At 51.1% G+C, this 115,343-nt stretch carries 94 protein-coding genes, 3 tRNA genes and 1 pseudogene (1 of these 98 only partly in view); 37 read left to right on the top strand and 61 right to left on the bottom strand.

Annotated elements, in window-relative coordinates; genetic code table 11:
• Nucleotides 1–684: 684 nt before the first annotated feature.
• The 4 genes from rlmM to AB3G37_RS04560 all read right to left on the bottom strand — a co-directional run bounded on the left by rlmM (nucleotide 685) and on the right by AB3G37_RS04560 (nucleotide 3,775).
• Nucleotides 685–1,788 (bottom strand): 23S rRNA (cytidine(2498)-2'-O)-methyltransferase RlmM, encoded by a 1,104-nt coding sequence (gene rlmM / locus AB3G37_RS04575; RefSeq protein WP_009638334.1) that lies wholly within the window; start codon nucleotides 1,786–1,788, stop codon nucleotides 685–687.
• A complete protein-coding gene (locus AB3G37_RS04570; RefSeq protein WP_009638333.1) occupies nucleotides 1,781–2,176 on the bottom strand; it encodes a DUF423 domain-containing protein in 396 nt (131 codons plus the stop codon). Before AB3G37_RS04570 ends, rlmM begins: the two co-directional genes overlap by 8 nt.
• A gap of 72 nt (nucleotides 2,177–2,248) precedes the next feature.
• The gene (locus AB3G37_RS04565; RefSeq protein WP_369789848.1) at nucleotides 2,249–3,175 is read right to left on the bottom strand and encodes a transcriptional regulator GcvA; all 927 of its coding nucleotides are present in this window, start codon (nucleotides 3,173–3,175) and stop codon (nucleotides 2,249–2,251) included.
• Between the two features lie 378 nt (nucleotides 3,176–3,553).
• A complete protein-coding gene (locus tag AB3G37_RS04560) occupies nucleotides 3,554–3,775 on the bottom strand; it encodes a YgdI/YgdR family lipoprotein (protein WP_009638331.1) in 222 nt (73 codons plus the stop codon).
• Nucleotides 3,776–3,975: 200 nt separating this feature from the next.
• Here AB3G37_RS04560 and csdA point away from each other — a divergent pair, with 200 nt between their 5' ends.
• Nucleotides 3,976–5,193 carry a cysteine desulfurase CsdA gene (csdA, locus tag AB3G37_RS04555; protein ID WP_369789847.1) on the top strand — a complete coding sequence of 406 codons (1,218 nt, stop codon included), beginning with the start codon at nucleotides 3,976–3,978 and terminating at the stop codon, nucleotides 5,191–5,193.
• A 12-nt stretch (nucleotides 5,194–5,205) separates the two neighbouring features.
• Complete coding sequence (csdE, locus tag AB3G37_RS04550; RefSeq protein ID WP_369790892.1) at nucleotides 5,206–5,640, top strand: cysteine desulfurase sulfur acceptor subunit CsdE; 435 nt, start codon at nucleotides 5,206–5,208, stop codon at nucleotides 5,638–5,640.
• Between the two features lie 69 nt (nucleotides 5,641–5,709).
• On the opposite strand, the gene tcdA is transcribed toward csdE, so the two are convergent.
• Nucleotides 5,710–6,576: a tRNA cyclic N6-threonylcarbamoyladenosine(37) synthase TcdA gene (tcdA, locus tag AB3G37_RS04545; protein WP_009638328.1), complete on the bottom strand. Its 867-nt coding sequence runs from the start codon at nucleotides 6,574–6,576 to the stop codon at nucleotides 5,710–5,712.
• Between the two features lie 28 nt (nucleotides 6,577–6,604).
• Nucleotides 6,605–7,783: a murein transglycosylase A gene (mltA, locus tag AB3G37_RS04540; protein ID WP_369789846.1), complete on the bottom strand. Its 1,179-nt coding sequence runs from the start codon at nucleotides 7,781–7,783 to the stop codon at nucleotides 6,605–6,607.
• 219 nt (nucleotides 7,784–8,002) lie between these two features.
• Between mltA and AB3G37_RS04535 the strand changes: the two genes are divergently transcribed.
• The 3 genes from AB3G37_RS04535 to AB3G37_RS04525 all read left to right on the top strand — a co-directional run bounded on the left by AB3G37_RS04535 (nucleotide 8,003) and on the right by AB3G37_RS04525 (nucleotide 8,383).
• Nucleotides 8,003–8,079: transfer RNA gene (locus tag AB3G37_RS04535), tRNA-Met, on the top strand.
• A 92-nt stretch (nucleotides 8,080–8,171) separates the two neighbouring features.
• Nucleotides 8,172–8,248: transfer RNA gene (locus AB3G37_RS04530), tRNA-Met, on the top strand.
• A gap of 58 nt (nucleotides 8,249–8,306) precedes the next feature.
• A tRNA-Met gene (locus AB3G37_RS04525) sits at nucleotides 8,307–8,383 on the top strand.
• 101 nt (nucleotides 8,384–8,484) lie between these two features.
• Here AB3G37_RS04525 and amiC read toward each other — a convergent pair.
• Nucleotides 8,485–9,747, bottom strand: a complete 1,263-nt coding sequence (gene amiC, locus AB3G37_RS04520; protein ID WP_369789845.1) for an N-acetylmuramoyl-L-alanine amidase AmiC — start codon at nucleotides 9,745–9,747, stop codon at nucleotides 8,485–8,487.
• Nucleotides 9,748–9,971: 224 nt separating this feature from the next.
• On the opposite strand from amiC, the gene argA reads away from it, so the two are divergent.
• Nucleotides 9,972–11,297, top strand: a complete 1,326-nt coding sequence (gene argA / locus AB3G37_RS04515) for an amino-acid N-acetyltransferase (protein ID WP_009637058.1) — start codon at nucleotides 9,972–9,974, stop codon at nucleotides 11,295–11,297.
• 66 nt (nucleotides 11,298–11,363) lie between these two features.
• Here argA and recD read toward each other — a convergent pair whose 3' ends face one another.
• The 12 genes from recD to rppH form a co-directional block, all read right to left on the bottom strand.
• A complete protein-coding gene (gene recD, locus AB3G37_RS04510) occupies nucleotides 11,364–13,244 on the bottom strand; it encodes an exodeoxyribonuclease V subunit alpha (protein WP_369789844.1) in 1,881 nt (626 codons plus the stop codon).
• Nucleotides 13,241–16,810: an exodeoxyribonuclease V subunit beta gene (gene recB / locus AB3G37_RS04505; protein ID WP_369789843.1), complete on the bottom strand. Its 3,570-nt coding sequence runs from the start codon at nucleotides 16,808–16,810 to the stop codon at nucleotides 13,241–13,243. The genes recD and recB overlap by 4 nt, the downstream gene beginning before the upstream one ends.
• Complete coding sequence (gene ptrA / locus AB3G37_RS04500; RefSeq protein WP_369789842.1) at nucleotides 16,810–19,695, bottom strand: pitrilysin; 2,886 nt, start codon at nucleotides 19,693–19,695, stop codon at nucleotides 16,810–16,812. The genes recB and ptrA overlap by 1 nt, the downstream gene beginning before the upstream one ends.
• 145 nt (nucleotides 19,696–19,840) lie before the next feature.
• A complete protein-coding gene (recC, locus tag AB3G37_RS04495) occupies nucleotides 19,841–23,215 on the bottom strand; it encodes an exodeoxyribonuclease V subunit gamma (RefSeq protein WP_369789841.1) in 3,375 nt (1,124 codons plus the stop codon).
• A gap of 157 nt (nucleotides 23,216–23,372) precedes the next feature.
• Entirely contained in the window at nucleotides 23,373–23,729 is a 357-nt protein-coding gene (locus tag AB3G37_RS04490) for a prepilin-type N-terminal cleavage/methylation domain-containing protein (protein ID WP_369789840.1), read from the bottom strand.
• Between the two features lie 17 nt (nucleotides 23,730–23,746).
• Nucleotides 23,747–24,247: a DUF2509 family protein gene (locus AB3G37_RS04485; protein WP_369789839.1), complete on the bottom strand. Its 501-nt coding sequence runs from the start codon at nucleotides 24,245–24,247 to the stop codon at nucleotides 23,747–23,749.
• Complete coding sequence (locus AB3G37_RS04480) at nucleotides 24,244–24,813, bottom strand: prepilin peptidase-dependent protein (protein WP_009637065.1); 570 nt, start codon at nucleotides 24,811–24,813, stop codon at nucleotides 24,244–24,246. The genes AB3G37_RS04485 and AB3G37_RS04480 overlap by 4 nt, the downstream gene beginning before the upstream one ends.
• Nucleotides 24,807–25,265, bottom strand: a complete 459-nt coding sequence (locus AB3G37_RS04475) for a prepilin-type cleavage/methylation domain-containing protein (protein WP_369789838.1) — start codon at nucleotides 25,263–25,265, stop codon at nucleotides 24,807–24,809. Before AB3G37_RS04475 ends, AB3G37_RS04480 begins: the two co-directional genes overlap by 7 nt.
• A gap of 275 nt (nucleotides 25,266–25,540) precedes the next feature.
• Nucleotides 25,541–26,335, bottom strand: coding sequence for a thymidylate synthase (gene thyA / locus AB3G37_RS04470; protein WP_009637067.1), 795 nt, complete (start codon nucleotides 26,333–26,335; stop codon nucleotides 25,541–25,543).
• A gap of 6 nt (nucleotides 26,336–26,341) precedes the next feature.
• Entirely contained in the window at nucleotides 26,342–27,211 is an 870-nt protein-coding gene (gene lgt, locus AB3G37_RS04465) for a prolipoprotein diacylglyceryl transferase (RefSeq protein ID WP_009637068.1), read from the bottom strand.
• A 317-nt stretch (nucleotides 27,212–27,528) separates the two neighbouring features.
• Nucleotides 27,529–29,775: a phosphoenolpyruvate--protein phosphotransferase gene (gene ptsP / locus AB3G37_RS04460; RefSeq protein ID WP_369789837.1), complete on the bottom strand. Its 2,247-nt coding sequence runs from the start codon at nucleotides 29,773–29,775 to the stop codon at nucleotides 27,529–27,531.
• A gap of 11 nt (nucleotides 29,776–29,786) precedes the next feature.
• A complete protein-coding gene (gene rppH, locus AB3G37_RS04455; protein WP_009637070.1) occupies nucleotides 29,787–30,314 on the bottom strand; it encodes an RNA pyrophosphohydrolase in 528 nt (175 codons plus the stop codon).
• A 696-nt stretch (nucleotides 30,315–31,010) separates the two neighbouring features.
• Between rppH and mutH the strand changes: the two genes are divergently transcribed.
• Nucleotides 31,011–31,697, top strand: a complete 687-nt coding sequence (gene mutH, locus AB3G37_RS04450; protein WP_009637071.1) for a DNA mismatch repair endonuclease MutH — start codon at nucleotides 31,011–31,013, stop codon at nucleotides 31,695–31,697.
• Nucleotides 31,698–31,808: 111 nt separating this feature from the next.
• A complete protein-coding gene (locus AB3G37_RS04445) occupies nucleotides 31,809–32,027 on the top strand; it encodes a YgdI/YgdR family lipoprotein (protein ID WP_009637072.1) in 219 nt (72 codons plus the stop codon).
• Between the two features lie 87 nt (nucleotides 32,028–32,114).
• Here AB3G37_RS04445 and AB3G37_RS04440 read toward each other — a convergent pair whose 3' ends face one another.
• The 3 genes from AB3G37_RS04440 to AB3G37_RS04430 are packed head-to-tail and all read right to left on the bottom strand — an operon-like array spanning nucleotide 32,115 to nucleotide 35,234.
• Nucleotides 32,115–33,278, bottom strand: coding sequence for an MFS transporter (locus tag AB3G37_RS04440; RefSeq protein ID WP_369789836.1), 1,164 nt, complete (start codon nucleotides 33,276–33,278; stop codon nucleotides 32,115–32,117).
• Between the two features lie 20 nt (nucleotides 33,279–33,298).
• The gene (locus AB3G37_RS04435) at nucleotides 33,299–34,480 is read right to left on the bottom strand and encodes a cysteine desulfurase family protein (RefSeq protein WP_369789835.1); all 1,182 of its coding nucleotides are present in this window, start codon (nucleotides 34,478–34,480) and stop codon (nucleotides 33,299–33,301) included.
• Nucleotides 34,481–34,508: 28 nt separating this feature from the next.
• Nucleotides 34,509–35,234: a hypothetical protein gene (locus AB3G37_RS04430; RefSeq protein WP_369789834.1), complete on the bottom strand. Its 726-nt coding sequence runs from the start codon at nucleotides 35,232–35,234 to the stop codon at nucleotides 34,509–34,511.
• Between the two features lie 534 nt (nucleotides 35,235–35,768).
• On the opposite strand from AB3G37_RS04430, the gene AB3G37_RS04425 reads away from it, so the two are divergent.
• Complete coding sequence (locus AB3G37_RS04425; protein ID WP_009637076.1) at nucleotides 35,769–36,809, top strand: NADP(H)-dependent aldo-keto reductase; 1,041 nt, start codon at nucleotides 35,769–35,771, stop codon at nucleotides 36,807–36,809.
• 57 nt (nucleotides 36,810–36,866) lie between these two features.
• Here AB3G37_RS04425 and lplT read toward each other — a convergent pair whose 3' ends face one another.
• The 3 genes from lplT to AB3G37_RS04410 form a co-directional block, all read right to left on the bottom strand.
• Nucleotides 36,867–38,075 carry a lysophospholipid transporter LplT gene (lplT, locus tag AB3G37_RS04420; protein ID WP_369789833.1) on the bottom strand — a complete coding sequence of 403 codons (1,209 nt, stop codon included), beginning with the start codon at nucleotides 38,073–38,075 and terminating at the stop codon, nucleotides 36,867–36,869.
• Nucleotides 38,072–40,240: a bifunctional acyl-ACP--phospholipid O-acyltransferase/long-chain-fatty-acid--ACP ligase gene (aas, locus tag AB3G37_RS04415; RefSeq protein ID WP_369789832.1), complete on the bottom strand. Its 2,169-nt coding sequence runs from the start codon at nucleotides 40,238–40,240 to the stop codon at nucleotides 38,072–38,074. The genes lplT and aas overlap by 4 nt, the downstream gene beginning before the upstream one ends.
• Nucleotides 40,241–40,785: 545 nt before the next feature.
• Nucleotides 40,786–43,044: a molybdopterin-dependent oxidoreductase gene (locus tag AB3G37_RS04410; RefSeq protein ID WP_369789831.1), complete on the bottom strand. Its 2,259-nt coding sequence runs from the start codon at nucleotides 43,042–43,044 to the stop codon at nucleotides 40,786–40,788.
• A 281-nt stretch (nucleotides 43,045–43,325) separates the two neighbouring features.
• Here AB3G37_RS04410 and galR point away from each other — a divergent pair, with 281 nt between their 5' ends.
• Nucleotides 43,326–44,330: an HTH-type transcriptional regulator GalR gene (gene galR / locus AB3G37_RS04405; protein WP_009637081.1), complete on the top strand. Its 1,005-nt coding sequence runs from the start codon at nucleotides 43,326–43,328 to the stop codon at nucleotides 44,328–44,330.
• Between the two features lie 78 nt (nucleotides 44,331–44,408).
• Here the strand turns inward: galR and AB3G37_RS04400 are convergent, their stop codons facing one another.
• The 4 genes from AB3G37_RS04400 to AB3G37_RS04385 all read right to left on the bottom strand — a co-directional run bounded on the left by AB3G37_RS04400 (nucleotide 44,409) and on the right by AB3G37_RS04385 (nucleotide 48,402).
• Nucleotides 44,409–45,182, bottom strand: coding sequence for an FCD domain-containing protein (locus AB3G37_RS04400; protein WP_369789830.1), 774 nt, complete (start codon nucleotides 45,180–45,182; stop codon nucleotides 44,409–44,411).
• A gap of 84 nt (nucleotides 45,183–45,266) precedes the next feature.
• On the bottom strand, nucleotides 45,267–45,584 hold the full coding sequence (locus AB3G37_RS04395) for a PTS sugar transporter subunit IIB (protein ID WP_009637083.1): 318 nt from the start codon (nucleotides 45,582–45,584) through the stop codon (nucleotides 45,267–45,269).
• A 14-nt stretch (nucleotides 45,585–45,598) separates the two neighbouring features.
• Nucleotides 45,599–47,035: a glycoside hydrolase family 1 protein gene (locus AB3G37_RS04390; protein ID WP_369789829.1), complete on the bottom strand. Its 1,437-nt coding sequence runs from the start codon at nucleotides 47,033–47,035 to the stop codon at nucleotides 45,599–45,601.
• Nucleotides 47,036–47,055: 20 nt separating this feature from the next.
• Nucleotides 47,056–48,402 (bottom strand): PTS sugar transporter subunit IIC, encoded by a 1,347-nt coding sequence (locus tag AB3G37_RS04385; protein ID WP_369789828.1) that lies wholly within the window; start codon nucleotides 48,400–48,402, stop codon nucleotides 47,056–47,058.
• Nucleotides 48,403–48,565: 163 nt separating this feature from the next.
• Between AB3G37_RS04385 and AB3G37_RS04380 the strand changes: the two genes are divergently transcribed.
• Nucleotides 48,566–48,910: a PTS lactose/cellobiose transporter subunit IIA gene (locus AB3G37_RS04380; RefSeq protein ID WP_009637086.1), complete on the top strand. Its 345-nt coding sequence runs from the start codon at nucleotides 48,566–48,568 to the stop codon at nucleotides 48,908–48,910.
• Between the two features lie 58 nt (nucleotides 48,911–48,968).
• Here the strand turns inward: AB3G37_RS04380 and lysA are convergent, their stop codons facing one another.
• A complete protein-coding gene (lysA, locus tag AB3G37_RS04375; protein WP_369789827.1) occupies nucleotides 48,969–50,240 on the bottom strand; it encodes a diaminopimelate decarboxylase in 1,272 nt (423 codons plus the stop codon).
• Nucleotides 50,241–50,404: 164 nt separating this feature from the next.
• Between lysA and AB3G37_RS04370 the strand changes: the two genes are divergently transcribed.
• A complete protein-coding gene (locus tag AB3G37_RS04370; RefSeq protein WP_369789826.1) occupies nucleotides 50,405–51,346 on the top strand; it encodes a LysR family transcriptional regulator in 942 nt (313 codons plus the stop codon).
• Between the two features lie 45 nt (nucleotides 51,347–51,391).
• Here the strand turns inward: AB3G37_RS04370 and AB3G37_RS04365 are convergent, their stop codons facing one another.
• On the bottom strand, nucleotides 51,392–52,111 hold the full coding sequence (locus AB3G37_RS04365) for a tetratricopeptide repeat protein (protein ID WP_369789825.1): 720 nt from the start codon (nucleotides 52,109–52,111) through the stop codon (nucleotides 51,392–51,394).
• A 161-nt stretch (nucleotides 52,112–52,272) separates the two neighbouring features.
• On the opposite strand from AB3G37_RS04365, the gene AB3G37_RS04360 reads away from it, so the two are divergent.
• Nucleotides 52,273–54,030 carry an ABC transporter ATP-binding protein/permease gene (locus AB3G37_RS04360; protein WP_009637090.1) on the top strand — a complete coding sequence of 586 codons (1,758 nt, stop codon included), beginning with the start codon at nucleotides 52,273–52,275 and terminating at the stop codon, nucleotides 54,028–54,030.
• A 60-nt stretch (nucleotides 54,031–54,090) separates the two neighbouring features.
• On the opposite strand, the gene AB3G37_RS04355 is transcribed toward AB3G37_RS04360, so the two are convergent.
• The 3 genes from AB3G37_RS04355 to AB3G37_RS04345 all read right to left on the bottom strand — a co-directional run bounded on the left by AB3G37_RS04355 (nucleotide 54,091) and on the right by AB3G37_RS04345 (nucleotide 57,494).
• Nucleotides 54,091–55,026, bottom strand: a complete 936-nt coding sequence (locus AB3G37_RS04355) for a hypothetical protein (RefSeq protein ID WP_369789824.1) — start codon at nucleotides 55,024–55,026, stop codon at nucleotides 54,091–54,093.
• Nucleotides 55,027–55,041: 15 nt separating this feature from the next.
• Nucleotides 55,042–55,731, bottom strand: a complete 690-nt coding sequence (locus AB3G37_RS04350) for a hypothetical protein (RefSeq protein WP_369789823.1) — start codon at nucleotides 55,729–55,731, stop codon at nucleotides 55,042–55,044.
• A 134-nt stretch (nucleotides 55,732–55,865) separates the two neighbouring features.
• Nucleotides 55,866–57,494, bottom strand: a complete 1,629-nt coding sequence (locus tag AB3G37_RS04345; protein WP_369789822.1) for a PTS transporter subunit EIIC — start codon at nucleotides 57,492–57,494, stop codon at nucleotides 55,866–55,868.
• A gap of 668 nt (nucleotides 57,495–58,162) precedes the next feature.
• On the opposite strand from AB3G37_RS04345, the gene AB3G37_RS04340 reads away from it, so the two are divergent.
• Genes AB3G37_RS04340 through AB3G37_RS04330 form a run of 3 tightly spaced genes read left to right on the top strand, consistent with a single transcriptional unit; the run spans nucleotide 58,163 to nucleotide 63,861 of the window.
• Nucleotides 58,163–59,296 (top strand): efflux RND transporter periplasmic adaptor subunit, encoded by a 1,134-nt coding sequence (locus tag AB3G37_RS04340; RefSeq protein WP_369789821.1) that lies wholly within the window; start codon nucleotides 58,163–58,165, stop codon nucleotides 59,294–59,296.
• 10 nt (nucleotides 59,297–59,306) lie between these two features.
• Complete coding sequence (locus AB3G37_RS04335) at nucleotides 59,307–62,456, top strand: efflux RND transporter permease subunit (protein WP_369789820.1); 3,150 nt, start codon at nucleotides 59,307–59,309, stop codon at nucleotides 62,454–62,456.
• A complete protein-coding gene (locus AB3G37_RS04330) occupies nucleotides 62,449–63,861 on the top strand; it encodes an efflux transporter outer membrane subunit (RefSeq protein WP_009637096.1) in 1,413 nt (470 codons plus the stop codon). Before AB3G37_RS04335 ends, AB3G37_RS04330 begins: the two co-directional genes overlap by 8 nt.
• A gap of 71 nt (nucleotides 63,862–63,932) precedes the next feature.
• On the opposite strand, the gene AB3G37_RS04325 is transcribed toward AB3G37_RS04330, so the two are convergent.
• The 10 genes from AB3G37_RS04325 to AB3G37_RS04280 form a co-directional block, all read right to left on the bottom strand.
• Nucleotides 63,933–64,295, bottom strand: coding sequence for a type II toxin-antitoxin system HicB family antitoxin (locus tag AB3G37_RS04325; protein WP_369789819.1), 363 nt, complete (start codon nucleotides 64,293–64,295; stop codon nucleotides 63,933–63,935).
• Complete coding sequence (locus AB3G37_RS04320; protein ID WP_369789818.1) at nucleotides 64,288–64,566, bottom strand: type II toxin-antitoxin system HicA family toxin; 279 nt, start codon at nucleotides 64,564–64,566, stop codon at nucleotides 64,288–64,290. Before AB3G37_RS04320 ends, AB3G37_RS04325 begins: the two co-directional genes overlap by 8 nt.
• A gap of 161 nt (nucleotides 64,567–64,727) precedes the next feature.
• On the bottom strand, nucleotides 64,728–66,128 hold the full coding sequence (locus tag AB3G37_RS04315; protein WP_369789817.1) for an efflux transporter outer membrane subunit: 1,401 nt from the start codon (nucleotides 66,126–66,128) through the stop codon (nucleotides 64,728–64,730).
• Between the two features lie 23 nt (nucleotides 66,129–66,151).
• The gene (locus AB3G37_RS04310; RefSeq protein ID WP_369789816.1) at nucleotides 66,152–69,280 is read right to left on the bottom strand and encodes a multidrug efflux RND transporter permease subunit; all 3,129 of its coding nucleotides are present in this window, start codon (nucleotides 69,278–69,280) and stop codon (nucleotides 66,152–66,154) included.
• Nucleotides 69,277–72,531, bottom strand: a complete 3,255-nt coding sequence (locus AB3G37_RS04305; RefSeq protein ID WP_369789815.1) for an efflux RND transporter permease subunit — start codon at nucleotides 72,529–72,531, stop codon at nucleotides 69,277–69,279. Before AB3G37_RS04305 ends, AB3G37_RS04310 begins: the two co-directional genes overlap by 4 nt.
• A complete protein-coding gene (locus AB3G37_RS04300; protein WP_369789814.1) occupies nucleotides 72,528–73,826 on the bottom strand; it encodes an MdtA/MuxA family multidrug efflux RND transporter periplasmic adaptor subunit in 1,299 nt (432 codons plus the stop codon). The genes AB3G37_RS04305 and AB3G37_RS04300 overlap by 4 nt, the downstream gene beginning before the upstream one ends.
• Nucleotides 73,827–74,080: 254 nt before the next feature.
• The gene (locus tag AB3G37_RS04295) at nucleotides 74,081–74,845 is read right to left on the bottom strand and encodes an SDR family NAD(P)-dependent oxidoreductase (RefSeq protein WP_009637102.1); all 765 of its coding nucleotides are present in this window, start codon (nucleotides 74,843–74,845) and stop codon (nucleotides 74,081–74,083) included.
• Nucleotides 74,829–75,923: a ketopantoate reductase family protein gene (locus AB3G37_RS04290; protein ID WP_369789813.1), complete on the bottom strand. Its 1,095-nt coding sequence runs from the start codon at nucleotides 75,921–75,923 to the stop codon at nucleotides 74,829–74,831. Before AB3G37_RS04290 ends, AB3G37_RS04295 begins: the two co-directional genes overlap by 17 nt.
• A gap of 53 nt (nucleotides 75,924–75,976) precedes the next feature.
• Entirely contained in the window at nucleotides 75,977–76,672 is a 696-nt protein-coding gene (locus tag AB3G37_RS04285; protein WP_369789812.1) for a creatininase family protein, read from the bottom strand.
• Nucleotides 76,659–77,654, bottom strand: coding sequence for a GntR family transcriptional regulator (locus AB3G37_RS04280; RefSeq protein ID WP_369789811.1), 996 nt, complete (start codon nucleotides 77,652–77,654; stop codon nucleotides 76,659–76,661). The genes AB3G37_RS04285 and AB3G37_RS04280 overlap by 14 nt, the downstream gene beginning before the upstream one ends.
• A 295-nt stretch (nucleotides 77,655–77,949) precedes the next feature.
• Between AB3G37_RS04280 and AB3G37_RS04275 the strand changes: the two genes are divergently transcribed.
• From AB3G37_RS04275 to AB3G37_RS04245, 7 genes are all read left to right on the top strand, one after another.
• A complete protein-coding gene (locus AB3G37_RS04275; RefSeq protein ID WP_369789810.1) occupies nucleotides 77,950–79,542 on the top strand; it encodes an ABC transporter substrate-binding protein in 1,593 nt (530 codons plus the stop codon).
• A gap of 80 nt (nucleotides 79,543–79,622) precedes the next feature.
• The gene (locus AB3G37_RS04270) at nucleotides 79,623–80,561 is read left to right on the top strand and encodes an ABC transporter permease (RefSeq protein ID WP_009637107.1); all 939 of its coding nucleotides are present in this window, start codon (nucleotides 79,623–79,625) and stop codon (nucleotides 80,559–80,561) included.
• A complete protein-coding gene (locus AB3G37_RS04265; RefSeq protein WP_369789809.1) occupies nucleotides 80,558–81,409 on the top strand; it encodes an ABC transporter permease in 852 nt (283 codons plus the stop codon). Before AB3G37_RS04270 ends, AB3G37_RS04265 begins: the two co-directional genes overlap by 4 nt.
• Nucleotides 81,410–81,464: 55 nt before the next feature.
• Nucleotides 81,465–82,514, top strand: coding sequence for an ABC transporter ATP-binding protein (locus AB3G37_RS04260; RefSeq protein ID WP_009637110.1), 1,050 nt, complete (start codon nucleotides 81,465–81,467; stop codon nucleotides 82,512–82,514).
• Nucleotide 82,515: 1 nt separating this feature from the next.
• Nucleotides 82,516–83,526: an ABC transporter ATP-binding protein gene (locus tag AB3G37_RS04255; protein ID WP_009637111.1), complete on the top strand. Its 1,011-nt coding sequence runs from the start codon at nucleotides 82,516–82,518 to the stop codon at nucleotides 83,524–83,526.
• Nucleotides 83,527–83,716: 190 nt separating this feature from the next.
• Entirely contained in the window at nucleotides 83,717–84,529 is an 813-nt protein-coding gene (locus tag AB3G37_RS04250) for a gamma-glutamyl-gamma-aminobutyrate hydrolase family protein (RefSeq protein ID WP_369789808.1), read from the top strand.
• A 43-nt stretch (nucleotides 84,530–84,572) separates the two neighbouring features.
• Complete coding sequence (locus tag AB3G37_RS04245; protein ID WP_369789807.1) at nucleotides 84,573–85,187, top strand: M15 family metallopeptidase; 615 nt, start codon at nucleotides 84,573–84,575, stop codon at nucleotides 85,185–85,187.
• A gap of 7 nt (nucleotides 85,188–85,194) precedes the next feature.
• Here the strand turns inward: AB3G37_RS04245 and AB3G37_RS04240 are convergent, their stop codons facing one another.
• The 4 genes from AB3G37_RS04240 to AB3G37_RS04225 form a co-directional block, all read right to left on the bottom strand.
• On the bottom strand, nucleotides 85,195–86,016 hold the full coding sequence (locus AB3G37_RS04240; protein WP_369789806.1) for a lysostaphin resistance A-like protein: 822 nt from the start codon (nucleotides 86,014–86,016) through the stop codon (nucleotides 85,195–85,197).
• Nucleotides 86,017–86,091: 75 nt separating this feature from the next.
• Entirely contained in the window at nucleotides 86,092–87,117 is a 1,026-nt protein-coding gene (locus AB3G37_RS04235; protein WP_369789805.1) for an ABC transporter substrate-binding protein, read from the bottom strand.
• 23 nt (nucleotides 87,118–87,140) lie between these two features.
• Nucleotides 87,141–89,252: a TonB-dependent receptor gene (locus tag AB3G37_RS04230; RefSeq protein ID WP_369789804.1), complete on the bottom strand. Its 2,112-nt coding sequence runs from the start codon at nucleotides 89,250–89,252 to the stop codon at nucleotides 87,141–87,143.
• Nucleotides 89,253–89,510: 258 nt separating this feature from the next.
• Nucleotides 89,511–89,915, bottom strand: a complete 405-nt coding sequence (locus AB3G37_RS04225; RefSeq protein WP_369790891.1) for a DUF2000 domain-containing protein — start codon at nucleotides 89,913–89,915, stop codon at nucleotides 89,511–89,513.
• 146 nt (nucleotides 89,916–90,061) lie between these two features.
• Here AB3G37_RS04225 and AB3G37_RS04220 point away from each other — a divergent pair, with 146 nt between their 5' ends.
• Nucleotides 90,062–90,535, top strand: coding sequence for an Lrp/AsnC family transcriptional regulator (locus AB3G37_RS04220; RefSeq protein ID WP_369789803.1), 474 nt, complete (start codon nucleotides 90,062–90,064; stop codon nucleotides 90,533–90,535).
• Here the strand turns inward: AB3G37_RS04220 and AB3G37_RS04215 are convergent.
• Both AB3G37_RS04215 and AB3G37_RS04210 read right to left on the bottom strand, forming a co-directional pair.
• The gene (locus tag AB3G37_RS04215; RefSeq protein WP_369789802.1) at nucleotides 90,532–90,699 is read right to left on the bottom strand and encodes a hypothetical protein; all 168 of its coding nucleotides are present in this window, start codon (nucleotides 90,697–90,699) and stop codon (nucleotides 90,532–90,534) included. The genes AB3G37_RS04220 and AB3G37_RS04215 overlap by 4 nt on opposite strands.
• Complete coding sequence (locus tag AB3G37_RS04210; RefSeq protein WP_369789801.1) at nucleotides 90,690–90,851, bottom strand: hypothetical protein; 162 nt, start codon at nucleotides 90,849–90,851, stop codon at nucleotides 90,690–90,692. Before AB3G37_RS04210 ends, AB3G37_RS04215 begins: the two co-directional genes overlap by 10 nt.
• A 17-nt stretch (nucleotides 90,852–90,868) precedes the next feature.
• On the opposite strand from AB3G37_RS04210, the gene AB3G37_RS04205 reads away from it, so the two are divergent.
• Nucleotides 90,869–91,141 (top strand): hypothetical protein, encoded by a 273-nt coding sequence (locus AB3G37_RS04205; RefSeq protein WP_369789800.1) that lies wholly within the window; start codon nucleotides 90,869–90,871, stop codon nucleotides 91,139–91,141.
• Between the two features lie 43 nt (nucleotides 91,142–91,184).
• Here AB3G37_RS04205 and AB3G37_RS04200 read toward each other — a convergent pair whose 3' ends face one another.
• From AB3G37_RS04200 to AB3G37_RS04185, 4 genes are all read right to left on the bottom strand, one after another.
• Entirely contained in the window at nucleotides 91,185–92,288 is a 1,104-nt protein-coding gene (locus tag AB3G37_RS04200) for an amidohydrolase (RefSeq protein WP_369789799.1), read from the bottom strand.
• Nucleotides 92,289–92,340: 52 nt separating this feature from the next.
• On the bottom strand, nucleotides 92,341–92,808 hold the full coding sequence (locus tag AB3G37_RS04195; RefSeq protein ID WP_009637128.1) for a YjiG family protein: 468 nt from the start codon (nucleotides 92,806–92,808) through the stop codon (nucleotides 92,341–92,343).
• Nucleotides 92,801–93,484, bottom strand: coding sequence for a nucleoside recognition domain-containing protein (locus AB3G37_RS04190; RefSeq protein WP_009637129.1), 684 nt, complete (start codon nucleotides 93,482–93,484; stop codon nucleotides 92,801–92,803). Before AB3G37_RS04190 ends, AB3G37_RS04195 begins: the two co-directional genes overlap by 8 nt.
• A 370-nt stretch (nucleotides 93,485–93,854) precedes the next feature.
• Complete coding sequence (locus tag AB3G37_RS04185; protein WP_369789798.1) at nucleotides 93,855–94,994, bottom strand: M20 family metallopeptidase; 1,140 nt, start codon at nucleotides 94,992–94,994, stop codon at nucleotides 93,855–93,857.
• 125 nt (nucleotides 94,995–95,119) lie between these two features.
• Here AB3G37_RS04185 and AB3G37_RS04180 point away from each other — a divergent pair, with 125 nt between their 5' ends.
• The gene (locus AB3G37_RS04180; protein WP_369789797.1) at nucleotides 95,120–96,031 is read left to right on the top strand and encodes a LysR family transcriptional regulator; all 912 of its coding nucleotides are present in this window, start codon (nucleotides 95,120–95,122) and stop codon (nucleotides 96,029–96,031) included.
• Nucleotides 96,032–96,045: 14 nt separating this feature from the next.
• Here AB3G37_RS04180 and AB3G37_RS04175 read toward each other — a convergent pair whose 3' ends face one another.
• From AB3G37_RS04175 to AB3G37_RS04165, 3 genes are all read right to left on the bottom strand, one after another.
• Nucleotides 96,046–97,305, bottom strand: a complete 1,260-nt coding sequence (locus AB3G37_RS04175) for a PTS ascorbate transporter subunit IIC (protein WP_009637132.1) — start codon at nucleotides 97,303–97,305, stop codon at nucleotides 96,046–96,048.
• Nucleotides 97,306–97,433: 128 nt separating this feature from the next.
• Nucleotides 97,434–97,700: a PTS sugar transporter subunit IIB gene (locus AB3G37_RS04170; protein ID WP_009637133.1), complete on the bottom strand. Its 267-nt coding sequence runs from the start codon at nucleotides 97,698–97,700 to the stop codon at nucleotides 97,434–97,436.
• Nucleotides 97,701–97,719: 19 nt separating this feature from the next.
• Nucleotides 97,720–98,163: a PTS sugar transporter subunit IIA gene (locus AB3G37_RS04165; protein WP_369789796.1), complete on the bottom strand. Its 444-nt coding sequence runs from the start codon at nucleotides 98,161–98,163 to the stop codon at nucleotides 97,720–97,722.
• 215 nt (nucleotides 98,164–98,378) lie between these two features.
• On the opposite strand from AB3G37_RS04165, the gene AB3G37_RS04160 reads away from it, so the two are divergent.
• On the top strand, nucleotides 98,379–99,404 hold the full coding sequence (locus AB3G37_RS04160) for a LacI family DNA-binding transcriptional regulator (RefSeq protein WP_369789795.1): 1,026 nt from the start codon (nucleotides 98,379–98,381) through the stop codon (nucleotides 99,402–99,404).
• Here the strand turns inward: AB3G37_RS04160 and AB3G37_RS04155 are convergent.
• Nucleotides 99,378–100,301, bottom strand: a complete 924-nt coding sequence (locus AB3G37_RS04155; RefSeq protein WP_369789794.1) for a LysR family transcriptional regulator — start codon at nucleotides 100,299–100,301, stop codon at nucleotides 99,378–99,380. The two genes, AB3G37_RS04160 and AB3G37_RS04155, sit on opposite strands and share 27 nt — an antisense overlap.
• A gap of 213 nt (nucleotides 100,302–100,514) precedes the next feature.
• Between AB3G37_RS04155 and AB3G37_RS04150 the strand changes: the two genes are divergently transcribed.
• A complete protein-coding gene (locus AB3G37_RS04150) occupies nucleotides 100,515–101,219 on the top strand; it encodes an SDR family NAD(P)-dependent oxidoreductase (RefSeq protein ID WP_369789793.1) in 705 nt (234 codons plus the stop codon).
• Between the two features lie 164 nt (nucleotides 101,220–101,383).
• Here AB3G37_RS04150 and yghU read toward each other — a convergent pair whose 3' ends face one another.
• Nucleotides 101,384–102,217: a glutathione-dependent disulfide-bond oxidoreductase gene (yghU, locus tag AB3G37_RS04145; RefSeq protein ID WP_369789792.1), complete on the bottom strand. Its 834-nt coding sequence runs from the start codon at nucleotides 102,215–102,217 to the stop codon at nucleotides 101,384–101,386.
• 426 nt (nucleotides 102,218–102,643) lie between these two features.
• On the opposite strand from yghU, the gene AB3G37_RS04140 reads away from it, so the two are divergent.
• From AB3G37_RS04140 to AB3G37_RS04120, 5 genes are all read left to right on the top strand, one after another.
• Nucleotides 102,644–103,630, top strand: coding sequence for an autoinducer 2 ABC transporter substrate-binding protein (locus tag AB3G37_RS04140; protein WP_369789791.1), 987 nt, complete (start codon nucleotides 102,644–102,646; stop codon nucleotides 103,628–103,630).
• 119 nt (nucleotides 103,631–103,749) lie between these two features.
• Nucleotides 103,750–105,291, top strand: coding sequence for a sugar ABC transporter ATP-binding protein (locus AB3G37_RS04135; RefSeq protein WP_369789790.1), 1,542 nt, complete (start codon nucleotides 103,750–103,752; stop codon nucleotides 105,289–105,291).
• On the top strand, nucleotides 105,284–106,270 hold the full coding sequence (locus AB3G37_RS04130) for an ABC transporter permease (protein WP_369789789.1): 987 nt from the start codon (nucleotides 105,284–105,286) through the stop codon (nucleotides 106,268–106,270). Before AB3G37_RS04135 ends, AB3G37_RS04130 begins: the two co-directional genes overlap by 8 nt.
• Nucleotide 106,271: 1 nt before the next feature.
• On the top strand, nucleotides 106,272–107,225 hold the full coding sequence (locus AB3G37_RS04125; RefSeq protein WP_009637142.1) for an ABC transporter permease: 954 nt from the start codon (nucleotides 106,272–106,274) through the stop codon (nucleotides 107,223–107,225).
• A 44-nt stretch (nucleotides 107,226–107,269) separates the two neighbouring features.
• The gene (locus tag AB3G37_RS04120; protein ID WP_369789788.1) at nucleotides 107,270–108,904 is read left to right on the top strand and encodes an FGGY-family carbohydrate kinase; all 1,635 of its coding nucleotides are present in this window, start codon (nucleotides 107,270–107,272) and stop codon (nucleotides 108,902–108,904) included.
• Nucleotides 108,905–108,908: 4 nt separating this feature from the next.
• Here the strand turns inward: AB3G37_RS04120 and AB3G37_RS04115 are convergent, their stop codons facing one another.
• Both AB3G37_RS04115 and AB3G37_RS04110 read right to left on the bottom strand, forming a co-directional pair.
• Entirely contained in the window at nucleotides 108,909–109,664 is a 756-nt protein-coding gene (locus AB3G37_RS04115) for a phosphate/phosphite/phosphonate ABC transporter substrate-binding protein (RefSeq protein ID WP_369789787.1), read from the bottom strand.
• A gap of 31 nt (nucleotides 109,665–109,695) precedes the next feature.
• Nucleotides 109,696–109,833: pseudogene (locus AB3G37_RS04110) on the bottom strand (fatty acid desaturase); the annotation flags it as partial.
• Nucleotides 109,834–110,132: 299 nt separating this feature from the next.
• On the opposite strand from AB3G37_RS04110, the gene AB3G37_RS04105 reads away from it, so the two are divergent.
• The 4 genes from AB3G37_RS04105 to AB3G37_RS04090 form a co-directional block, all read left to right on the top strand.
• Complete coding sequence (locus AB3G37_RS04105; protein WP_369789786.1) at nucleotides 110,133–111,242, top strand: AI-2E family transporter; 1,110 nt, start codon at nucleotides 110,133–110,135, stop codon at nucleotides 111,240–111,242.
• 284 nt (nucleotides 111,243–111,526) lie between these two features.
• Nucleotides 111,527–112,267: an IclR family transcriptional regulator gene (locus tag AB3G37_RS04100; RefSeq protein ID WP_369789785.1), complete on the top strand. Its 741-nt coding sequence runs from the start codon at nucleotides 111,527–111,529 to the stop codon at nucleotides 112,265–112,267.
• A gap of 32 nt (nucleotides 112,268–112,299) precedes the next feature.
• Entirely contained in the window at nucleotides 112,300–113,715 is a 1,416-nt protein-coding gene (locus tag AB3G37_RS04095; RefSeq protein ID WP_369789784.1) for a YfcC family protein, read from the top strand.
• 24 nt (nucleotides 113,716–113,739) lie between these two features.
• Nucleotides 113,740–115,343 carry the 5' portion of a CocE/NonD family hydrolase gene (locus tag AB3G37_RS04090; RefSeq protein ID WP_369789783.1) on the top strand. Its footprint extends 232 nt past the window's final position, so 1,604 of the gene's 1,836 nt are visible here — the first part of the coding sequence; its start codon is at nucleotides 113,740–113,742; its stop codon lies off the right edge, out of view.

Raw genomic sequence — 115,343 nt, 5'->3', positions numbered from 1 at the left:
CAGTGACCGGGGTGAGCAAACGCAGACAACGCCGCTACAGCTTCAAGGAACACAAAATATTCCTCTAAGCCATTGGAGTTGTAGCAAGGCGGCCAGTTTGAGAATCCCGATGAGCTGACACAAGTCAGTGACCGGGGTGAACAAACGCAGCCAACGCCGCCACAGCTTCAAGGAACACAAAATATTCCTCTAAGCCATTGGAGTTGTAGCAAGGCGGCCAGTTTGAGAATCCCCGGGAGCTGACACAAGTCAGTGACCGGGGTGAGCAAACGCAGACAACGCCGCTACAGCTTCAAGGAACACAAAATATTCCTCTAAGCCATTGGAGTTGTAGCAAGGCGGCCAGTTTGAGAATCCCCGGGAGCTGACACAAGTCAGTGACCGGGGTGAGCAAACGCAGACAACGCCGCTACAGCTTCAAGGAACACAAAATATTCCTCTAAGCCATTGGAGTTGTAGCAAGGCGGCCAGTTTGAGAATCCCCGGGAGCTGACACAAGTCAGTGACTGGGGTGAACAAACGCAGCCAACGCCGCCACAGCTTCAAGGAACACAAAATATTCCTCTAAGCCATTGGAGTTGTAGCAAGGCGGCCAGTTTGAGAATCCCCGGGAGCTGACACAAGTCAGTGACTGGGGTGAACAAACGCAGCCAACACCGCCACAGCTTCAAGGGCGACGAGGATTTAGCGCTCGTCGCGACGGCCCGGCACCACAGGCCAGAAACGACGTACGTGAACCGTGACCTCTTCGCGGTCATGGTAAAGCTGCTTGGCAAAGATTTCCGCATTGATGTCGTTTTCTTCAAGACGCGATTTCATATGCGCGAGGATCTGTGAAACTTCCTCATAGCGCTTTTTCATCGGCAACTTCAGGTTGAAGATGGCTTCGCGGCACCAGCCGTTGACCAGCCAGTCGCCCATCAGAGCGGACACTTTGGCTGGAACTTCCACCATGTCGCAGACCAGCCAGTAAATGTTGCTACGCGTTGGTTTGTATTTGAACCCGTCTTCACGGTGATGCGTTACCTGTCCGGTCATCATCAGGCTTGGTGCCATAGGGCCGTTATCGATAGCATCAACCATCATGCTGCGCTGCACCAGCTGATAGGTCCAACCGCCCGGGCAAGCGCCGAGATCGACCGCATGCATGCCGCTGGCGAGGCGTTCTTCCCACTCATCGGCTGGAATAAACACGTGAAATGCTTCTTCAAGTTTCAGTGTCGAACGGCTTGGCGCTTCGGATGGGAATTTAAGCCGCGGGATCCCCATATAGAACGGAGAGTTGTTATTGCTGTAGGAATAACCCACGTAGCAGCATCCCGGCGCGATAAAGAATACGTGCACCACGGGGCGCATGGCGTTCTCTTTTTTACCCAGCACGCGCTGTTCACGCATGGCGGAGCGGAGCGGCACAGTAAGCTTGCGGCAGAACTTGGTCAGTTCTTTACTTTCGTTGGTATCAGGAACTTCAACGCGCAGCTCACCGCCGTTGGTAACAACCCCCTGCAACATGCCAACAATCGGCGTGACACGGTCTTCCGGCGGCAGATCTTTCAGCAATTCACCGACCACCAGCATCTGGCGGGCAAAAATCAGTTCACGAAAAGGAATGTCTTTCGCCAAACGATCGGCATCTTCCTGCTGATAGCACTCAAACAATACATAGCCGCTGCCTTCTTTCACGCGGGCGAAACCGAAAATTTCTCTTTCGGCCGCTTTGGCGGTAATTTCAGCCGCGCATTCTTTCTCAAAGCCAGAGCGGCAGTAGAGTGCAAGTTTATTATTCATGGCGTTGAGCCTTTTTTCCCAGACGCAGCGCGCCGACTAACATCAATAACCAACCAATCAGGAAGAAGGTTCCGCCGATTGGTGTAACGAAGACCCAGAATCTGAGTCCTGACAGCGCCAGACAATAAAGACTGCCGCTAAATAATACTGTACCGAGAGCCAGACACGCGCTGCTCCAATAGAACCACAGGCTGCTACGATGCTGCATAGCAACGCCCAGTGCCAATATAGCCAGAGTGTGTACGCTCTGATAGTCCAATCCAGTGTGGATCCACGCCATTTCGGCGGCTCCCAGAGACTGGCTTAATACGTGTGCACCGAATGCACCAAATGCTACGTAGACAAAACCGCTGAGTGCGGCAAAGATTAACATTGCACGACTGGTCATCTTTATCGTTATCCTTCAACTTTCCTGATTCAGGCGCAACCAGGGCACTCCTGAATCATGAGATATCCTGATTTACGTTTGCGGCTGATCGTAGCGGAAGCGCAATTTCTCTTGTTCACTGGCAGCCCGTGCCAGGATCCACTGACGAAAGGCGGCTATTTTACCCAGTTCTGCCTGACTGTCATGACAAACCAGATAAAAAGCGTTTTTACTGATTAAAACTTCATTAAACGGACAAACCAGACGCCCGGCTTCGATCTCGGTCTGCGCCATCACATTATTCGCCAACGCCACGCCCTGCCCGTGTACTGCAGCCTGAACCACCATGGCACTGTGGCTGAAAATCGGCCCCTGTTGCACATTAATATGCTGCAACCCCAGTTGTTTGGTATAAGCCAGCCAGTCACGCCGCGAAGCGTCATGCAGCAAGGTATGTTTCGACAGGTCTTCGGGCGTCTTCAGCGCATTGTCGCCCATTAACAGTGACGGCGCACAAACCGGCAGTAAGTATTCGGCATATAAACGCTCGGTGCGTAGACCCGGCCAGTTGCCGCGACCGTGGAAAATAGCTACATCGACGTCATCCGATAATTTGTCTTCATCGCGATCAACCGCCTGGATGCGCACATCAATGCCCGGATAAGCTGAGTTAAAGCCAGCCAGCCTAGGCACCAGCCATTGAATGGCGAAGCTTGGCGGCAAACTTACCGTTAATGCGCCTTTGGCACTGCGCGCCTGAAGCTTGCGCGTTGCTTCATTCAAGGAGGAGAAAATTTCTTTTATGTCGAGGTAATAACTCTGCCCCTCTTCTGTTAACAACAGCGAGCGATTACGGCGACGGAACAGTTTTAAGCCCAAAAAGTCCTCAAGTGACTTGATCTGGTGGCTTACTGCCGCCTGAGTGACGAAAAGCTCTTCTGCCGCCTTGGTAAAACTAAGGTGGCGAGCAGCGGCGTCAAACACGCGTAAGGAGTTTAGTGGAGGTAAACGTTTAGACATGAAGTGGACACTTCTCATTCAAGCCATCAGTCAAAGACTTTGGCGCAAGTTTAGTTATTAGTTTTTTTAATCCGAGACATTATAAATTGTCCATTGAGGATGTACAGGCAAAAACCTATAGTTGCGCCACTTCCAGTAGCCGGAACGAAAAGTTGAATGGTATGAGGATGCCGTGATGCTTTTGGCTTGTGGTTGTGATGTTGTGTTTGTATTGTCTGGCAATCCAGACCAGTAGCTTAAGCGCTACAAATTTTCACTTCCTGTACATTACCCTGTCTGTCCAAAGTGATTTTTTAGCACCGCATTTTGCGGTGCTTTTTTTTAACCATTTTTTGGCTAGGGGTGCCTCATCTTAAGAGAAAAGGCACCCGGAAGGAATTATTTCCCTTCAACCATCTCTTTTACTTCTGACTTATTAATCTGCTGTTTGTTACCATAGGCATCCGTGTAGCTGATCATACCGGTGTCACTGTCAGTGCTTGGTTTGCCTTCTGCCACGATGGTACGACCATCGTTGGTGTGCATCACATAGTTGCTTGAACAAGCAGCCAGGGTACCGGCAAGTAAAACAGCTGAAACTACCGCGAAGATCTTCTTCATAATTAACTCCTGTAGATTAAGATGCTTGAATTTGCGGGGAAAACCTCGCTTAAATTCGTCAGACGTCCTATTTCAGCATAACAAGCATCTGGTAAATTTCCAGGTAACCATTCTTAAAGGTGATATAGATTTGCTTTTTCATCATAAGCAGCCATATATCCGAGTAAGTAAAACATCGGCCAGACCAGGATTTTAACACTATGACGCCTTTTGATTTCACCGCTTTCCGCCGCCAATTTCCGGCGCTGCGCGAAGATGATTCACTCTCTCCCTGCTATCTCGATAGTGCGGCAACGGCGTTAACGCCGCAGGCAGTGATCGATTCTACGGTGAACTATTATCAAAATGCGGGTGCGACGGTGCATCGCAGCCAGCATAAAGCCGCGCAGTCATTAACTGAAGAATTCGAGCAGGCAAGACAAACAGTTGCCGATTTTATCAATGCCCCGCGTGCAGAAGATATTATCTGGACTCGTGGGACCACCGAGTCGATCAATCTGCTGGCGCAAAGCTATCTGCGCCCGCGTTTACAGCCGGGCGACGAGATTATTGTCAGTCAGGCAGAGCATCACGCCAACCTGATCCCCTGGCTGATGCTGGCCGAACAGTGTCAGGCCAAAGTCATCACTTTGCCTCTTAATGATGATTTCCTGCCGGATATCGCCGCTCTGCCTGCTTTGCTTAACCCACGCAGCCGCCTGCTGGCGATTACCCAAATGTCCAATGTCACGGGTGGTCAGCCCGATCTCGTAGCCGCGATCGCCCTCTGTCATGCCAACGGCACGCCAGTGATGGTCGATGGAGCACAAGGCATAGTGCATGGCGTCACAGACGTAAAAGCAATGGATATCGATTTTTATGCCTTCTCCGGCCATAAACTCTATGGCCCGACGGGTATTGGCGTGCTCTACGGTAAAACGGCGCTGCTTGAATCCATGCCCGCCTGGCACGGTGGTGGCAAAATGCTGACGCAAACCAGCATGCAGGCGTTTATACCACAGCAGGTTCCTCAACGTTTCGAAGCCGGCACGCCGAATATTGCCGGAGTGCTGGGGCTAGCCGCGGCGATTAAATGGTTAAACCGCGTAGAACGCGACGCAGCGGAGGCCTATAGTATTCAGCTTGCAGATTTTGCGGAGCAGGCATTGGGCAGCATTGAAGGTTTTCGCAGTTTCCGTAGCCGCGGGTCATCGGTGCTGGCGTTTGATATCGCAGGCATTCATCACAGTGATATTGTCGCGCTACTGGCCGAAAAAGGCGTCGCACTTCGCGCAGGGAAACACTGCGCCCAACCACTGACCGAAGCGCTGGGTGTTAGTGGAACGCTGCGCGCCTCGTTTGCTCCTTATAATACCCGGCAGGACGTTGAGCGGCTGGTGTCGAGCGTGAAGTTTGCCGTCGAGCTTTTAGCAGATTAAATGAGAGAACCTATGTTAGCCCCGCATCCTTTTGGATACCAAATCACCGAATCCTCTTTAATAGAGAAATTCTCCCATTTTCGCCTGTGGGAAGACCGTTACCGTCAGCTGGTGCAACTAGCCAAGGCGCTACCACCGCTGGAAATATCGTTGAAAATCGCCGATATTGAACTATTTGGCTGCGAAAATCGCGTTTGGTTAGGGTTTGAAAAGTTGGACAACGGCGGTATTCATTTTTACGGCGACAGCGAAGGCCGAATCGTTAAAGGCCTGCTGGCCGTATTATTAACCGCGGTCGAGGGGAAAACGGCAGAGGAAATCCTGAATCAGGATCCCTTGGCATTATTCGATACTCTGCAATTGCGCGAACAGCTGAGCAGCAGCCGCGCCAGCGGGTTGGCCGCACTTGCGCAAGGCGTGAAAACTATCGCCCGCGCCTGCTTATAAATTTTACAGACTAAACATCTTAGTCACTGTAAAACGGCCAGCCTTTGAATCTGCTGCCGCCGGTTGCCGTTAATGACTTGGGTGAACAAGTGCAGACAACGCAGCTGTAGCTTCAAGGGCGACGGGTTTAGCAGCCTCGCGCTGAGCCTTGGCCATCATCTTCTTCAATACGTGTGATACCGCAACAAAACCGAAGCTTGCCGTGACCATGGTCGCGGCACCAAATCCTGACTCGCAGTCCATGCGTTTAGGGCCTTCGGCAGTAGCGCGCGAAGCACAAACCGAGCCATCGGCCTGCGGATACATCAGCGGTTCGCTTGAGAATACGCAGTCGATACCCAGCTTGCCTTTGTTGTTCCTGGTGACGTTGAAGTCGTTCTTCAGGCGTTCACGCAGCTTCGCCGCCAAAGGATCCTGAATAGTTTTTGCCAGATCGGCGACTTCAATACGAGTTGGATCAATTTGCCCCCCTGCCCCACCAGTAGTCACCACCGGGATTTTATAGCGACGGCAGTATGAAAGCAGCGCGGCTTTTGGACGCACGCTGTCAATTGCATCAATTACATAGCTGAAATTACGATTCAGCATTTCCGCGACATTATCCGGGGTAATAAAATCATCCACGCAGGTGACCTGACACTCCGGGTTAATCGCCAGAATACGCTGCGCCATTACCTCGGTCTTCGATTGACCGACGTTTTCGCGCAGTGCGTGGATCTGGCGATTGGTATTGGTGACACAGACATCGTCCATATCAATCAGCGTTATTGCGCCAATTCCAGTTCGCGCCAAGGCTTCAGCCGCCCACGACCCAACGCCACCAATTCCGATCACACAAACATGCGCAGCAGAAAACAGCGCCAGGGCCTGCTGACCATATAAACGTGCAGTGCCGCCGAAACGTTGTTGATAAGCCTCAGAGTATTCTGCTGCCATGTTGAGTAACCTCTCTATCTACTTACTATTAATTGTCTGCAAAAGGATTCTTGGCCCCATCAGCCGGTACCAGCTGGGACCCACCGCTCATCGGTGCCTCCTGATAAGAGGTCATAAACGGCTGGGCGGCCTGCGACGATTTTAACACCCATACGCGGCCATAGTGATTATAAAATCCTGCCGGAATCGCGGCTTGGGGACCAATTCCTTGATACATATCGAAATGTTGCCCTTTAATCGCGCCACCTACGTCCAGCGCCACCATCAGGCGCAGATGGTATCTGCCGGTAAATTTGCCTTCGTTATTCAGCTCGGGTACTTCAGCCAGCAGCGTGGTACCTGAAGGGATCAGGGAACGGTCTGATGCTACTGATGCCTTGGCCACCAATGGAACGCCCGCCGCGCCGCGAACAGGGGTGTAAGGCTCAGGTTTGAAGAACACGTAAGAAGGATTTTGTTCCAGCAGCTCGAGAACCTCGGCCGGGCTGTGAGTATCGGCCCAATGACGAATTGCCTGCATCGACATATCCTGACGCGCGACTTCGCCACGGTCGATAAGGATTTTACCGATACTGCGATACGCATGGCCGTTTTTGCCGCCGTAGCCGAAGAAGGTCAACGGACGACCGTCGCCGTAATCAACATAACCACTGCCCTGCACCTCCATCATGAAGTTGTCCATCAGGGAATTGGTATAGGCAACCGCGTAACGGCTGCTCAGGGCACCGGCATAGATAGAGGCGCGGTCAGGTAAACGGCCGCCGCGTGCCTTTGGCGGCATACGATAAAGCGGATACTGGAATTCGCCCTGCGGAGTATAACGGGCCTGTACCACCGGAGTGTAGTAGCCAGTGAACTGCACATTGCCGAAATTGTCGGCACCTTCCATTTGATAGGCACTAATACCGTACTGACTCAGGGTGCGAGTGTCGGCACCAGCACGAGCCCATTGCTCAATCGCACTATAGTTTGAGTTGTTACGGTTATATAAGGTTGAAGACGCGGCTTGCACTTCCAAGACCTGGTCAGCGTAATCTCTGGCATTGACGGCTTTGCCGGTCGCATTGGGCTGATTGACATACTCAAGCGCGTTATCGAGTCGCCCATCTTTATATTGCTGGCCCCGATCGGTGGGGCGGGATGAACAGCCAGCCAAAATGGCGATTACCAGTCCACTCAGCAAATACTTAGTCCAACGTCCTTTCATTAATGCACTCTCTTGCTCAGGGGGGAAAATCTTTGGTGAGAACGATAACAAAGGGGAGTAAGGAAAGGAATTGTACCCAACAAAAAAATGCTTTAACGAAAAATAGAGGGATTAACCAGCACAATGAGCAAAAAGGGAGCAATAAAACGCTTTATCTCAATCAAATACAAAAAGGGGTTGCATCATTTCTCACGGGGAGTATAGTTCGCCTCCATCGGACGCGGGGTGGAGCAGCCTGGTAGCTCGTCGGGCTCATAACCCGAAGGTCGTCGGTTCAAATCCGGCCCCCGCAACCAATTCGATGCAGTTGAAAAGAATTGGATAAAGCGTTCGATAAGTACGTGATTTAATAGCGTATATAGTGTAGAGTAAGTCAGCAGTAAACGGACGCGGGGTGGAGCAGCCTGGTAGCTCGTCGGGCTCATAACCCGAAGGTCGTCGGTTCAAATCCGGCCCCCGCAACCAACTGACTGAAGTACACGATGGGAAGTAGTGAAGAAGAAGACAGCAAGCATTAGACGGACGCGGGGTGGAGCAGCCTGGTAGCTCGTCGGGCTCATAACCCGAAGGTCGTCGGTTCAAATCCGGCCCCCGCAACCAATCTAATGTCTTTTAGAAAAGAAGCTGTTAAAAACAAGCACCCAATAGGGTGTTTTTTTTTGCCTGTAATTTACCCCCTTCTTAATCATTATTGGTTCGATCTAGCGCCTTGCCAGCATGCCGCCATCGGCGAAGTAAGCTTTGATCCCTGCTAAAATCGACTCGGCTATCTGCTGCTGGAAATGAGCAGTTCGCAGTTTACGCTCTTCTTCAAGATTACTGATGTAAGCCGTTTCAACCAGAATTGATGGAATATCCGGCGCTTTCAACACTGCAAACCCGGCCTGATCAACTTTGTGCTTGTGTAAATGATTGACCTTGCCGATGCGAGTTAGCACCTCTTTACCAAACCTCAGGCTGTCATTGATAGAGGCGGTTTGCACCAAATCGAATAAGGTGTGATCCAGATAGCGATCGCCGCTTTTACTGACTCCACCTATTTTATCCGACTCATTTTGTGTGTGGGCTAAAAAACGCGCGGCGGCACTGGTTGCCCCTTTGGTCGAAAGTGCGAACACAGAAGATCCTCGTGCGGCGCGACTGGTAAACGCGTCGGCGTGAATCGAAATAAACAGATCGGCTCGCTGCTTGCGCGCCTTGGCAACCCGGACCTTCAATGGAATAAAAATATCCTCATTGCGAGTCATATAGACAGTCATATTGGGCTGCTGCTTGATCAGTTTTTGCAATCGCCGCGCAATTTGCAGCACCACGTCTTTCTCACGAGTTTTATGTTTACCTATTGCTCCCGGATCCTCACCGCCGTGACCGGGATCGAGCATAATAATAATTGGCCGTTGATGCCCTGCCCTCCCATCCTTTTTCTTTTCTGGCGGTAAGGTCCTGGCAACATTTCCTCGATTGTAATCTTCAAGCAGCGCCAATAGCGGATCATCGCTCTCACCATCACTGCTGGTTTGCGGATTATTCTCGGGATAAAGATCGATAACCAGCCGATGACGAAATTCTGCAACTGGCGTCAGGGTAAAAAGATGTGGGCTGATGGGTTGCTTTAACTCGATCACCAGGCGAACGGTTGATGTGTCGAATTGCCCAACCCGCAGTTGCTGAATATTTGGATCCGTTGAGGTGATTTTCTGCCCCAGCTCTTTAAGCACCGAGTTAAGCTGAATTCCGGAAATATCCACCACCAGTCGAGCAGGGTTTTGTAATCTAAACTGCTTATACTTGAGCGAATAGTTGGATTCAAGAGTAACGCGGGTATAGGTCGAGGAAGGCCAGACACGGACTGCAACAACATGCGAAGAGGCAGCCATACCGATACGACTCACGCTCAACAACAAGGTTGCCGCAGCACTTTGCAGGAGAAGGCGGCGGCCAGAATTATGTTGTTCGTCAGGCATGTAGTCTCAAAGATATCTAAAGATGAATAAAGGTAACAAAAAGCAATGAGACAAACTTTAACGAACTCTTCTCCCACTGTCACCCACAGGATTGTCAGGATTTTTCAGTTTTTGGTAGGTTAGAAATAATTGAATTTCAAAAACAGAGATTTCTTACTTGCCACACAGCCCTAAAAGAATAAAAATACGAAAATTACGAATAAAAATGCAAAAGAGGTTTTGCCGTGAAGGAACGAAGCACTGAATTGGTCCAAGGTTTTCGCCACTCAGTTCCCTACATCAATGCTCACCGGGGTAAGACTTTCGTTATCATGCTCAGTGGTGAGGCCATCGAACATGAGAATTTCACAAACATAGTCAATGATATCGGGCTGTTACATAGCCTGGGGATTAGGCTGGTTGTGGTTTATGGCGCACGTCCACAAATCGACAGCAACCTTGCCGAGCATGGCTATGAGCCGACTTATCACAAGAATACTCGCGTTACCGATGCCCGTGCTCTGGAGTTGGTGAAACAGGCTGCCGGACTTTTGCAGCTCGATATTACGGCTCGTCTGTCGATGAGTCTGAACAATACGCCGCTGCAAGGCGCGCATATCAACGTCGTCAGCGGCAACTTTATCATTGCGCAGCCGCTTGGGGTTGATGACGGCGTGGATTATTGCCACAGCGGCCGCATCCGCCGTATCGATGAAGAGGCGATCCATCGTCAGCTCGACAACAATGCCATCGTGCTGCTGGGTCCCGTTGCTGTTTCTGTGACCGGAGAAAGTTTTAATCTGGTGTCCGAAGAAGTGGCGACCCAGCTGGCTGTTAAACTTAAAGCAGAAAAAATGATTGGCTTTGGCGCCGAGCAGGGTGTTAGCGACGAAGATGGCAATATTATTTCCGAACTGTTCCCCAATGATGCGCAAATTTTCATCGACAAGATTGAAGACGTTGGCGAGTATCATTCAGAAACCGTGCGTTTCCTGCGCGGGGCGGTTAAAGCCTGCCGCAGCGGCGTGCGTCGCAGTCATTTGATCAGCTATCAGGAAGACGGTGCGCTTATACAGGAGCTGTTCTCGCGCGACGGTATTGGTACACAAGTCGTGATGGAAAGCTCTGAACAAGTGCGCCGAGCGACTATCAACGACATTGGCGGAATACTGGAATTAATCCGCCCTCTTGAACAGCAGGGTATTTTGGTACGCCGTTCTCGCGAGCAGTTGGAAATGGAAATCGACAAATTTACCATCATTGAACGAGATAACCTGACCATCGCCTGTGCGGCACTGTATCCGTTCCTTGATGAGAAAATTGGCGAGATGGCCTGCGTTGCCGTTCATCCCGACTATCGCAGTTCTTCGCGCGGGGAAATGCTGTTGAAACGCGTTGCGAGTCACGCCAGGCAAATGGGCCTGACCAAGCTGTTCGTTTTGACTACGCGCAGCATTCACTGGTTCCAGGAGCGTGGCTTCAAACCTGCAGACGTTGATGTGCTGCCGATTCAAAAGCAGGAAATGTACAACTATCAGCGTCGTTCCAAGATCCTGATTGCCGACCTGTAAATAAGCCTGCTGTAGACCATTTGAAAAGGCGGGGTGAAATGACCTCGCCTTTTACTTTATCTCAATTTAACCCGCTGTTAGCCTCTCAACTAACCCACTGCGTCGCTGTGTTGGAGTTCGAATTGCCAATCCCAGCACTTTCTCACTGGAATACAGCGATAACTGCCGCTTGGCTCGAGTAATCGCGGTATAGACCAGCTCGCGCGTCAGCACTGGTAAAAAATGATTAGGCAAAACTAATAGCGTATGCTCGAACTCCGATCCCTGAGATTTATGCACTGTCATGGCATAGGCGGTATCGTGAATTGGCAAGCGGCTCGGCTGTACTGACTTGATTTGCCCATCCGGCAGTTGGAAATAAACTCTTAACTCACCCAGCTCATTATGTAACGCAATTCCGATATCCCCATTAAATAATCCCAAAGCACTGTCGTTGCGGCTGATCATTATTGGACGACCTGCATACCAGCGACCGCCGAGGGCTATCGGTCGGCGAATTAACCCCTGACGTTGCAACATTTGCTCGATACGCTCGTTTAAACCTGCTAGCCCAAACGGGCCTTCGCGCAAGGCACAGAGCACTTGAAAATCACCAAAAGCTTTTAAGATCACCACAGGATCGGCACTCGCCGCTACCGCCTGCAAATAAGGGCGGTAACCGGCAACACAGGCGTCGAGCAGGGATTTAAAATCGTCAGTCTCGCTAAGCGGAAAATTGCCGAGATCGGCTAAATTACGTGACAAAATCCGGCGTGCCAACGGGCTGTCACCGGCATTCACCGCTGCCGCCAAAATGCCTATTCCCGAACTGGCATCAAAGCGATAGCTCTTACGTAACAGGCATAGCGCATCACGCACGCTGGCTGGATGTTCCAGTTCATTACCCTCTACCAGGCAACCCGTTAGACGTTGCAACTGATCGGCGCGAGCGGGACTGTAACCCTGTTCCGCAAAACGACAGATATCACCCAGCACGGCACCCGCTTCAACTGATGCCAACTGATCGCGGTCACCCAGAAAAATTACCCTGGCCTTCGCAGGCAGCGCGGCAATCAGCCTCGCCATCATCGGCAGATCCACCATCGAAGCCTCATCAACTACCAGCACGTCAAGGTGCAGTGGATTGCCCTGATGATAGCGCATCCTCTGGCTATTAGGCTGAGCACCCAACAGGCGGTGCAGAGTAGAGGCTTCATCAGGAAACTGGCCACGCTCTTCATCTGTTAAATCAAGCTGACGGCTGGCCTGCCCCAGTGATTCAGTCAGCCTTGCCGCAGCCTTGCCGGTTGGCGCAGCAAGCTGAATACGCAGGCGCCTGTCACTTTGTAGCTGTACCAGCGCGGCTAATAACCTGGCCACGGTGGTAGTTTTTCCGGTACCGGGTCCGCCTGATATAATCGAAATTCTTCGTGTTACTGCCACCGCAGCGGCAACTTTCTGCCAGTTAACCTCATCGCTTTCGGCAGCACCAAACAGCTGGTCAAGCACCGCTCGCAGGCGAGGTTCATCCACCGCCAGTTCATTACCCTGCTCACCCAGCGCCAATAAAGGATTGGGCTCATCATTGATAAAGAATGCGGCAACCTGGCCTTCATCCTGCCACATACGCTGCAGATAAAGCCGCTGTTGCTGCAAGACTATCGGGGTGGCCTGACTACCGTCCCCCACCGCTGGATTACGGGCAAGCAGCTCTCGCCAAACCGCCTCATCTGGCTCACCGGCAGCCTGCCACAGGCCGCTGGCCAAAGCAGGAAAGCGCCCCTCAAACAGCGTATCGGGTTGTAATTCACTTAACCGAAGACAAACATGCCCGCGCCCGGCTTCGGCACTAAGACTGGCAGCCGCCAACATTATCGCCGGATCATTTCCTGCTACCATGCGAGCAAACTGCACATCCAGCGCACGTAAAGCGCCCAAAGCGATCGCCTGTTCATAAAGCGCCATCATGATGCATTCTCCTGTTGCAGGGATGCCAACCTCGGCAACTGCTCACCTTTAAACAGGGCGTCCATCGAATGAATAAACTCTTCATCGGGGCGTCGACGGAAAATGCCGTTGTCAGGCTTATTAGAATCGACCCCTCGGAGAAACAGGTACACCACGCCGCCAAAATGTTGTTGATAGTTGTAGTCCGCCAACCGATGCCCAAGATATCGGTGCAGGGCCAGAGTATAGAGCTGATACTGCAAGTCATAACGATGCTGCGCCATGGCATTTTCCATGGCCGACTGGGTATATGCGCTGCTGTCTTCGCCAAGCCAGTTGGATTTATAATCAAGCAGGTAATAACGACCCTGCCAGAAATAAACCAGGTCAATAAAGCCCTTTAGCATGCCACGAACTTGCTGGAAATTTAGCGGTGGGCACTGTGCTGACAGCGCATCGTAATGCTGCACCAACGCGTTGAGATCCTGCGGTTTCAACAGGCCGTCGATAGGCAAATAAAACTGCAATTCGGACTGATGTTGCGCAGGTTCCAAAGCGCTAAGCGACATACCGGTGTCATCAAGTGGCGTGGTCAATACGGTATCGACCCACTCTTGCAAAATCGGCAACCACTCAGCGCTATAACCCTGTGCCTCAAGCATCTCCTGCAACCACTCCGGGTCGACGGGTTGGCTAAAATCAATTTCTTCGAACAGGCTATGCAAGAACGTACCGGGGGACGCACCACGCGGAAAACTATGCGCCGTCATCTGCGGCTCGCTGTCCTGCGGTTGTTCACCGGCAGCATCAACATCAAGTTTTGGCAGCAGATCCTGTGCCAGCGCCGAGCCGTGCTGTTGTAGCCCGGAATAGCTGGTAACGCGCCAAAAATCGGCCAAAGTCCGGGTCAGGTGCGCGGCGGCAAGCTGCGGCGTCTTTAACTCGGGCGGAATCCAGACTGTCGAATCAATCGGTTCGACGGCAGTAACGGCAACGTTTTCATCAGCCAGATTTTGCAGGCATTCTGCAAGATATGCCGCATCACCCGCCTGCCCGTTCTGAACCAGATAACCCAAAGCGCCAAGATGCAGGTCGGTGTCACCCTGCTTCTTGCGCGTACCCTGAATCAATGGCGCAATCCCGATACTGCAGTGATAGATCGAACGAGTCAGGGCGACATACAGCAGACGCAAGTCTTCTGCCAGACGCTCCTCCTCGGCGAGCTGAAGAGTTTGCTCATCCTCGCTTAGATCCAGCAAAGCGGCAAAATTTTCACGATCGTGATACAGGCCCCGCTGTTGCTGGCGGAAATTACTGATAAATGGCAACCAGACCAGCGGGTATTCCAACCCTTTGGATTTATGGATTGTGACTACTTTTACTAGATGTTTGTCACTTTCCAGACGCAGCTGCTGGCTTTGGGCCTGAGAGTCGGGTTGCGCTATCTGCTGTGCCAGCCAGCGTACCAACGCATGCTCGCTGTCGAGCTGTGCCGCCGCTTCCTGCAATAGTTCGCCCAGATGCAGTAGATCGGTCAAACGCCGTTCACCCCCGGGATTTGCCAGCAGGTCTTCGGCAATGTGCCGCTGCATTATCAGGTTTTTAAGCATCGGTAATACACCGCGTTGCATCCAGCGCTGACGATAGCTGTCAAACTCGTCTACCAGTTTGTCCCAGGCGATCTCATCCTGACTCAGCGCGTCTAGCGTCAAGGCATCCAAACCCATCAAACCGGTTGCCATGGCACTGCGCAGGGTTCTTTCATGTTCTGGCGTCAAGACCGCCTGTAGCAGCCAAAGCACATCGAGCGCTTCCGGAGTATCAAACACACTGTCACGATTTGAAAGATAAACAGAAGGGATGTTGAGCATGCTGAGCGCATCGCGGATTAATGCCGCTTCGCGACGGCTGCGGATCAAAATTGTGATGTCAGAAGCCTGCACCGACCGACGTTTTTCGCCTTCGATTAACCACGCCTCCTGCTGCTGCCCAGCAGTTAACCAATCGCGGATCTGCGCCGCACAGTGTGCCGCCATAAATTGCTGATAATCGTTTACCCCAACGCCTTCTCCCGGCTGAACCCAGCACTGCATCCCCGGTTGAGTTTTGCCGTGAAGCTCGAAACCAAGCGCCGTGTTTTTTGACGCAGGTTGCACGGATATAAACGGAATTTGCGAAAACAGAAACGGTGACGCTAGCCGGGAAAATAGCTGGTTCACGCTCCTGACCATCGACACCGAGGATCGCCAGTTAGTGTCCATAGTGTAATGAGAACTGACCTCAGAGCGTGCGCGCATATAGGTAAAAATATCGGCGCCACGGAAAGCATAAATTGCCTGTTTTGGGTCGCCGATCAGCAGCAGTCCACACTGCGGTTGATTACCGTAAAGGCAATTAAAGATGCGATATTGTTGTGGATCGGTGTCCTGAAATTCGTCGATCATCGCCAGTGGATAACGCTGACGGATCGCCTGTGCCAATAGATTTCCAGAAGGCTGCTGTAAGGCATTGTCGAGACGGCTCAGCAAATCATCAAAACCCAACTCGGCGTGCTGACGCTTTTCTTCGGCTATAGACTGACGTATTTCGGTGAGCGCGCGAGCAATCACCAAATCGCGAATCGTCAGTGATTCTTCATAAAGCCGGTCAATCGCGTCAAAAATTGCATGCTGCGGCGGCTCGCCTTTTTTTGTTTTCTCCAGCAGAACCGACTGCCGGAAACGCTCAAGCTCCTTCGGCAAAGTGTAGCTTTCGGTGGATTGCGAGGCCCAGGCAGCCACGGCCACCAGCCAGTTGGGCAGAAAACGAGTACTATAGCTGCGTTTATCTACCCCAGACTGAGTGATGATGGCCTCGATATCTGCCGCAGCGGATAACCACTGTTGCTTGATATCATTCAGGCGCGCAACAATTCGCTGATGTCGGCTCTCCAGCGTTTCCCCTTGTTCCGGCGGAAAGCGCAATTGTGGAGCCTCTCCGTGGAGATAAGATGACAAATCAGCTAACAGCGCCTCAGGGCCGCTCCACTCTTGAGAAATAATCCGAGCAATATCAAGCGGCAATGGGTAACAATAGCGTCGCCAAAAATCGGCGCAGGCCTGTCGACGCAGCGGCATCTCGTCTTGTATCAGCGTCTGCTCAAATAAGATCCCGGATTCAAAGGCATTGTGCATCAACATGCGCTGGCAGAAACCGTGAATGGTGTAAATTGCCGCCTCATCCATTTGCCGCTCTGCCGCCAATAAAGTCGATGCAGCTTCAGAAAGGTCAGCAATTTCAGTCATTAACGCCGCCAGCATTGGGTTATTGCTGGATTTACGAATACAGGCAAGCCTTAGCTCATGAATATTGCTACGGATGCGCCCACGCAGCTCTTCGGTTGCCGCTTCGGTAAAGGTCACCACCAGAATTTCTTCTACCGTTAACCTGCGGGCGAAAGCTGCCTGCCCGCCCAGCCCCAATAGCAATCGCAAATACAGCAGAGCCAGGGTGAACGTTTTTCCAGTGCCCGCAGAAGCCTCAATAAGTCGTTCGCCGGATAGCGGCAAAGTCAGAGGATTAAGCTTGTGCGGGATTATTACTGTCATTATTTATTAACCTGATGTGGAAAGGTTTTTTGCAAACTGGACGTCGTCGGATAGGTTTTCCAACCGACAGGAGCCGCATACGCAGGCGTTTGGCTATCCTTTCCTGAAACTTGAGAAAGCATGGCAAACCCGGTTTGCTTAATCACCGCCTGATGATAGAAATCAGCCAGTTCTTTCTGAGTCAGCCCCTGGATGACCGCAATCACTTTCTCACGGGTATTAAACCGATCGTTGCCACGGCTAAAGTCTTCAGAAAATCGTCCAATTTCCTCGCCCATAGTCTGCGGGCGTTGCTGCATATCGCTTAATAGCCCCTGCTTATACTGACTAAACTCGCTGTCTTTCATTTCACGCAGGCGTTTTTCAGCCTGCGGGTAAAACGCCAGATAACGCTCATAAAGATATTTAGGCTGTTTACTGTTACTTTGCAGCAGGAAACCTATTCCCCACTGCTTGCCAACCGGCATTGGGAAGGCGAATACAGCATAGCCAAGCTGTTCCTGCGTTCTCAACTGGCTGTAGAACCAAGGCTGGATAATCTGCCCTAACAAGGCGCTGTAGCCCATGCTGCGGACTTCATCGTAGCCCACTGGAACATAGACTGCCGCCAAAGCAGAATCGGTTGAAGTACCCACCCGCTGCATGTTGACCTTCTGCGGGTGGTTCACAATGATGCGGCTACCTCGCCACCATGTTGTCCCCTGAGGCTTCACCCTGGCCTGAATATTGCTGACCATTTTCTTTACTTCATCAGCAGTCATATTGCCATCGACCAATACTTCCAACGCCCCTTTATCCAGCAATTGTTTACGATAATTTGTAACCTCTTGCAGAGTAATGTCTTTCACCAGCTTCTCGCGCACATCACGCTCGCTGTATGGGATACGGGAGATCAGCTGCACAGGTTGTAACGCCAGTTCAAACGCCTTGCCTTTGTCGGCAGAATCAAGCCGCTCCAGATACCATGATTTAGCCTGATCGAGCTGCTGTTGGGTCGGCACTACCTTTGGATATTCCTCCACCAGCTCGCTAAGCAAATCAGGCAAATGATCGGTGAAGCCGTTGGCATTGAACTCCAGGCCGTGATCTGGACTAGTGGAAAAACTAATGCCGCCGATCGACGCCTGATAGCTCAGCTGGTCAAAGGCTACACCGGTCAGGTAATCATTCAGACCATACATCACCTGCTTTTTAGCCGTATCTAGAGACTCTTGGCTACGAAATGCCAAAGTAACGTCGGCCTTGGGTTCAGCACTGAAATAGTGGCTTGGCATATAAAGGACGCGCAAACCTTTCTGATTAACAATGAGTTCAGGATGCGTTTGCGTATCGCTTTTGTTTACCAGATCCAAATTTTCAGGAATATACGGGTTCAGCTTAGGTAAAGATAAACTGATTTGCCCTTCCATCTGACGCCATTTAGTAAAATCATCGGCTGGGACTTTATCAACCTCATAGGGTGCATCAACAAAATAGGCCATTTTATTGTGCGGCTCATCAGGGCTGATAAACCAGTAACGCGCCTTCTCTGGCGTCAACCCGTCCAACCGGTTATCAATCGCCTGCGGATCAAATCGGTCGGTGATATAAGGCGAATCCAGCACGTGATCGACCGGTACACGAATCATGGTATCAACCAACCACTCTACGTAGTCCATGTCGCGGGTGACCGCCGGATAGCGGAAATCCAGCGCCATTACGTGAGCGATTTCATCGAAATACTCTTTTTTCACACCTTGAGAGCGGATAAGAGACAGATAATTGAAAATAGCGGCAATGACCTGATCTTTATTAGCCATGCCCTTATCAGTGAGGGACACCGAAATAGCAAAGATCCCCTGATTTCGCTGCACCATAGGGTCTGCCCCAGCACTGATACCATCTGCCAAACCTTGTTTTTGCAGCCAATCAGACAGGGTATTAGTGCTTCGATTTCCTATGAGATAGCTGACATAGGTGTCTGTCTTGCTCCTGAAGGCAGCACTGTTATTGTCGATGGCAAATTCCAGACGCAGCTGTTTGCGCGGCTCGGCCGGAACATAATGAATGATTATTCCCTGTTGGGCAGGCGTAACGCTCGGTACAGTGATAGGCGGCACTGTAGCGTTATGATTAGCGATTTTGCCAAAGGTGTCGGAGGCAATCTGTGCCAGTTCAGCCAAAGGCTTGTTGCTGTAAATGACTCCGACCATTAGATTTGCGGAGTAATAGCGATGGTAAAAGTCCACCAGCGCATCATGCAGTTTATTTCCCGGCTTATCGCGCAGGGTTTCGAGATTCCCCCCCGCATAGCGAGAACCAGGGTGCGCAGGATTCAGTGTTTCAGCTCTGACCTGGCCCATGCGCATACCGTCGCGTGAGCGCGCCATCGTCAGTTCAGCGTTTACGGCGTTGCGTTCTTTGTCGGCATAGTTGGGGTCCAATAGCGGTTCACCTACCGCATCGGCAAGGCGATCTACCGCCTCTTGCAGGGCATCGTTTTCAACTTCAAGGTAGAACGCAGTGCGATAAGAAGCCGTACTGCCGTTATGGCTGCCGCCGTGCATTTTCAGAAATTCTGACAGGCTTTCAGGTTTCGGATATTTTTTTGAACCCATCAGCAACATATGTTCGGTAAAATGCGCCAAACCTAACTGTCCATTAGGGTCCTGAAGAGAACCCACGGAAACGGCAAGTGCTGCCAAGGACTTAGAAGCCTGATTATCAGAGACCAGCAATACCGTCATGCCATTAGCTAATTTAATAGCCTGATACTGACGAGGATCATTCTGGCTTTTATGAATTGTTTCTGTAATTGGTTGCCAGTCTGTTGCGGACCAGACTACGGGGGCCCAAAACGTCATCAACAACAGTAACCCGCTTACACGGGTAAGCTGTTTCAACATTACCTGTCTCCCTTGAATAAAAAATAAAAAAGAGGCTAAAGAGTCGGATGGTGCGAGCCCGTAACCAAAAGCGTACTTAATAATTAAGACCTCAGGGGTAGCAGATAGTTTTGGTTTCTCTGCCCTTTTCAAACTTTGCAGGTCTTTATGCCAGATTATGTTGTACCACTGGCAAAAGAAAGCGTTGAGCCTCAGCGATTATTGTCTGAATATTTTCTGAATCAAGCTGACGCATCACACGTTGAACGTAAGGGTCCTCCCCTTCGCCCGGTACTCGGCTATCCCCTTGCCAAGCCTGCACTAGCTTATTGATTCCTTTATTTTGTATCTCAGGATCACTATTTATGGTCCCATTGGTCTTGTCAAAGCATACACTTAGCCACGCCCAGCCGCTTTTAGTTAATAATTTCAACGGTGAGCAAAGACCTTGTTTGTAGCCATCGATTAACTGTTGAAGATGCTGTTTGGCAACCTCAGGTTTCAGATTGCCATAGCGAAAAGCAGTACCAGTCCGGCCAAAAATACGGCTTTCGCCCATACCGCCACTGGCACAATAGATAACGTGCTCAATCCACAACAAAAGGCCATCACGAGCAAGCAGTGCGGCAGGACGCCAACGTAAAAGGCCATCGTCTTGTACCTGGTGCATCCAACCGGTTATCTTGCAGTCCTGCAAAGTAAGCCCCAACTCGATACTGCTGCTATCGGCACGTTCTTCACGCACAATTGCTGCAAGTTCTGCCATGTCCTCACACTGTTTGTTCCAAAAAATCTCACCAAAAGAACCATAAGGCAATCCACCAGAAGCTTTGGTATGACTGAACAAAATAGCGGGATCCTGCTCTTCGATCAGAGAATTCAGAAGCTGCGTATTCAACTGATAGCGATTGAGGTTATCAACAATAAAAGGCTCTTCATCAGACAGCTCGGTCTCTTCAATCAGAAAGCTGACATTAAGACGCATCTGGAAAAAAGCTTTCACCGGATGCCGGTAAAAACGCAACAGGCCATCCAGTGAAATCTCAGTTAAGGTTAATTCGCTTAGTGGTTGATTGAAGTCACTGGCCGGGGTTCCTAACCCTCCCGCTGCGGGTAACCACTCACTGGCGAAGCTTGGTGCCTGAGCATCAATGTCAAAGTTACCGGCATCAAATGGCGTTCTTGAATGCAACTGTTCAAGATGCTCACGTACTCTTCTCTCACTCTCATCGGCATTGAGTTTTTGGTCATCCTGCAGGCAATAACTCTGCCCGACATACTCGAGTAATTCACTGACTAACACCGAGGGATAGCGCACGCTGTTGTCTTGGATTGAACGGCTGATATAGCTGATATAAAGCTGATTCTGAGCCGAAAGGATCGCTTCCAGAAACAGGTATCTATCATCATCACGGCGGCTTCTGTCGCCCCGCTTAACCTGCTTTGCCATCAGGTCAAACCCCAGGGGCGGCAAAGTTCTTGGATAAACCCCGTCATTCATACCCAACAGGCACACCACCTTGAATGGGATAGAGCGCATGGGCATCAGGGTACAAAAATTGATTGGACCGGCCAAAAAACGCTGACTGATACGTTCTTGATCCAGTCGAGATGCTAGTTCATCACGCAAAATCGAAATCGGCACATCGTCAGGATAACGCGCAGCTACCCCCTGATTCAGCACTTTTTGCCACTGTTGTTCAATTAGCGCCAATGCAACTTCGGTTTCGCCTTCAGGAGAAAAGAAGGTCATCAATAGCTCATGACAAACAGGCAGCCAGTCTGTCAGGCTTCGCGCCTGCGAGAGGCGAATGCGCCACTGGCTAAGTTGCATCAGCAACTCGGCCAGGTGCCCGGCAAGCTCCGCAGCCAACCCCGTAGACTCATCATAGGGCAGTACCCCTTGCCAATCCCCGGCGCGGCTATCCATGGCATAACCCAGCAGCATGCGGGTTAGTCCAAAATGCCAGGTATGTTGGCCAGTAGCAGGTAGCGCCAATTCACGAACGTTATCATCATCCAATCCCCAGCGAATACCAGACTCGCCTACCCATTGGCGTAACAGCCGCAGGCCGTCTTCATCAATCGAGAAACGCGTGGCTAATGCGGGTACTTCAAGCAACGCTAAAACCTGCTCGGAGGTAAAACGGCTCAAAGGCAAGTCCAGCAAAGAGATAAACGCTTGCAGTGCCGGATGAGATTGGCTTGCTTTACGGTCAGAGATAGCAAAAGGTAAATAGCGCTCTTTAGGGGCATTACCAAATACCGCCTGAATGTAAGGCGCGTACGCATCGATATCTGCCACCATTACAATGATATCACGCGGCGTAAGGTCTGGGTCATGCTCCATCATCGCCAGAAGGTTGTCGTGTAAAACTTCAACCTCTCTCTGAGGACTATGACAGAGATGCACGCTCACGGAATTGTCGGATGCCTGCAAAATGCGCTTTGTTTCGCTACTGTTGAGTGTTTCCGCAGTCATGCCAATAACCGCTTGGTCCTCAAGATCGAGCATATCTTGTTGAATGGCGTGTAACAGCGTTTCATTTCCGACATCTACAAAGGCATGTACTTCCTGAATGCCATCAACTTGCGACAGCAGGTACATGTGATCCCGCCCCAATTTGCCCCAGGATGCCAGCAGTGGATTGCTAAGGTTTTGCTCACCGTCTTCATTAAATAATTGCTCTGCCAGCGCAGGGTCTCTGAACAGCCCTGATTCACTTTTCTCAAGATAATGTCGCCGCTTGCGACTTTGCAGCCGTGCCAAAAAAGCGTAATTCTGAATATCGCCCCAATAATATTGGCAAGGGTTGGTAAACATCAGATGAATATCAATGTGTTTCCCCAAAGCTTGCAGCGCTTGCAGATAAACCGGTGGCAGAGCAGAGATACCGCAGATGAAAACTCTCTTCGGCAATCCATCGGGGCAGACAGCAGCTTTATTCAGTGCTTGAATAAATCGCTCATAGAGATTTGCCCTGTGCCATTCAGGTTGCTCCAGCTCTTGAGTGTATTCGCAAAGCGCTCGCCACAGCGGAGCCTGCCATTGTTGAGAGGCATCTAACTCTTCATCTACCAGACTGCCCTGCTGCCAGGTTTTAAGCCATTCGGGGCGATAAACCAGATATTGGTCGAAGAGGTCAGCAACTCGTGCCGCAAGTTGGTGGATCTTTCTCTTATCGCGATCGTCAGTCAGATAATGCTGCAACGGTGCAAATTCTGGTTGTTCAAGCTTGCCCGGCAGCAGCCACATCAGCTTCCAGGTCATCGCATCTTTACTAAAGGCACTTTCTTTGGGAATACCAGGCAGAACTTTGGTAAACATGTCCCAGATGAATGTCGCAGGCAGAGGAAAAGCAATGTTGGCGGCAATCCCAAATGACTGAGCTAGTTCCATCTGTAGCCATTGAGCCATTCCGGGACTTTGAACCAGTATGACCTCTTGCTCAAAAGGATTATCCAAGGGACGCCCCTCGATAAGGCTGGTCGTCAGCATTTTTAGCAGGTCTAGCTGATTGGAATGGTACACCGTAAACATAGCTGTTTCCTTGAGGCCCTTAAGCAACAGTTAAGTGGATCCGCTGCAACTCAGAGAAAAGTTACCGGGATATTTCATACTTTACCGACCGACCACGTTATTGCAAAGGAAGCTGGGCAGTCTGAGGCATTATTGTTTAGTAAATCGATTTTTTGCCCTAAAAGTCGTCAATTGGTTTGCAAATCAAACGACTCAACTGACTGGTATAGCGCATTGGCGTCGTGACTGTCGCAGTCACCTGTTGACATGCCGGTGACATCTGAACCGGACTTATATCCACCCGCCAGCCAATTTTCTCAATGACCTTGCCTTTGCCTGTAATGGCAAAACTCTCAAGCTGTTCGTGGGCCTCGCTCCATGCCTGCCTAACCTGCCACTGACGAGTAAACCCCTGACTTAATGACTGATAATAATGCAGTAATCCCAGAACCGAGATTGAAAGCAGCAACATAGCGATCAGCGTTTCTGGCAGACTTAATCCCGTCTGATTCTTTTCGACACTTAATCTATTCATAGCACTGGGTTTCGTCTTTAAATGGGCAAAAAATCAAGCCAGCCATTTTGTATGGATTCAAAGCGACTTGCTCCTGCTTCTGCCGTTTTCAAGGTCGCCAATTGATAAAGGTAGACCGGTAAAAACCCGGCCAGATACCGCCCTTCCCCTCTTAATACATATTGCCCTTCCGTTGCCGAGGGCCTAACGCAGCTGCGCAATGTGGTACCTGAAACCAAAGTTGATGAAGCCTGAGTTCCCGCCCTTGATGGTTGCTTAAGTTGCGAAGACTCGACGCACTGCCATTGCTCGGCATGCTGATAACTCCCGCTTTGTGCCAAGCCCCAATTGAGCGAAGAAACTGCAAGCTCCCAGGATTGAAAGTAAGTTTTCTCACTACGGGTCAATGCCAATGCCGCATTCAGATGTTGATTGACTGTATTCAGGCCCAACAGCCCCAATGTCATCATCATCATGATAGTCACGATTAGCGCACTGCCGCGCTGACGAAAATTAGACCCATTAATCTGCTGACTCATTGGATTTTCACCACTGTATTCAGCCAACTACTCACTTTTGGCGTTTTCTTCCAGTTTGCTTTTATTTCCATGGTTAGCAATGCGCTACCGCTGGCTGCGCGGATAAGCGACAACTCAAACTGACTGAATTTCACCTCGCCGGGGTCAAGCATGCGCTCCCAACCAGAGCCATTGCAGTTAGCCACCCCGCGCTGACTTTCGATCATGCCGTCACGTAATCGGTAACCAAAATACTCTGACTCTGCATTCCCAATAGGTTCCCATCGTCCATTACGATTGAGATCGTAGGCTACAATAATGCATGAGTTTTTTACTTCACCACTCGCCTGGCCGATGACCAACGGCTTGCCACTGCAGGTTCCCGCGCAAAATCCTGCTCTTCTAAAATCCTTTTGCAGTGTGCGTGCCGTTTGCCGCAACAGCTGATCTAGCTGGTAATGTTGACTCAGTTGCTGTGTTCGCTGCCTGAGCATCGGCAAAAACTGCATCGCCCCCAAAATCAACATGCTGCCAATCCCCATCGCAAGCATCGTCTCAGGTAGAGTAAAGCCTTTAGCATTCAACATACGGCCATCCCTGCGATCGATTTTCCTTCACTGCACAAACGGATCCTGCCACGGGCCGAGAGTATGACTCTTATCGTACCTGCGGCATTTGTTAATGTGATATGACCGGCCTGAGCCATATTTCGCAAGCCGTAAAACCCCATAGTTTTTTCAGAATAAACACCCACTGTTATATCAGGTGCCGTTGGCTTAAAGAGGCTGTCGCCAGCCGAGGCACAATCCGCAGGTTTAATGCCGCTACCTACGCAACCAGACTTGCCGACGATCGTCCATAGCAAATGACTTAGATTGTATTGGTAGGACTGAGCCTGTAATCCGCTCAGATAAATCCGCAGCATCTGTGCCTGTTGCTCAAGCCGGGCTCGTTGCTGATGTTCTCGCCAGCCTTGCAACGACCCAATGCTTAGCATCGCTATAAGGCCAAGCACCAGCATGATTTCTATCAGGGTCATTCCGCGCTCTTTTGCCGATGTGTGATTTTTCATGTGGCAAGTTTACGGGGAGAAAAGGTGATGAAAAGCAGGGAAAATGGGGTTTCCAGGACATCTCGCAAAAAAACGTTAGAGATTGCAAGAGGTGACAATCAAACAGGAATCTCTATTCCAAACTCTGACATTGGCATCACAAAGTAATTGGAAAATCACATAACAGGAGTAAAAAAGAGGGAGAGGAATATGGGGCCAGGAAGAGAAACTGCCCGGCAGGATAGCCGGGCGTTAAAGAAAGTTTAGATTGCAACAGGCGCTTTAATAGCCGGATGCGGGTCATAACCTTCGATTTCAAAGTCTTCAAAATTATAATCGAACAGCGAGGCAGGCTTGCGTTTGATGATTAATTTCGGTAATGCACGCGGTTCACGGCTCAGTTGCAAATGCGTCTGTTCCATGTGATTGCTGTAAAGGTGGGTATCACCACCGGTCCAGACAAAATCACCGACTTCAAGGTCGCATTGCTGCGCCATCATGTGCACTAACAGCGCGTAGCTGGCGATATTAAACGGCAAGCCGAGGAACACGTCGCATGAACGCTGATAGAGCTGGCAAGACAGTTTTCCATCTGCAACGTAAAACTGGAAGAACGCATGGCAAGGCGCCAAAGCCATTTGATCGAGCTCGCCTACATTCCAGGCAGAAACAATAATACGTCTGGAATTGGGATCATGCTTCAGTTGGTTAACCACATTGGCAAGCTGGTCTATCTGCTTGCCGTCAGGTGCGCCCCAGGCACGCCATTGCTTGCCGTAAACCGGGCCAAGGGAGCCATTTTCATCGGCCCACTCGTCCCAGATAGTGACATTGTTGTCACGCAGATAAGCAATGTTGGTTTCACCCTTCAGGAACCATAGGAGTTCATGAATGATTGAACGCAGGTGACATCGCTTGGTAGTGACCAGCGGAAAACCTTCTTGCAGATTGAAACGCATCTGATGACCGAAAATCGACAAAGTACCTGTTCCTGTACGATCGGCTTTTGGCGTGCCTTCATCAAGCACTCGCTGCATTAATTCCAGATACTGTTTCATATTACCTCAAGACAATTGTTTCTGCGGGCGACGGTAGGCCCAGACGAACATAATGATACCAAAGACGATCATTGGGATGGAGAGAATTTGCCCCATACTGATGATACCGTCGAATAAACCGAGCTGGGCGTCTGGCTGGCGGAAGTGTTCCACAATAATACGGAAGGCACCGTAGAAGATCAGGAACAGGCCAGAAACGCTGCCCATCGGGCGCGGTTTACGGATAAACAAGTTAAGAATGATAAACAGCACCACACCTTCAAGCAACAGTTCATAAATTTGCGAAGGGTGACGTGGCAGAACGCCATATTGGTTTAACAGCGGTTGCCATTTAGGATCTGCAGCCGCGATAGCCACGTCCTCATCGTGAGAACCTGGGAACAGCATCGCCCAAGGCACATCGGTGGTAACTCGGCCCCAAAGTTCGCCATTAATAAAGTTACCTAAACGACCAGCACCCAGACCAAATGGAATTAAAGGCGCAATAAAATCAGAAACCTGGAAGAAAGTGCGTTTGGTGCGGCGTGCAAACCACAGCATCACCAGAATTACGCCAATCAAACCGCCGTGGAATGACATGCCGCCATCCCAGACTTTGAACAGATATAGTGGATTATCAATAAACAACGGCAGGTTGTAGAACAGCACATAGCCTACTCGGCCACCGACAAAGACACCCAGGAAGCCCGCATAAAGCAGGTTTTCGACTTCTTCCTTTTTCCATCCGCTGCCGGGTTTGTTAGCACGACGGACGGCCAGCCACATGGCAAAAACAAAACCAACCAGATACATCAAGCCGTACCAGTGAAGTGAAATCGGCCCTAACGAAAAAATGACCGGATCAAACTTGGGAAACGCCAGATAGCTGTTACTCATCCATCACCACAAATTATAAGTTGTTGTGGGCCAAAAGTTTAACTCGATCATTATCATACCAGCAGTAATTAGCTTCCCGAGAGGGAGTTGCCATGGGTGCAGCTCGGCGGCGAATTAGCATGCCAACATAACTACAGCTTCAATCACGACAGGTAACAATATGAACGACTCAAGGCCAGAGGGTGCAAAGCATAGCATAAGAGAACAGTTGTCTGTTCCAACGGAGCGGGAAAAGATCTGTAAAAAAAAGTCTCCTCACAATGCAATGCATTAACGTGAAAAGACTTTTTAGCTAGCAGAAAGTGCTAGTTAGTGCGTTATTTACCGCCGCGAATAAGTCCGCCGAGGCCACGGCGCTCCATAAATGCTGAAGTCATGTGTCGCACCTCGCTGGTAAACTGCGCCTGTAATGTGCGAGCTACCAGTTCCTGGGCATCGGCAAGATCAATCTGTCGCAGGAGATATTTGACTCTGGCAACGCTGCGGCCGTTCATGCTCAGATTGCGATAACCCATGCCCACCAACAGTAGTGCCCCCATAGGATCGCCAGCCATTTCGCCACACAGGCTAACATCAACACCGGCGGTCGCCCCGTCGCGTGCTATCTGGTTCAGTACCCTCAGCATAGCTGGGTGAAGGCTGTCATAAAGCCCGGCGACGCGGGTATTGTTGCGGTCTACGGCCAGCAAATATTGCGTCAGGTCATTAGTACCGACAGAGATGAAATCCACACGCCCGGCAAGAGATGGCAGCATGAAAATCATCGAAGGAACTTCAATCATCACGCCAATACGCGGTTTTGGCTGCGCGTAACCCAGCGCCTCCTCGACCTCACGTCCGGCGCGATCAATCAGCCTGCGAGCTTCATCGATCTCTTCGAGACTGGTGATCATCGGTAACAAAATACCCAGATTTCCCGTCGCCGCATTAGCACGCAGCATGGCTCTGACCTGAATGAGGAAAATTTCCGGCTGGTCGAGGGTAATGCGGATCCCGCGCCATCCGAGGCAAGGATTCTCCTCACTAATCGGCATGTAAGGGAGCTGCTTGTCGGATCCAATGTCCAGCGTACGCAAAGTTACTGGTTTGGCCGGGAATAGTTGAAGCATCCCCTGATACTGCGCGACCTGCTCCTCTTCAGAAGGAAACCCGCTTTGCAGCATAAAAGGAATTTCCGTGCGATACAGGCCAATACCATCGACACGGCCGCCAAATAATTTCTCATGGTCAGCGCTTAGGCCAGCATTCAGCATCACTTGAACTCGCTCGCCGCTTTGCATTTTGGCCGGTTGTTCGACATCGCTCTCGGCGCGCTCACTCAGTTCCATTTCTTCACTGATTAAGCGGCGGTACTCATTGACCAACACCGGCTCAGGATCGATCAGCAGCTCGCCGCGATAACCATCAACAATCAGCTGCCTTTGGTTGAGGAGCGAAGGCTGAATATCAGCCCCCATAACTGTCGGGACGCCCATGGCGCGTACCAGAATTGCCGCATGAGAGTTGGCTGCACCGTCACGCACCACCACACCTTTAAGGCGTTCCTGAGGAACTTCTGCGAGTAGCGTGGCCGTTAATTCATCTGCGACCAGAATAAAATTCTCTGGCCACTGGGTATCACCCTGAATGCTATCGTCAAGATGGAAAACAAGGCGTTGCCCCAAAGCACGCAAATCGCTGCCTCGTTCACGCAGATAGGTATCTTGCAGGCTGGCAAACTGTGCTGCGAATTTCTCTACAACCTTTTTAACAGCCCATTCAGCCACCGCGCCCTGATCAATTTCATCAAAAAGCTCGCGCTTGAGTCTGGCATCGTTAAGCAGGTGAGAATAGAGATCGAAAATGGCTGCACTTTCTTTCTGTGCGCTGGCGGTAAAGCGTTTGCTAAAACGACGAAATTCGGCACCCGCCTCTTCCAAAGCGCGCGTCAGGCGTTCCCGCTCGCGGATGGGGTCGAGCGTCGAAGCCATATAAACGTGATCGAGCGAAGGCTGATTGCTATCCTGCCAGCCGATGCCGATAGCTACACCGGGTGACGCAGGTAGTGCTTTGACTCGTGTTTGACGAAAACGCCCGTATAAGACGTTGAGTTGAGCCTGCGAAAGAATCGCCGCCATCTGGGTTGCCAGCGTGACCATGAAAGACTCTTCGCTTTCGTCAAACTGACGGTGCTCGCGCTGTTGAATAACCAAAACGCCCAGCAACTGACGGCGGTGAATAATCGGCACGCCCAGAAACGAGCGGAACAGATCTTCTTTAACCTGCGGAATATATTTGAAGCTTGGATGGCTCTGAGCATCTGCCAGATTGATAGGCTCTGCAAGACGGCCTACCAACCCGACAATGCCCTCGTCAAATGCGAGCGCGATAGTTCGCCCGCGAGGCTTTTTCAAACCTCGCGTAGCCATTAGGTAGTAACAACGACGATCGTTATCAGCGAGATAGATCGAACACACTTCTGTATCCATCGCCATGCAGGTTTCATTAACCAGCACATCCAGCGCATCATTCAGGCTGGACGCCATCGCTACCTTTTCAACTATTTCTCGCAACCGCGTGAGCATTTCTTCGTGACTTAGCCTCTTTTACGACGATAAGCAGGAGGTGTTCGGCTAACCGGCACTTCCTGCATTGGCATCACAGTGGTGGAAAATTCCTTCATCACCCGGCGATACACGTCACGTTTGAATGACACTACCTGACGAACCGGATACCAGAAACTCACCCAACGCCACCCATCAAACTCGGGCGTGCTGCTGCGCTGCATATTGATGTCTGCATCATTACACATGAGTTGTAGAAGGAACCATTTTTGCTTTTGGCCGATACAGACCGGCTTTGTGTCCCAACGCACCAAACGTTTTGGCAATTTATAGCGTAACCAGTTGCGAGTCGAAGCCAGAATTCGAACGTCTTTTCTACTCAATCCCACTTCTTCAAACAGTTCACGATACATGGCTTGCTCGGCCGTTTCTCCGGGGTTGATGCCCCCCTGCGGAAACTGCCATGAGTGCTGTCCATATCGACGGGCCCATAACACTTGCCCCTGTTTGTCACAGATTACGATACCAACATTCGGGCGGTAGCCATCATCATCGATCACCGGACTACCTCGATAAGCTTAAAATGCATAGATACACTGATTGTTTCATACTACTACTAGGCGGTAAACCACTGGTTATCACTCAGTTCAAATGGGGAAATCAGGGATAACTTTGTCAAATTATCGAAGTTATAAACAGCCTCTCGCGTTTTACGCCAATTTTATTCACTTTTTCTGTGGATAGGTGTGTGAAGAACATAAGAGTAAGAGGGGTAAAACTAATTCCAACCTGCGTGGCACCTCGCAAAAATATAAAATAAAATTCATATAAAACATATAAATAATAAGATATCCACCGCTTTAATACAGGTGTTATCCTCAGGCGAAACCAGCAGAGATCCTAAAGTGGCGAAAGATCGCACAATGTTGATTTTATCCACAGATAAATCCCCAATACAGGTTATATATGGGACAAAACCTCATAAAAACCCCCTAGTCAAGCCTGTAAATGGAAACAGTGCTATCAAATATTGTGGGTTATCCCACAAATCTGTGGATAACTAGGTGGAAGATCCTGTTCATTATGCCCTTCAACGGGTGGTCAACTCTAAAAATTAGCTTAATCATTGGGAATGAAGGATAAAAAAACCTGCGACAAATCATGCTATTATTCGGGTTAATCACAGCGTCGAGATTTAATTTTCTGTCGACGCGAACGATTGTTTGTTTTTTGACCAATGAAAATGAGACTTTTTTATGTCGATCCCTCTGCCCGCTCTTAAGCCACCTCAAGATGAACATGCCCTGTTTCACCGTGCTCAGTCTTTGGCAGGTTATAGCTTAGGGGAGCTTGCTGAGCGGGCTAATATGGCGATCCCTCCTGACCTGAAAAGGGAAAAAGGTTGGGTCGGCATGTTGCTTGAAGTTTATCTAGGCGCTAGTGCAGGCAGCAAGCCAGAGCAAGATTTTCCGGAGATAGGCATTGAACTCAAAACTATTCCGATAGATGCCTCAGGCAACCCTTTAGAGACAACCTTTGTCTGCGTGGCGCCGTTAACTGGCAATAGCGGTGTGACCTGGGAAAGCAGTCACGTCAGACACAAGCTGGCACGAGTACTGTGGATACCTGTGGAAGGCGAGCGACAAATCCCGTTGGCGGTGCGCAGAATCGGCAGCCCGCTGCTTTGGAGTCCATCAGTAGAAGAGGACGAGCAGCTACGGCAGGATTGGGAAGAATTAATGGATCTTATCGTTTTGGGAAAAGTTGAGAGTATTACAGCTCGTCACGGCGAGTTCCTGCAACTACGCCCTAAAGCAGCCAATAATAAGGCCAGAACCGAGGCTATCGGGGAAATGGGCCAGCCAATCATGACCTTGCCGCGTGGCTTTTATTTAAAGAAGCGTTTTACTCGCGAATTGCTGGCTCGTCATTTTTGGTTATAAACCTTTTTATTACCAAATAACACGCCACAGCTAAGCTCGGCGCTGCATTATGCTCTTTTTTTGCTAATCTTAAATGAGTGGTCTGTGATGACCCATTCCAGGGGATACATAATGAAAAATGCAGTGAAGATCGTCAGTACGATAGCTTTGGCATTTATCCTCGCAGGTTGCTCGAGCGACTATGTGATGGCAACTAAAGATGGCGATATGATTTTAACCAACGGCAAGCCAGAGCTTGATAAAAGTACCGGCTTACTGAGCTATGAAGACCAACAAGGCAATCATCGCCAAATCAATAACGATCAAGTTACCGAAATTATGGAACGCTGATTTGGCGAGTGTCTTACCCATTGAATTCAGCAGCTTTAACATCCGTTAAATTTAAGCACCGGCGTGAAGTTATGCCGGCACTTGTGTTTACAATGGATGTGTTCTGCGAATGGCGGGCACGGTAGCGACAGCAAGTTCAAGGCTGGCTATCACCGCCACAAGGCTTATAAAACACACTTTTCCAGCTTCTACCAATACCCAGCCTCCAAATACCGGAAAACCGAAGATTCCAACAAAATAAGAAACAACAAACCAGGTCAGTGCTGCATGCCTATTTTCTAAATCAGATTCATTGATAGCCCAGGTTTGGATGACTGGATAAACCAGTCCGTATCCCAAACCGGTCAACACGGCAGACATTATCTGGAATGAAGGATGAATATTGAGCCCCAGCATGCACAGAACGCCGAGTATTAAACACAGCATTAATGAACTAACCATTTTTAAACGCGGTAATACAGAAAGATAGCGAGCAAATAAGAGTCTGGAAATAACCACTGTTACGGCGTGGACGGCAAAGAAAGTGCTTGCCCGTGAATCTGTACCATCAACCAGTGAACTTTGAAAAGTCATTATCGCAGAAAATACGCAACCGCCTAAGCCCACCATAATGATGGGCCTGATTGCGCTACTTAAGCCAATTTGGGGCAATTTTTTGACCCATGATCTGGTAGCTGACTCATGGATACTCCGCCTTTCTTTAACACCAAACACGATCAATAAAAAAGATGCCAGCACACCGGCAAGCCCAACATAATTAAATGCAGAATGCAGACTCACTTCTGACTGTTCAACGATTGCGGTAAGTAATATCGGGCCGCCACAAATGCCTGCCATTTGGAAGGCACTAAAACGAGTAAACCAACTGCCTCGATTTAAATCATTGATACGTTCTGATAATGCCATTGGCCCGCTGATATAAAACATTCCCCATCCCAGGCCAATAAGCAACGCGGCAAAATTGATTATGTGTCCGCAATTATCACTCGACGAGCCAAGCATCAGAAACCCTGCCGCTAAGGTCAAAGCGGCTATTGCAGCAAGCCACGCGGCTTCAACCAATCCGGCAAACCACCCGACTAAAGGTACCCCGATCAATGTGCCTATCAATGCAAAACTCATCGCTATGCCGGTGTCTATGTCACTCCCTCCCTGCATACTAAAGTAGCTTGATATCAGAAAGGTAGCGCCATAACCCGCGGCCATAAATAAGGTTCCAAATAATAAAAACAGCGCTGAGGTCGTTCGCATTTTAAACTCCATTTAAATAATTATTTAGTGATGAAGGGCGTGGGCACCATATTGCGAAGTTTTTTTAGAACCTCATTAATTCTCAGGCAAACGTATTTTACTTCTTTTTCGTTATTAAACCTTCCGAACCCCAAACGCACACTTGACCGTGAGTTGGCATCGCTTAGGCCAATCGCCTTAAGAACATGGGAAGGTTGTCTCCCAGCCGAATTACATGCTGATCCCGCTGATAAAGCTATTTCAGGGATCTCTAATAATAAAGAGTCGGCATCAATACCCAAAAAAGAAATATTTAATAGACCAGGCAGGCATTCCTGGTGATGACCATTGATGCAAAACCCATCGTGATCAACATTAATATTTTCAAGAAAAATACTTTTTAATCCTTTTAGTCTAATCGACTCTTGTTGAAGAGTTTCCATTGCGATTCTTACTGCATGCCCAAAACCGACAATTCCAGGAACATTCAAAGTCCCAGAACGCAAGCCATTTTCTTGCCCTCCGCCTAAGATCAAAGGTTCCAATATTATTTTTTTTAATGAATTATTTATATACAGCGCTCCAGAACCCTTGGGGCTGTAAATCTTGTGCGCGCAAAACGAAGCCATATCAATATTCATTGCCTGAACGTCAAAGTATATTTTACCTACCGCTTGCGTGGCATCCGTGTGAAATACGACATTTTTATCGAGACAAATTTTCCCTATTTCTTCAATTTTTTGAATGGAACCTATTTCATTGTTAGCAGCCATTATCGACACAAGGTAGGTATCATCTCTTACTGCATCGTAGACTGCCGAAGGTGATACTACCCCATCCCTTTGCGGAGCTAAGTAAGTGACTTCAATACCTTGGCTTTCAAGTCTCGCACAACTTTCCAGCACCGATTTATGTTCAATTGTCGAGGTAATAATATGACGGCCAGAAGCTTTTTTTTGCATACCACAAATTGCCAGATTTACTGATTCAGTAGCCCCTGAGGTGAACACAATTTGATGTGAATGATGAGCATTTATCGCTTTAGAAATCTCGGCCCGTGCCTGTTCGACAGCACTGGAAGCATCCCATCCCAAGGAATGGCTTTCACTTGAAGGATTTCCATAATTAATTGTTAAATAAGGAATTATGGCATCAAGCACTTGCGGATCTATCCTGGTAGTTGCAATATTGTCTAAATATATAGGTCCCTTGCAGCTGCTCAATTTTTTTTCCTTTATAAAATTTCTTATTTTAAGAACTGATGAATTTTGGAGGAAAGATGATCTCTCCTCGACTAATCTCACCGGCTTCGCTGACAAGATTTAACCTAATTGCAGTATTGAGACCTAGCAAATGACTTAACTGTATGCCGCGTGCAAATATCAAGCTTTTTGACCAGGGGCTTTCTTCAAAGAACACGTCTAAAAATGCATGAGCATCCTTCTTTCCTCCTGCAGCTCTATCAAAATATTCTTTTGTTATAGCTCCGCAAGTCAATTTCAGGCTTTGTGCCTGAGCCACAATTGATTCATCTTTCACCATTTCATTACTATAGACTTTAGTTACAAGCCTTTGATAAATATCTTGCGAAATATCTTTAGTAGAAATTATATGCATTAAATGCTGCCTGGCAGAATCCTCATGAATGGCGATTATTTTATCCAGCGGTATTTGGTACTTTTCTGAAACAGGTTCGTATACCTTTCTTATGGTTGGATGTAAATTATTTATTCGAGGATGCCGTTTTTGAGAATTAGTCAGTCCTTCAGTCAAAAACTGAAGGCGAAAAATACCTATATGATCGAAAGCTACTGATATTTTTGGAAGATACCCCTGATCTTCTCTAATCTTATGAGCAAATTTGAGGGCAGCCTCAAAAGCTGCCACTTGGCATTCAATATCAATGTTATTATTATCATTTATACTGACTCTTGAATTGCCAGCAAGAATACTAATCTTTTTGACAGGCTTGGACATGAATGAGCACCTCCCTCTTCCTTGAGGATAAATGGCTTAAGCTTTATAATAACTTTTAGTAAAAACAACTATCGCACTGGTTAGCCAGAGCGATGAGAATAGTAATTTATTAAGCAAAAAAACAGCGCGAACTTGATATTTCACCACTATTTTACAAAATAGAGATCCACTTCAAATTACTACTGCAAAACAAACTCTCATGATTTTAATAATTAAAACAAATATTAATATGTATTTAATAAATCAATTTATTTTAAATAAAATATAACTTACTAATGAATAAACTCTGATAAAATTCGCTTAAAAACGAAAAGTATTTACTCCTGCCCACACATACCTCAAGGTAGCAAAACTGGCGCTTTACTCCTTTGCTCTTCCCCCTCCGGCATCCCTTGTATATAGTCAATAATGCGTGGCTGCTTAGATACGCGCTTGTTTGGCTATAAGAGGGCGATGCCTGCTCATGCAGCACGGTTCAACGACCACACATTCAAGCGCCAGCCAGACATTCTCAGACACTAAGGAAGACAGGCAATGCAATATCACCGTATACCCCACAGTTCTTTAGAAGTGAGCGTACTGGGATTAGGCACCATGACCTATGGTGAACAAAACAGTGAAGCAGAAGCTCACCAGCAACTCGATTACGCCGTTGCGGCAGGGATCAACCTGATTGATACTGCAGAAATGTATCCTGTCCCTCCGCGTCCGGAAACTCAGGGTTTGACTGAAAGCTACATCGGCAGTTGGATTAAGGCGCGCGGCAATCGTGAAAAAATTATCCTTGCCAGTAAAGTAGCAGGACCTTCACGAGGCAATGATGCGTCGATTCGCCCAGGGCAGGTGCTGGATCGCAAAAACATTCGTGCGGCGCTGGATGCCAGCCTGAAACGTCTTAATACCGACTACCTTGACCTGTACCAGTTACACTGGCCCCAGCGCCCGACCAATTTCTTCGGCAAGCTTGGCTACACCTACAGCGAAGACAACTCGGCGGTAACCCTGCTGGAAACTCTCGAGGCACTGAACGAGCAGGTGCGTGCCGGTAAAATCCGCTATATCGGTGTGTCAAACGAGACGCCCTGGGGTGTGATGCGTTATCTGCAGCTGGCAGAAAAACATGATTTACCACGCATTGTCTCCATCCAAAACCCTTACAGCTTGCTGAACCGCAGCTTTGAGATTGGTTTGGCGGAAATTAGCCAGCACGAAGGGGTCGAACTGTTGGCTTACTCAAGCCTGGCATTTGGTACGCTGAGCGGCAAATATCTGAATGGCGCAAAACCGGCAGGCGCGCGTAATACGCTGTTTAGCCGCTTTACCCGTTATTCTTCAGCCCAGTCGGAAGCAGCGATTGCCGAATACGTCGGATTGGCGAAAAAGCTGAATCTGGATCCTTCGCAAATGGCGCTGGCATTTGTTCGCCAACAGCCATTTGTTGCCAGCACTCTGCTGGGTGCAACCACGCTGGAACAGCTGAAGATTAACATCGACAGCCAGGACTTGACGCTGGACGAAGAAGTGATTAATTCACTGGAAGCCATCCACAAGCGCTTTACCATTCCTGCGCCATAAGCGATTACAGAATTGCAAAAGGGCGCACGCAGCGCCCTTTATTTTTTCTACGGAGTTTTACTTTCTGCTGCGTTTTTGTTTAATCTGCCAAGCCCATAGAGCCGCAATCGCCAGCGCGAATACCACGCCGAAGCCGACGCCGATAGCAATAACCGGCGCTCCCACCAATACCACCAGCGAGTAAAGCCCCAACATCAGTAGCATCGCGGTATTTTCACCAAGATTTTGCACGGCAATCGCATTGCCCGCGCCGACAGTCTCTTTGCCTAAATGCTGCAATAGAGCATTTAATGGCACCACGAAGAAGCCGCCGAGCACGCCAATCAGTGCCAGCAGAACATAAGCATTCAGCATGCTGTGTTGCAGGGCAAATAGCACCACCACAACGCCAATGCCGATACCCGCAGGCAGACAACGCTGCACCGTTTTCAAGGTTATCAAACGTGCTGCAGCACCGGCACCAAAGACTATTCCCACGGCGACCATCGCGTTTAGCAGAGTAGGTGTAGTGTTATCGCTAATCCCCAATGCTACCGGCACCCACAGCACCAGCAGGAATCGCAATGTCACCCCCGCTCCCCAGAACAAACTAGTGCCAACCAGAGAGAAACGCGTGTCGGCATCGGCCCACAGTGAGCGGCAGGCGTGGAAAAAGGTCGATGACATGCGGCGAGGATCCCAGGATTGCCCCGGGCGTGCCGCCGTGAGTTTGGGAATAAACACGTTGGCCGCCACGGCAGCCGCATAGGCCAGCCCGCAAATCATCAGGGCCGCCGTGATATGCCAGTCGGCCAGAGCGCCGCCCGCGACCGATCCCAGCAGGATTGCCGCGATGGTCGAGGACTCCATCAGACCGTTGGCCTTGACCAGCTTATCGCCGGAGGTGATTTCCCCGAGAATGCCGTATTTGGCCGGAGAATAGGCCGCAGCGCCAACGCCAACCAGCCCGTATCCCAGGAATGGGTTAAAGCCAAAGCAAATTACCAACGCGCCAATGAGTTTCAACCCGTTGGCAAACATCATCACCCTGCCCTTGGCAAAGCTGTCGGCAAACTGGCCAACAAATGGCGCAAGAATAATATAGGCAGCCACAAAGGCCATTTGCAGCACTGGCTGGCTCCAGTCGGGATAAAGCTGCTGTTTGATCAGAGCCAGCGTCGCGAACAGCAAGGCGTTATCACCAAAGGCGGATAAAAACTGCGCGACGATAACCGCAGTCATGCCACGGGACATCAGGGGAAACTTGCTCCCCAGGGGCTTAATCATGCTTTACTCTCCGGTTTTTCTGCCATTTCGCGCAGGGTAACAAAATCAGGTTTTCCGCTTCCGAGCAGCGGCAGCGCTTTGATAACGCGAATATCACGCGGCACGGCCAACTCTGGAATGCCCAGCTCGCGAGCACTTTTGCTGAGCTGATCGCGCGTCAGCTGCGGGTCAGTGGTGAACAACACCAGCGCTTCCCCTTTAGCATTATCACTGCGAGAAGTGGCGGCATGCTGGGCTTCTGGAGATCCGTGTTGCGCCAACAGCTCAACGTTTTCCAGCGACACCATTTCGCCGGCAAGTTTGGCAAAGCGCTTCACTCGACCGCGAATAGCGCAATAACCTTGCTCATCCAGCGTGACAATATCGCCCGTGTCATACCAGCCCGGCTCAATTTCCCCCAGCGCGTTTTCTGCCGTCGGCAGTTCAAGCTCGCCCGGATTCTCTACGCGCAAATAGCCTTTCATGATGTTAGGGCCGCGTAATTGCAGTCGACCGCCTTTATCGATCCCCGTCACCGGCATCAGGCGTGATTCCATACCCGGCAGGATTTTGCCCACGGTATTGATTTTGGTCGACATTGGCACGTTGATGGCCACCACCGGCGCGCATTCAGTCACGCCGTAACCTTCAAGAATGCGCAGGCCAAACTTGTCTTGCCAGATTTGTTTGGTACTTTCAGAAAGCTTTTCGGCACCGGCCACAACATAACGCACGCGCGCGAAATCGTACGGATGGGCAAAGCGGGCGTAGTTACCCAGGAAGGTCGAGGTGCCAAACAGCACCGTACAGTTTTGGTCGTAAACCAGCTCCGGCACGATTCGGTAGTGTAATGGGCTTGGATAAAGAAACACGCGCGCACCGGTCATCAACGGGGTAAATAAGCCCACGGTAAGGCCAAAAGCGTGGAACAGCGGCAACGCTGACATAAAGCGATCGCGCGGGGTGAAATCAGCGACCGTGCGAATTTGTTCGACGTTGGCGATAAGGCTAGCGTGTGAATGTACTACGCCCTTGGGATTGCCTTCGGAGCCTGAAGTAAACAGCACCAGCGCCGCATCATCTGGCTGTTGAAAGAGCATCGCGCGGCGCGGGAAAATGAGATGGAACAAGATCCACAGTTTGTCCTCTTTGGTCACCGTATCTTTTAGATCTTCCAGATAAACCCATTTGACTTCAGTGACCTGCTCCGGCAGGTGGGTAAGCTTGCCCTTCTCCAAAAATTGTCTCGAAGTGACGATGGTTTCAATCTGCGCCGCTTTCACCGCGCTTTTGATCCCCTTGGCTCCGGAGGTGTAGTTAAGCAATGCAGGAATACGGTTGCGCATCGAGGCACCGAAAATCGCCGCCGCGGTGATGGTAGCATTGGGCAGCAGCATGCCGACGTGCTCCCCCTCGCGGGTGAAGCGTTGCAAAATACGGCTTACGCCCAGCGATTTTTTCAACAGCCCCTGATAGCTGTCTTCTTTGAATGCGATATCGGCAATGCAGGGTTTGCGGCGGCCATAGCGAGTCTGCGCCGAAAGCAGTGCCTGATACAGTGTTTCGGGTGGGCGGGTCGCCATTCGGGCGTTCATCATGATGCCGTGCAGCTGCTGCCCTGCGAGAACACGACGGTCACGAGCGCGCGGAGCCTCTGGCATGGCCACAGTTTGCGCGGGCAGAATGTTGATTGAGATTTTCGGGAACCAGCGCAATTTGAAGCTGCCCAAAAGCCGGCTAAAAATCGTGAACTCTGCGCCATCGATGCGGATAGGGATCACCGTTGCCTGGGATTTTGCAGCAACAAAAGCCGCGCCATCATAGATTTTCATCAACGAGCCGGTCACGGTAATACGTCCTTCAGGAAATACGACTACCGGTCGCCCTTTTTCGATTTCGCGCACCAAGCGTTTAATCGCCATCGGTTTGGCAGGATCTAGCGGCACAAAGTCGATATAAGTGCTCAACCAGCGCATATACCAGCTCTCGTTAATGGTCGAGTACACGGCGAATACGGGCTTTATCGGCAGAAACAGCACCAGCAGCATGCCGTCGAGAAACGAAACGTGATTGGGGGTCAGTAACATTTTAGGATAGGTGAACTGGGCGTTTTCCGGCGTTACGCTGATGCGGAATATCACCTTAAACAAGGCGCGAAAAAATGAGTGTAACAACCGATAGAGCATCCCGTTCTCCTGTTATATGAACCTATTCGAATAAGAACAGGCAGTTAACGAGGTTAGCATAATGGGGCTTTGGTTGACGACAGGTAAGGGAGTTTAAGAAAAAAATCAGAGAAAAATCTGAGGCAAAAAAAACCTACGCATCTGCGTAGGTTGGTGCAATTTTAATCGGTTTCAACATGCAGAACATGTTGGATGATTCACCAATCAATACCTCTGGGATCACCAACATTAAAGAACACTGCCGCAATGCACTACCTTTCAATCGCAAGAGTTCTGCGCAAACTGCAACCAACTGTAAAATTACCACACTGGATGTAATATCAAGGTTCTTTAGATGTGAATAAAAAGTTAACGTCACGAATGCAGGCGAAAAAAAACCTACGCATCCGCGTAGGTTGGTGCAAGTGTAATCGGTATCAACACACAAAGTATGCTGATGATTCACCAATCAATACCTCTGGGACTGCTAATGTAGCCGCTCGGGCCAGCCAACCTCCAGCAGCCAATCGCAACATAGCTTCGCAAAGTGTAACCAGCGGTGAGATTCAAACAGCCGATACTTCTACCAGACAACTCATGGCGTTAGGCCCTTGCGTCAGGCGCGATGTGCCGATATCAAGCGTCAGAACATTCGGATTACCTGACTGCTCGGTTTCCTGCCATTTTTTGCCGAATCCCGGATTGAACCATGACCCGGTAGCCATCAGTACGACACTGCGGGTAATACCGTCATTAAAGGAAATTCCAGCCAGACAGCTACCCCGCTCATTACTGACTTTCACCACATCACCGTTTTTAAGCTGGCGCTGGGCGGCGTCTTCAGGATGCATAAACAGCGTTTCCTTACCGCCGATTTTATTGTTTTGCGCCAACGATGTTTGGTCAAGCTGACTGTGCAAACGGTCCTTCGGCTGAATAGATATCAAGTGCAGCGGCCACTTTTTCGCCGTTTGCGATCCCAGCCACTCGATCGGCGGCTGCCATTCTGGATGAGGGGCGAAATCATCATAGTGATAGTCAGCAATTTTCTGACTGTACAGCTCAATCTTGCCGCTTTGCGTGCCTAGAGGGTTAGCGCGCGGACTTTTACGGAACGAGTCAAAGAACACATAATCTTTCTCCGGTTTGGGCAACTCGATGTAGCCGCGCTCCCAAAAAGTCTCAAAATCGGGCCACTCAATGTTGGTTCCGTCCTGCGCCTGCCCGCATTGCTTATAGATGAGGCGCAGCCAGGCGTCTTCGTCGCGCCCCTGGGTGTAAGCTTCGCGATATCCCAGCCTGTCAGCCAGTTCGGCAAAAATATCGAAATCATTTCGCGCCTGATGCTGCACAGGAACAGCCTGATGCATCGCCAGCACGAATCTGTCGCGCGATGAGCCACCAATATCATTGCGCTCGAGCGATGTCGTCACTGGCAGCACAATGTCGGCCATGCGGGCCGCGGGAGTCCAGACATTGTCCTGCACGATGACCGTGTCGGGCTTTTGCCAGCCTTCGACCAGCCGATTGAGCTGCTGATGGTGATGGAACGGATTGCCGCCGGCCCAATGCACCAGATGAATGTCTGGATAAGTCTGGGTTTCCCCCTGAAACTCGTAGGATTCTCCGGGGTTAAGCAGCATATCGCTGATTCGCGCCACCGGGATCGACAGACCCGACGGGTTTGGACCCGTGCTGAGCGCAGGCCCCGGCGTATCGAAACGCGGGTTGCCGACGCCGTTCATCGAACCATGACCAAATGAAAAACCGCCGCCCGGCAGGCCGACTTGCCCTAACATTGCCGACAGCGCAATCATCATCCAGTAAGGCTGTTCCCCGCGATGGGCTCGCTGAACCGCGTAGGCACAAGTGATAAAACTGCGCACGCCAATCAGCTGGTCTGCCAGTTTCGCGATACGCGCGGCAGGCACTCCAGTGATAGCGCTGGCCCACGCAGGTGTTTTCGCTACACCGTCTTTAACACCGTTGAGATAGTCGGCCAATTGCGGATAACCCACGCAGTGACTGGCGAGAAACGCAGTATCCTGCGCCTCTTTTCTTTGGATCTCATAGCCTAACGCCAGCATCAATGCGACATCGGTATTCGGGCGGATAGGTATCCATTCGGCATTGACAAATTCAGGGCAGTCATCGCGCATCGGGCTGATATTAATTACCGGTGTGCCTTTTTTTGCCAACTGCTCCAGCGCAGGTTTCAGGGTGTGTTCCACCGCGCCGCCGGAGGCGACCTGGGCATTTTTCAACGCCAGCCCACCGAACGCCAGCAAAATATCGCAATGCTCAACCACGCTCGGCCAGGTCGTAACCCTGCCAGTAAGCGGCGTGTAGGTGCCAATCACATAAGGCAGGAAAAACTGCGCCGAACCCCAGCTGTAGTTACCCTGCTGATCGACAGCGCCGCCACCGGCGAAATAAAAACGTCGCACCAAAGAGCGGGCATGATGAAGGCGTCCGGCTGATGACCAGCCGTAAGAGCCGCTGAAAATCCCGGAGGCACCGTAGCTGTCGCGCACGCGGCGATTTTCTTCAGCCACCAAATCCAGCGCCAGATCCCAATCAACTTCAACAAAATCCTCTTTGCCGCGCAGGGTTCGGTCGCTGTTTTCGCGTTTTTGCAGCCAGGAACGACGGACTGCAGGTTTGCGAATACGCTTGTCGGAATAAACCAGTTCTGGAATAGAGGCCAGCATCGGCGAAGGGTCGGCATCCGCAGAGTAAGGTTCACACCTGACTAAGCGGCCGTCTTCAACCACGGCCGTATAGGCACCCCAGTGAGCAAGCTGCGGATAGCGTTTAATTGACATGATTCTCTTTTTTGCGATTTGATGGTTATCGCTAACAAAATAGCAATCCTGCTTGCGGTACTCAAATCACAAATCGGCATAAAAGAGTGAATAACGTCTTAACGCGCCATTTCAAAAATCTGACGAGCTTTAAGGCTTAAAATAGCCCCTTTTGCCGAGGTTTATTCGCTGTTTCAATGCGCTTGCTTGAGAAGTTGCGATCTACGTCCCTTGCAGACACCGACTTTTTCCGCAAAACTAGGCAATGTAAACGTTTACCCTCAATTCGTTGGATACTCAAAATGGCTACGATTAAGGATGTCGCAAGACTGGCGGGCGTTTCTGTCGCAACAGTTTCACGCGTGATAAATCACTCCCCCAAAGCCAGCGAAAGCTCGCGCGATGCTGTAATGAGCGCGATGCAACACTTGCAGTATCATCCCAATGCCAATGCTCGAGCACTTGCCCAGCAGGCGACCGAAACGCTGGGCCTGATCGTCTCTGACGTCTCCGATCCTTTTTTCGGTGCCATGGTAAAAGCGGTTGAACAGGTTGCCTATACCACCGGCAATTTTTTGCTGATTGGTAACGGTTACCACAACATTGATAAAGAGCGGCAGGCCATTGAGCAGCTGATCCGCCATCGCTGCGCTGCGCTGGTGGTCCACGCAAAAATGCTGCCTGAGGATGAGCTTGGCAGTCTGATGCAACAGATCCCGGGCATGGTGCTTATCAACCGAACTCTGCCGGGTTTTGAGCACCGCTGCGTGGCGCTTGACGACCGTTACGGCTCCTGGCTCGCCACTCGACACCTTATTCAGGCCGGGCATCAGCGCATCGCTATCCTGTGTTCGACCCACGATATTTCCGACGCCCGCGACCGGCTGCAAGGTTATCTTGATGCATTGAATGAGCACGGAATTCCGGTCGATGAAAGGCTGATTGTTTCTGCAGAACCCGATGAAATCGGCGGCGAGCAGGCGATTACCGAACTGCTTGGCCACGGTAAAAACTTTACCGCGGTAACTTGCTATAACGATCCGATGGCCGCTGGCGCGCTGTCAGTGCTGAGCGATAACGGCATCGATGTGCCGGGAGAAATTTCGTTGATTGGCTTCGATGATGTGCTGATCTCACGCTATCTGCGCCCAAGGCTGACCACCATTCGTTATCCGGTCATCGCTATGGCCAATCAGGCCGCGCAGCTGGCACTTGCTCTCGCCAAAGGCCAACCGCTGCCGGAAACGACCAATATGTTCAGCCCTACGCTGGTACGTCGTCACTCGGTCAGCGTACCCAACCAGTAGCTTTCTATCCCCTTGTTATTAAAAATAAATAAATTGAAAACAAGGGGAATCAAGTCACACGACAGGTTAACGCTTACGTTATACCATTTTACCCTGGAAGATCGGCACCGACTCAAACAGGTAGCCGTCAAACTCAGGAGCATCAACGTCAGAAAGCTCCATCAGAGTATTTTTGACGTTTTCCATGTGCTGCCACATCGCCTGGTAGGAGCCCATCACGTCGCGTCGGCGCAGTGCGGCAAGAATGTTTTGATGATCGGCCAACCACTTCAGGCGATAACCACGGGTAGCAATATGGCTGTGCAGCTGTTTCCATAACGGGCTAGATTCTCGATGGGCCCAGATGTTTTTAACTGAATCCAGCAGCATCTGATTTTGCGTGGCCCCGGCAATCAGCAGGTGGAACAGCTTGTCGTTATCGCCGCTTTCATCATTGGCAACAATGGCACTCTGTTCCTGCTCCAGCGTGCGGCGCAGGTTTTCAATGTCCGCTTTAGTGGCCATTTTGGCAGCAAAAGCAGCGATGTTGCTCTCAATCAGCTGTCGCGCCTGCAGGAGTTCAAAAGGCCCAATCTGCCCCTGATACAAAGAATCATCCCGCCCTTCTTCTTCCAGAGGAATGCGTACAACGTAAACGCCTGATCCCTGACGGATATCTACAATCCCTTCCAGCTCAAGCATCAGCAGTGCTTCGCGGACAATAGTACGGCTCACGCCATAAGTTTCAGCCATATTGCGCTCGGGGGGCATGCGCGAGCCAATAGCAAAATGTCCCTGTTTGATTTTTTCACGCAGATCGTGACCTATTTCCTGATACTGTTTTCTTTCCTGCGAAACCACGGCCTTGTCCACTTTCCCACCTTACCCGCGGCAACAACCGCAAATTATGCCCCGTGACAGGCCGCCCTCACGCAGAGAAGCGGCCCTCGTTGTGGCCTAGTCTACCAAACCCAGCGCCTGATCGAGTACCTTTGCACCATTTAAGGTGCCATAAGCTACAGAATCAATCACCGCGATGGGAATGTGATAGTGATCGGTAAGTTTTTTATTTTCAGCCAGTTTGAAACGAACCTGCGGGCCTAGCAGCACGGCGGTGACATCCTGCGCGTAAGCTTCCAGCTCATCACGCAGATTTTGCTCGGGAATGGCATAGATTTTATATTCTAGCCCTCGCGCCGCGGCCTCTTTCTCCATTTTGGTAACTACCAATGAGGTCGACATGCCCGCCGAGCAGGCTAATACGATACGTTTCATAGTCATTCTCCGGGTTATTTTTCTTCATCATCCAGGGTTAATGAAAGCTTGCGTTGGTCGACCAGCGCTTTAAACCAGTGCGAAGATTTCTTGCGGCGGCGCTGGCGTTGATTATCCAAATCTATTTCGATCAGCCCATAACGATTCTTGAAAGCATTCATCGGGGAAATGTTGTCGGTGAAGGCCCACAGCATGTAACCAAGGCAATTCGCGCCTTCTTCCCGCGCCTTTAAAGCCCAATAAATATGTTCGGCAATAAACTCGATACGGTAATCGTCCTGTATTTCCCCACTCGATGCCTCCCGGAAACGGCCTTCATCCTCAATACCCATGCCATTTTCCGAAATAAACCATGGCTTGTTGCCGTATTCAGTTTTCATCCGCATTGCCATGTCATAAACAATTTTTGGATAAATCTCCCATCCGCGCGACTTGTTCATACGGCGGCCTGGCAGCTCAAAATGCTCGTAATAATAAGCAGGATGGAAAGGCGTTTCTTTATTCCATTCCCGACTTGGCGCTTTTACCCGATGCGGGTAATAAAGATTAATTCCCACCTCATCGACAGTATTTTCGCGAATAATATCCAGCTCTTGCTGCGAATAAACAAAGTCAATCCGGTGTTTAGCCAGCAGATCGAGTAACTCCTGTGGATAAGCGCCCTTGATTAATGGGTCGAGAAAGACCCGGTTATAAAATAGGTCATAAAGATGCGCAGCCTGCCTGTCATGAGCGGCAGAGGAACGGGCGTAAGTTACTTCAGGATTGAGAATGACGCCAATACTGCCGTGATGGGAATATCCCTGCTCGCGGAAAAGCGCTACGACTTTAGCGGTTGCCAATACCTTGTGATGATTCCACTGCATCCATTTAGTGGTATTTTGCTCATAAGGCCAGCGAATAGCGTCGAGATAAACTCGCGTCTGCACTACAATCGGCTCGTTGAAAGTAAACCAGCGATTCACTTTGTGAGCAAAACGCGCAAAGACTTTCTCGGCATAAAGCACAAACAGTTCAACGACCTTTTTTGAACTCCAACCATCATATTTTTCAATTAGATAAGCGGGAAGTTCATAGTGTTCGAGGCACAGCATCGGCTCTATGCCAGCGCTGCGCATTTCGTCCAGCAAGCTGTCGAGGTAGCTGGCGTACTCTTCATCAACGATGCCGTTTTCATAATCGGTAAAAAATCGCGCCCAGTTGATGGAGGTGCGGTAATGGGTCAGGCCGCTGGCTTTCATCAGCGCCACGTCTTCTTTGTAACGATTGATAAAATCCGTAGCTTTGGCCGGTCCGAAGCCATTGTGCCACACGTGACGATCGTTTTTGTACCACAGGTCTAGATACGAATCCTGCCCCTGTTTTTTGCCGTCCCATCCTTCTGTTTGCCACGCTGACGCGGCGGCTCCCAGGATAAAATCTTCTGGAATATTTATCGAAACCTTACTCATGACTTACCTCCATTTTAAAGTCAGGCCGGGCGCTGTACGCCAGCAGATTGATTTTGAAGAGCTTCTTTCTGTGCCTGTTCCGCGCGACGAGAAGCGACTTTGACGAACGGCAGATAAACCCCGGTCGCTACCACAATGCACACCAACTGAGTGACCACGGCTCCCATTGAACCCGCGGTTGACAGCCAGGCGTTGATTACGGGCGGCGTAGTCCACGGCACCATCACCACCGCGCGTCCTGCAAAACCGAGGCTGGTCGCGAAATAGCCAATAGTGCCGGTAATAAGTGGTGTGATAACGAACGGAATGGCGAGAATCGGATTAAGCATGATCGGCATGCCGAAAATTACGGGTTCATTGATATTGAAGAAGCCCGGACCAAGTGAAAGCTTGGCAATTTCTTTCATCTCTTTGCGGCGAGTCGCCATCAGCACGGCCAACAATAAGCCAATGGTGCAGCCGGAGCCGCCAATACTCATATAAACGTCCCAAAAAGGCATGGTAATGATGTTGGGAATTTCTTTACCTTGTTCAAAAGCGGTCATGTTGACCATGATTGCGCCAAGCAGCAGCGGTTCGCGGATCGGTTTAATCATCTGATTGCCGTGAATACCGATCACCCAGAACAGTTGCGATACAAACATCAGCAGCAAAATACCCGGCAGGCTTTGCATTACTGATTCAAGCGGGCGTTGAATTACCTGATACACGGCGTCGTAAAGATAAATACCCGTCAGACGATGGAAGACAAACCCAAAAGTCGCCACTACTATCACGGTAATAATGGCCGGAATCAGCGCAGAGAATGAGGCAGAAACGTTAGGCGGTACGCTTTCTGGCATTTTGATGCGCAGCCGGTCAAAAGACTCAAGCTTGGAATAGACTTCGACGGCGAGGATGGCAATAAACATTCCCAGGAACAGACTTTTAGTATCAGAGAACTGTTTTGCCATAACGTCTTTCACCTCCTGCATATGTCCGTTAACCATCATATCCAGCGTGGTTGGCGTGACAGAAATAAAGCAGATGACCGCCAGCAATCCTGGAAATAATGAGCGTGAGCCGTTTATTTTTCCGAGTTCAATACCAATCAGAAATACGGCACCGATAGTCAGAAAACTCAGCGTGGCGTAATTAATACTGGTCATGATCGGTTTCAGTGTGGCGAGAAACGAGAACATCTCGAAATGCGCCAGACCGTTTTTCGGGTCCATCACCATATTCGAAATAAGCACTGAAAATGCACCGACAATAATCACCGGCATCAGTGTGATAAAAGAGGCCTTAATCGCCATAATATATCGCAGGCTATTAAAGGTGTTGGCAAAGCCCCCCAGAGAATCAATAAAACGGTCTTTATAAGACATGACAGCACCTCTGCGAATTGCATGGTTGTGTTTTTACACTCATTGGTATGCCAAAAAATAGCGTAACTGAGCTTTATTTCTGTGATCTCATTCTCAGAAGCAAATATTGGAATTCCAATATGATGAATTACGCCAATTTTGGTATGCCAATATGGATTTATCTATGACTTTTGACCTTGAACAGACCAGTCTTGAACAAACGATCATGGAACTGCTGATCAATTCAGGAGAAGCTCGATCCTGTGCCATGATGGCGATTCAAAGCGCTCGCCAGCAAAATTGGCAGGAAGCACAGCGGCAATTAGAGGCGTCACAAACTGCGGCCCGCGAGGCTCACAAGATTCAAACGCTGTTGATTGGGCTTGACGAAGGGAGTGGGAAAATCCCGATGACGCTGATTATGGTGCACGCACAGGATCACTTAATGACCGCAATGCTGTGTCGCGATCTGGCAGAGGAAATTGTGCTACTGCGGCAAGAGATGTTCGCCAAAAATATCTCGGTGTAAAAGTAATAAAAAAGCCGTGGCGTTTATCACGACACGGCTTTTCCAACTCATTGATAGGTTAGATGAGTTCTAACGCCAGCAGCTCTTCAATGGTCTGACGGCGGCGGATAAGACGCGGAACGCCATTCTCAAACAGCACTTCCGGGATCAGCGGACGGCTGTTGTAGTTTGATGACATTGAAGCGCCATAAGCGCCGGTGTCGTGGAAAACCAGATAATCGCCGATGTTTGCCTCAGGCAGATGGCGAGTCTCAACGCCGCCTCCAGCCTGCTGGGTAAACACATCACCGGATTCACATAGCGGCCCGGCAATCACCGATTCGCGCAGCGGCTGCTGGCTAAGGTCACGCCCATCAACAGGCAGCACGGAAATATGGTGATAGCTACCGTACATCGACGGACGCATCAAATCATTGAAACCGGCATCGACCAGCACGTAATGACGGCTGCCCATCGCTTTGGCAGCGCGAATTTGCGCCACCAGCACGCCAGATTCTGCTACCAGGAAACGACCCGGTTCAATCTCAAGGCTGACCGGATGCCCAAGATGTGCGGCAATCTGCTCACGAGCACGGTTCCACAAACCATAATAATGGCCGGTGTCGATTGACTCACCGCCAAACTGGTAAGGGATTGACAGGCCGCCACCGGCAGAAATCGCTTCAATATCATGGCCCAATTCAATAACCTGCCGCACCATGGTATCGCACACCTGCTCGAGATGCTGGTAGTCAACGCCAGACCCGATGTGCATATGAATGCCCACCAGCTTGAGTTGATAAGTACGAATTTTTTCCAGCGCCTGCGGCAGATCGCCAAACCAGATACCGTGCTTGCTGTTTTCACCGCCAGTATTGGTTTTTTGACTGTGGCCGTGACCAAAACCGGGGTTAACGCGCAACCAAATCGGATGTCCAGGTTTCTGCTGACCAATCTGCTCCAGCATATCAATGGAACCCGCATTGACCGGGATTGATAATTCCGTGACACGATCCAGCGTCGCCTGATCCAGCAGATCGGCGGTAAACACTATTTCACTGTGCTCTCCCGACTGATAGCCCGGCTTAAAACCGGCTGCCAGCGCGCGCTCGATTTCGCCTAAGGAAACTGAGTCCACTTTTACACCCTGCTCGCGCATCAGGCGCAGTATATGAATATTGGAGCTGGCTTTCTGGGCAAAACGGATCACGTCAAACTGGCGCAACTGATTGATACGTTGCTCAATAACCTGTGCATCATAGGCCCAAACCGGGCAGCCAAATTCTTTAACCACTGCCAGCAAATTATCAGCGTTGAGGGCGTTTTCTTTATTCAGCAGATCAAAAGGCATCACGTTCTCCGGCGGGAGCCACGCTGTTTCAGCGCCACTCTCGATATTAAGGGTTTCTAACAATCTGGCTTGATTATGCCGCAGCGCTTTTCGGGATTAAAATATCTATTTAGCGATAGTCTATTCATTTATGATATAGCTTATCCCAATCGAGGAGATAGAAAATGCCTGCCCTGTCACTGCGCCATATCGAAATATTTCACGCTGTAATGACTACCGGCAACCTGACGGAGGCCGCAGCGTTATTGCAAACGTCTCAGCCAACGGTCAGTCGCGAACTGGCGCGCTGTGAAAAGCTGCTGAATCTACAGCTTTTTGAACGGCGGCGTGGGCGGTTATTCCCCACTGCGCAAGGGCTGCGGCTGTTCGAAGAAGTGCAGCGTTCCTACTATGGCCTTGATAGAATTATCAATGCTGCCGCGGGTATCCGCCAGTTCGAACAGGCGCAGCTGTCGATAGTTTGCCTGCCGGTGTTTAGCCAGTCGCTGCTGCCCGCTGTCTGCCAGATTTTTTTGCAGCAGCATCCACAAGCCAGCTTTAATATCGTGCCGCAGGAGTCGCCGCTGCTGGAGGAGTGGTTATCGGCGCAGCGTCATGATTTAGGGATCACTGAAAACTCGCACACTCCGGCGGGCACCGAACGGCAAACGTTGTTGACGCTCAATGAAGTCTGCGTTTTACCGGTGGGTCACCCTTTGGCAGAGAAAGCGATTATCACGCCGCAGGACTTTAGCGATTTGAACTATATCAGCCTGTCGGCTACTGATAATTATCGTCAGTTGTTGGATGCGCTGTTTAGTGAACACAACATTTCGCGCCGCATGGTGATGGAAACTCACAGCGCTGCCTCGGTGTGTAGCATGGTCGCGCAGGGGATTGGTGTATCGATCGTTAATCCGCTTACCGCGCTGGAATACGCGCAAGAAGGTTCGAAAGGCGCCGGGCGAATCGTTGTCAGGCGGTTCAGCGAAAATGTGCCTTTTACCGTAAGCCTGATCCGACCGCTGCATCGCCCGGCCTCGGCGCTGGTTGACGCCTTTATTAACCACTGTCACCAGCAGGCCGAGCATTTTCCTGTTCGCCTGGCCGAAGCGCTTGGAGAATAGAGGGCAAAAGCCCCATCAACGAAAACAAAGCGCAACCCTCCATGATCAGTAATCTTCAACCTTCACGTACTGCCCTGTGGCCTGAACGTTTTCCCCAAACCCGCAGTCTCCGGTGGTTTTCAGGCTCAGGCTCTGCCCGGCAAAGCTCATGGCGACTGTGCAGTCGGAGCCTGCAGCGCTGACATCATTAATCGAGTTATAAAGTGCCTGATGATGTTTAATCGCTGTCATGGTAGAGAAATCCCCGGTATTAGGACCGTAGTACAGCGACATCGTGCCCATAAACATTCCCCGAAATTGAATAACATACTGACTCTCTTCAGGTTTTACCTCGACAGTGTTCCAGCTCCCCTGCCCGGCATACTGCCAGTAAAGTCCGGCAGGATCTTCTGTGATCGGTTTGGCGAGCAGCTTATTTTCAACTTTTTTGAAGTTGAATTGGGTCTTTCTGTCCTGCGGTGCCAGACTTAACCAGGCTTTGGCTTTGCCATATTGGCCCAGATGTAGATAGGTCAGCGCAATATTGTTATAAGCAGTAGACGTCTCGCTTGCAGGCAAGTGGCAAAATTCGCTCCAGGCAACCTGATTGCGAAACAGGTTTTGCGCCTTGGTGTAATCACCCTGTTGGTAGGCCACCTTGCCTGCCGAAGCATAAATACCTGTCTTCAGGCAGTCAGTTTTAATATCGGGCTCATCAATCTTTGCCCAAACGTTAAAGCACATAAACCAGCCTGCCAAAAAGCATGCAGGCAACCAAAATTTCATTGATCTCCCCTTTGTATTGCTAACTTACTCACTGTGGCAAAGGTATAGAACTGTGGCGGACGAAAAACATCCTTACAAGTAGGGCATTGCCCTCTCGCACACTGTCACTCATTCTGGGATGATTAGGAACCACCACTTATTAATATTTTATATGGCTATTTATGACTAAAAAACCTGGGAAAACGGCACGGTGGCGTGCAGTCTGGCAGCTGATTAAGCCCTATTGGCACTCTGAAGAGAAGTGGAAGGCCTGGGGCATGTTGGCAGCAATCATCATTCTTTCGTTGGGATCTGTCTACCTTAGCGTGCAGTTTAACGAATGGAACCGCGTTTTCTACGACGCACTGCAAAACAAAAACTTCCCGATCTTCAAGCAACAGCTGTTTAAATTTACCTGGCTGGCTCTGATATTTATTGTCGTATCCATTTACAAGGTTTACCTGACGCAAGGTTTAGAAATGAACTGGCGTCGCTGGATGACCAACCAATACATGGATAGATGGCTTCATAATCACGCTTATTACTATACCGAGCATCAGCATCAGGTTGATAACCCCGATCAGCGTATTGCCTCCGACCTAAGCGCGTTGACCTCGGGCACTTTGTCGCTGTCTCTCGGCCTGCTTTCGAGCCTGGTCACGCTGTTTTCGTTTGTCACTATCCTGTGGTCGGTCAGCGGGCCAATCAGCTTTATGCTCGGCTCGCACAACATAACCATTCATGGTTACATGCTGTGGTTTGCACTGCTTTATGCGCTGGTAGGGTCGGTTATTGTCGGCTTGATTGGCCGTCCGTTGGTTAAACTAAGCTTTAACCAGGAATGGTTCGAGGCAAACTTCCGTTTCGGTCTGATTCGTATCCGTGAAAACAGTGATGCCATCGCGCTGTATCACGGTGAAAAAAGTGAGAAAAAACAGCTGACCGATAACTTTGAAGCGATCAAGTCTAACTGGTGGTCCTCGATGCGCGTCACTCGACGCCTGAACTTTGCCAGCTCGTTCTACGGTCAGTTTGCGATTATTTTCCCGATCCTGGTTGCTGCCCCGCGCTATTTCTCAGGTGCTATTCAGATGGGTCTGCTGATGCAGATTTCCTCCGCATTCGGGCAGGTACAGGATTCCCTTTCCTGGTTTATCAATGCATTCAACGATCTGGCTAGCTGGAAGGCCTGTGTTAACCGTCTTGCCGGTTTTAATGCTGCCATCGATCAGGTTAACGCCCAACCGCGCAATATCTCTCTGGGTCACGCAAAAGGCAGTGATTTGCAGTTAGATAATCTGACTTTGAACCTGCCGAATGGCAACCCGCTGTTCTCATCGGTTTCTGCTTCACTGGCGACCGGTGAGCGCGTACTGGTGGCCGGGCCTTCAGGCTGTGGCAAATCTACGCTGCTGCGGGCAATTGCAGGAGTATGGCCTTACGGCTCTGGCGAGATTAATACCGCCGAGAACAAGAAACAGCTTTTCTTGCCTCAGCGCAGTTATATTCCCATTGGCTCACTGCGCGAAGCTTTGACTTATCCAGAGGAGACCAGCCTGGAATACACTGACGAGCGGCTTTGCGAGGTGCTGGAATGGTGTAATCTCAGCTATCTGCAACCGGGGCTGGATCAGTACGCTAACTGGAGTCAGCGCCTGTCTCCGGGTGAACAGCAGAGGCTGGCATTTGCCCGCGCGATGCTGATTAAGCCTGAGATTTTGTATCTCGATGAAGCGACAAGCGCGCTTGACGATGATACCGAGCAGCGAATGTATTCCCTGTTATTGGAAAAACTGCCGAATACCACCGTGCTCAGCGTCGCCCACCGCAACAGCGTGGCCAAATATCACCAGCATTGCTGGCGTTTTAGAGTTCAGGATGATGGCCAGTGCAATATGACGGCGTCAAACTTGCATCCAGAACTGGTAGTAAATAAGTAATTGTTAAGCCCTCCTTTGATTAAGGGAGGGCTTTCTCTCTGTAGATTCTCTTCTTTTTAGTCACACTATTCTTCTCGACGATAATCCGTTGCGCTGTCTCATACGACGAAAATCCTGTTGCAGCTTATCGAACAGTTTGATGCTTTTGAGTTCATCTTTATCATCGAATGGCGCTGTTTCTATTTTTAGCGGAGCCGTTTGCTCGCGGCTTACTTCAATGATTTTATTCGTCCACGGAATTTTTGCTTTAGATTTTAGGTACTGATTAAAAACAACGGAAAACTCCTTTAACCCAGGTTCAGGGACAGCTTCCGGCTCTAATTTTTGAAGTTTTGAAAGATGAGCAGGCTTGGGCGGAACCGGAGGCTTACTCACCACCGGCGGCTTCTCAGGCACAGGCTCGCTGATTTTTGCTGATCTTGAACTTTCGTATTTCCCCACATTATCAATATCTTTATAAAAATCGACCAACCCTTTAAAACTAACCTTTTTTTGCCCATAAGGCGTTGCGGCTTTAACGGCTGGAGGATTGATCATATTTAACCGGCTAATTTTATAGCCATGCAAAGGCTTTTTTGGCTCGGCTTTACCTCCATCAGTAGACTCTTTAATCAATGGCTGGGTCTGGATTCTGGGCGTTATATTTTCCTGAGGAATCACAGCATCAGTTTGCGTTTGCTTATCCGCGAACTCTTTTACCGTTAATGTTCGCCAACTTGATGAGCCGTTATCCCCGAAACTATTCTGGACCTCATCAATATCAGCATATAACGCCTCATATCTAGCTCGTGTATTATTTAATAGCTTCATATAATCTTTATTAAAAGATATCTCCTCCTGAGGTATATTTCTTACTGTAGTCATTGCCTGGCAAAAATTCGATGATTGCAAGGTGGCTTTGACTTGCTGATACGGCGTTACGTTTACTTGGTTGTTTAATGGCGTGTTCTTATATATTCTCAAAAGGTTGCCCTCCCTGGCATAGTCAAAAATCATAGAATCATTGATTTGTTATTCAATATGTTTACGAGAAGCTAAATCAGCATTAGCTTCTAATGCAAGTTTTGTATAGAGCGAGCTCTGTCCGTGGTTATTTATTCTTTCGGCCGGATCTTTTTTATTAAAATCCACTGAAAGCACGGGTGATCTTACTACTCCGTCCCAGATGTTAAATTGGCCCTGTGGCTGCCTAAAAACCATGCTACTTTCAAGTTCAGCCGGGGTCATTTCTTTCCTCATCCAGGAAAACTTATCGCCGCCCAAAGATTTTTTCTCATATTTATCAAGAATAGAACCGGTAGGCGAGTTTGGCGTTAGTGCTTCTTTAATGCTCACTTCCTCCCCGGCGCTTTTATTCTTGCCAATAGGGCCAAACTTGGCGTAGACACTGCTGATAATTTTAAAATTTTCTTTCCCCACCTGCTCTTCAGGTTTTATTTTACCTCGAGAAATAGCATCTAAATTTAATTTACCTACAGCAAGACCTATAACACTACTTTTCTGATATGACTTTAGAAAGTTTGTGACTATTTTCTTCTCCGTGTTGAGGTGATTTATTTCACTGGCAAAATTTGACGTTATTTTCTTGGCAGAGTTTTTCAGTAATTCAATTAAATGATTGGTTCTAGGGGAGATATTTGCTTTCTGAATAAACTCTGCTCCTATTCTTTGGGAGGCAAAGCTTAATTGGCTAATTGACATGGTAATTCCCTCGGCAGTTTGGGTCTGAAATGTTTTGACGTCCAGACATTACCTCCCTGCTGGCAATATGAACAGTCAGAAAACGCTCATTTAAAAAAACGAGCGTTTTCTATAAGACTTTATTAATAGAACCTTTAACTGGCTAGCTTAACTTTTACATCATTGGCTATTTTTTCCACCTGCGGACCATAAATCACATGGACATCTGTCTCGGTTACTCGTTTCACGCCCATAGCTCCGGTTGTCATCAGCGTTTTATCCACTACCTGCGACATGTCTACGACTTTTACTCTCAATCGCGTAAAACAGCAGTCGACGCTGGAAATATTACCCTCTCCCCCTAATCCTTTAATTATATTGGTCGTCTTTTCACTCGCGGAAGATGTTGCTGCAGAGGTTGAAGCAGGACCCACCGCCGAGGTTCCACGCAGGTCTTCGCTTTCGGCATCATCTTCACGGCCAGGCGTTTTGATCTGCATTCTGGTAATTACCCAACGGAAAGAAAAATAGTAAAGCGGTGCGTAAACGATCCCCAGAATCAGTGGATACCACCAATGCGTTTTGCTCCCGCCAAGAATCCCAAAAATCACCCAGTCAATTGCCCCGCCCTGCACATTACCAATCATCACGTGCAGTGATTGCATCAGTACAAAGGAAATACCCGTCAATACGGCGTGCAAAATGTAGAGCACCGGCGAGATAAAGATAAAACAGAATTCCAGCGGTTCTGTGATGCCAGTGGTGAATGAGGCTAGCGCCCCTGCCAGCATCAGCGCCTTTACGCGCTCTTTATGCTCAGGTTTGGCGGTGTGGTACATCGCCAATGCCGCAGCAGGAAGGCCAAACATCATGACCGGGATTTTCCCCTGTGCCAGAAAACGGGTTGCCTCCCGCGTGACGTCATCGCTCACAGCTCCGGGATTAGCCAGCGAGGCGTTGAAAATATTCAGCGCGCCCACCACGCTTTGGTGGTCCACAGTCGCCACGCCGCCCAGCGGTGTAAAACGCACGGTTTCATTAATAATGTGATGTAGCCCGGTGGGAATAAGCAGCCGTTCAGAAGTCGCGTAAATAAATGTGCCGACTTCTCCTGTTCGGCCAATCAGCTCACCCACCCACTGAATCCCCAGCGCTACGGTCGGCCAGACGAGAGAAACCAAAACGCCAACAATCGGCAGCACCACTACGGTAATAATCGGCACAAAACGGCGGCCACCAAAAAACGCCACTGCGGTAGGCAAAACGATCGTGTAAAAGCGGTTATGCAGGAACATGGTAATTAGCCCGACCAGCACCCCGCCGAGGACACTCATGTTGTAGGTAAAAATCCCCAGCGTGTTGGTGAACTCAGAGGCAAAGATCATCGCGTCGCTGGACGACATGCCCTGCGCAGTAAGATGCTGAACCGACGTGGTCGCCGGAGTAATGTTTTGCGCCAGCAGGCTGTAATTAATCCCGACATGCAGCCCGACGAAACCAATCACTGCGGAAAAGGCAGCGGTTGCCTTCTCTGCATTGGCCAGTCCCATTGCCGTAGCCACGGCGAAAAATATCGGTAGATTGGCAAAAAGTGCGCTCGACACCTGACGAATAAAGCCGATGACCAGCTGCAAAGCCCTCAAATGGGTAAATGTATCGCCAGTGACATTGGGGTTTTGTAAAGCCGATGCCAACCCAAGAAAGATCCCCGCTGCGGCAATAACCGAGATGGGTGTCATCAGTGCCTTGCCTAAGTCATGGATTTTGCTTCCTAATTTCAACATGTGCTTTCCCTCGGAGTTCGTTGCTTAAAAAGCGTTCACTATTGAGTAAAGTCACACAATGAATTGCTGTATAGACCTGTAGGCCAGGACTATGAAAGAGATCACAGTTTGTTAACATTTAGAAAGCAGAGTATAGTGTAGCAGTTAGTGCTATCTGCTTAGGGAAAGTAGGGGTTTTGCAGAAGGTTTGGGCGAAAAAAAGCCCACATCGGACAGTGGGCATCAGGGTTGCGATATACCGATTTTTATAAACCGGTTGCAACAATGCAAATGTGAGAACTGCTCGCTCTCAAGGAGTACGTTAACGGCATTTATCGGATAACAGCAGTCATTTCTGGTAAGGCCACTGTTAAAAAGTATTTCTTACTTTGATCGGGATCATACTTTTATGAATTCCTGCAAAACCTGAAAAGCAGAATATCCTTCTGCTTTATGCTGATAAAATAGTTTTGTATGTGACTATTTTTCGCCCTTGGGTTTTAAAAGTTCTAAAATTTGATAGCTATTCACAAAATTCATTATCAGATTTGACTTTTCTTGTCACGAAACATTGAAATATTTAGACATATCTAACAACCAAATACTTACAGAGTGAATTGACCGCCTCTCGTATAGTGGGGGACTTATTGAGAATGATTGTTCTCAACCCCCCTAAGAGAGTGAATTCTATGCGCCTGAAGGTTCTTTCTGTCAGTACTGTGCTACTGCTTTCCGCTTGTGATGGGTCCAGTTCGGCCCCGCAAGCAGCTGCCCAAGCTCCAGCTGTTGAATACGTCACCCTGCAATCAAAACCAGTTACCTTGACGACTAGTCTGCCAGGCCGTACCGATGCGGTAAAAACTGCAGAAGTTCGTCCTCAGGTCAGCGGCGTGATTTTGAAACGTACCTTTGTTGAAGGTGGTGAAGTCAAGGCTGGTCAACAGCTTTATCAAATCGATCCTGCAACTTATCAGGCAGCTTATGATAAAGCACTTGCCACCTACAAAAGCGCAGCGGCAACCTCTACTCGCTACAAAGGTCTGGTTTCCTCCAACGCCGTCAGCCGCCAGGTTTATGACGATGCTGTAGCATCGACCGGCGAAGCAGCTGCCGATCTGGAAACAGCCCGCGTCAACCTGCAATACACCAAGGTTTATGCACCAATTTCTGGCCACATTAGCCGCTCCACCGTGACAGAAGGTGCATTGGTCACCAACGGTCAGACTACTGACCTGGCAACCATCACTCAGCTGAATCCTATCTATGTTGACGTCAGCGAATCATCCACTGATTTGCTAAAACTGCGTCGCGCTCTGGCTGAAGGCAAAGTCGCTTCCGCCGGTGAAAATGCGGCCAAAGTTCAACTGACTCTGGAAGACGGTAGCCAATACAGCCTGCCGGGTAAACTGGAATTCTCCGAAGTGACCGTAGATGAAGGTACAGGTTCTGTTACGCTGCGTGCCTCGTTCCCCAACCCGAATGATGAGCTGTTGCCAGGGATGTTCGTTCACGCAACCCTGAGTCAGGCTGTTGATCAGAATGGTATTCTGGCTCCTCAGGAAGCCATCATGCATAACAACAAAGGCAAACCTTATGTCTATATTGTTAATGCAGATAACACCGTTGAAGAACGTGACATCAGCACTGGCCCAATGATTTCTGGTGACTGGCTGGTCACTTCCGGCTTGAATGCCGGCGATAAAGTCATTACTGACGGACTGCAAAACGTACACCCTGGCGCCAAAGTTAACGGCAGCGAACGTAAAGAAGCAGCCCCGAAAGTGGACGCAAATCTGTCAATGACTGATCCATCCGCGCAATAGAGGAACACAGATGTCTACTTTCTTTATTAACCGCCCGATATTCGCCTGGGTGGTCGCGATTGTCATTATGTTAGCCGGTGCGCTATCGATAATGAAATTGCCAATAAACCAATATCCAAACATTGCGCCTCCAGCCATCTCTGTTGCCGTTACCTATCCTGGTGCATCAGCCGAGACGACTCAGAACACTGTAGTTCAGGTAATTGAACAACAGCTGAACGGTCTGGATGGATTACGTTATATCGAATCGCAAAGCGCCAGCGACGGTAGTGCGACTATCATCGTTACTTTCGATCAGGGTACTGACCCGGATATCGCTCAGGTTCAGGTTCAGAACAAAGTGTCTCTGGCCGAATCTCAGCTGCCGACCGAAGTTGTCAATCAGGGGATCCGCGTAGCCAAGTATCAGCAAAACTTTATGCTGGTAGTCGGCCTGGCCTCGACTGATGGCAAGCTCAGCAACTCCGACTTGGGTAACCTGCTGGTGACCAAGATGGAAGACCCGATCGTGCGTACCAAAGGCGTGGGTGACTTCCAGGTGTTCGGTTCAGAGTACGCGATGCGTGTCTGGCTCGATCCGGCCAAGATGTACAAATACTCGCTGGTTCCTAGTGATGTTACTACTGCGATTGAAGCCCAGAACGTTCAGGTTTCATCCGGTGCGCTTGGCGGTCTGCCAACCATTAAAGATTCAAAAATCAACGCCACTATTATTGGTAAAACGCGTTTCGACAGCGTTAAACAATTCCAGAACGTGCTGTTGAAAGTGAATCCGGACGGTTCTCAGGTTCGTTTGAGTGATATTTCGAACATCGATCTGGGTCCTGAAAGCTACTCTATTTCCGGTGCCTACAACGGCAGTCCGGCTACGGGTATCGCATTACGGCTGGCTACCGGCGCGAACGTGCTGGACACTGCCAACGCGGTTAAAGCCACCATCGCCGGTTTGCAGTCTTCATTACCTGCAGGCGTGAAAGTTGTTTATCCGTACCAGACTTCACCAGTGGTTAGTGCATCGATTCATGAAGTGGTGAAAACCCTGATTGAAGCGATCATCCTGGTGTTCTTCGTGATGTTGCTGTTCCTCCAAAACCTGCGTGCGACTCTGGTAACGACCATGGTAGTTCCAGTGGTGTTGCTGGGTACCTTCGGTCTGTTGAACGCATTTGGCTTCTCGATAAACACCCTGACGATGTTCGGGATGGTGCTCGCCATCGGCCTGTTGGTGGATGACGCCATCGTGGTGGTAGAGAACGTCGAACGTATAATGCACGAGGAAAAACTGTCGCCGAAAGAAGCGACCATCAAGTCGATGGCGCAGATTCAGGGCGCGCTGTTTGGTATTGCACTGGTACTGTCTGCCGTATTGGTTCCAATGGCATTCTTCGCCGGTTCCACCGGTATTATCTACCGTCAGTTCTCGATAACCATCGTTTCTGCGATGGCGCTGTCAGTGCTTATGGCGCTTATCTTTACCCCTGCGCTGTGTGCAACTATTATCAAGCAGGGTTCTGATGAACAGAAAACCACCGGATTCGCCGGCTGGTTTAACCGTAACTTCGACAAGGGCGCAGCTAAATACACCTCCAGCGTTGCGGGCGTAATCTCCCGTCGTCGTCTGTTTATGGTGATTTATCTGCTGATCGTGGTCGCCATGGGTTATATGTTTACCCGTGTTCCAACCACCTTCCTGCCGGATGAAGACCAGGGGATTCTGTTCGTGCAGGCAACGTTGCCAGCCAACGCCTCGGCTGAGCGTACTCAGGCAGTTCTGGATAACGTCCGTGAATACTTCCAGAAGAATGAGAGCGCCAACGTGGTTTCCGTGTTTACTGCCAACGGCTTTAGCTTCGCCGGTCGTGGTCAGAACGTCGGTATCGGCTTCGTTTCATTAAAAGACTGGGATTCCCGTCCAGGCACGGCAAACAGTGTGCAGTCCATCGCCGCACGCGCCATGGCTCACTTCTCGACGATGAAAGATGCCAAGGTGTTTGCCTTCGTACCGCCAGCCGTACTTGAGTTGGGTAATGCCACCGGTTTCGACTTCTATCTGCAGGATACCAACGCGCAGGGCCATGCAGCACTGATGGCAGCACGTAATCAGTTCCTCGGAATGGCGGCCAAAGACAAACGTCTGATGGCAACGCGTCCAAACGGTATGGAAGATGAACCACAGTATCAGCTGGAAATTAACGACGAGAAGGCAAGTGCTCTGGGCCTCAGCCTAAGCGACATTAACGCCACCTTGTCTGCGGTGTGGGGTTCAACCTACATCAACCAGTTCATGTTTAATGACCGTGTCAAGAAAGTCTACATGCAGGGCCGTTCTGCATCGCGCGTAACGCCTGAAGATTTGAACAAATGGTATTTCCGTAACAGTTCTGGTCAGATGGTTCCGTGGTCTGCGTTTGGTTCAGGTAAATGGGTCTACGGTTCTCCACGCTTCGAGCGCTTTAACGGCGTGTCATCGGTAGAGATCCTGGGTTCACCGTCTGCGGGTTATAGCTCCGGTGATGCCACTAAAGCTGTGCTCGAAATTGCCAAGAAACTGCCACCGGGCTTCAAAATCGCATGGCACGGTTTGTCATACGAAGAGCAGGCAGCGGGATCGCAGACTCCAGCACTGTATACTCTGTCGATTATCGTGGTATTCCTGTGTCTGGCAGCACTATATGAGAGTTGGTCTATTCCATTCTCTGTCATCCTAGTGGTTCCATTGGGTATACTGGGTACAATCGGTGCAGTATTACTCCGTGGATTATCCAACGACGTCTTCTTCCAGGTAGGCCTTTTGACTACGGTGGGGCTGGCAGCCAAGAACGCCATCCTGATCGTTGAATTTGCCAAAGAACTACACGAAAAAGAAGGAATGTCGCTCATTGATGCAGCCGTAGAAGCAGCTAAACTCCGTATCAGGCCAATTATTATGACCTCGATGGCGTTTATCCTCGGTGTTATACCTCTGACCATTTCGCATGGTGCAGGTTCTGGTAGTCAGCACTCGATCGGTACTGCGGTAGTAGGTGGGATGATAACGGCAACATTCCTGGCGATTTTCTTTGTTCCAATGTTCTACGTGGTCGTGGTTAACCTATTTACACGTAAGTCAAAAAAACAAGATAAGCCGCATTCAGATACTGAGGTTTCGAACCATGAATAAACCACGTTTTGCGCTGCCAATGTTCTCAGCGCTGACATTGACTATTTTGGCCGGCTGTACCATGGAGCCCAAGTACAACCGACCGGCACTGCCGGTTGCGAGTGACTGGACCACCAGCAAAGGCGTTGATGCTGGTAAAATCCAGGACATCGGCTGGAGTCAATTCTTTAATCAACCTGATATGAAGCAGGTGATTACTTTAGCTCTGGCAAACAACCGCGACCTTAGGGTCGCGGCATTAAACGTCGATACCGCGCGTGCGACCTTCCAGATTGATCGTGCAGCACTGCTGCCGACGCTGGATGGCACCGCCAGCGGCACCGGTACTCACCTGCCTGCCGGAATTTACTCGACCAAAAGTACCGGCGCGGTTACCTATCATGATTACTCGGCTGGCGTGGGTGTAAGCGCCTACGAACTTGACCTGTTTGGTCGCGTTCGCAGCCTGCGTGATCAGGGTCTGGAAACTTACCTGGCAACCGCAGCAACTCAGCGCGCAACTCAAATCAGCCTGGTAGCCCAGGTTGGTGAAGGTTACCTGAGCCTGGCGGCAGATAACGACTTGCTGAAACTGGCTATCGATACTGCCAACAGCCAGAACAATTCTTACCTGTTGACCAAACGCAGCTACGATCAGGGCGTAAGCAACTCGCAGGATCTGGCTCAGGCCGAAACCACCGTACGTAGCGCGCAGGCTGATATCGCGCAATACACCCGTCAGGTTCGTCAGGACGTTAACGCCCTGACCCTGCTGGTCGGTGCCGAAATCCCAGAAAAATTGCTGCAAAATGCCAGTCTGAACAACAACTGGAACTTCCCGCAAACCCCGGCGGGTCTTCCTTCAGACCTGTTGACGCGTCGCCCGGATATCATCGCAGCCGAGCACACACTGAAAGCGGCCAACGCCAACATCGGTGCAGCGCGTGCAGCGTTCTTCCCACGCATCTCTCTGACCGGTTCTTACGGTACCGAGAGCGGCAGCCTGAGCAACCTGTTCAGTGCTGGCAGCGGCGCATGGTCATTCGGTCCGTCACTGAGCATTCCTATCTTTGACGGCGGCGTGAACCGTGCAAATCTGGATATTGCCAAGGACGAGAAGAAAATCGAGATTGCCAACTACGAGAAAGCCATTCAGACCGCCTTTAAAGAGGTTTCTGATGGTCTTGCCGGTCAGGCAACCTACGGCAATCAGTTGAAATCTGTTCAACAGGCGACCGATGCCAACCAGCGTAACTTCGACCTGTCACAGCAGCGCTTCCAGGGCGGCGTAGACAGCTACCTGAGCGTACTGGTTGCGCAGCGTTCACTGTATGCCTCTCAGCAAACGCTGATTTCTACCAAACTGGCGCAGTTGAACTCTGACATTACTCTGTTCAAAGCACTGGGCGGCGGCTGGAAGGAGTAATCTTCCCTCCCCTGTCATCAGAAACAAAAACGCCAGCAAATGCTGGCGTTTTTTTAAGGCTGAAAACATGCTTAATGCTGGTTAATGCGTTCTGTCAGCGTTTCTACGATAAAAGCGTTTAAAGATTTCTGCTGCTCGGCAGCGGCAATATTCAGGCGTTCACCGAAAGACTCGGGAAAACGTAAAGTAAAAGTCTTCACTTTTTCCTGATTTTCATAGGGATCAATCCCTGTTTCACGGCAATCATCCAGATATTCACTTAAAGATATTTCACCTTCCCGGTGAAGCCCCTGAATGCTGTCAGAGACAAAATCACAGTAACCAGACAAACCTAAAAATTTGCCACGAAACATACCGATTTCAGGAACGTAAGTAATCAGCGCAGGAAGATCAGCGATGATCATAGTGTTAAGTGCCGCACTTTTTTTAGTCATAATCTACTCCAATACTTTCAAGCCATTCACGCAAACTGACGATGGCGCCTTTATCCGTATCCGGTGAAGGATGAGGTCGATGAAAGCGCGCAATATTGCCATTGAGCAAAAATCGTATTCTTGATCCACTGCCTTCTTTAATTTCGCCGCCCATAGCCAGAATTAGAGATTCAACGTCTTTCCATTTTAAGCTGCTCACGGTTGGCACTTTAAAAATCTGCCGCAGCGTTTCTTTGTCTCTTCTTCTTACTAATATTTCTAATGCTCTCATCCTGTCAGTCCATGACTTCAATTTGTGAAACCACACTAAGAAGAAGTATCTATGAAGTCAAAATATGAAGTCAATCATTCAATCAGGTTGTGCTTTGGTTTAGAAACAAAAACGCCAGCAAATGCTGGCGTTTTTTTGGACAAGAAACAGGAATAGAATAATTATTCGGGTGCTTTCCAGCCACCGCCGAGAGCGGCGATGAGTTTGACGCTGGTCACCATCTGCGTGCCGAGCAGGGACAGTACATTCTGCTGCTGGCTCAGACTGGTATTTTGCGTCGTTGCCACGTCAAGATAGTTAATCATCCCCGCCTGATACTGATTGAAAGTCACCCTCGCGGAGTCTTTGGCTGACTGGGCCGCATTTTGCTGGGCAGTCATCTCGCTGTCGATGGTGTGCAACTCAACCAGATAGTCTTCCACCTCACCCATGGCGGTTAACACGCTTTGGCGATAAGCCGCTACGTCTGCATCATACGCAGCTTCCGCTTCGGCAACCTTGCCGCGCGTTGCGCCAAAATCAAGCACCGTCTGGCTCAGCTCGGGCCCTAACGACCAGACGCGATTCGGCAATGTGAACAGGTTATGCAGCGCCGTGCCGGTAAAACCTCCGCTGGCGCTGAGGGTCAAGTCAGGATAGTACGCGGCTGTCGCAACCCCCACCGCCGCATTGGCCGAAGCCATGTTGCGCTCGGCAGCAGAAATATCCGGGCGGCGCTGCAACAGTTGCGAAGGCAGGCCCGCCGGAATGGACGGCAGCGTAAACTTGATAGGCTCTGCCGCAAGGCTGAACTGGGCCGGAGGCTTGCCGATCAGAATGGCGATTGCATGTTCGAGCTGCGCGCGCTGCCACTGCAAATCCAGCGCCGAAGCTTTGGTGGTTTCGAGCTGAGTTTGCGCCTGCGCCAGCGTCGCCCGCGAGGTGTTGCCACCGGTATACTGATTCTGAATAACCGTCAGGTAACGCTGATAGTCATCAACGCTTTGCTGGTAGAGCGCAATCTGCGCGTCCATCACCCGCAGTTGGAAATAATCCTGCGCCAGCTCGGACTGCGCGCTCAGCGTGGCGTTGGCCAGATCCGCCGCGCTGGACTCCGCATTGGCACGCTGTTCTTCAACCGTGCGGCGCAGCTTGCCCCAGATATCAAGCTCCCAGCTCGCTCCGAGACTCACCGACTGTTTGTTGCCGGCAACCGACCCAGTGCCGCTGCGCGTGCTGTCACCCGTGGCGGTAACCTGCGGGAAAAGCTCGGCTCGCGCCTGTGTCACCAATGCCTGCGCCTGGCGATACTGCGCGGCATACTGCGCCACGTTCTGGTTGGAAATTTGTACCTGGCTCATCAGAGCAGAAAGCTGTGGGTCCTGATAAACCGACCACCAGTCGCCCTTGCTCTGGTTATCTTTTGGCGTAGTCGCCGTCCAGCCTTTGGCCTCTTTAAAGGCGGTCGGCATTGCTACCTCAGGACGCTGATAGTCAGGACCAACGGTACAGCCGACCAGCGCTAACACCAGCGCCAATGGGGCCAGACGAAAAGTCCGGGAACCTGCTTTAATTGATGTCATCACGGGCTTCACTTTATTAAAAATCATTTCGAATGGCCTTCAGATCCGGCTGGCGTAGGGTGCGGACGAATACGCGCCCATAAACGCCTGGTCGCACGGCTGCTTCTGTCCATATAGAGATAGACAACCGGCGTGGTAAACAACGTCAGTATCTGGCTCATTGCCAGGCCACCGGCAATTGCCAGCCCCAGCGGGCTTCGCAGGTCAGCATCGCCGCCGCTGCCCAGCGCCAAAGGTAATGCACCGAAAAATGCGGCCAGCGTGGTCATCATGATCGGACGAAAACGCATCAGGCAGGCCTGAACTATCGCCTGCTGCGGCGTTAAACCTAGCCTGCGTTCGGCATCGAGCGCAAAGTCGATCATCATAATGGCGTTTTTCTTCACGATACCGATCAATAGCAAAATACCGATCAGCGCAATCACCGTTAGCTGCGTATTGGTTATCAGCATCAGCAACAATGCACCCAATCCCGCCGATGGCAGCGTTGAGAGGATGGTCAGCGGATGAATATAACTTTCATACAGCATGCCCAGCACGATATAAACCGCAGCCAGCGCCGCCAGAATCAGCCACGGCATTTGCTGCGCCAGCGCCTGAAACGCCTGCGCAGTGCCTGCATAACCCGCCTGAATCGTATCCGGCAGCCCAATTTTAGCCATCTCGGTTTTTACCGCCGCCTGCCCCTGCTCAATGGAAACACCATCGGCCAGGTTAAAGGAAACCGTGGTGGTTGCCGACTGCCCCTGATGCGCCACCGACAGCGGTGCGTTGGCGCTGCTGAAAGTCGTAAATGCCGACAGCGGCACCTGAGTGCCGGAGCTGGTCACCACATACATTTGCTTAAGCACATCAGGGTCGTTGGTGAAGTCCGGCGTCAGATACATCACAACGTGATACTGGTTCAGCGTTTTATAAATAGTGGCAACCTGGCGCTGCGAGAACGAGTTATTGAGCAGCGCATCAATGGTTTTAACGTTCACTCCGAGCTGCGTCGCTTTGTCGCGGTCAATATTCAGCATCACTTCCTGGCCGCCGGTCTGAGAGTCAGAATCGACCCCGGTCAGTTCCGGCAAAGTGCTTAGCGCCGCTTTGACTTTCGGCCCCCACTCGCGCAGCAGCCCGAGATCGTCGGCCTGAAGACTGTATTGATACTCAGAATTGGAGCTACGACCCCCGACCCGCAGATCCTGCGCCGCCATCAGAAACAGCTGCGAGCCGGGAAGCTTGGCCGTTTCCATCATAATGCGGTTTGCGACCTGGTTAGCCGTGGATTTACGCTCGCTGAAATCTTTCAGTCTGACAAAAAACATTGCCGTGTTTCGTGACCCGAAGCCGCCGTTACCTGCCGAACTCAGCACCGCCGAAACGTCCGGATCGCGCTGGATAATCTTGGCATAGTTGATCATCTGCGGCTGAATAGACTGGAATGAGGTGTTCTGGTCGGCGCGCAACATGCCCATTAACATGCCAGTGTCCTGCTCGGGGAAAAACCCCTTTTCGACCACGGTATAAAGATAAAAATTCAGCACCACGGTGAGCAGTAAAACCAGCATGGTCAGTGGCTGATGGCGCATTACCCAATTCAGCCCGTTGGAATAGGCCTTCAGCAGGTTATTCAGCCAGCGTTCAATAAGGCGATAAATATGCGGCTGGCGTTTTTCTACCGGCGGTTTGCGCTTCAGGAAACGGGCGCACAGCATGGGCGTCAGGGTTAACGACACCACCATCGAAATCACCAGCGACAGCGACAGCGTGACCGCAAACTCGCGGAACAGGCGGCCAACAATACTGCCCATCAGCAAGATAGGAATAAACACTGCAATCAGCGACAGCGTCATCGCCAGCACGGTAAACCCGACTTCCCCGGCACCGCGAATAGCCGCCCTGACCGGACTCAGCCCTTCTTCTATATGTCGGGTAATATTCTCGAGCACTACGATGGCGTCATCGACCACAAAACCAGTCGCGATAATAAGCGCCATCAGCGACAGGTTATCCAGGCTATAGCCCAGCAGGTACATGATTGAACAGGTACCGATCAGCGAAACCGGCAATGCCAGAGCCGGGATCAATACTGCCCGGCCATTGCGCAGGAATACAAACACCACTGCAATAACCAGCAGAGTAGCTTCCAGCAGTGTGGTTTCCGTGTCGCGCAGAGATTCGGAGACAGTCGGTGAACGGTCCAGCGCCATATTGAGTTTAACGTCGCCCGGCAGCTCTTTTTCCATCACCGGCAATGCGGCTTTAATCGAGTTGATGGTGTCGAGCATGTTAGCCCCGGCCTGGCGCGTCACCGCAATCATTACCGCTGGCGTGCCGTTGTAATAACCGACATTGTATTTGTCTTCAACCGAATCATAGACGTTGGCAATATCGCCCAGGCGAATCGCGTTACCGTTTTTATAGGCCACAATCAGCTTGCGATACTGCGCTGCGGTGCTTTGCTGACCGTTACCCTCGACCATCCACGATTGATCGTTGCCCTGCAACACCCCCTTCGGCAGATTGGTGGTGCTGTCGGCGACAGCGGTGCGAATGGTGTCGAGTGAGATGCCAAAAGAACTTATCAACTGCGGGCGCAGGTCGATTCGCACGCCCGGCAACGCACTACCGGTCAGTGAGACTTGCCCCACGCCGTTGACCTGCGCGATTTTCTGCTGCAACTGGCTCGAAGCGATATCATAAAGCTGCCCGTTGCTGCGCGTTGAAGAAGTCAGCGCCAACATGACGATCGGCGCATCTGCCGGGTTGGCTTTACGGTAGGTCGGCAGCGAAGGCATGCTGCTCGGCAACAGCGAGCGAGAGGCATTGATCGCCGCCTGCACATCTCGCGCCGCGCCGTTTATATCGCGGTCGAGATCAAACTGCAACACGATGCGCGTGGAGCCTTGCGAACTGGATGAGGTCATTTCACTGACCCCGGAAATGGTGCCCATCGCCCTTTCCAGCGGCGTAGCTACCGTGGCCGCCATGGTCTCCGGACTCGCGCCCGGCAAGCTGGCGGTGACCATGATAGTCGGAAAATCCACCTGTGGCAGCGGAGCCACCGGCAGCAGGTTATAGCCCAGCAACCCCAGCAAAACAATTGCCGAGGTGAGCAGCAGCGTAGCTACCGGTCGAAAAATAAAGAAGCGGGAAATATTCATTCCTGTTCCTGTACTTTACGGCGAGCCGGACGCCAGCGGGTGGCCAGTCGGTCAAACATCAAATAGATGACCGGCGTCGAGAACAGCGTCAGAACCTGACTAAAGATAAGGCCGCCGACGATGACCAAGCCCAGCGGCTGGCGCAGTTCTGCACCACTGCCGCTGGCCAGCATCAACGGCAGTGCGCCGATCAATGCAGCCATAGTTGTCATCAGGATGGGGCGGAATCGCAGCAGACAGGCCTGATGAATGGCATCTCGCGGCGACATATGGTGCTTCTGCTCCGCCTCCAGCGCAAAGTCGATCATCATGATCGCATTCTTCTTGACGATACCAATCAGCAGTATCACCCCGATTAGCGCAATCAAACTGAACTCTGTGCCGCTGAACAGCAGAGAAAGCAGCGCACCCACCGCGGCTGACGGCAGCGTAGACAGAATAGTCACCGGATGGATAAAGCTCTCGTAAAGGATGCCCAGAACCACATACATTGTCAGTAAAGCCGCCAGAATCAACCACAGCGTATTGCCGGTGGCGCTCTCAAACGAGGCCGCAGAACCCTGATATCGCAGAGTAATACTGTCTGGCAGAGCTATCTCCTGAGTGGTTTTCTTAATCGCCTGCTGCGCCTGTTCAATTGAGTAGCCATCATTGAGGTTAAATGAAACCGTGACTGCTGGCAGCTGATTCAGACGCGCCTGCAACAGCGCGCCAGTGCGCATGTGAATAGTAGCAATAGACGTCAGCTTGATCATTCCGGTCGTCGAACTGTTGGACGTAGACGATGAGCTATTGCTGTCGGTACTTGTCGAGCTACTGCTGCCAGTCGTTGAACTGGTACTGCTGCTGGAACTGGAATTTAAGTTCGTCGAATTACTGCTGGTCGAACTGCTGGTGCTGGTACTGCTTGAGTTATTGCTGTTGCTGGTCGCCAGATAGATATCATCGAAAGAGGCCGGCGATTGCTGATACTGCGGCGCAACTTCAAGCACCACGCGATACTGGTTGGACTGAGTAAAGATAGTTGAAACCAGACGCTGGCCAAAGGCGTTATACAGCGCAGTATCGACATCAGAAGCGGTAATCCCATAGCGCGATGCAGCATCACGGTTGAGTTCAACATAGGCCACTTGCCCCTGATCTTGCAGGTTGCTGACTACGCTATTGAACTCCGGCTCATGACTAAGTTTGTCGAGCAGCTTAGGCGTCCATGAAACCAGATTGGCGCTATCGGTGTCATCAAGCGTAAATTGATACTGGCTCGGAGTGACCTGATCATCAACGGTCAAATCCTGCGAGGCCTGCATATATAACTCAATACCCGGCACAGAAGACGTTTCCTGCTTCAGACGGGCAATTACCGCCGGGGCGCGATCGTCACGCAAATTGATGGCTTTGAGGTTTATCTGCAAACGCCCGCTGTTGAGGCTGGTGTTATTGCCGTCGACACCAATGGTCGAGGCCACACTTTCAACGTCTTTATCCTTGAGAATTGCCGCGGCCAGCGCCTGCTGACGGCGACCCATCTCACTGAAGGACACGTCCTGCGAGGCCATGGTAATACCTTGGATCATGCCGGTGTCCTGCGATGGGAAAAAACCTTTCGGCACAATCACGTACAGCAGCCCGGTAAATACCAGCGTTGCCAGCGCCACCAGCAGTGTCAAACGCTGATGGTTAAGTACCACCGTCAACATGCGGTCATAACCAGCGATCAGTTTGTCAAACACCTGACCGCCCTTGCGATAAAACTTGCTCTGTTTCTCTTCGGGAATATGCCGCAAAAGATAGGCACAAAGCATGGGCGTCAGAGTCAGCGAGACCAGCATCGACACGACGATCGACACCGCCAGCGTAATCGCAAACTCACGGAACAGACGACCCACCACGTCACCCATAAACAGCAGCGGGATCAGCACGGCAATCAGCGAGAAAGTCAGTGAAATGATAGTGAAACCGATTTGCTGCGAGCCTTTCAGCGCCGCCTCCATCGGACTTTCTCCGTCCTCGAGGCGGCGAGAGATGTTCTCGACCACGACGATGGCGTCATCAATGACAAAACCGGTGGCGATAGTCAGCGCCATCAGTGACAGGTTATTCAGACTGAAACCGCACAGGTACATGACGCCAAAAGTGCCCACCAGCGACAGCGGCACCGCCACGCTTGGAATAAGCGTCGCAGCAATGTTGCGCAGGAACAGGAAGGTCACCATCACTACCAGCGCAATCGACAGCAGCAGCTCGAACTGAACGTCGCTGATTGAGGCGCGGATGGTTTGGGTACGGTCAGAAAGAATGGTGACCTTGATTGAATCCGGCAGCGAGGCCTGCAGTTTTGGCAACTGAGTCTTGATGTCGTCAACCACGGAAATCACGTTGGCACCGGGCTGGCGCTGCACGTTGATAATGATTGCCGGTTTATTGTTGGCCCAGGCAGAAAGATATTCGTTCTCCGGTGCTTCGCTCAGAGTAGCGATATCTTTCAGGCGCAACGCGGCACCGTTGCTGTAGGTCACAATCAGATTGCCGTACTCGTCGGCGGTACGCAGCTGATCGTTGGCATCAATAGTAATGGAATGGTGTTTGCCGTCGAAACCACCCTTGGAGCCGTTGACGTTGCTGTTGCCGATAAGCGTATTAATGTCTTGCAGCGTCAGGTTGTGTGCAGCAAGAGCGCGTGGATTCACTTGAACACGTACCGCAGGCTGATGCCCACCGGCCAGCGTCACCAAGCCTACGCCCGAGATCTGCGACAGCTTGAGCGCCACGCGGGTGTTCACCAGATCCTGTACTTTAGTCAGCGGCAACGAGTCAGAGGTCACTGCCAGCGTAATTACCGCGCTGTCGGCCGGGTTAACTTTTTTATAGGTCGGCGGATTGGGCAAATCGCTGGGTAGAAGGCTGTTGGCGGCGTTAATGGCCGCCTGAACTTCCTGCTCGGCTACGTCCAGCGACAAGTCGAGAGAAAACTTCAGTGTAATAATCGATGAACCGGTGGAGCTGGTGGAATACATCTGGCTCAGACCAGACATCTGCCCAAGCTGGCGCTCAAGGGGAGCCGTAACGCCGGAGGCCATCACATCCGGGCTTGCACCTGGATAAAGCGTGGTCACCTGAATAGTCGGATAATCTACCTGCGGCAGCGCCGAGGTGGACAGCATGTTGTAGGCAAAAATGCCCGACAGCAGCACCGCCACCATCAACAAGATGGTGGCTACCGGCCTTTGGATAAAGAGGCGTGATGGATTCATTTAGTCCCGCTGTCTTTGCCGGTGGTGGCTTTATCTACGCCGGTTTTATCGGGCTGTGCGGTGCCTGTCGCCGAGGCTGCTGCACTCGCTGCAGTCACGACTTGAACTTTGGTGCCGTCGTTCAGTCTGTCGATACCGGTAGTAACCACCCGATCGCCCGGCTTGACGCCAGACAACACGGCAATCTGATCGTCGCCATAGTTTGGACCCGCTTTGACAGCGGTACGGGTCACGCTGCCATCGGTCTTGATGACATAAACAAAGTCGCCGTCGGAGCTTAGCTGTAAGGCAGCAGATGGAATAACGGTAGTGTTTTCGAGCGTTCCAACCTGCAAGCGCGCATTGACAAACTGATTCGGATACAGCGCATCATCGTTGTTGTCGAACACCGCTTTAAGCTTGACGCTGCCGGTACTGGTGTCGATTTCATTGCTCATAAACTGTAGCTTGCCTTGCGCCAGAACCTTGTCGCCGTCCTGATCAAATGCCGTCGTAGGCAGAGTTTGCCCGCCACGCAAAGCTTTAAGGATGGTTTGCAGGTTGCTTTGCGGCACGCTAAAGGTCACAGCGATCGGTTGAGTCTGGGTAATAGTGACTATGCCAGTAGTTGAACCGCTGCTGACAATATTGCCCGGATCCACCAGGCGCAGGCCAACATGGCCGCTGATTGGCGCGGTAATACGGGCATAAATTAGATTTAGCCTGGCAGCATCAATTTGAGCCTGATCGGCTTTGACTGCGCCACTGTACTGACCAGCTGTGGCAATCTGGCTTTCCAGATCCTGACGCGCCAGAGAGTCCTGAGCATAAAGTTTACGATAACGAGCCAAAGTCAGCTGGGCGCTTTTCTCAAGTGCCTGATTCTGCGCCAAATCACCCTGATACTGTTCCAGCGTAGCCTGATAGCTGCGCGGATCAATCTGTGCCAGCAACTGCCCGGCTTCAACTTTCTGCCCTTCGGTGAAAAATACCTTCATTAACTGGCCATCGACGCGGCTGGTCACCGTCACCGAAGCATTAGGGATTACCGTACCCAAAGCGCGCAGATACACTGGCACGTTAGCCTGTTCTGCAACTCCAGCCTGCACCGGCGTTGGCCCCCCCGCTCCTGCCATACCGCGCATGCCACCGCGCATCCCGTGCTGGCGATGATCGTTACCACCCGGCGCACCACCGGATGTGCTTGCACTCTTATGAAAAAAGAAAAACCAGGCCAAGACCGCCAATACGATCACAGCAATGATAAACCACAAAGTTTTGCGGCTTTTGGAACGAGGTGAGGCAGTTGGCAGCATAAATTTCTTAAGTTCGCACAGTGATGGGAAGAAAACAGCTGAAAAGGGTCGTTCAACCGAAAGGCCCATTATCCAGAATTTACCGGTAGACTGTTTTTAGGGCAACGTAAAGATTACGTAAGCAAGTATGACAAAACAAGTCACTAAGAGTGATAATTTACACAACAATATAAAGGATAAGGTTTTGTGATTATAGAGGTTATTGCGAAGACTATAAGGGGAAAGGCTCTCAGTATAGAGAGCCGCAATAATTGTTATTTTCCGCCATCCACGGAGAGGATCTGGCCGCTGACCCAGTTGGCCCAGTCGGAAGCAAAGTACAGCACTGCGTGGGCGATATCTTCAGCGGTTCCAAGGCGCTTGAGAGCAACATTTTGCACATGCCGCCGCTGCCCTTCTTCGCCCATCGCTTCCCACTGCCTTTCGGTAGAAGGATTGCTGCGCACAAACCCCGGCGCGACATTGTTGACTGTAATATTCCACGGCCCCAGCTCGTGAGCAAGCTGTCGAGTCAGGCCAATCTGCCCGGCCTTTGCACTGGCGTAGGCCTGAATGCCAGTCAAACTAACTCCCAACCCTGCTCCGCTGGAAATATTAATGATACGGCCGAATTTGCGCTGCTTCATTCCACTCACCGCAGCCTGTGACATCAAAAACGCGCCGTTAAGATTCACCGCCACGATGGCCTGCCACTGGGCAAAAGTCACCTCTTCCACCGGCTGGCCCTGCTGCCCGACCACGCCACCCGCATTGTTGACCAGCGTATCGACACTCAAGCCCTGCTCTTGCAGCGCAGCAAACAGCGCGTTTACCGCAGCGGGATCGCTGATATCCGCCTCGACAGCGAGGCAACGTTCGCCAGCAAGCGCAGCGGTCTCCTCCACCAATCCTTTCTGGATATCGCAGGCAATCACCTGCGCACCGCGCTCGGCAAAAGCCAGACAAATTGCACGACCAAAACCTTGCGCCGCGCCGGTCACCAACACCGTGCGCTGCGAGTAATCAAAAGGATTTTGCATAGGGACTTCCAGCCTCGTTAATTTCAAGCAGCGCCAACGTTTCCAGGGTCTGCGGCAATTCGCCGCGCTCAACCAAGTGAATCAGGTTAACTAACCGCGTGGTCAAAGGCATCGGCAGATTGAATCCGATACCAATATCAATAGCGGGGGCTATCTGCGCGTCAATCTCGGTCTGGCGCTTGCGAACCGCCAAATCACGCCAAATTCCCGAGTGGGATTTGGCCGAGCGACGATTGTGAGCCACCATGTCGTCAAACGATTGCGAGGTGTGCTCCTCCGTGGCATCCGGCAGAAAAGCCGAGGGGTCAAAGCCATCAAAGCCCTGCAAAACAATACCCTGCGCGTGCGCGACAGCACCTAATTCACGCGCCAGCGCGGTGAGCACCGGTCTGAATTTTGGCATTGCCAGCACGTCGGCGATGCTGTCATCGGTGAGCGCAGTGGCAAACAGCAGCGCGCCGTAGATCATCTTGGCCCACAGAAATCCCCAGATATTCGGGGTCAGGATTGCCGATGAATCAAAGCTAAGCAGCAGGCTGTAAAGTTCTTCGGTGCGCGGGCGGGTAATGCCATCCAGTTCGCCGAGCACGACAGCGCCACGGCCGCCATGATGAATCACGCCCGGCTCAATGAAATCGGCTCCGAAATTAAGGAATGCCCCGACCGTGCGCTCGACGCCAATGACATCGGCAATGACTCGCTCGTTAAGGCCGTTCTGCATTGAAACAACATAGCCTTCCGGGGCTAACAGAGGCGCTATCTGGTGAATTGCGTCAGGGGTATGATGAGATTTGACCGCCAGCAGCACGCAGTTATAAAAACCTTCAAGCTGTTGGGGCAGATAGGCCTGAGCCTGAACCTTTCGCTCCCCGAGCGGGCCGGTAATACGCAGGCCGTGCAAATTGATCGCCTCGACATGTTCGGCGACATTATCAACAAAAATAACCGAGCGGCCGGATTCAATAAGCGATGCGCCTATTGCGCCGCCGATGGCGCCTGCGCCCCAAATGACGATGGGCGACAGCGCCTGCGGCTGATAGGGATACATATCTTCTTCAACCAGAGTGGCTACTGACATCAGTTCTACCTCCGAGTTAAAAATCTTCGAAACAGCGGTAGCATCGTTGCGGATTAAAGCGCGTCAATAATCTCGCGCGTTTCCGCCAGAGCGATTTCCCAGATTGCCAGCATCTCCTGGTCGGGACGCTGATAATATCCGCCGTAGTTGCCGTCCCCGAGATAGGCCCGCGCCCTTGTCGGGTCGAGTTTGCGTAGCGCCGTCAAATCTACCATCGGTTTCTGTTGCTGCGGCTGAGTTACCCCCGCCAGCCGTGTCCACGGGAAATTTTCCATCCACGAGGCGTGCGAAGCCACCGAATCGATAGAAAGTACTTTTTCCAGCGTTTTAGGCGCATTCCACCAGTTATGCAGCTGCACCGTCAGGCCGGGATTATTGACCATCCACTCGCTGATAATGTTCTGCGCCGGTGAGTTACCGCCGTGGCCGTTCACAAATAATATGCGGCGAAATCCCTGACGTTTCAGGTTGTTGAGAATGTCGTTGAGCAGAGCCACATAGGTGTTCATGCTCAGACTGATGGTGCCGGGATAATCGCTAAACGCGGGTGTCATGCCAAAAGGCATAACCGGGAAGACAGGTATACCATAAGGCTCTGCGGCCTCAGATGCTACCCTTTCTGCCAGAATCGAGTCTACGGAAAGGCTCAGGTACGCGTGCTGCTCAGTACTGCCCAGCGGCACAATCGCACGATCGTCGGTGGCAAGATAGTTCTCCAGCTGTTGCCAATTCATCTCACTGATTTTCATTAAGGTCCCCGGTGTTGGACGCTTGAAAAATACCCTGTTGCAGCAGCGGTACGACCACCCGCTGAATTTCCCCTGCATCAGGAACATGCCTGTATTCAAAAGAAATTTGCCCCTCACGAAGCTGTGAGATGAGATCCTGAGCGCCTGTTGCGTAAACCAGCGCATCGGTCTCTTTGATAAGCTCGGCAAGTTGCGGATCATTGCGATGAACCACAGTGACCAAAGTAACGTGCGGTGCAAAACGCTCGACACCGTGAGTCATCAACGAGGTAAATTCCGGGAAAATCGACACCACTAACGTTTTGGTCAACGGCTCCAGTGAAGCCAGCGAGCGACGCGTCGATTCAGAAGGAATAAAGCTGATATTCAACAACGGCTGTCCGGGCATCAACTGACTGACTTCACGCCGACGATGGGCGAATGTCAGCAGTAAATCGGCGTGACTTACCCGTTGACGCAGCAATTCATCATTTTTCAGACTAGTTAACGTGGTTGCTTCAACCTCGGCAATTTCACCCAGCGTTTCGGCGATACAATTGGCGTAATCGCGCGCCGCATCAATAAAATTACCAATAAGAAAGACCGTTTTCTTTCTTAACTGGCGCTGCCTTTCGCTGAAGCGGTTACTTACTAACGCGCCCAAATCGGTGGCGTTGTAACCCATTAAAATTCCGCAGTTTATCAAGGCATCAAGATGCTGATGCAGCTCACTCAAATGCGCACCGGATGAACCCAGCAACGCCGAAGCATCAGCAATAAAAGTTCCTGCGCCGGGTTTGCTGTAAACCAGCTCTGCCGCTTTTAATTCACGATAAACATGCGCGACGGTCATTGGCGCAACCCCGAGCAGATCGGCCATTTCCCTGACCGAAGGTAGCTGCTCGCCGGGCTTCAAAGCGCCAAAAGTGATTGCATATTCAATGGTTCCGCGCAGCTGTGCGCCCAACGGAATCGAAGAGGTACGGTCGAGGTGGAATTCCATGGCCTGCCTTGGTAACTGTACTGGTCTGATAATACAATAATGCTGTTTTTTACATCAATGCAAGCCGTTATCATAAAAAAACGCGCAAATTATCTCCACACTCAACCCTCAGCCACTTTGTTGCATTTTTTTTGCACGAATTATTGACAATCCGTGACCAATGCTTCAAATATCGTATTAGTTAACTAGAACACAATCCTCAACAGCATTTTTACAGGTTTCGCCTTGGCAGTTTAGAAGGCAAAAATATTTTTCCTGACGAGCACTTTATTCTGATGAACAGAGGGGCATGGTAATGAAAGTTAAGACAAAATTGACCTTGTTAGCCTTACTCGCAACCGGCGCGCTCAGCACGCTGTCCGCGCATGCCGCCGAGGTAGTACAGCGCGGTGGCACACTGGTCTATGGCCGTTACGCCGACAGTAATTTCCTTGAACCCGTCCTGAACGAAAGCAATAACGATATCTGGATCCTCTCGAACCTCTACGACACGCTGCTACTGCCAACCGATGACGGTAAAGGGATTAAACCGGGCCTCGCCACCGCGTGGAAACTGTCTGACGATGGCAAAAGCCTGACCATCACCCTGCGTCCTGATACCAAATTCTCTGACGGTTCGCCAATTACTGCGCAAGATGTGAAATGGTCGCTGGAACGTGCCGCCAAACCAGGCAACGGCGTATGGCAGTTTCTGGTCAGCGCAATCGATAACGTAAGCATCAGCGATCCACATACCGTGGTGGTGCATCTTTCTCATCCAGACCCGGCGATCCTCAGCGCGTTAACCGTATTTAACACCGCGATCATGCCGGAGAAACAGTTCGAAGCTGAGCCCGGCGCGACCGATCACGACAAGGCCGCGGCGTTCGCCGAACATCCAGTGGGTTCAGGGCCGTTTATCCTCAAATCCTGGCAGCATAACTCCACCATGACGCTGGTGCGCAACCCTTATTACTGGGCGAAAGGTGCGGACGGCAAGGCGCTGCCATACCTGGACAGCATCAAGTTTGAAATTGTGCCCGATGACGCCACGCGTATTCTTAAACTCCAGTCCGGCGAGCTGGACGGTGCGGAATTTATCCCTTACTCACGGGTAAAGGAGTTGCAGGGCAATGCGTCGCTTGACATGAAACTGTTCCCATCGACCCGTGTAGAAGTCGGCAGTGTTAACGCTCGCCCTGAAATCGACGGCAAACCGAACCCGCTGGCCAATCCCAAGGTTCGCGAGGCTCTGAACTATGCGACTGATAAAGATGGCATTATTCAGCTGGTCACTTTTGGAATCGGCAAACCGATGACCTCATTTATGTCGACCTCGACACCGCTTAACTCCGGCACTAAACCGTTGTATCCGGTTGACGTCGAAAAAGCGCAGGCGTTGATGAAAGAGGCCGGTTACCCCAACGGTTTTACCACCAGCATGAATATTTTGGCGGGTAACGAAGACAGCCTGAGCATTGCCACCGGCTTACAGCAAATGTGGTCACAGATTGGCGTTAAACTCACGATCAATCAGATGGATAACGCCACGCTGAACGCCAACTTCCGCAAAGGCAACTTCAGTACACGTATTGGCCCCTGGACCGATGACATCGCCGATCCCAACGAAATCACTTCCTATTACGCCTATTCGAAAAATATTCAGGCGCTGCATTCAGGCTGGAAAAGCGACAAGTTAGATCAGCTGTTCGAGGCCTCGCAGAAAGAGACTGATCCAGCCAAACGCAAGGAAGAGTACAAAGAAATTCAGGACATTTATAACAGCACCGGCCCAACGATTCCGCTGTATGAAAGCTCCTATCCCGTTGCGTTGAAAAAAGACGTACAGGGATTTGTGCAGATCCCGCTCGGGAATAATATCTTCACCTCAACCTGGCTGAAGAAGTGATCAAACACGATTAAAACCCACGACTTAAGGCTGTAATTAATTAAATTGCAGCCTTGAGTATCAAGGTTTGAGGTCATCCCTTGACTGAATTTTCATATATTTTAAAACGCATACTGTTAATCATCCCCACGCTGCTGGTGATTTTGGTGGTGACCTTTACCATCGTGCGCCTACTGCCGGGCGACCCGGCGAGTGCGATGATTGGCGATCGTGCGACCGACGCCGACGTGGCGCGAATCAATAAAGAATTGGGTCTGGACCAGCCCTTACCGGTGCAGTTCTTGTATTTTGTGCGTCAGGTTGCGACGGGGAATCTGGGCAACTCTTACGCCATGCACGCGCCGGTCACCTCAGTGATTGCCGAACGTTTACCGGTCACTTTGCTGCTGACCGGCATGGCGGCGTTGTTCGCGATCGTTATGGCGATCCCGCTGGCCTTTGTCTCGGCGTTAAAACGCAACAGCGCCACCGATATCACCATTCGCGGCGCGTCGCAGGTCACGCTATCGATGCCCTCCTTCTACATCGGACTGGTTTTACTGACTATTTTCGCCGCCCAGTTGCACTGGTTTCCGGTAGGTGGCTACGGCGACAGTTTTGGTCAACGTGTTTATCACCTGTTTTTACCGGCGTTAACGCTGGCAGTGAGCATCACTTCGGTACTGATTGGCAGCCTGCGAAACTCGATTATCGCCGTGCTCGACGCTGAATACGTCACTTTTGCACGCGCCAAAGGCCTGAGTACGCGAGTGATTCTGATGCGCCACGTATTGCGTAATTCACTGATCCCGATGCTCAGCCTGTTTGCCTTGAATATCGGCACCACGATTGGCAGCGCGGTTATCACCGAAACCGTATTCGCCGTACCGGGCATTGCCCGCCTGATGGTCGACAGCATTTTCAGCCGTGATTATCCGATGATTCAGGGGCTGGTTATCGTGCTTTCGGTGCTGGTTTCACTAATTTTCCTGATAACCGACATTGTGCAGGTGATGATTGACCCAAGGAGAGCAAGATGAGCGAGCTTATTGTCCAGCGTTCGATCACCCGTAAATGGCGCAAACATCTGCCGTGGTCATCGGTTTTGGGCTGCGTAATCCTGGCGTTTAGCTTGCTGACCGCCTTTTTCCCGCATTTAATCGCAACCGCCAATCCGTTGAAATTTGACTATCGTGCAATCCTTAAAGGACCGAGCCTGCAACACTTTTTCGGCACCGATAACTTTGGTCGCGATATCTTTTCGCGGGTGATTTATGCCTATCAAATCGACCTGCAGATTGCCTTTTTCACCACTCTGTTCCCGATGGTGTTCGGCACCTTGGTTGGCCTGCTAGTAGGATATTGTGGCGGGATAGCCGAAACGCTTTTCCAGCGCATCGTCGATGCAGTAGTGACATTTCCGCTGCTGGTACTGGTCATCGCCATCGTCGCTATTCTCGGCCCTGGCCTGAACAGCATGTATATCGCCGTTGGCATCATTTACTGGGTGTTCTACGCCCGTTTGATAGCTGGCGAGGTCAGCATTCAAAAGCGCCTCGAATATGTTGCTGCCGGAAAAGTCATGGGTTATAGCCCGTTGCGCATTATTTTTCGACACGTGCTGCCCAACGTGATTACTACCACGCTGGTGTACTGGATGACCGATATGGCGCTGGCAATCCTGCTGGGTTCCAGCCTGGGTTATCTCGGCCTCGGCGCGCAGCCGCCAACGGCAGAATGGGGCGTGCTGATTGCTTCCGGGAAAAATTTCATGGATACCGCCTGGTGGCTCACTATTTTCCCCGGCATCGCGATTGTGTTGACCGGTTTGGGATTCAGTCTGTTTGGCGATCTGTTGTCAGACTGGCTTCGTCCGGGCAGCCGATAGCCCGGCAGCAACAGGGAACCGACCTTAAGCCGTTAGCAAATGATGAGAGCAAACTATGCCCAGCCAAACGCGCGAACAGAATATTGATACCGAAAATTTGCTCGATGTGAGCCAACTCAACACCCAAATTCACACCTCGCGCGGCAGCCTGCGCGCGATTCAAGACGTTAGCTTCAGCCTCAAGCCGGGTGAAATTCTCGGCTTGGTGGGCGAATCCGGCTCGGGAAAAAGCGTCACTTTGCGTTCTTTGCTGCGCCTGATGCCGCCAAGTGCAGAAATTTCCGGCTCGGTAAAATGGCAGGGTCGGGAGATCTCGACCATGAAACCCGCCGAGTTGCAGTCAATCCGCGGCGGCGAGATAGCAATGATCTTTCAGGAGCCCATGATTGCCCTCAATCCGGTGCTTACCGTGTGGCGGCAAATCGAAGAAAGCCTGCACGCGCACACCGACTTGAACCGCAAGCAACGGCGTTTGCGGGCTATCGAACTGCTGAATCAGGTTGGGATCCCCGCTCCGGAAAAGCGCCTTGATGACTATCCGCATCAGTTTTCCGGCGGTATGCGCCAGCGAGTCATGATTGCGATTGCGTTGGCCGGTAACCCTCGCCTGCTGCTAGCCGATGAACCGACAACCGCGCTGGACGTCACCATCCAGGAGCAAATCCTCAAGCTGTTATTCAGCCTGCGTGACCAGCTTGGCATGGGCATTATCTTTGTTACACACGACCTTGGGGTGGTTGCCCAGCTATGCGATCGCGTGGCGGTGATGTATGCCGGGCGTATCGTCGAAACCGCGCCGGTCGAGGAGATCTTCAGCCGACCTCGCCATCCTTATACTCAGGGATTGATGGCTTCTGTCCCGCAAAGTGGCGGCGAGCGAAAACCGCTGTTGTCGATTGAAGGAACGCCACCTTCACTGCTCGACCTGCCGTCGGGGTGCAGTTTTAATCCGCGCTGCCGCTATAAAACCGAGGTTTGCCTGCGCGAGGTGCCGATGCTGGAAGTGATTAACGCCGCTCATCAGGTGGCCTGTCATCATCACGCCGACCTCAAGGACAGTTTAGCGACGACACAATCCCCGCAACCTTCGCTGGAGGAGCTTTAAGATGAGCGCAATCGTAGGCGATAAACAGGCCAAACCCGGAATGCCGATCGTCAGCGTTGAAGAGGCGATGGTGCACTTTCCTGTCACTCATTCGATTATGGACAAGATTCAGGGCAAGCCCCGCCAGTTCGTTCAAGCATTAAACGGCGTGCGCCTTGAGCTGATGCGCGGCGAAACGCTGGGCGTGGTTGGCGAGTCCGGCTGTGGAAAATCTACCCTTGCTCGCACCATGGTTGGTCTGCTGCAAACCAGTGAAGGCAAAATTTATTTCAACGGCAAAGACATTTCTACCCTGCGTGGTAAAGATCGCCGCAGTTTTAATCGCCAGGTACAGATGATTTTTCAGGACCCCTACAGCTCGCTGAACCCGCGAATGACCGTAGGCCAGATGCTGACCGAGGCGTTGTCAGTTCACAAAATGTGTGCCAAAAAAGACATTCCGGCGCGTATTCGAGAGCTGATGGAGCTGGTGCGCCTGCCGATAGATGCTATTGATAAACTGCCCCACGAGTTTTCCGGCGGTCAGCGCCAGCGTATTGGTATTAGCCGCGCGCTGGCGGTCGAGCCGAAAGTGCTGATTGCCGACGAGCTGGTTTCTGCGCTGGACGTCTCGGTACAGGCCCAGGTAGTGAACCTGCTGCTGGATTTGCAACAAAAATTGAGCCTCACCGTGCTGTTTGTAGCCCACGATTTACGGCTGGTGCGGCATATTTCTCACCGCGTGGCCGTGATGTATCTCGGTGAAGTAGTTGAAGTGGGCGATACCGAGACGCTATTTCAAACGCCGCTACATCCTTATACACAGGCGCTTTTACGCGCGGCTCCGACTATGGATCCACGCGACAGAGGAAAAAATGTCAGTCTGACCGGCGAGCTGCCTAGCCCGCTTTCGCCACCTTCTGGTTGCCGTTTCCATACTCGCTGCCCTTATGTCACCGACCGCTGCCGTAAGGAAAGACCTATTCTGCTCATTAAACCCGGCGGCCAACGGGTAGCCTGTCATCTGGTTTAAAAACCCGTTATCAGATCAATAGTTCAAAGGGCGAACCAGGCGGTTTGCCTTTTTTTGTTTAAATTGAAGAATAATTAATATTGACCTCCGAGTTGCCCTTGATATCTTAAGGTATTGAATATTTTCTCAGCACCCAAGCGATCCCTGCGAGACATGCCGGTGCGATTTTAAAAAGGCAAAGCGAGTCACTATGAGCATTAATCCTCATTCCAAGCCCGTTATCGGCGTAACGTTGGATAGTGAAGAAGCAGGTGGATACGCAGATTATCCGTGGTACGCATTGCGCCAGAACTATATGGCCAGCCTGGCCGAACTTGGTGCCGTGCCTTTGGCCTTGCCGCATCACGCGGAGCTGTCTGACGAATTTTTGTCATTGTGTGACGGCATTATTATCACCGGAGGCGCGTTCGACGTCTCTCCCGAGCTGTTCAACGAGCAGCAAGTCAGCGATCAAATCCGACTCAAACCCGCTCGTACCGAGTTTGAAAAAGCGATTGTGCAAGGCGCAATGCTGCGAGATATGCCGTTACTGGGTATTTGCGGTGGCGAACAGCTGTTGGCAGTGTTGACCGGCGGCAGCCTGATTCAGCATATTCCAGATGCTTTACCGGATGCGCTGGAGCACAGCACAACGGTTGATACCAAGAATGCGGGCGGAAAGAAGCGCGCTCGTCATCAGGTTGAAATCCTCGACGGCACTAAGCTTAGCCGGTTAGTCAGCGCTCGCCATTATGAGGTTAATAGCTCCCATCATCAGGCAGTTAAAACCTTGGGTAAAAATTGCCGCGTCAATGCTATTTCTCCAGACGGCGTGATCGAAGGCGTTGAATGCGATGACTATTACTTTTGTATCGGCGTGCAGTGGCATCCGGAATATTTACAACACGAGCATGACCGAGAGTTACTGAAAGCCTTTGTTGATGCTGCAGATGACTATAAAAATGCGCGCCGTTCATCGGGCAAGGCGATGGCTAAGGCGATGAGTCAGTCGCACGGGCAATAATTCGTTATGACTGCAATCGCAACTCAACTATGACCATTAAACGATGACCCTTAAAACATCGATCACTAAAACATCGATCACTAAAACATCGACCCAGCCTGAGGCTGACCTTGGAATAGCTATTGAAAATCAGGCGCAGATAGTTGATTGGCTTGGAAAACTGGGCATTCGCAGCGAAGTGATTGCTCACCGCACTTTGCCGTTTTTCCCGCAGGTCGATGAAAAGTCGCTGGTGACTGCACAAACCAATGCCGACGGTAAAGCGTTTCTGTTAACTCTGGAAGCGGCGTCTGCCTGGTGGAAAATGTGCGAAAGCGCCAAAGTTGATGGTATTGAGCTGTATCTGGTCTCGGCCTTTCGCAGCGTCGAGTATCAGATGAACCTGATAAAAATTAAACAGCAGCTGGGCATCCCTCCTGAAGAATTTTTCACCTACCTCGCCCCTCCAGGCTGTAGCGAGCACCATACCGGCTGCGCGATTGACATTAATACTCCCGATTGCGACGAGGTCAGCGGCGTGTTTGGCGACACTCCAGCCTTCGAATGGCTTCGTGATAACGCCTTGCGCTTCGGCTTTAAAATGTCGTTCCCATTAAATAACCCGTGGGGATTTATCTACGAGCCGTGGCACTGGTGCTGGCATCCCGCCGCTGATTAAATCTGATTTACGAGTTGAGATAATAAGGATAGGTAAACAGCAGCAGCTGGCAGAGGTTCAGCGCGAAATGGAACAGGGTTGAGGTCCACAGACGGCCGCTCCACATCCATGCCAAACCGTAGATAACCCCAGCCAAGGCGGCAAACACCATCAGCATTACGCCTCCGGCAATATGTGCCAATCCAAACAGTAATGCCGTGACAAACAGCGCGGGAATAGGCCCTAACCAACCTGCTAGACGCTGTTGCAAATAACCACGAAATAGCGCCTCTTCCGCCAGCGAGACAAAAAACAGGTTTGCCAGTACGAAACTTCCCAACCATTCAGGAAAATGCGCTTCGATCCGCAATCCACCAAGACCTACCGCAGTCAGCAACAGGGCCGGAACGCTCAATATCAACAGTAGCCAGGCCCAGCGAGCAGGACGATAGACTGAGGGTCGATAAAAAAGAGTGGGAAGCGCCATCAGCAGAATGAACGGGATGATCGCTTTGTCGAAGTTAAACCACATCGAAAATGGCGCACTTTGCTGACCGACTTTAACGGCATCGATTATTTTGGGGTTATTAAAACCGGGAAAAATATGCACAAACAGCCCTATCGCGCAGGCAAGCAGCAGAACCTCGCCTGCGGGCTTTAAGCCGCGCCAGAAGCCGTCTCCGGCTTTAACGATCAGACAGATCAAGCCGATGCCGGCAATCGCCAGCAGTCCACTAAAATCAATAACTTTATCTATCATGCCCCAGCCGAGGGCTATCAACATCAAACAAACGGCGGTTCCACGATGCAACCGCAGCATCGCTAATGAACCCGCTAATATCCACCACATAATCAGAAGCTCCCTGCTTTCCATTGGCCTTCACAGCCTTTTGCGGAGGCCAATATACAGGATTTTCGCTTACGATTATGACTCGGGTGGCAATGCGTTGAGGATCCGTTTCGCCTGGCTCGCCGTCAGAGGATAATTAAAGAAGCGACGATAAAAATCCTCTGTTGCAGAAACAATATTCAAATCAGGGAAAAGTTCAGGATGTAATTTCTGTGCAGCCCACTGGATTTGCAACGCGGCTTCGGTGCCGTAACGGTCCCAAGGGAACACGCCTGACGGATTTTGCCACACCTTGTGCTGCTGCACCGCTTTCAACGATTGGAACAGCTTGCCATAGTCCGAGTTGTCCAGTGTTCCTGCCCCGGCGCCGATGATAATCACGTCGGGTTTCCACGCCAACACCTGCTCCGGCGACACCTCTTTCATATTGCCTTTCACTTCGCTGGCGACGTTAATGCCACCGGCCAGGCGGATCCAGGTATCAATCAGCGTATCGCTGCCGTCAATTTTCAAAGGATGCAGCGACTCGATGTGCAGCACGCGCGGTTTTTGTGCCTCGGTCAGCTTGCTGGTTTTCGCCTGAATTGCAGCAATCTGCCGATCGAGATATTGATTATACAGGCGAGCCTGTTTCTCGGCCTGCGGCGTTCCCAGCACCGCGGCAGTGGTCAGCATCGCGTGTTTCATCGACGGAAAATCGTCGAATTGCACCTCGACGGTCGGCAGCTGTGCCTGTCGATACGCCGCAACGTCGCCGTTGCCTTTCGAGGCAAAAACTACATCGGTTTTATCCGTCAACAGCGTTTCGCTGTTAAAAGTCACGCCGCGCACGCTTAACGCCTTGTTGAGCGAAGGCTGAATTAGAAACATCCAGGGTCTATCTTGGGCATGATTAACCGTGGCGATGATTTTATCCCCGGCTCCCAGCGTCATCAGCAGTGAATGATGCGCATACCACGCGTCGGCAATGCGATTGACGTGGTCGGGCAACGTTATCTTTGTTCCCGAATCATCAATAACCTGCCGCGCAGCCAGCGCGGCGTGCAAAGGTGTGAGTAATAGCGTTGCGGTCAACACCAGCGCCTTGGTTTTAATACTCATAACAAGCCTCGAATTCTGGGTAATTAGAAATCAACCTGCATGGAAAGCTGCGCCATGCGAGGATCGCCCAACGAAGCGCTGGCGTAACCACTGCCGGTATAACCGTTCAATCCGCCCGGAACAATATTGGTCCAGTAATGACGATTGGTCAGATTGGTCACGTCCAGACGGAAAGTCGTGGCGGTGCCGAGCAAAGTGGTGCGGTAAGCAGTGCCGAGGTCAAAAGTCGCATAGCTGCCGACCCAGGTCGAATTGGCGTTATCCGTTGAACGACGGCCCACATAGTGACCTGCAGCATTGATAGACAACCCCTGCACCTGCGGCAAATCATAAACCACCAGCAAATCACTGGTCACGCGAGGAAGACCAACGACCTGCTTGCCGTCGGTGCTATCCGAGCCGGTATCGTGCAACAGCGGGTCGAGCCAGGTGATGCCACCAAAAATGTGCAGGTTCGAAGTCAAATCGCCGTCGGCCAACAGTTCAAGGCCCCGGTTGCGCTGCTTGCCGGCAATACCATAATCGCCGTTGGTCAAGGTGTAAGCATACGGGCGCTGGATTTGGAACACGTCTGCCGTCAGCAGCAATTTATCATTGACTGCCAGCTTGCCGCCCACTTCGACCTGCTTGCTGCGATAAGGAGACAGAATAGCCCCGGCATTATTACTGCCGCTTGGTGCAACATCGCCCTGTTGCAGGCTGTCGGCATAGGTGGAATAGAGTGTCAGGTTTTCAACCGGCTTATACATCAGGCTGGCAGAACCGCTGAGGCCGTGGTTGTCAGACTTGCTGCTGCGAGTACCGGTTTTCGCGTAGTTGTTGGCGGTCAGGAAGCTTTCGCTACCTGCCAGCAGCAGGCTCCACTGCGGGCTAAAGGTTAAGGTATCGCCCAACAGGAATGACTGCTGAGTGCTGGTCGCCGAATGATAGCGGTCAGTAAAGTCAGGGTAATCCGGCTCTTTGAATTGCAATGGATCGTCAAGATTCGCCGAGCCAAGCGTGGTGGTTGCGCCGCCAATCGGGTTGAAGTTTTTCCAGACAAAACCGCGCATCCCCATCGACAGATCGTGCGAAATCCAGCCAGTATCAACGCGACCGGTCAGGTTCGCCATATAACTGTTGATGGTGAAACGACTGGCGGTAGCGCTGGCAACGGTAGAGGTATAATCCCCTTTATTGTCTGTCAGCGTATTGGTTACCGCCGTGGACTGACGATCCGCTACCTGATGCAGGAAGCCGAATTCGCCGAGCCAGTTGCCGTCGAAGTCATACTTGAAATGCACGCTTTCGGTAGAAGTCTTGTCATCGTCACCGGCGTAATACTGCCCAAAGCGACCGTTGGTCGGATTGAGCGCGCTCGGAAACGAGGTGCCTTTCGCCAGTGCAAATTTACCCGGCAGGCCTTTCTGATAAAAATGGTAATAGCTGAAATTGGTCTGCATGGTCAGCTTGTCGGTTAGCTGGAAATCCAGCCCCAGACTGGCCAACTGACGGCGGCGGGTGCTGCCGCTGGCGTAACCACGACCGTCGTCATCGAGCAGGTTCAGACGATATTTAACCCGGTCTCCGCTGTCCAGCGGCCCGCTAAGATCGGTGGAGATCTGTGGCCCTGTACCGGTGCCGCCGCCAACGGTAATGCTACGCTGTGGCGTATCGGTAGGACGCCTGGAGACAAAGTTGAAGATCCCCGCCGGGTTGGCCGGGCCGTAAAGCGATCCTGCCAGTCCGTTCAACACTTCAATCGACGAAAATTGCTCGGCAGGATAATCAGTAGTAGAGACCACGTTCAGGCCATCGATCATCGAATTCTGCACCACACTGCCCTGCATACCTCGGGACTGAGGGCGCGCGCCGTCGCCCTGAACAGAAGGCAGGTAGCGATAAAGATCCGTCACGCTTTGCAACTGCTGACGTTTAATCAGCGATTCCGGCAACACTTCAATTGAATAAGGGGTATTGGCAATGTCACGCTTGCCCAGACTGCCTAAAGTGGCCTGTTTATCGGGTGAGGCCGGTTCTGATTGCGTGGTCGCTCCAGGCGCCGTGGCATTAACAACTACGGTATCGTCGGCACGAGCGTGCGCCGACAGAATTAAAAAAGACGCTGCGCAGGTAAATAAATTTTTATTTAACATTTATATTTTTATAAGTAACAAGATCCCCACCGCACATGCAAATGTTGCGGTTATGTTGCTGAGATACCTCAATAAACCGGGGGATAATTAAACAGTAAAATAATGCTATCATCGATATATACTGGTGTACATAACGAAAAACTTATAATTTATTTACGTTTCTGTCTTTCAAATAGTTAATTTAGGTAATTAATCATATTATTATTTGCGCAGTGTATTTTAATATTTCCCCCTGATATTTGGCATGATGTTTTATAACTATCTTAATAGTTTCAGCGAACCGGTTAACGACTTGACCCACTTTTCCGGCCCCGCCAGTCCTAAGCCGTCCAACGTTTCCAGTGACAGATTACGCGCAGGAAAAGCCTGACGATAATCTTCAAAACTGTGCATCGCTCGCGCAAATGCAGGAAAAGGTACGATCGCGACCTCACCGCCAGCCTGCATGGCTTTATGTAAAATGGCCTGAATCTGCTCTGCTGTGGCCTGCAAGATTGGCACCGGTAATTTTGAGCTGACATCGACGGCTTTCCCTTCTATATCAGCCAGTTGCTCACCCGCCAGCGCCGGGAATTTAGCCGCCAGACCAATCGCCACCGCGCTGCTGGTATTTGCCAGCAGGCCCACGGGAAGTTCTGGATTTACAATCACTGCAATGCGCATCGTCTCTGACACAATAGATTCCTTTTCCAAGTGGTTAAAAGTTAGAAAATCATAACCAGATTTCGCGGAAAAGTGCTTCCTAATAATCTTCAAAATGCGCTAAATTTGGTAACCTCTACCGAATAGATACTAATAATAGGAACTTTATGCCCACTAGACTGTTTAGTCTGTCCGATATCAAACTCATGAAACAGCTGCAGATCTCAGGGCGCATCACCAATCAGGAATTGGCAGAGAAAGTCGGCATGGCAACCTCCCCCTGCTGGCGGCGAGTAAAACAGCTCGAGGAGAGTGGCGTAATTGCGGGCTATCAGGCTGTATTGGACCGCCGAAAGCTTGGCCTCGGCATCCTGGCCTTTATCAGAGTAAAAATAGACAGCCACAGCGAGGAGGAGGCCCAGCATTTCGAGCGTCAGGTCGAGGCGCTGGAGCCGGTAATTGCCTGTTATGCCGTTGCGGGCGATGCAGATTTTCTGTTGCAGGTGGTGGCCAGGGATCTTGACAGTTTCTCGACCTTTGCCATGTCTACCCTACGTCGCCTGCCCGGAATCAAAGAGATGCAAACCACGCTGGTATTGCGCGAAGTCAAACCGCTGACCGCGCTGCCGGTGGGGTATTAACCGTTTCTTAATCCCTGAGAAGGGCGTTGCAGCGTTGGGTCAAAGGGATTGATATTACGGCCAATAATTTCGGCTTCTTTTTGCAGCAGACTGACAACCACCGGTAAACGCTCCGGATTCAAACGCTCGGCCAGGGTACCGACACTGAGCGCGGCTACCGCCATCCCCTGCAAAACGCCACTCGCCCGCCGATATCTCCGGTAAAAGTGCGGATAGGATAAGGGCCTTCGTTGCGATCCAGGCACACCGCGTCATAGCCATCGCGCACCAGTAAAAAAAGTGCATCATTAAGCCTCGCACGGAGTCGCAGCAACACTGGGCGGCGTGCTGCTGATGTCAGCGCAGTGTGTGCTTGCCAACAACAGCTCGCCGGAATTGGCGCAAAAACTGGCGGCCTGGGTTATCTCGCCTGAAGCGCAGAAACTGGCGCTGGATCACGCCGCCTACAGCCCGACGAATACTCAGGTTACGGAAAGTGGCGCTGCCGGAGAACAGTTAAAACAGATGCAGTCTTACGTTAAAAACGCCGTGGTGCTGGACTGGAAAACCATTAATCAAAATCGTCCTAAATGGAACACCCAGTGGAACCGCAGCGTCGAGCAATAAGATAACCACCTTTTCCAACTCAGGCAGGGGCGTGAATCGCCCCTTAACCCAGCACTCTTTTCACGCAGCCTTTAAATACTCTTACGCCAATTTCTAGCGCCTCAAGGTCAAAGCGCATCTCAGGATGATGTAGCCCCGGCGTCAGATTGGCACCCAAACCCCAGAAACCCGTTTTCACCTGCGGACACTGACGCGGATAGTGGAAGAAATCTTCACTGCCCGGCGTGAATTTCGGCTCGGTCAGACCTTCAGGTCCTAACACTTCGACAATCGACTCGGCAATGATTGCTGTTATCTCATCGTTAACGATAGCCGCAGGCATCTCCTTCATCACTCTAATCTCAGCGCTGGCACCCAATGCCGCCACGCTGTGTTCAATAGCTTTTAACACCTTGGCTTTAAGCTCATCCATCGGCTCGTTGTACTGCGAACGCAGATCCCAACAAACGGTCGCGATATCAGGCACCGAGTTGGTCACGCCTGCATCGCAAAGGAAACGCGTAGCCTTGACGCTCCAGGTCAGGTTCGGCGCAAGATGAATCGTATTGACCGCCTGTACGGCAGCCACGGCGGCGTCCAGCGCATTAATACCAAGATGCGGACGCGCCGCATGCGAAGGCAGACCGGTAATCGTTGCCTCGACGGTCGCGCAGGCCGAATACAGCATCGCCGGAACTGCCTGCCCCATAGGGCATTCTTCCAGTGGACGAACGTGAAAACCCAGCAGCATATCGATGTCGTCCAGCACGCCGCCTTCTACCATCGCCAACGCCCCCGTTCCCAGCTCCTCGGCAGGCTGGAACAGAATTTTAAGACGGCCTTTTTTGACTATCCCTTCCTTTATCACTTCCTGAGCAGTGGCCAGCACCACTGAAGAATGACCGTCGTGACCGCAAGTGTGACGCGCGACCAGCTGACCATCGATAATATGACCGAGCGCATCCATATCTGCGCGCAACGCCATCACTGGGCCAGGTTGGCCGCTGTCCAGCTCGGCAATAATGCCGGTGGTGCCGTTAACATTTCGGGTGACTTTAAAACCTGCCGCTTCCAGTGCCTCGGCGATATAGGCCGAAGTTTTGAACTCCACGAAGCCCAGTTCGGGGATCTGATGCAAATGCTGATAGTGAGCTAATGTTTTTGACACGAAATCGTCTCCTGTAAAACTTCACAGTTACTGTTTAGGCCGAAATGCGTTATCAGGAGATAATCCGCATAACAATCATGGCGATAATAGAGTTGAAGATGCTGGTCAGCATTAACAGCGGCCAATATTTTTTCGGCACATCGGCAACACCCAACAGGCGGCCCATGTATTGCAACTGCGACCCCATCAAGAAGATTGCAGGAGCCAAAATAGTGATTTGCGCCGGGTCCAGCGTGCCTTTGGTCAACAGGCTGATCGCCACACCAGTACCAGCCGATGATGACAGCCAGGCAGTCAGCAACACGGTTACCGCCTCTCCCGGCAGCCCCAGCAAGCCCATTAATGGTGCAAAAACGTGACCAATCAGGTTCATTACGCCCAAGAGGTTCAGGATCTCGGAAATGACGTAAGCCATGACCACGTTCGGCATCAGGTTATTAATTGCGATATTGAAACCTTTGCGCGCACCAATAACGAAAATATCAAACGGATTATTATTAACTTTGGCTACATTACTCATTCTCAAAATCCTTCTTATAAACAGTACTCAACATAAAGCGAACAAACACGGCACCGACAAATTTCAAAACAAACATCAACAACAGCGGGATAATCACCGGCAGCGTTAATGAAGCAAACATTGCGGACCCAATCGAAAAATAGTTATTAATAAGTCCCGCGCCGGAATACTGCCAGGCTCCCATGATCACCACGTCTTTGCGGGTGATGCGTTTGCTGTCGTACAGCTCTTTACTCAGCGCTGCGCCCGCGTCGGTACTTTGCAGGTCAGTAATCAACGCCAGTCCGGTATGCCCCGGAATGCCGAGGATCGGTTTTAGCAATGGAGTCAGTAACTTGTGCGCCGCACGAATAGCGCCGTAATGGGTGAAAATTTCCAGCAGGCCCAGTGCCAGCATCACCGTCGGCACCAATGACAGCGCGAACAGGAAGCCGGCTTTAGCTGAGAGTCCGCCTGCGCCGACGAAAGTATCGGTAGCCGGATTTTTCATTGTGCCAAACGAGCCACCCAAGGTAGTAAAGTCAAAAGCACCCAGCCAGGCCTTGCCGTCAACTTTCAAAAACGCGCCCGAGAACATCAGGATTACGGCGATCAGCGCGATGTAAGCGCCCTTACCCACCTTCCACTCTTCGGCCTCTGCCGCCGGTTTATCTTCAGATAGTCGTGTGTCTGTCATGCTACTTCCCTTCTTTAAAGTAATATCAAAAAATCAATTAATCTGGTGTGTTAATAGCTTTGCGAATAATTAACCTTTCATCTGCCGGTTTTTTTCACTTAATTAAGAGAACGCAGGATCCGTGCCAATATCAGTTAAATAACTAAATAAACTAAAAGATCGATTATTAGATGACTAAAGAAAAATAAATCAGAAAATAACACTTAAGAATGCAATAAAATAAAAACAGAAAAACCGCCCCTAATTAAATAAGGACGGTAATAAAAAGCCTAATAGCCATATTAGTGATTACACATCTCAACGCACTACCTCGGGATGATATGCACCAAAATAAGGCCCTGCTTTGGAGAGCAATTTAGGCGTTATTTGATCATCCTTGCGGCATGTCCTCGCCGAGAATAATTTCGGCAATCAACGCAGCGCGTAAAGGGATGTCGGCAACAATAATATGTTCATGACGGGCATGAATTCCCAGGCCGGTAGCCCCTAGACCATCAAGAGTGGCAATGCCGAGTGCCGAAGTAAAATTGCCGTCACTGCCGCCGCCCACTGATTTACCCTTGAGATCAATGCCCAGACGTTTTACTGCCTGCTGCGCCTGTTTGAACAACGCCAGATTTTGCGGTGTCTGTTCCATCGGCGGGCGCGTCATGCCGCCAGTGACTTCAACTTTCGCGCCAGCAAGGTGTGGCACACAGGCTTTGATTGCCGCCTCCACGCGCTGCCCTTCAGCCAGATTGGTCACCCGCAAGTCAACGCCGAGCTGGGCATGGTCGGCAACAACGTTTAACTTGCCCCCGCCTTTTGCGACACCGATGTTAATGGTGGTACCGATTTCAGGTGCGCCCAGACTTTGCAAATAGATAATTTGGTGCGCCATCTCAAGCACCGCACTAATCCCTTCTTCGGGGTTATTCCCGGCATGGGCCGCGCGACCGGTGATGTGAACCTCAAAACGCCCGGACCCTTTGCGAGCTATCTTAGCCTCATAGGTTTCCGCCACTGCCGGTTCAGCGACTAACACGCGGGAAGAACCGCTGGCCTGCTGCTCAATCCATTGACGAGAGCTTGGACTACTCAACTCTTCATCAGATGGACAAATAAATCGAATACTGTGAGCCGCCAAACCGCCGGTTTGCTGAAGTGCGCGCACAGCCCAGATTGACTGGACCAGCCCGGCTTTCATGTCCAGCACGCCCGGCCCGTAAAGCTTGCCGTCTTTTTCGATCATCGGAATTTCGTCAATGTCCCACACGGTGTCGAAGTGCCCGAGAATGCTGGTTAGCTGCGGTCCGTTACCGACGTTGAACGACAGATGATTGCCAAGTATCTCCTGATGGCAAACCTCTGCCGCAACGCCGAGGCGCTCGGCGACAATACTTTGCAAGACTTCGCCACAGAGATCGGTTGCCTCTTTATTTAACGAAGGGGACTGTGCCTGCACTAGACGTTTAATATCGCCAAGGATCAGCGCGGCGTTCTGTTGCAGGTAATCATATGCAGATGACATAAAGGTTCCTGGTGTTGGCGACGGTTTATTAGTCTATTTCGATTATCACCAACCTAACGGGCTAGTTAAATGTCCATTCAATAACTATATTGTTGACCTATGGGCAACACTCGCGAGCGCAAAAAATGAGCCAGCTGTTTCACGAAAAACAAATTAGCTATTTGTATGAAGTCGGCATTCAGGGCGGTATTCGTCGAGCCGCGGATATTCTGGGGATCAACGCCTCAGTGATCAGTCGCCAAATTTCCCTGCTGGAACGCAATTTGCAACTGCCTCTGCTCGAGCGTAAAGGCCGTACCGTGGTGTTGACTGAGGCCGGAAAATTGCTGGCCGATGATTTCTTTGAAAGCCGCGAACGGCGCACGCGGCTAGAGCGCCATTTAAAAGATCTGCGCTATATGAAAGGCGGTGCGATCACTATTCGCGTTGGCGCGGGTCTGGTCGATACTTTTGTCGAATACGTGCTGAAGACTTTTGCCGCCTCTTATCCCAACGTGTTTGTCGAGATTGTGGCGGGCAATATGCAGGAAACGCTTGCGTCTATTGTGCAGGGCGAGGCAGATATGGCGCTGGCGTTTGGGCCAATTGGCAACCCAGAACTGAAACGTCATAGCTTCCCGTGGGGGCCGATTTGCGCGGTGGTCAATCCGCAACATCCGGTCGCAAAATTAAAAACGGTGACTATCGAGGAACTGAGCAAGCATCGGTTGATCTCGCTGAGCGAAACTTTTGGTTTACAGCGACATATGAACGCAATGTTCCAGAGTCAGGGCTATTTGTTTACCCCCGCTTACCGCTGCAACCTGTTTTCAACCGCCATGAGCCTGAGCATTTCGGGCATGGGGATTTCATTTATGAGCGCCCAGGCGGCGGGCGAACGCATCGAGCATAACATTCTGGTCGCAGTACCTATCGACCATCCAATAGCCAGCGAGGCGCAGTGCCACCTGCTGCGTAATTCCGACCGGCGATTTACTCCAGCGGCGCATCATCTGTGGCAACTGCTGCTGAATTTTTTTCAGCAAAAGGGGGAATGAATCCCCCTATTCACTTAGTGAAACGCGCTCATCAACTTGCCGAGAATGATGCCCACAACCCCAAAGTCGGCATCGCCAAAGGTGGTTGAATTCGACAGGCCGCCGAGCACCGAGAGCAGAATCGCGGGCAGGAAGGAGATAATCAGACCATTGACGAAAGCGCCGACAATAGCTCCGCGACGCCCGCCGGTTGCATTACCGTAAACTCCCGCGGTTGCGCCGCAGAAAAAATGCGGCACCAAGCCGGGAACAATAATGCTCAGCCCCAACATCGGGAAGAAGAACATACAAATCAGACCCGCGCAGAAGCTACTCAGGAAACCGATAATCACCGCGTTCGGCGCAAACGGGAATACCGTCGGGCAGTCGAGAGCGGGCTTGGCGTCTTTTACGACTTTATCGGCAATGCCTTTAAACGCCGGTACGATCTCGGCAATAACCATACGCACACCGGCCAAAATGATGTATACGCCCGCAGCGAAGGTAATCGCCTGAATAATCGCAAAGATAATATAGTTCTGCCCGCCGCTAACCTGAGTTTCGGTAAACTCTTTGCCAGCGACCAACACCAGCACAATGAACAGAATTGTCATGGTCAGCGCAATGGCTATCGATGAGTCATGCAGGAATTTCAGATGCTTGGGCACCTTAAACTCTTCAGTAGAGCGACTGCCCTTGCCAATAAGTTTACCGACCAGCGCTGCGCACAGATAACCCGTTGATCCGAAATGGCCTAGCGCAAAATCGTCGCTGCCGGTAATTTTACGGGTGAAGGGTTGCAGAATGGCTGGCGATATTACCATCAGCGCACCGAGGATCAGCGCGCCAGTCAGTACCAGCGGGAAACCGCTCATACCACCGGTCGCTAAAATAACCGCCAGCATCGCCGCCATATAAAGCGTGTGGTGCCCGGTCAGGAAGATGTATTTCAGCGGCGTGAGTCGCGCAAATAGAATATTGAACAGCATGCCCAATATCATAATCATCGCGGTTGAGGTGCCGAAGTTTTTCTGTGCAATCGCCGACACTACATCGTTATTTGGCACTATGCCTTGAATATTAAACGAGTGAACAAATAACTCACTGAAGCTGGTTAGCGTGGTGGCAATAACCCCTGCACCGGCAATTAAAATCAGGAACCCCATAATCGTTTTCAGGGTGCCTGAAATCGTATCGGAGAAAGATTTCTTCTGTAATAACAGGCCAATTAATGAAAACAGGCCGACAAGAATAGCAGGTGTCCCTAGAACATCATTAATAATAAAACTGAGCATAAAAGACTCCAAATAATCGGTAATATTATGCCGCTGAATTTCTTTTTCCTAAGCCCGGCTTTCAGACACAGGGTCATAGCGGCCGCCGGATGGCAGCCTGAGAGTTCAGTGATTTATCGTTATAAACGTTATAAATTATTGCTTAGGATTTCTTTTATTTTTGCATTATCCAGTAAATTATTCAGACCAAACACCGTGCGTTTTCCGTCGTCGAGGCTGGCTATAATTTCATTTGAGCCGATATAAATATCCGCGGCTTCAGACTTGGCCGAGCTTAAATCGGTGTGGCTAACTTCAGCCTCTTTTCCCAGTTCTTTAATGATTTTCTTGACGTTCATTTCAACAATAAAGCTACTGCCCAAACCGTTACCGCAAACAATCAGGATCTTTTTCATTTTGTTCTCACACCGTCGATTAGTATTTTTGGATTAGTGCATTCAGTGCCGGATAGGTATCGGCCTTAATTAACGCCTGGAAGTCATCTTCATCACTGAACAGCTCTGCCAGATGTGAAATCATCTCCAGATGTTCCTCGCCGTTGATGGCGCACAGCATCACCACGACATACACCGGATCGTTTTCCTCCGATTCGAAATGCACGCCTTGTTTGACATACAGCAATGATAGCCCGGGGGTAATCACCCCCTCTTCCGGTCTGGCATGCGGCATCGCCAGCCCCGGCGCGATCACGTAGTAAGGACCCAGCTTCTCGTGCGAAGCGAAAATGGCCTCGACGTAGCAGGGAGAAATGGCTCCGGCGGCCAATAAAGGCGCGGCGGATAGCCGGACAGCATCACGCCATCCAGCGGTCTGTTCCACGATTTTGACCCGGTCTGCTGTTAGCCATTTGGCGAGCATGGGAACCTCACTGATTAAACGTTTTCAGGAGTATATGTGATGCATCCGATTGTTTTCTGTGATGGGAATCGCAAAAGCTGTTAGCGCTAACACGCAATTCGATAACACAATGTTAACGCTAACAATTATAAAGTCTATCGACTATAATTGCCGACAGGCGTAAAAAAGGTCCAGGCGATCGCGGCACTATTGCGCATCAGACGACAGGGGAAAAAATGAAGGCAAAACAACGGCGAAACTCAGGGAAGAGTACTCTGGCCGACGTCGCAAGAATGACCGGCGTCAGTACGATGACCGTTTCGCGCGTGCTTAGAGAGCCGGAAAAAGTGTCGCCGCAGGTAAGAGAAAAAATTGAGGCGGCGATCAGCGAACTCGGTTACGTGCCTAATCTGGCCGCCAGTAGTCTGGCCTCGTCAACCTCACGTCTGATTACTTTGGTGGTGCCCTCCACCAGCACGCCCGGTTGTTCGCAGTTTTCCGAAGCGCTGCATCAGGTATTGAAACCTAAAGGCTACAATATGATCCTCGCGGAGGATCATTTTACCGCCGCCGATGAGTCAAGGCTGGTTGAAATGATGCTGTCTTACAACCCTGCCGCGATGGTGATGTATCAGTTCGATAGCAGCGAGGAGAGCAATAATCTGTTGCTAAAGTCGACTATTCCGGTGGTTCAGGTCGGCGGCACTATCGCCACCCCGCTTGGCATCAATATCGGCACTAACTTTGGTTTGGCAATCAAGCAGCTGATTAATGCGCTGGCATTGAAAGGCTTTCACAACATTGCTCTGCTGTGCGCCGCCCACGAACATCATATGGTGCAACAAATTCTTAGCGGCTGGCACTCTGCCATGCTGTCTTTAAACCAGTCACCGCATCGAGTGGTTAGCACTTCCTTACCGCCAACGGTTCAAACCGGCCAGCAATTGCTGCCCGAAATTTTGCTGAACTGGCCCGAGCTTGACCTGCTGATTTGTACGTCGGACGAGCTGGCCAGCGGAGCCATCGCCGCCTGCCACAAAAAGGGCATTTCAGTACCGGCACAGCTGGCGATCGCCGGTCTGGGCGACGGCGATATCGCGCAAGTTTGCTCACCGGCACTGACTACCGTGGCGATCCCTTACAAGCAGATGGGCACGCTGACCGGCAAACTGATCCTCCAGGCCATTCAGGGAGAAGAGGTGGAAGAGAACAGCACATTGCCGACCCAGCTTATGCTACGTGGTAGCACTGCCGTTCACTAATGTTGCGTGCACCAACTGGCGTAACCAGCGATGTGCCGAATCGACCTCTGAACGCGGATGCCACATTTGCGACACAGTAATACTTTGCGTTTTAACCGGTAATTCAAAGGCGTAGAAGCTGGCTGCCGTTCCCTCTTCCGACAGATAGTTCAGAAAAGACGCCGGCACCAGCGCGACCAGGTCAGACCCTCTTGCCACCGCCAGCGCGGAATGAAAGCTCGATACCACGGCGGCAATATTGCGCTGCAACCCCAGCTCTGCCAGCGCTTCATCCACGGGTCCGCTGGCTTTACCACTGCGCGTCGCGACAACGTGATCGCAGGCAGCATAATCTTGGGCGGTAATTTCCCGACGATTTTCGAGAGTGTGCCCTTTACGCACGACACCAATAAAACGATCCCTGAACAGTGCCTGCAAGCGGATTTCCGGCCCCATTTCCCCCAAGACGCCAATTTCGAGATCGACCAAACCTTCGCGCAAGGGCCGGTCGCTCTTCTCCGGCTTGGGCGCAAAACGCAGTCGCACGCGCGGTGCCGCCTTGACCGCAGCCGCAATCAGCGCCGCGCCGAAAGCCTCAACGAAACCGTCATTGGCTCGCAGGGTAAAAGTGCGGTCCAGCGTGGTTAAATCCAGCTCGGCCTTCGACGGGCTTAGAACCGCTCGCGCCTCGGCCAAAATATGATGCGTGCGCTCGCGGATCTCCTCGGCGTAAGGCGTCAACACCATATTTCGCCCTGCTCGTACCAGCAAAGGATCGCCGGTTGCCTCGCGCAAACGCCCCAACGTTCGACTCATCGCCGAGGCACTTAATCCCAGACGGCGGGCCGCGCCTGCTACACTTCTTTCTGCCAACAGCGGGGCGAGAGCAATCAGTAAATTCAGATCGGGTTCAGTCATGGGCCTGCCTTTTCAAGTGAGAAATCACTTTGCCAGAAAGCGGATTTTGGTCTCTTTGCGCCTGAGCCATACTAATGCCCTCGCCGAAAACTTGAAAGGCGCTCTATGCAGCTTATCAATGCAAATGCTGCGTCTTCCGCCTTATCTGAGACAGGCGTAAAGTTTCTCAACCGGCAGCAATCCTGCTTAAGTAACCCTCCAGAGGAAATAGAGATGACAACAGATTCTGTACAGAAAACCGTTTTGCTTATCGGCGCCTCGCGCGGTCTCGGCTTAGCAATGGCGGAAGAATATCTCAAGCATGGCGCGAAAGTGATCGCCACCGGGCGAGCTTTATCAACAGATAAACTGTTGCAACTGCAGAAAGTCTGGCCGCAGCAGCTTGAGGTTGAGACCGCCGATATCACGGTGCCGCAAGACGTCGATGCGCTGCATGAAAGGTTAGGAAACCGCCAGATTGACCTGCTGTTCGTCAACGCCGGGGTTAAAAATGCCGACGGAGAAACGATTGCCGATGTTTCGACAGAAGAATTTATTCGCGTGATGGTGACCAACGCACTCAGCCCGCTGCGAGTGGTTGAGAAATTTGAAGATTTGGTGCCGCCGACGGGTTCAATTGGCATTATGTCATCGGGTCAGGGCAGTCTGACCAATAATACCAACGGCAATTATGAAGTTTATCGCGGCAGTAAAGCGGCGCTGAATATGTTTATGCGCAGCTTCGCCGCCCGCCATAGTGAAGACCCGCGTACCTTGCTGCTGATGGCACCGGGTTGGGTGCAAACCGATATGGGAGGGCCACAGGCGCGCCTGACCATTGATGAAAGTATTCCAAATCTAGTGAAAACTATCGAGACCTATTCAGGCGTTCCGGGACTACATTATCTGGATTATCAGGGGAAAGTCGTGCCTTGGTAAATCCGGCGCTGCTTTGTTTAATCGAGGGTCTGAGAAGGTATCTGTAAAGCAGAGTGAAAAATGAAAATAAAAATGCCTCCTCAGACTTTGTTTGCGCAGTTCAAAACTCTTTCGCAGTTCAAGGTCCGAGGAAGCATTTATTCACGCGGTGATTAAATTAAGGCTTAGAGGCCCAGCGCCGTAAAATCCGCTGCATCATGGCGTTCAGCCAGTTGCTTCTCCCCCCAGGTGCGGTTGACGATACGTCCACGCGCGACTGCTGGTCGAGCTTCAATCTCATTGGTCCAGCGAAGCAGGTTAGTGTAAGACTTGGCATCGATAAACTCTGCCGCCTCGTAAAGCAGGCCTTTAACCAAAGCGCCGTACCACGGCCAGATAGCAATATCGGCGATTGTGTATTCGTCACCGGCGATAAAGCGATGCTCGGCCAGCTGCTTGTCGAGCAGGTCCAGATGGCGCTTGGCTTCCATGGTGAAGCGGTTAATGGCGTATTCGATTTTTTCCGGCGCATAGTGATAAAAATGACCAAAACCGCCGCCGACGTATGGCGCAGAACCTTGCAACCAGAACAACCAGTTCAGGGCTTCGGTGCGCTTGGCGCGATCTTTTGGCAGTAAGAAACCAAACTTATCGGCCAAATAAAGCAGGATTGCGCCGGATTCAAACACTCGCACCGGTTCGTCGCCGGAAACGTCAAGCAGCGCCGGGATCTTGGAGTTTGGATTAACATCGACAAATCCTGAGGAGAACTGATCGCCCTCGTTGATGCGGATCAGATGCGCGTCATACTCCGCCCCTGTCACACCCAGCGCCAGCAGCTCTTCCAGCAAAATAGTCACTTTCTGGCCGTTGGGCGTGCCCAGGGAATAGAGCTGCAATGGATGTTTGCCGACGGGCAGTGTTTTCTCGTGAGTCGCGCCAGCCACGGGGCGGTTAAGCTTGCCCCATGCGCCGCCAAGTTCGTTATTGGTCCAGACTTTAGGTGGTTGATAACTCATAACACTTCCTCTGTATTTGTTAGATTGAAGGCACGGCTTTACCCCAGTGTAGACCAGGCCCGTTGACTGCGGATACTCTGCCAGTGCTGTCGATGGCGCGTGATAGTTCTCACAGTTTACGAATTCATTTTTAAAAGCCGCCATTCTTCGCCCAGCAAGAAGCAGCAAAACAAGCTCAATTGTTAATTTAAAGTTAAATTAATGATCTAAATATCTAATCATTTAACATGATGGCATTGATTTGGTGGATGGATTAGCGTCATGTGTAGTTAAATTTAACCATAAATTAACATTATTTATTATAAACAATAACAATTACGGACTTTTATCACATATTGTTAACTTTTAAACGATGGGCCAGTTCGACCTTTGTTAATCTCGCTGTGTGGAAAAAATAACCACCCTACACATAACAAAGGTACAGCCATGAAATTTAACCACGCATTAATCAGTGCATGTGTAATTTCAGCATGCATGTTGATCTCAACGCCAAGCTTTGCCGCCAAGCCTTACGATATTGCCGTCGTCGCTAAAGTCACCGGTATTCCATGGTTCACACGTATGGAAGTCGGGGTAAAAGAAGCCGCTACCAAATTAAACGTTAATGCCTATGAAGTCGGCGCTTCTACGCCAGATCCGGCACAACAGGTAAAAGTCATTGAGGATTTGATCGCTAAAAAAGTCGACGCGATTATTGTGGTGCCAAATGATGCCAAAGTATTAGAACCGGTGCTTAAAAAAGCTCGTGAGGCCGGAATTGTGGTATTAACCAATGAATCTCCCGACCAGCGAATTGGCCAATGGGATATTGAAACCATCGACAGCCAGAAATATGCCCAAGCCAATATGGATGCGCTGGCAAAAGCTATGGACAGTAAAGGAGGCTACGCTATTTATGTCGGTTCACTGACTGTGCCATTGCATAATGCCTGGGCCGATACCGCGATTAAATATCAAAAAGAAAAATATCCCGATATGCATGAAGTCACCTCGCGCCTGCCGGTGGCTGAAAGTATTGATAAGTCCTATTCCACTACTCTCGACTTAATGAAAGCCTATCCGGATCTGAAAGGGATTATTGGATTTGGTTCATTAGGCCCAATTGGTGCAGGTCAGGCGATTCAGCAAAAACGCGCCAAGAATAAAGTTGCCGTCGTCGGCATAGCCATGCCAGCGCAGGCCGCGCCGTATCTGGTTCGCGGTGATATCAAAAAAGTGCTGCTGTGGGACCCGAAAGACGCGGGTTTCGCGCTGGTGAGTCTGGCAGATCAAATGCTACAGGGTAAGGCAGTCACCAAAGATCTGACTATTGACGGCCTGGGCAAAGCCGACGTCGATATGGATACCGGCGTGATCCGCTTTAACCGTATTCTTGAAGTTTCGGCAGATAATGCCAAAAGCCTGGGCTTCTAAAATAATAATCGCTTCGGCACGGTTTTTTAAAATTACAGTTAGTTATTTTTAGTAGGTTATTTAATATATCGATGCCTAACCCGCATCGATATATCACCAGTGCAGTAAGGAAAATGTCGATGAATAATATTGCGACGCTTGACTCCAGCCAGAGTCATTCTGCTTCCTCATCCGAGGCATTAATCAGCCTCGAACATATCAGTAAAAAATTTCCCGGCGTATTAGCGCTGGATAACGTCACTCTGACTTTGAATAAGGGCGAGGTTCACTGTCTGGCCGGGCAAAATGGCTGCGGAAAGAGCACAATTATTAAAGTTATCTCCGGGGTTTATCAGCCTGAAAAAGGCGCGGCAATTATGCTGGATGGCAAATTATTCCATTCGCTAACCCCGCAGCTGTCTTCTTTTTACGGCATTCAGGTGATTTATCAGGATTTATCGTTATTCCCTAATTTATCGGTAGCCGGGAATATTGCCATTCACCGTTATTTACCCGGCGGCGATTTCTGGGTGCATAAAGACGCAATGCGCCAAAAAGCTCTGGCGGCGATGAAACGCGTTGGCGTGGCGCTGGATCCAGATCGCAAAGTTGAAAAACTGTCGATCGCCGATCGCCAACTGGTCGCTATCTGTCGCGCCATCGCCGCCGACGCCAGCCTGGTTATCATGGATGAACCCACCGCCTCGCTGACGCGTACCGAGGTCAATGGCCTGTTGCGAGTCGTGAACGAGCTTAAAGCGGCCAATATTTGCGTAGTGTTTGTCAGCCATCGCCTCGATGAAGTCATGGAAGTCGCCGATAGAATCAGCGTGATGCGAGATGGCAAGCTGGTCGGCACCTATCCAGCCAGCGAACTTGACAGCAATGAGCTCGCGTTTCTCATGACAGGCCAGCGTTTCAGCTACAGCCACCTGCCCCATCGCGCGCCCGCTGATGTCACACCGCTGCTGGAAGTCAGTCACCTTAGCCGCGCCGGGCAATATCAGGATATTTCCCTGTCGCTGCGACAGGGCGAGATCACCTCAATCGTTGGACTGCTCGGCTCCGGGCGAACCGAGCTGTGCCTCAGCCTGTTCGGCATGACCCGCCCCGACAGCGGCGAGATCCGCATTAATGGCAAGCCGGTGAGTTTTCGCAGCAACCGTGACGCGATTCGCAATGGCATCGCCTATGTTTCCGAGGATCGCCTGACTCAAGGGCTGATCATGGAGCAGTCGATCTACGACAACACACTGGTTTCGATCTTCAACAAGCTGCAAAAACCCAGCGGACTGATGAATCATCGCAAAGCTAAATCGGTGGTTAAAGATCTGATCCGTGACCTGAATATCAAGGTCTCTGACAGTGCACTGCCGGTGAAAACACTGTCCGGCGGTAACGCACAGCGCATCGCTATCGCCAAATGGGTGGCCACCGAGCCGCATATTCTGATCCTCGACTCCCCCACGGTTGGCGTTGATATCGCTAATAAAGAAGGGATTTACCGAATTGCCCGCGATCTTGCCGAGTCGGGCATGGCGGTGCTGATGATTTGCGACGAAATCCCGGAGGCCTATTACAACAGCCATCGCGTGTTGGTCATGCGCAAAGGTGAGCTGGTCGCCGAGTTCTCGCCGCACCAGTGTAGCGAACAGCAGATTGCGGAGGTGATCAATGCGTAACCATTTATCAAAAGCCCTCTCTTATCATGAGTTTTGGCTTGGGGTGCTGGTGTTATTACTGGCGGTTGGCCTGAGCATCAGCACCAAAGAATTTCTGACCATCGGCAACCTCACCGATGTCGCCACCAGCTATGCCATTCTGGGGATTCTAGCCTGCGGCCTGTTCGTAGTGCTGATCGCTGGAGGGATCGACATTTCGTTTCCGGCGATGACCTCGATTGGTCAATATGTAATGGCGAGCTACATCATTCATCACGGCGGCAGCTTCCCGGTTGCTTTCGCGATGGCGATGGGCGTCGGGCTGTTGCTCGGATTGGTCAACGGTTTTCTGGTCTATTGGTTACGCGTGCCGGCAATCATCATCACCATTGCGACGCTAAATCTTTACTACGGCCTGCTGGTGTATTTCACCGACGGTACCTGGCTGTACGGCTTCCCCGACTGGTTTATGAACGGCATAAACTGGTTCTCGTTCACCGCTTCCGACGGCAACGATTACGGCCTGACGCTGCCGCTGCTCAGCCTGGCGGCGGTGATTATCGCCACTGGCGTGCTAATGAACCGCACCCGTATTGGTCGGCAAATCTATGCCATGGGCAGCAATCGCGATGCAGCATCGCGGCTGGGCCTGAACATTCTGCGATTACACTTTTACGTTTACGGTTTTATGGGGCTGCTGGCGGGCATTGCCGCCGTGGTGCAAGCGCAAATCACCCAATCGGTAGCGCCAAATTCGCTGTTGGGCTTTGAGCTAACAGTACTGGCGGCCGTGGTATTGGGCGGCACAAGCATGACCGGCGGTCGCGGTTCGCTGACCGGCACCATTCTCGGCGTAATGCTGCTGGCCTTCCTGCAAAACGGTCTGACGCTGCTGTCGATCTCCTCTTACTGGCATCAGGTGTTTAGCGGAGTGATCATTCTGGTCAGCATCAGCAGCACCGCGTGGAATGAAAAACGCAAACTGGCGAAGGGTATTTAACATGAGCACATTAACCCGCTTTATCCCCGCTGACAGAATCATCCGTTTGCAGGTGTTGATCATTATTGCCGTCGCCCTGCTGTTCTCCTTCACGCTGGGTAAAAGTTTCTTCAGTCTTGGCAACTTCCAGTCCATCTCTTCGCAACTGCCGATCCTTGGCATGCTGGCACTGGGAATGGGCATAACCATGTTAACCGGCGGCATTAATCTGTCGGTAATCGCCGGAGCCAACGCCTGCTCACTGGTGATGGCGGCTATTCTGGTCGCCCACCCCGATCAGCCACTGTATTTTGCGCTGGCAATGCTGGCGGGTATCGCCGTGGCAATCGTGATTGGCCTGCTTAACGGCTCGCTGATTGCCTACATTGGCGTCTCACCCATTCTCGCTTCATTGGGCACTATGACCCTGATTGCCGGGCTGAATATTCTGCTTACCGGAGGAACGGTTATTTCCGGTTTTCCATCTGCTATTCAGTACCTTAGCAGCGGCAATCTGCTAGGAATACCTATTGCGCTGGTGCTGTTTCTACTGGTGGCGTTTCTGCTGTGGGTCGTGCTCGAGCACACCACGCTGGGCCGAAGTTTGTACCTGATGGGCTCCAACGAGCAGGCCACGCGCTTCAGCGGTGTCAGTACCCATCGCGTGACGCTGGTGGTCTATGTACTGTCGGCGCTGTTTGGCTGGGCGGCGGCGCTGCTGATGATGTCGAAATTCAACTCGGCCAAGGCGGGTTATGGCGACTCCTACCTGCTGGTCACTATTCTGGCCTCGGTGTTGGGCGGCATCAATCCTGACGGCGGCTTTGGTCGAGTGATTGGTCTGGTGCTGGCGCTGGTGGTATTGCAGATGCTGGAAAGCGGCCTGAACCTGATGGGCGTCAGCAGTTATCTGACCATGGCGCTCTGGGGCGGCGTGTTGATCCTGTTTATCGCATTACAGAATCGTAAATCATAATCGACTTTAAAAGACATTGATTACAGAGACATAAGGATCTAAACATGGCGAGTTATTTTATTGGCGTGGATGTGGGAACTGGCAGTGCTCGCGCAGGCGTGTTTGATTTGAAGGGACACATGGTCAGTCAGGCCAGCCGCGACATTACCTTGTACCGCCCGAAAGCCGATTTTGTGGAACAATCCTCGGATGAAATTTGGGCCGCCGTTTGCAACGCGGTAAAAGATGCAATGAATCAGGCAGATATCAACCCGATTCAGGTCAAAGGCATGGGCTTTGATGCCACCTGTTCGCTGGTGGTGCTGGATAAAGAAGGCAAACCGCTGACCGTGAGCCCCTCGGGTCGCAGCGAGCAAAACATTATTGTCTGGATGGATCACCGGGCGATTTCACAGGCCGAACGCATTAACGCTACCGGCCATCGGGTATTGGAGTTTGTAGGCGGCATTATCTCGCCAGAGATGCAGACACCGAAGCTGCTATGGCTCAAACAGCATATGCCGACTACCTGGAGTAACGTTGGCCATCTTTTTGATTTACCTGACTTCCTGACCTGGCGCGCAACCAGCGATACTGCCCGCTCGCTATGTTCTACTGTCTGTAAATGGACCTATATCGGCCACGAAGATCGCTGGGACACCAGTTATTTCAAGCAGATCGGTCTTGAAGATTTGCTGGATAACAACGCGGCGAAAATTGGCAGCGAGGTGAAAACCATGGGCCAGCCGCTAGGACACGGCCTGACGAAAACTGCCGCCCGTGAACTGGGGCTGATGCCGGGCACCGCAGTGAGTGTATCGATTATCGATGCCCACGCCGGAAGTCTGGGAATTCTTGGCGCAAGCGGCGCATCCGGCGAGACCGCCGATTTCGACCGCCGTATCGCGCTGATCGGTGGTACTTCGACCGCACACATGGCGATGTCGCGATCTGCTCGCTATATTGGCGGCATCTGGGGACCCTATTTCTCTGCACTGTTGCCGGATTACTGGCTCAACGAAGGCGGTCAATCGACCACCGGCGCACTTATCGACCACGTAATTCAGTCACATCCCTGTTATGCCGATTTGCTGAAGCAGAGCAAAGAACGCGGTAAAACAATTTATGAAACCCTGAATGCGCTGCTGCGCGAGATGGCGGGAGAACGCGAAAATATTGCTTTCCTGACCCAGGATATTCACATGCTGCCCTACTTCCACGGCAACCGTTCACCGCGCGCCAATCCGACCTTAACCGGCACCCTCACCGGCTTGAAACTTTCTCGCACGCCGGAAGATATGGCGCTGCATTATTTAGCGACTATTCAGGCGCTGGCGCTAGGTACGCGGCACATTATCGAAACCATGAATCACAGCGGCTATGCGATAGACACCATGATGGCCAGCGGCGGCGGTACTAAAAATCCGGTGTTTGTTCAAGAGCACTCCAACGCGACCGGCTGCGCGATGCTGTTACCGGAAGAGAGCGAGGCGATGCTGCTAGGCAGCGCAATGATGGGCACTGTGGCTGCGGGAGTGTATGAATCGTTACCCGAGGCGATGGCGGCCATGAGCCGTATCGGCAAGACGGTGACACCGCAGACCAACAAGATCAAAGAGTATTACGACCGAAAATATAAGGTATTTCATGAGCTTTATAACGATCACATGAAATATCGCCGCCTGATGCAGGGAGAATAAGCGCTTAAAGAATGATGTCGTACTGTTTGCGGCTGACTTCGCTAAAACCGGTGATCAACGCCTGGCGGCAGAGCTGCTGATAACGCGGCTCGCTGACCAGCCTTTTCAGCGCTTTTCTCAGCCCGAAGATTTGATCGGCAGAAGTGTTGGGGCCGGTAATCAGCGGCAACCCCGGAGTAAGCGGCGTTTCACCGATCACCTTCAATTGGGCAAGCGCCTGCGGCTGATATTTCTTTAATAAAGCAAAAGTCACGCAGTCGATAGCGGCAATATCCGCTTCGCCCTGCTGAATCGCCTGCAAAGATTGGCGATGGCTACCGCTAAAGATAATCTGACGAAAGAAGCAGCCGTTTTCACTCAACGGCTCAACCATTTTGCGTAGCGCATTAAAACCCGACTGCGAATCTTCGCTGTTGCATACCACTACGCGCTGGCGAAAATCGGTTACCCCGGCTCCCATATCTTTCTGGCGCGTGACTAAAAAACTTCGATAACCCAACCCTTCACAGCCCGGCGCTGAATAGTGGAAACAGCCCAGCGGTTGCACATCTTTTAGACGGGTCACCAACGGATAGCCGCAGGTTTGGCTTAACAACAACTGTGGCTGTTGCCAGTGTTGAATCAAATCTTGTGGCCAGGATAAAGACGCATTGCCAGCAGTAAGGCCCTCTTCTGCCATCAGCTCACGCAAACCCGACCATAGCGCGTCAACATCAGGAGGATTTACCGCATACATCGGTAAAGAAACTGCATTATTCATGCTTTTCGCCTACGTTTTACAGGGATGAGCGCCCCGGAAGGTTGTGCTGCACTGAGTGATAATTAAGATTAAGAAAAAGTATACGCCAGATCAAGGCTGCTTGATTAATCACCGATCTGGCCTGCGGGTCTTCTGCCGCTCATTGTTCGAGAAAATAGCGGATTTTGGTTGGATGACCCTAATATTTAATAGGCTCAGAAATATCAACTAATTTACGGGTGTTGATTATTTATCGTAATTTTAGTTTTCAGCCAATACGCATACGCCACAGGGGCTGCTGTTAAAATCTTTTGTGAGTCACAAAACATGTATTTTCTGACTTAAGGAAGGCTCAAACAGAATTACGCGCGATAATTTAACTTAAGTTATTTTTTCTGCGTCAGAAGTGCTTAAGTCACTGTCGTAAAGTTGCAAAGCGGCAGCTTCACTCTATAGTTCGATGACTAAATTGAGTTTCAGGGGAAACACATGAGATTAAGCGGCATTTCCAAGGGATTTTTCATCCTGATACTTTTCATCGTGACATGGGCGTTTCTGGATGTTTTACAGCCGTACTATTCGTCCGTACTGTGGGCGGCTATTTTAGCGATAATTTTCCATCCGCTAAAAACCAAGTTCCGAGACTGGCTTGGAGACAAGAACGGCATCGCGGCATTGCTGACACTGCTGGTGATCTGCCTGATTGTATTCACGCCATTGGCGGTTATCGCCTCTTCACTGGCGATTGAGTTCAATGTGGTTTACAGCAAGCTGCAGCATAACAATACTCAGCTTCCGACTATTATTGCCGACGTTATCCAGCATTTGCCGGTCTGGGCGCAGCACCAAATGGCCGAATACAACCTCGACACTGCTGCTGGCATTCAGCAAAAGCTCTCTGGTTTCGCACTCAAAGGCAGCCAATATCTGGCTGGCAGCGTGTTCCTAATCGGTAAAGGCACCTTTAGTTTCGTGGTCGGCTTCGGCATTATGCTGTACCTGCTGTTCTTCCTGCTAAAGGACGGAGCTTATCTGGTAAACCTGATTCTCGAAGCACTGCCTCTAACCAAACCCGTTAAACATCATCTGTTTATGAAGTTTGCTGCGGTATCTCGTGCCACGGTTAAAGGCACCGTTATCGTTGCCATCGTACAGGGCGCGCTGGGCGGATTGGCATTCTGGATAACTGGTATTGAGGGCGTTTTGCTGTGGGGCGCGCTAATGGCCTTCCTGTCTCTTATTCCGGCGGTAGGTTCTGCCATTATCTGGGTTCCGGCGGCGATTTACTTCTTCGCCTCCAGCCAGCTGTGGCAAGGTATTTTCCTGGTCGTGTTCTTTGTCGTTATCATCGGGCTGGTGGATAATATTCTTCGCCCGCTGCTGGTAGGTAAAGATACTAAAATGCCTGACTACATGATCCTTATCGCCACGCTGGGTGGTATGGAAGTCTACGGTATTAACGGTTTTGTGATCGGTCCACTCATCGCTGCGCTGTTTATTGCCTGCTGGAATATTCTTTCCGGCCGCGATAATGAAGAAAATATCGAAGAGATTGACGAAGACTTTATTGAAGACGGCAAAGCACCGCCTGAAAACTGATAATTTCGATTCCTCACAACTGAGAGCGGCTAATTACCGCTCTTTTTTATTTTTTTGGATCCGCCAGCAATATTCCCTCTTGTAGCCCATCATTCCCCATTTCAAATACTGTCACTGATTACCCTCTATAAACTTCAACTTAATGCCGAATAAAACTCTGTGACCTGGCGCGCGTTTACCTTTTACTCTCACTTGTCATCGTTGATAAAACGTGCAATGTTTATTTTCACAAAAAATAAAACATCGGTTTACCTGACGAACCGACTGATAATAAAAGGAAAAAAATGAATGAGCCTGGCGTAGCAAGCCTCGACGGCGCTTTGCAGCTGTTAAACCTGCTGGCAGACCGCCCTGGGATCGGTCTTAGCGAAATTGCGCGCCGCAGCGGTATTACCAAGTCGCGCGTCTATCGCCTGCTATCGACCCTCGAAGCGCGGTTCTATGTCCAAAAAAGCGGCGATCCGGCGACTTATCGTCTGGGGCACCAAATTTTGGTGCTTGGCGTCAGTGCTCGAAGCCAGAACTTGCTGCTCTGTGCGGCAGAACCGTTGCTTGACCAACTGAGCGAACGCCTAAACGAGAATCTACAAATTCGCCTGCGCGAGGGTGAAGAAGTGGTACAGATTATTTCTCGCACCTCAAAACAGACGCTTCAGGTGAGAAGCGCGGTAGGTAATCGTCGACGTTTGGGCGAAGGCCCTTCGGGAAAGTTGCTGCTGGCCTACGCCACGCAGGCTTTACAGGACCAATATGTCGAACAGGCAAAAGATCCAGCGCAGTTATCCGCTCAGCTAAGAGAGATACGCCAACAACAGCTCGCCCGCTCGCGGGGAGAACTGACGCCGGGAGTCTGGGCCTTTGCCGTGCCGATATTTGATAGCCGCCGTGAATGTATCGCGGCGTTAAGTCTGAGCGCACCTATGCAGCGCGCCGAGCCGAGCGCCGATGAGGTCATCGAACAACTAAGCCAGGCGGCGGCACAAATTTCGGCGCAGCTGGGATGTTCATCCTACTCCACACTTTAGCGGTTGTTTTATCTTGAACAGAGGGCAACACCATGACTGAATCCAGCCTGACAACGCACAATAAATTCACCAGCGGCAAGCAAATGAATCCGACGCTGGTTTTACTGTTTATCGTGGTCGTGGCAGTCGTCATGACCTGGATACTCAGCTCGGGGGAATTTCAGCATCAGGGTCAAAAGGTGATCCCAGGAACCTATCAGGTCATTGAAAAACATTATTCACTGACCCAGATGCTAGGTCTTGGAGCAGCACCAGCCGCGGGACAGGCCGCGCCGGTCGGCATTATTGACGGCGTAATGGCTATCCCGGCGGGGATTGTAAAACAGGCAGGGCTGATCGTCATGGTACTGTTTATCGGCGGGATGTTTGGCGTACTGAACCAGTCGGGCGCGATAGAAGCCTCGCTGGAACGTCTGCTGGGTATCACCAAAGGTAATATTTACTTTCTGGTACCCACGCTGATGCTGGTGTTTTCAGCGGGCAGCACCTTTATGGGGCTGGCGAAAGAGTATTTGCTGGTCATCCCGCTGGTGGTGGCCTTGATGAACCGGCTTGGCTTGCCCAATATCCTCGGGCTGGCGGTTGTCGCTGTCGCCGTCAAGGTCGGCTATCTGGCGTCTGTCACTAATCCTTATGCGCTTTCCATCGCGCAGCCGCTGGTTGGGGTGCAGATATTTAGTGGCCTGAGCATGCGTTTGGCGGCCTATGTGCTGTTTATGCTGACAGGCGTCGCTTTCGTTTTATGGGCGATACGCCGACACGGCCCCGTTGGCGGCACGATCGACACTTCGTTCTCTACTCAGCCGCTTTCGCTGCGCCACTGCCTGATGATGTCGACTCTGCTGGTTGGCATCGCCTTTATGGTTTTTGCCGCCAATCAATGGCATTGGAAAAACACTCAACTCTCGGCCTACTATTTGTTTTTAAGCATGATTTTCTCGGCAATGAGCGGCATGGGTGCCAGCGCGTCGGCGGATGCCTTTGTCGGCGGGATGAAAAAAGTGCTGATTGCCGGATTACTGATTGGGCTGGCAACGGCGGTTGAAATCGTGCTCAGCCAGGGCAAAGTGATGGACACCTTAATCAACGCGCTGGTGCAGCTGGTCGGGCAGCACGGCCCGTACATTTCGGCTTACGGCATGTTTATCTGCCAGCTATTACTGGACATTGTGATCCCTTCAACCTCGGGCCAGGCTGCTGTCACCATGCCGATACTCGGGCCACTGGGGCAGCTTTCCGGCGTTGCGCCACAGACCACCGTGTTTGCTTTCCTGATGGGCAACGGGCTAACCAACATGATAACGCCCACCTCCAGCGGGCTACTGATTTTCCTCGCTTCTGCACAAGTGGGATGGACTCAGTGGGCGAAGTTTCTGCTGCCGCTGTTTCTTATTTTTGCCGCGCTGGCGATTGCGATGCTAACTGTCGCAGTCGCCATCGGCTATTAACTTATCCTTCGATGGAAAACGATAATGCAATCTGAAACCACAATGACTCTGCTTGAAAACGTGATGATCACCCTGCGCGATGGTGTAAATCTGGCAACCGACATTTATTTACCCGCTGGCTCAGGGCCTTTCCCGGTGGTGGTTGAACGTACGCCTTATAACAAACGCGGGCAGTCACGCTCTGAGGTGAATGTCGATGGCAGCAAACTTTCGCGTCGTGATATGGCGCAGGCATTGGTCAATCGCGGCTATGCGGTGGTATTTCAGGACTGTCGCGGCTGTTATGGTTCCGAAGGCGTGTTCACAAAATATACCTCAGAGGGCGTCGATGGCTTCGATACCCTGCAATGGATTATCGAACAGCAGTGGTGCAATGGAGATATCGGCAGCATGGGGCTGTCGTATGCTGCCCATACCCAGCTGGCGATGGCCTGTCTTAATCCACCCGGTTTGAAAACCATGGTGCTGGATTCCGGAGGTTTTCATAATGCGTTTCAGTGCGGTATTCGCCAAGGTGGAGCCTTCGAACTCAAGCAGGCAACCTGGGCCTACAAATGGTCGCAGGAAAGCCCGCTGGCGCAGCAAAATCCGTTGATTCGCAAGGCATTGGAACAGGAGAATATTCTCGACTGGTTTGCGCAAATGCCGTGGTTTCCCGGACACTCCCCGCTGCGCCACGTCCCGGAATATGAAAATTATTTGTTCGAGCAGTGGTCGCAGGGCGAATTCTCGGATTATTGGCGACAAAACGGGATTTTTGCCGCCGAGAGTTTTGAGCAAATTCCTGATATGCCGGTGATGTTTATGTCCAGCTGGTACGACGCTTATGTCAGCTCGACGCTGGATAATTTCAAGGCATTTTGTCAGGGCAAAACCTATCCACAGCGATTGATCATGGGTCCGTGGTTGCATGGCGACCGTAACATCACCTTTAGCGGCAACGCCGAGTTTGGGCGCGCCGCGGCATTTGATAACAACGTTGCAGCCGACTGGATGACCTGCAGGCTCGACTGGTTCGATCGCTGGTTAAAAAATCCGGCCAGCAAAGAGGCACCGCACGAGGTTGAAGTGTTTGTGATGGGCGGCGGGGGCGGCGATAAAAATGATGCCGGGCGTTTGCAGCACGGCGGAAAATGGCTTAACAGCGATCAATGGCCGTTAAAAGGCAGCCAACCCACCACCCTGTTTTTACATCGTGACGGCGCTCTGTCTTGCGAGCAACCCTCCCGCTCTGCCGCCCCGCTGAGTTATCTGGCGGACCCGCATCACCCAGTGCCGACGATTGGCGGTTCCGTGACCTCGGGCTTGCCGGTATTTCAGGGCGGCGCGTTTGACCAGCGCGAAAGCAGTGAATTTTTCGGCACGCGTGGCGATAATTTACCGTTGAGCGCGCGCGCAGATGTGCTGGTATTCCAGACTCCAGAACTTGAAAAGGATCTATTGGTCGCAGGAGACGTGACTATCAAGCTGTGGATTTCCAGCTCGGCGCTCGATACCGACTTCACCGCCAAGCTGGTCGACGTTTATCCGCCCTCAAAAGATTATCCGCAGGGCTATGCGATGAACATCACTGACGGAATTATTCGCTGTCGTTATCGCCAGGGTTGGGAAAAAGAGCAGCTGCTTTC

The organism is Rouxiella sp. WC2420 (assembly GCF_041200025.1).
Classification (GTDB): domain Bacteria; phylum Pseudomonadota; class Gammaproteobacteria; order Enterobacterales; family Enterobacteriaceae; genus Rouxiella.
Note: the sequence above shows the minus strand (reverse complement) of the source record. Positions and strands in the feature narration are given on the sequence as shown.

What these genes read in the sequence shown, in the direction of transcription:
- AB3G37_RS04485 (WP_369789839.1), bottom strand. Translation starts at nt 24,247, where the DNA reads ATGAGTCAGCAGATTAATGGGTCTAATTTTCGTCAGCGCGGCAGTGCG.
- AB3G37_RS04305 (WP_369789815.1), bottom strand. Translation starts at nt 72,531, where the DNA reads ATGAATCCATCACGCCTCTTTATCCAAAGGCCGGTAGCCACCATCTTG.
- recB (WP_369789843.1), bottom strand. Translation starts at nt 16,810, where the DNA reads ATGACAGTAATAATCCCGCACAAGCTTAATCCTCTGACTTTGCCGCTA.
- AB3G37_RS04115 (WP_369789787.1), bottom strand. Translation starts at nt 109,664, where the DNA reads ATGAATAATGCAGTTTCTTTACCGATGTATGCGGTAAATCCTCCTGAT.
- AB3G37_RS04260 (WP_009637110.1), top strand. Translation starts at nt 81,465, where the DNA reads ATGCCCAGCCAAACGCGCGAACAGAATATTGATACCGAAAATTTGCTC.
- AB3G37_RS04430 (WP_369789834.1), bottom strand. Translation starts at nt 35,234, where the DNA reads ATGTCCAAGCCTGTCAAAAAGATTAGTATTCTTGCTGGCAATTCAAGA.
- AB3G37_RS04365 (WP_369789825.1), bottom strand. Translation starts at nt 52,111, where the DNA reads ATGAAATTTTGGTTGCCTGCATGCTTTTTGGCAGGCTGGTTTATGTGC.
- AB3G37_RS04390 (WP_369789829.1), bottom strand. Translation starts at nt 47,035, where the DNA reads ATGAGTAAGGTTTCGATAAATATTCCAGAAGATTTTATCCTGGGAGCC.
- AB3G37_RS04230 (WP_369789804.1), bottom strand. Translation starts at nt 89,252, where the DNA reads ATGTTAAATAAAAATTTATTTACCTGCGCAGCGTCTTTTTTAATTCTG.
- mltA (WP_369789846.1), bottom strand. Translation starts at nt 7,783, where the DNA reads ATGAAAGGACGTTGGACTAAGTATTTGCTGAGTGGACTGGTAATCGCC.
- AB3G37_RS04480 (WP_009637065.1), bottom strand. Translation starts at nt 24,813, where the DNA reads ATGTTGAATGCTAAAGGCTTTACTCTACCTGAGACGATGCTTGCGATG.
- AB3G37_RS04560 (WP_009638331.1), bottom strand. Translation starts at nt 3,775, where the DNA reads ATGAAGAAGATCTTCGCGGTAGTTTCAGCTGTTTTACTTGCCGGTACC.
- AB3G37_RS04335 (WP_369789820.1), top strand. Translation starts at nt 59,307, where the DNA reads ATGTCTACTTTCTTTATTAACCGCCCGATATTCGCCTGGGTGGTCGCG.
- AB3G37_RS04565 (WP_369789848.1), bottom strand. Translation starts at nt 3,175, where the DNA reads ATGTCTAAACGTTTACCTCCACTAAACTCCTTACGCGTGTTTGACGCC.
- thyA (WP_009637067.1), bottom strand. Translation starts at nt 26,335, where the DNA reads ATGAAACAGTATCTGGAATTAATGCAGCGAGTGCTTGATGAAGGCACG.
- aas (WP_369789832.1), bottom strand. Translation starts at nt 40,240, where the DNA reads ATGCTCTATCGGTTGTTACACTCATTTTTTCGCGCCTTGTTTAAGGTG.
- AB3G37_RS04570 (WP_009638333.1), bottom strand. Translation starts at nt 2,176, where the DNA reads ATGACCAGTCGTGCAATGTTAATCTTTGCCGCACTCAGCGGTTTTGTC.
- AB3G37_RS04130 (WP_369789789.1), top strand. Translation starts at nt 105,284, where the DNA reads ATGCGTAACCATTTATCAAAAGCCCTCTCTTATCATGAGTTTTGGCTT.
- lgt (WP_009637068.1), bottom strand. Translation starts at nt 27,211, where the DNA reads ATGAGTAACAGCTATCTGGCGTTTCCCAAGTTTGATCCGGTCATTTTT.
- AB3G37_RS04410 (WP_369789831.1), bottom strand. Translation starts at nt 43,044, where the DNA reads ATGTCAATTAAACGCTATCCGCAGCTTGCTCACTGGGGTGCCTATACG.
- AB3G37_RS04185 (WP_369789798.1), bottom strand. Translation starts at nt 94,994, where the DNA reads ATGTCATCTGCATATGATTACCTGCAACAGAACGCCGCGCTGATCCTT.
- AB3G37_RS04445 (WP_009637072.1), top strand. Translation starts at nt 31,809, where the DNA reads ATGAAAAATGCAGTGAAGATCGTCAGTACGATAGCTTTGGCATTTATC.
- AB3G37_RS04235 (WP_369789805.1), bottom strand. Translation starts at nt 87,117, where the DNA reads ATGAGTATTAAAACCAAGGCGCTGGTGTTGACCGCAACGCTATTACTC.
- csdE (WP_369790892.1), top strand. Translation starts at nt 5,206, where the DNA reads ATGTTAGCCCCGCATCCTTTTGGATACCAAATCACCGAATCCTCTTTA.
- AB3G37_RS04265 (WP_369789809.1), top strand. Translation starts at nt 80,558, where the DNA reads ATGAGCGAGCTTATTGTCCAGCGTTCGATCACCCGTAAATGGCGCAAA.
- mutH (WP_009637071.1), top strand. Translation starts at nt 31,011, where the DNA reads ATGTCGATCCCTCTGCCCGCTCTTAAGCCACCTCAAGATGAACATGCC.
- AB3G37_RS04165 (WP_369789796.1), bottom strand. Translation starts at nt 98,163, where the DNA reads ATGCTCGCCAAATGGCTAACAGCAGACCGGGTCAAAATCGTGGAACAG.
- tcdA (WP_009638328.1), bottom strand. Translation starts at nt 6,576, where the DNA reads ATGGCAGCAGAATACTCTGAGGCTTATCAACAACGTTTCGGCGGCACT.
- AB3G37_RS04360 (WP_009637090.1), top strand. Translation starts at nt 52,273, where the DNA reads ATGACTAAAAAACCTGGGAAAACGGCACGGTGGCGTGCAGTCTGGCAG.
- AB3G37_RS04150 (WP_369789793.1), top strand. Translation starts at nt 100,515, where the DNA reads ATGACAACAGATTCTGTACAGAAAACCGTTTTGCTTATCGGCGCCTCG.
- recD (WP_369789844.1), bottom strand. Translation starts at nt 13,244, where the DNA reads ATGATGGCGCTTTATGAACAGGCGATCGCTTTGGGCGCTTTACGTGCG.
- AB3G37_RS04155 (WP_369789794.1), bottom strand. Translation starts at nt 100,301, where the DNA reads ATGACTGAACCCGATCTGAATTTACTGATTGCTCTCGCCCCGCTGTTG.
- AB3G37_RS04240 (WP_369789806.1), bottom strand. Translation starts at nt 86,016, where the DNA reads ATGTGGTGGATATTAGCGGGTTCATTAGCGATGCTGCGGTTGCATCGT.
- AB3G37_RS04490 (WP_369789840.1), bottom strand. Translation starts at nt 23,729, where the DNA reads ATGAATAGATTAAGTGTCGAAAAGAATCAGACGGGATTAAGTCTGCCA.
- AB3G37_RS04320 (WP_369789818.1), bottom strand. Translation starts at nt 64,566, where the DNA reads ATGAGAGCATTAGAAATATTAGTAAGAAGAAGAGACAAAGAAACGCTG.
- AB3G37_RS04315 (WP_369789817.1), bottom strand. Translation starts at nt 66,128, where the DNA reads ATGACATCAATTAAAGCAGGTTCCCGGACTTTTCGTCTGGCCCCATTG.
- AB3G37_RS04355 (WP_369789824.1), bottom strand. Translation starts at nt 55,026, where the DNA reads ATGATTTTTGACTATGCCAGGGAGGGCAACCTTTTGAGAATATATAAG.
- AB3G37_RS04140 (WP_369789791.1), top strand. Translation starts at nt 102,644, where the DNA reads ATGAAATTTAACCACGCATTAATCAGTGCATGTGTAATTTCAGCATGC.
- AB3G37_RS04310 (WP_369789816.1), bottom strand. Translation starts at nt 69,280, where the DNA reads ATGAATATTTCCCGCTTCTTTATTTTTCGACCGGTAGCTACGCTGCTG.
- AB3G37_RS04345 (WP_369789822.1), bottom strand. Translation starts at nt 57,494, where the DNA reads ATGTTGAAATTAGGAAGCAAAATCCATGACTTAGGCAAGGCACTGATG.
- lysA (WP_369789827.1), bottom strand. Translation starts at nt 50,240, where the DNA reads ATGCCTTTTGATCTGCTGAATAAAGAAAACGCCCTCAACGCTGATAAT.
- AB3G37_RS04275 (WP_369789810.1), top strand. Translation starts at nt 77,950, where the DNA reads ATGAAAGTTAAGACAAAATTGACCTTGTTAGCCTTACTCGCAACCGGC.
- yghU (WP_369789792.1), bottom strand. Translation starts at nt 102,217, where the DNA reads ATGAGTTATCAACCACCTAAAGTCTGGACCAATAACGAACTTGGCGGC.
- AB3G37_RS04195 (WP_009637128.1), bottom strand. Translation starts at nt 92,808, where the DNA reads ATGAGTAATGTAGCCAAAGTTAATAATAATCCGTTTGATATTTTCGTT.
- AB3G37_RS04225 (WP_369790891.1), bottom strand. Translation starts at nt 89,915, where the DNA reads ATGCGCATTGCAGTGATTGTAAATCCAGAACTTCCCGTGGGCCTGCTG.
- AB3G37_RS04160 (WP_369789795.1), top strand. Translation starts at nt 98,379, where the DNA reads ATGAAGGCAAAACAACGGCGAAACTCAGGGAAGAGTACTCTGGCCGAC.
- AB3G37_RS04325 (WP_369789819.1), bottom strand. Translation starts at nt 64,295, where the DNA reads ATGACTAAAAAAAGTGCGGCACTTAACACTATGATCATCGCTGATCTT.
- AB3G37_RS04120 (WP_369789788.1), top strand. Translation starts at nt 107,270, where the DNA reads ATGGCGAGTTATTTTATTGGCGTGGATGTGGGAACTGGCAGTGCTCGC.
- AB3G37_RS04250 (WP_369789808.1), top strand. Translation starts at nt 83,717, where the DNA reads ATGAGCATTAATCCTCATTCCAAGCCCGTTATCGGCGTAACGTTGGAT.
- AB3G37_RS04280 (WP_369789811.1), bottom strand. Translation starts at nt 77,654, where the DNA reads ATGGAATTCCACCTCGACCGTACCTCTTCGATTCCGTTGGGCGCACAG.
- AB3G37_RS04285 (WP_369789812.1), bottom strand. Translation starts at nt 76,672, where the DNA reads ATGAAAATCAGTGAGATGAATTGGCAACAGCTGGAGAACTATCTTGCC.
- AB3G37_RS04180 (WP_369789797.1), top strand. Translation starts at nt 95,120, where the DNA reads ATGAGCCAGCTGTTTCACGAAAAACAAATTAGCTATTTGTATGAAGTC.
- amiC (WP_369789845.1), bottom strand. Translation starts at nt 9,747, where the DNA reads ATGCCTGACGAACAACATAATTCTGGCCGCCGCCTTCTCCTGCAAAGT.
- AB3G37_RS04135 (WP_369789790.1), top strand. Translation starts at nt 103,750, where the DNA reads ATGAATAATATTGCGACGCTTGACTCCAGCCAGAGTCATTCTGCTTCC.
- AB3G37_RS04220 (WP_369789803.1), top strand. Translation starts at nt 90,062, where the DNA reads ATGCCCACTAGACTGTTTAGTCTGTCCGATATCAAACTCATGAAACAG.
- AB3G37_RS04370 (WP_369789826.1), top strand. Translation starts at nt 50,405, where the DNA reads ATGCCTGCCCTGTCACTGCGCCATATCGAAATATTTCACGCTGTAATG.
- AB3G37_RS04245 (WP_369789807.1), top strand. Translation starts at nt 84,573, where the DNA reads ATGACCCTTAAAACATCGATCACTAAAACATCGATCACTAAAACATCG.
- AB3G37_RS04385 (WP_369789828.1), bottom strand. Translation starts at nt 48,402, where the DNA reads ATGTCTTATAAAGACCGTTTTATTGATTCTCTGGGGGGCTTTGCCAAC.
- AB3G37_RS04205 (WP_369789800.1), top strand. Translation starts at nt 90,869, where the DNA reads ATGTCAGCGCAGTGTGTGCTTGCCAACAACAGCTCGCCGGAATTGGCG.
- AB3G37_RS04295 (WP_009637102.1), bottom strand. Translation starts at nt 74,845, where the DNA reads ATGCAAAATCCTTTTGATTACTCGCAGCGCACGGTGTTGGTGACCGGC.
- AB3G37_RS04350 (WP_369789823.1), bottom strand. Translation starts at nt 55,731, where the DNA reads ATGTCAATTAGCCAATTAAGCTTTGCCTCCCAAAGAATAGGAGCAGAG.
- AB3G37_RS04290 (WP_369789813.1), bottom strand. Translation starts at nt 75,923, where the DNA reads ATGTCAGTAGCCACTCTGGTTGAAGAAGATATGTATCCCTATCAGCCG.
- AB3G37_RS04425 (WP_009637076.1), top strand. Translation starts at nt 35,769, where the DNA reads ATGCAATATCACCGTATACCCCACAGTTCTTTAGAAGTGAGCGTACTG.
- AB3G37_RS04440 (WP_369789836.1), bottom strand. Translation starts at nt 33,278, where the DNA reads ATGCGAACGACCTCAGCGCTGTTTTTATTATTTGGAACCTTATTTATG.
- AB3G37_RS04340 (WP_369789821.1), top strand. Translation starts at nt 58,163, where the DNA reads ATGCGCCTGAAGGTTCTTTCTGTCAGTACTGTGCTACTGCTTTCCGCT.
- AB3G37_RS04175 (WP_009637132.1), bottom strand. Translation starts at nt 97,305, where the DNA reads ATGCTCAGTTTTATTATTAATGATGTTCTAGGGACACCTGCTATTCTT.
- AB3G37_RS04170 (WP_009637133.1), bottom strand. Translation starts at nt 97,700, where the DNA reads ATGAAAAAGATCCTGATTGTTTGCGGTAACGGTTTGGGCAGTAGCTTT.
- csdA (WP_369789847.1), top strand. Translation starts at nt 3,976, where the DNA reads ATGACGCCTTTTGATTTCACCGCTTTCCGCCGCCAATTTCCGGCGCTG.
- AB3G37_RS04300 (WP_369789814.1), bottom strand. Translation starts at nt 73,826, where the DNA reads ATGCTGCCAACTGCCTCACCTCGTTCCAAAAGCCGCAAAACTTTGTGG.
- AB3G37_RS04105 (WP_369789786.1), top strand. Translation starts at nt 110,133, where the DNA reads ATGAGATTAAGCGGCATTTCCAAGGGATTTTTCATCCTGATACTTTTC.
- AB3G37_RS04100 (WP_369789785.1), top strand. Translation starts at nt 111,527, where the DNA reads ATGAATGAGCCTGGCGTAGCAAGCCTCGACGGCGCTTTGCAGCTGTTA.
- recC (WP_369789841.1), bottom strand. Translation starts at nt 23,215, where the DNA reads ATGTTTACGGTGTACCATTCCAATCAGCTAGACCTGCTAAAAATGCTG.
- AB3G37_RS04330 (WP_009637096.1), top strand. Translation starts at nt 62,449, where the DNA reads ATGAATAAACCACGTTTTGCGCTGCCAATGTTCTCAGCGCTGACATTG.
- AB3G37_RS04395 (WP_009637083.1), bottom strand. Translation starts at nt 45,584, where the DNA reads ATGAAACGTATCGTATTAGCCTGCTCGGCGGGCATGTCGACCTCATTG.
- AB3G37_RS04095 (WP_369789784.1), top strand. Translation starts at nt 112,300, where the DNA reads ATGACTGAATCCAGCCTGACAACGCACAATAAATTCACCAGCGGCAAG.
- AB3G37_RS04475 (WP_369789838.1), bottom strand. Translation starts at nt 25,265, where the DNA reads ATGACCCTGATAGAAATCATGCTGGTGCTTGGCCTTATAGCGATGCTA.
- AB3G37_RS04215 (WP_369789802.1), bottom strand. Translation starts at nt 90,699, where the DNA reads ATGGCGGTAGCCGCGCTCAGTGTCGGTACCCTGGCCGAGCGTTTGAAT.
- ptrA (WP_369789842.1), bottom strand. Translation starts at nt 19,695, where the DNA reads ATGTTGAAACAGCTTACCCGTGTAAGCGGGTTACTGTTGTTGATGACG.
- AB3G37_RS04255 (WP_009637111.1), top strand. Translation starts at nt 82,516, where the DNA reads ATGAGCGCAATCGTAGGCGATAAACAGGCCAAACCCGGAATGCCGATC.
- ptsP (WP_369789837.1), bottom strand. Translation starts at nt 29,775, where the DNA reads ATGCTCACGCGGTTGCGAGAAATAGTTGAAAAGGTAGCGATGGCGTCC.
- AB3G37_RS04380 (WP_009637086.1), top strand. Translation starts at nt 48,566, where the DNA reads ATGACTTTTGACCTTGAACAGACCAGTCTTGAACAAACGATCATGGAA.
- lplT (WP_369789833.1), bottom strand. Translation starts at nt 38,075, where the DNA reads ATGATTAAGCCCCTGGGGAGCAAGTTTCCCCTGATGTCCCGTGGCATG.
- AB3G37_RS04125 (WP_009637142.1), top strand. Translation starts at nt 106,272, where the DNA reads ATGAGCACATTAACCCGCTTTATCCCCGCTGACAGAATCATCCGTTTG.
- AB3G37_RS04190 (WP_009637129.1), bottom strand. Translation starts at nt 93,484, where the DNA reads ATGACAGACACACGACTATCTGAAGATAAACCGGCGGCAGAGGCCGAA.
- rlmM (WP_009638334.1), bottom strand. Translation starts at nt 1,788, where the DNA reads ATGAATAATAAACTTGCACTCTACTGCCGCTCTGGCTTTGAGAAAGAA.
- galR (WP_009637081.1), top strand. Translation starts at nt 43,326, where the DNA reads ATGGCTACGATTAAGGATGTCGCAAGACTGGCGGGCGTTTCTGTCGCA.